At 56.1% G+C, this 113,977-nt stretch carries 111 protein-coding genes, 2 tRNA genes and 3 pseudogenes (2 of these 116 cut by a window edge); 42 read left to right on the top strand and 74 right to left on the bottom strand.

The genetic code is table 11. From position 1 onward, the window contains the following. Positions 1-7: the 3' end of an MBL fold metallo-hydrolase gene (locus IM271_RS02380; RefSeq protein ID WP_193052116.1), read on the top strand. It extends 776 nt beyond the left edge of the window; the window shows 7 of its 783 coding nt (coding positions 777-783); the start codon falls outside the window, past its left edge; it ends in the stop codon at positions 5-7. A 72-nt stretch (positions 8-79) separates the two neighbouring features. Beyond that, a complete protein-coding gene (locus IM271_RS02375; RefSeq protein WP_028012884.1) occupies positions 80-715 on the top strand; it encodes a carbonic anhydrase in 636 nt (211 codons plus the stop codon). 28 nt (positions 716-743) lie between these two features. Here IM271_RS02375 and IM271_RS02370 read toward each other — a convergent pair whose 3' ends face one another. The 4 genes from IM271_RS02370 to mdtK all read right to left on the bottom strand — a co-directional run bounded on the left by IM271_RS02370 (position 744) and on the right by mdtK (position 4,142). Beyond that, a complete protein-coding gene (locus IM271_RS02370) occupies positions 744-2,339 on the bottom strand; it encodes an FAD-NAD(P)-binding protein (RefSeq protein ID WP_193052115.1) in 1,596 nt (531 codons plus the stop codon). A gap of 118 nt (positions 2,340-2,457) precedes the next feature. Continuing rightward, a tRNA-Val gene (locus IM271_RS02365) sits at positions 2,458-2,534 on the bottom strand. 4 nt (positions 2,535-2,538) lie between these two features. Further along, positions 2,539-2,615 (bottom strand) — tRNA-Val (locus tag IM271_RS02360). Positions 2,616-2,768: 153 nt separating this feature from the next. Beyond that, positions 2,769-4,142, bottom strand: a complete 1,374-nt coding sequence (gene mdtK, locus IM271_RS02355) for an MdtK family multidrug efflux MATE transporter (RefSeq protein WP_048956278.1) — start codon at positions 4,140-4,142, stop codon at positions 2,769-2,771. A 225-nt stretch (positions 4,143-4,367) separates the two neighbouring features. On the opposite strand from mdtK, the gene IM271_RS02350 reads away from it, so the two are divergent. Beyond that, positions 4,368-5,009, top strand: coding sequence for a riboflavin synthase (locus tag IM271_RS02350; RefSeq protein WP_028012887.1), 642 nt, complete (start codon positions 4,368-4,370; stop codon positions 5,007-5,009). 31 nt (positions 5,010-5,040) lie between these two features. On the opposite strand, the gene cfa is transcribed toward IM271_RS02350, so the two are convergent. After that, positions 5,041-6,189 (bottom strand): cyclopropane fatty acyl phospholipid synthase, encoded by a 1,149-nt coding sequence (gene cfa, locus IM271_RS02345; RefSeq protein WP_028012888.1) that lies wholly within the window; start codon positions 6,187-6,189, stop codon positions 5,041-5,043. Between the two features lie 297 nt (positions 6,190-6,486). After that, a complete protein-coding gene (gene punC / locus IM271_RS02340) occupies positions 6,487-7,677 on the bottom strand; it encodes a purine nucleoside transporter PunC (protein ID WP_193052114.1) in 1,191 nt (396 codons plus the stop codon). A 114-nt stretch (positions 7,678-7,791) separates the two neighbouring features. Between punC and punR the strand changes: the two genes are divergently transcribed. Beyond that, positions 7,792-8,703: a DNA-binding transcriptional activator PunR gene (punR, locus tag IM271_RS02335; protein WP_028012890.1), complete on the top strand. Its 912-nt coding sequence runs from the start codon at positions 7,792-7,794 to the stop codon at positions 8,701-8,703. Positions 8,704-8,720: 17 nt separating this feature from the next. Here punR and purR read toward each other — a convergent pair whose 3' ends face one another. Continuing rightward, entirely contained in the window at positions 8,721-9,746 is a 1,026-nt protein-coding gene (gene purR, locus IM271_RS02330; RefSeq protein ID WP_008500597.1) for an HTH-type transcriptional repressor PurR, read from the bottom strand. A 297-nt stretch (positions 9,747-10,043) separates the two neighbouring features. Between purR and IM271_RS02325 the strand changes: the two genes are divergently transcribed. After that, complete coding sequence (locus IM271_RS02325; protein ID WP_020688313.1) at positions 10,044-10,133, top strand: YnhF family membrane protein; 90 nt, start codon at positions 10,044-10,046, stop codon at positions 10,131-10,133. 163 nt (positions 10,134-10,296) lie between these two features. Continuing rightward, a complete protein-coding gene (locus IM271_RS02320; RefSeq protein ID WP_193052113.1) occupies positions 10,297-11,463 on the top strand; it encodes an MFS transporter in 1,167 nt (388 codons plus the stop codon). A gap of 37 nt (positions 11,464-11,500) precedes the next feature. On the opposite strand, the gene sodB is transcribed toward IM271_RS02320, so the two are convergent. After that, positions 11,501-12,082 carry a superoxide dismutase [Fe] gene (sodB, locus tag IM271_RS02315; protein WP_063438362.1) on the bottom strand — a complete coding sequence of 194 codons (582 nt, stop codon included), beginning with the start codon at positions 12,080-12,082 and terminating at the stop codon, positions 11,501-11,503. Between the two features lie 122 nt (positions 12,083-12,204). Continuing rightward, complete coding sequence (locus IM271_RS02310; RefSeq protein WP_028012893.1) at positions 12,205-12,978, bottom strand: C40 family peptidase; 774 nt, start codon at positions 12,976-12,978, stop codon at positions 12,205-12,207. 338 nt (positions 12,979-13,316) lie between these two features. Here IM271_RS02310 and grxD point away from each other — a divergent pair, with 338 nt between their 5' ends. Next, a complete protein-coding gene (gene grxD, locus IM271_RS02305) occupies positions 13,317-13,664 on the top strand; it encodes a monothiol glutaredoxin 4 (protein WP_003832760.1) in 348 nt (115 codons plus the stop codon). A gap of 44 nt (positions 13,665-13,708) precedes the next feature. Here grxD and rnt read toward each other — a convergent pair whose 3' ends face one another. The 5 genes from rnt to eptA all read right to left on the bottom strand — a co-directional run bounded on the left by rnt (position 13,709) and on the right by eptA (position 18,380). Beyond that, on the bottom strand, positions 13,709-14,359 hold the full coding sequence (gene rnt / locus IM271_RS02300) for a ribonuclease T (protein WP_028012894.1): 651 nt from the start codon (positions 14,357-14,359) through the stop codon (positions 13,709-13,711). A 95-nt stretch (positions 14,360-14,454) separates the two neighbouring features. After that, a complete protein-coding gene (gene gloA, locus IM271_RS02295; protein ID WP_013096923.1) occupies positions 14,455-14,862 on the bottom strand; it encodes a lactoylglutathione lyase in 408 nt (135 codons plus the stop codon). A gap of 100 nt (positions 14,863-14,962) precedes the next feature. After that, positions 14,963-16,060 (bottom strand): alkene reductase, encoded by a 1,098-nt coding sequence (locus IM271_RS02290; protein WP_028012895.1) that lies wholly within the window; start codon positions 16,058-16,060, stop codon positions 14,963-14,965. Between the two features lie 53 nt (positions 16,061-16,113). Beyond that, entirely contained in the window at positions 16,114-16,713 is a 600-nt protein-coding gene (locus tag IM271_RS02285; RefSeq protein WP_047368408.1) for a TetR/AcrR family transcriptional regulator, read from the bottom strand. A 26-nt stretch (positions 16,714-16,739) separates the two neighbouring features. Continuing rightward, entirely contained in the window at positions 16,740-18,380 is a 1,641-nt protein-coding gene (gene eptA / locus IM271_RS02280) for a phosphoethanolamine transferase EptA (protein ID WP_193052112.1), read from the bottom strand. A 149-nt stretch (positions 18,381-18,529) separates the two neighbouring features. On the opposite strand from eptA, the gene IM271_RS02275 reads away from it, so the two are divergent. The 3 genes from IM271_RS02275 (at position 18,530) to sodC (ending at position 20,313) form a co-directional block, all read left to right on the top strand. Continuing rightward, positions 18,530-18,769 (top strand): DUF1289 domain-containing protein, encoded by a 240-nt coding sequence (locus IM271_RS02275; RefSeq protein ID WP_028012898.1) that lies wholly within the window; start codon positions 18,530-18,532, stop codon positions 18,767-18,769. Between the two features lie 48 nt (positions 18,770-18,817). Then, positions 18,818-19,714: an aldo/keto reductase family oxidoreductase gene (locus IM271_RS02270; protein WP_193052111.1), complete on the top strand. Its 897-nt coding sequence runs from the start codon at positions 18,818-18,820 to the stop codon at positions 19,712-19,714. A gap of 80 nt (positions 19,715-19,794) precedes the next feature. Further along, the gene (gene sodC, locus IM271_RS02265) at positions 19,795-20,313 is read left to right on the top strand and encodes a superoxide dismutase [Cu-Zn] SodC (protein WP_028012900.1); all 519 of its coding nucleotides are present in this window, start codon (positions 19,795-19,797) and stop codon (positions 20,311-20,313) included. Here the strand turns inward: sodC and IM271_RS02260 are convergent. The 3 genes from IM271_RS02260 to IM271_RS02250 are packed head-to-tail and all read right to left on the bottom strand — an operon-like array spanning position 20,292 to position 23,424. Then, positions 20,292-22,325 (bottom strand): FUSC family protein, encoded by a 2,034-nt coding sequence (locus IM271_RS02260; RefSeq protein WP_193052110.1) that lies wholly within the window; start codon positions 22,323-22,325, stop codon positions 20,292-20,294. The genes sodC and IM271_RS02260 overlap by 22 nt on opposite strands. Next, positions 22,325-23,185 carry an HlyD family secretion protein gene (locus IM271_RS02255; protein WP_063438365.1) on the bottom strand — a complete coding sequence of 287 codons (861 nt, stop codon included), beginning with the start codon at positions 23,183-23,185 and terminating at the stop codon, positions 22,325-22,327. The genes IM271_RS02260 and IM271_RS02255 overlap by 1 nt, the downstream gene beginning before the upstream one ends. A 2-nt stretch (positions 23,186-23,187) precedes the next feature. Further along, on the bottom strand, positions 23,188-23,424 hold the full coding sequence (locus tag IM271_RS02250) for a DUF1656 domain-containing protein (protein WP_028012903.1): 237 nt from the start codon (positions 23,422-23,424) through the stop codon (positions 23,188-23,190). A 186-nt stretch (positions 23,425-23,610) separates the two neighbouring features. Between IM271_RS02250 and slyA the strand changes: the two genes are divergently transcribed. Continuing rightward, the gene (gene slyA, locus IM271_RS02245; protein ID WP_028012904.1) at positions 23,611-24,051 is read left to right on the top strand and encodes a transcriptional regulator SlyA; all 441 of its coding nucleotides are present in this window, start codon (positions 23,611-23,613) and stop codon (positions 24,049-24,051) included. 37 nt (positions 24,052-24,088) lie between these two features. Here the strand turns inward: slyA and IM271_RS02240 are convergent, their stop codons facing one another. Together IM271_RS02240 and slyB are read right to left on the bottom strand one after the other, a co-directional pair. Further along, the gene (locus tag IM271_RS02240) at positions 24,089-25,450 is read right to left on the bottom strand and encodes a GGDEF domain-containing protein (protein ID WP_063153894.1); all 1,362 of its coding nucleotides are present in this window, start codon (positions 25,448-25,450) and stop codon (positions 24,089-24,091) included. 196 nt (positions 25,451-25,646) lie between these two features. Beyond that, on the bottom strand, positions 25,647-26,114 hold the full coding sequence (slyB, locus tag IM271_RS02235) for an outer membrane lipoprotein SlyB (protein WP_028012906.1): 468 nt from the start codon (positions 26,112-26,114) through the stop codon (positions 25,647-25,649). 255 nt (positions 26,115-26,369) lie between these two features. Between slyB and anmK the strand changes: the two genes are divergently transcribed. From anmK to pdxY, 5 genes are all read left to right on the top strand, one after another. After that, positions 26,370-27,494, top strand: a complete 1,125-nt coding sequence (gene anmK / locus IM271_RS02230; protein ID WP_028012907.1) for an anhydro-N-acetylmuramic acid kinase — start codon at positions 26,370-26,372, stop codon at positions 27,492-27,494. A gap of 93 nt (positions 27,495-27,587) precedes the next feature. After that, entirely contained in the window at positions 27,588-27,911 is a 324-nt protein-coding gene (gene mliC / locus IM271_RS02225) for a C-type lysozyme inhibitor (RefSeq protein ID WP_126345686.1), read from the top strand. A 57-nt stretch (positions 27,912-27,968) separates the two neighbouring features. Next, positions 27,969-28,625, top strand: coding sequence for a pyridoxamine 5'-phosphate oxidase (pdxH, locus tag IM271_RS02220; protein WP_028012909.1), 657 nt, complete (start codon positions 27,969-27,971; stop codon positions 28,623-28,625). Positions 28,626-28,750: 125 nt separating this feature from the next. Then, positions 28,751-30,025: a tyrosine--tRNA ligase gene (gene tyrS / locus IM271_RS02215; protein WP_028012910.1), complete on the top strand. Its 1,275-nt coding sequence runs from the start codon at positions 28,751-28,753 to the stop codon at positions 30,023-30,025. A gap of 66 nt (positions 30,026-30,091) precedes the next feature. Beyond that, positions 30,092-30,952: a pyridoxal kinase PdxY gene (gene pdxY / locus IM271_RS02210; protein ID WP_193052109.1), complete on the top strand. Its 861-nt coding sequence runs from the start codon at positions 30,092-30,094 to the stop codon at positions 30,950-30,952. Between the two features lie 60 nt (positions 30,953-31,012). Here pdxY and gstA read toward each other — a convergent pair whose 3' ends face one another. The 12 genes from gstA to blr all read right to left on the bottom strand — a co-directional run bounded on the left by gstA (position 31,013) and on the right by blr (position 41,180). After that, positions 31,013-31,618 (bottom strand): glutathione transferase GstA, encoded by a 606-nt coding sequence (gene gstA, locus IM271_RS02205; RefSeq protein WP_028012912.1) that lies wholly within the window; start codon positions 31,616-31,618, stop codon positions 31,013-31,015. A gap of 105 nt (positions 31,619-31,723) precedes the next feature. After that, positions 31,724-33,232 (bottom strand): dipeptide/tripeptide permease DtpA, encoded by a 1,509-nt coding sequence (gene dtpA / locus IM271_RS02200; protein ID WP_028012913.1) that lies wholly within the window; start codon positions 33,230-33,232, stop codon positions 31,724-31,726. 591 nt (positions 33,233-33,823) lie between these two features. Further along, a complete protein-coding gene (gene nth, locus IM271_RS02195) occupies positions 33,824-34,459 on the bottom strand; it encodes an endonuclease III (RefSeq protein WP_028012914.1) in 636 nt (211 codons plus the stop codon). Beyond that, entirely contained in the window at positions 34,456-35,142 is a 687-nt protein-coding gene (locus IM271_RS02190) for an electron transport complex subunit E (protein WP_023617347.1), read from the bottom strand. Before IM271_RS02190 ends, nth begins: the two co-directional genes overlap by 4 nt. Positions 35,143-35,144: 2 nt before the next feature. After that, positions 35,145-35,765 (bottom strand): electron transport complex subunit RsxG, encoded by a 621-nt coding sequence (gene rsxG, locus IM271_RS02185; RefSeq protein ID WP_045261492.1) that lies wholly within the window; start codon positions 35,763-35,765, stop codon positions 35,145-35,147. Positions 35,766-35,775: 10 nt separating this feature from the next. Continuing rightward, positions 35,776-36,828, bottom strand: coding sequence for an electron transport complex subunit RsxD (gene rsxD, locus IM271_RS02180; RefSeq protein WP_193052108.1), 1,053 nt, complete (start codon positions 36,826-36,828; stop codon positions 35,776-35,778). Beyond that, positions 36,829-38,850: an electron transport complex subunit RsxC gene (rsxC, locus tag IM271_RS02175; RefSeq protein WP_193052107.1), complete on the bottom strand. Its 2,022-nt coding sequence runs from the start codon at positions 38,848-38,850 to the stop codon at positions 36,829-36,831. Next, positions 38,843-39,421 carry an electron transport complex subunit RsxB gene (rsxB, locus tag IM271_RS02170; RefSeq protein ID WP_193052106.1) on the bottom strand — a complete coding sequence of 193 codons (579 nt, stop codon included), beginning with the start codon at positions 39,419-39,421 and terminating at the stop codon, positions 38,843-38,845. The genes rsxC and rsxB overlap by 8 nt, the downstream gene beginning before the upstream one ends. Next, on the bottom strand, positions 39,421-40,002 hold the full coding sequence (gene rsxA, locus IM271_RS02165) for an electron transport complex subunit RsxA (RefSeq protein WP_028012919.1): 582 nt from the start codon (positions 40,000-40,002) through the stop codon (positions 39,421-39,423). The genes rsxB and rsxA overlap by 1 nt, the downstream gene beginning before the upstream one ends. A 76-nt stretch (positions 40,003-40,078) precedes the next feature. Beyond that, entirely contained in the window at positions 40,079-40,519 is a 441-nt protein-coding gene (locus tag IM271_RS02160) for a DUF2569 domain-containing protein (RefSeq protein ID WP_023311379.1), read from the bottom strand. A gap of 86 nt (positions 40,520-40,605) precedes the next feature. Continuing rightward, a complete protein-coding gene (gene ydgT, locus IM271_RS02155) occupies positions 40,606-40,821 on the bottom strand; it encodes a transcription modulator YdgT (protein ID WP_013096896.1) in 216 nt (71 codons plus the stop codon). Between the two features lie 233 nt (positions 40,822-41,054). Further along, positions 41,055-41,180, bottom strand: a complete 126-nt coding sequence (gene blr, locus IM271_RS02150) for a division septum protein Blr (RefSeq protein ID WP_168733269.1) — start codon at positions 41,178-41,180, stop codon at positions 41,055-41,057. A 241-nt stretch (positions 41,181-41,421) separates the two neighbouring features. On the opposite strand from blr, the gene IM271_RS02145 reads away from it, so the two are divergent. Next, positions 41,422-42,462 carry an oxidoreductase gene (locus IM271_RS02145; RefSeq protein WP_193052105.1) on the top strand — a complete coding sequence of 347 codons (1,041 nt, stop codon included), beginning with the start codon at positions 41,422-41,424 and terminating at the stop codon, positions 42,460-42,462. A 54-nt stretch (positions 42,463-42,516) separates the two neighbouring features. Here the strand turns inward: IM271_RS02145 and add are convergent, their stop codons facing one another. The 3 genes from add to malX form a co-directional block, all read right to left on the bottom strand. Then, positions 42,517-43,518, bottom strand: coding sequence for an adenosine deaminase (gene add, locus IM271_RS02140; protein WP_047368418.1), 1,002 nt, complete (start codon positions 43,516-43,518; stop codon positions 42,517-42,519). A gap of 96 nt (positions 43,519-43,614) precedes the next feature. Beyond that, on the bottom strand, positions 43,615-44,787 hold the full coding sequence (locus IM271_RS02135) for a MalY/PatB family protein (RefSeq protein ID WP_193052104.1): 1,173 nt from the start codon (positions 44,785-44,787) through the stop codon (positions 43,615-43,617). A 48-nt stretch (positions 44,788-44,835) separates the two neighbouring features. After that, positions 44,836-46,428, bottom strand: coding sequence for a maltose/glucose-specific PTS transporter subunit IIBC (malX, locus tag IM271_RS02130; RefSeq protein ID WP_028012923.1), 1,593 nt, complete (start codon positions 46,426-46,428; stop codon positions 44,836-44,838). Positions 46,429-46,605: 177 nt separating this feature from the next. On the opposite strand from malX, the gene IM271_RS02125 reads away from it, so the two are divergent. Then, entirely contained in the window at positions 46,606-47,634 is a 1,029-nt protein-coding gene (locus IM271_RS02125) for a Mal regulon transcriptional regulator MalI (protein WP_136343178.1), read from the top strand. A 1-nt stretch (position 47,635) separates the two neighbouring features. Here the strand turns inward: IM271_RS02125 and IM271_RS02120 are convergent, their stop codons facing one another. Beyond that, complete coding sequence (locus IM271_RS02120) at positions 47,636-48,532, bottom strand: LysR family transcriptional regulator (RefSeq protein ID WP_193052103.1); 897 nt, start codon at positions 48,530-48,532, stop codon at positions 47,636-47,638. A 107-nt stretch (positions 48,533-48,639) separates the two neighbouring features. On the opposite strand from IM271_RS02120, the gene IM271_RS02115 reads away from it, so the two are divergent. Both IM271_RS02115 and IM271_RS02110 read left to right on the top strand, forming a co-directional pair. After that, the gene (locus tag IM271_RS02115) at positions 48,640-49,620 is read left to right on the top strand and encodes an MBL fold metallo-hydrolase (RefSeq protein WP_193052102.1); all 981 of its coding nucleotides are present in this window, start codon (positions 48,640-48,642) and stop codon (positions 49,618-49,620) included. A gap of 15 nt (positions 49,621-49,635) precedes the next feature. After that, complete coding sequence (locus IM271_RS02110; RefSeq protein ID WP_193052101.1) at positions 49,636-50,490, top strand: alpha/beta fold hydrolase; 855 nt, start codon at positions 49,636-49,638, stop codon at positions 50,488-50,490. Between the two features lie 37 nt (positions 50,491-50,527). On the opposite strand, the gene IM271_RS02105 is transcribed toward IM271_RS02110, so the two are convergent. Further along, complete coding sequence (locus tag IM271_RS02105; RefSeq protein ID WP_059356966.1) at positions 50,528-52,060, bottom strand: YdgA family protein; 1,533 nt, start codon at positions 52,058-52,060, stop codon at positions 50,528-50,530. 99 nt (positions 52,061-52,159) lie between these two features. After that, the gene (gene manA, locus IM271_RS02100; RefSeq protein WP_193052100.1) at positions 52,160-53,335 is read right to left on the bottom strand and encodes a mannose-6-phosphate isomerase; all 1,176 of its coding nucleotides are present in this window, start codon (positions 53,333-53,335) and stop codon (positions 52,160-52,162) included. A gap of 199 nt (positions 53,336-53,534) precedes the next feature. Here manA and fumA point away from each other — a divergent pair, with 199 nt between their 5' ends. Further along, positions 53,535-55,181, top strand: coding sequence for a class I fumarate hydratase FumA (gene fumA, locus IM271_RS02095; protein ID WP_028012930.1), 1,647 nt, complete (start codon positions 53,535-53,537; stop codon positions 55,179-55,181). Between the two features lie 137 nt (positions 55,182-55,318). Beyond that, positions 55,319-56,713 (top strand): class II fumarate hydratase, encoded by a 1,395-nt coding sequence (gene fumC, locus IM271_RS02090; protein ID WP_193052099.1) that lies wholly within the window; start codon positions 55,319-55,321, stop codon positions 56,711-56,713. Here fumC and tus read toward each other — a convergent pair whose 3' ends face one another. The 3 genes and pseudogenes from tus to IM271_RS02075 all read right to left on the bottom strand — a co-directional run. Next, the gene (gene tus / locus IM271_RS02085; RefSeq protein WP_193052098.1) at positions 56,714-57,643 is read right to left on the bottom strand and encodes a DNA replication terminus site-binding protein; all 930 of its coding nucleotides are present in this window, start codon (positions 57,641-57,643) and stop codon (positions 56,714-56,716) included. Between the two features lie 73 nt (positions 57,644-57,716). Beyond that, positions 57,717-59,015, bottom strand: coding sequence for a two-component system sensor histidine kinase RstB (gene rstB / locus IM271_RS02080; protein ID WP_048999470.1), 1,299 nt, complete (start codon positions 59,013-59,015; stop codon positions 57,717-57,719). Positions 59,016-59,044: 29 nt separating this feature from the next. Next, positions 59,045-59,296, bottom strand: a pseudogene (locus IM271_RS02075) (tyrosine-type recombinase/integrase); the annotation flags it as partial. A 32-nt stretch (positions 59,297-59,328) separates the two neighbouring features. Between IM271_RS02075 and IM271_RS02070 the strand changes: the two are divergent. Then, positions 59,329-59,505: pseudogene (locus IM271_RS02070) on the top strand (KilA-N domain-containing protein); the annotation flags it as partial. 42 nt (positions 59,506-59,547) lie between these two features. On the opposite strand, the gene IM271_RS02065 reads toward IM271_RS02070, so the two are convergent. Both IM271_RS02065 and IM271_RS02060 read right to left on the bottom strand, forming a co-directional pair. Next, positions 59,548-59,934 (bottom strand): hypothetical protein, encoded by a 387-nt coding sequence (locus IM271_RS02065; RefSeq protein ID WP_193052097.1) that lies wholly within the window; start codon positions 59,932-59,934, stop codon positions 59,548-59,550. Positions 59,935-60,510: 576 nt separating this feature from the next. Then, a complete protein-coding gene (locus IM271_RS02060; RefSeq protein ID WP_193052096.1) occupies positions 60,511-61,152 on the bottom strand; it encodes an HD domain-containing protein in 642 nt (213 codons plus the stop codon). Between the two features lie 117 nt (positions 61,153-61,269). Between IM271_RS02060 and IM271_RS02055 the strand changes: the two genes are divergently transcribed. After that, on the top strand, positions 61,270-62,232 hold the full coding sequence (locus IM271_RS02055) for a GlxA family transcriptional regulator (protein WP_193052095.1): 963 nt from the start codon (positions 61,270-61,272) through the stop codon (positions 62,230-62,232). A 158-nt stretch (positions 62,233-62,390) separates the two neighbouring features. Here IM271_RS02055 and IM271_RS02050 read toward each other — a convergent pair whose 3' ends face one another. Together IM271_RS02050 and rstA are read right to left on the bottom strand one after the other, a co-directional pair. Beyond that, complete coding sequence (locus IM271_RS02050; RefSeq protein ID WP_192986065.1) at positions 62,391-62,651, bottom strand: hypothetical protein; 261 nt, start codon at positions 62,649-62,651, stop codon at positions 62,391-62,393. Positions 62,652-62,895: 244 nt separating this feature from the next. Beyond that, positions 62,896-63,612, bottom strand: coding sequence for a two-component system response regulator RstA (gene rstA / locus IM271_RS02045; protein WP_028012938.1), 717 nt, complete (start codon positions 63,610-63,612; stop codon positions 62,896-62,898). Between the two features lie 128 nt (positions 63,613-63,740). Between rstA and IM271_RS02040 the strand changes: the two genes are divergently transcribed. After that, the gene (locus tag IM271_RS02040) at positions 63,741-64,076 is read left to right on the top strand and encodes a GlpM family protein (RefSeq protein WP_014883596.1); all 336 of its coding nucleotides are present in this window, start codon (positions 63,741-63,743) and stop codon (positions 64,074-64,076) included. Here the strand turns inward: IM271_RS02040 and folM are convergent. The 3 genes from folM to ydgH form a co-directional block, all read right to left on the bottom strand. Then, positions 64,073-64,795 (bottom strand): dihydromonapterin reductase, encoded by a 723-nt coding sequence (gene folM, locus IM271_RS02035; protein ID WP_192986068.1) that lies wholly within the window; start codon positions 64,793-64,795, stop codon positions 64,073-64,075. The genes IM271_RS02040 and folM overlap by 4 nt on opposite strands. Before the next feature lie 39 nt (positions 64,796-64,834). Further along, entirely contained in the window at positions 64,835-66,217 is a 1,383-nt protein-coding gene (locus IM271_RS02030) for an amino acid permease (RefSeq protein WP_028012940.1), read from the bottom strand. 185 nt (positions 66,218-66,402) lie between these two features. Next, positions 66,403-67,347 (bottom strand): DUF1471 family protein YdgH, encoded by a 945-nt coding sequence (gene ydgH, locus IM271_RS02025; protein ID WP_014883599.1) that lies wholly within the window; start codon positions 67,345-67,347, stop codon positions 66,403-66,405. Between the two features lie 535 nt (positions 67,348-67,882). On the opposite strand from ydgH, the gene pntA reads away from it, so the two are divergent. From pntA to IM271_RS02010, 3 genes are all read left to right on the top strand, one after another. Next, a complete protein-coding gene (gene pntA, locus IM271_RS02020) occupies positions 67,883-69,412 on the top strand; it encodes a Re/Si-specific NAD(P)(+) transhydrogenase subunit alpha (RefSeq protein ID WP_028012942.1) in 1,530 nt (509 codons plus the stop codon). A gap of 10 nt (positions 69,413-69,422) precedes the next feature. Continuing rightward, complete coding sequence (gene pntB / locus IM271_RS02015) at positions 69,423-70,811, top strand: Re/Si-specific NAD(P)(+) transhydrogenase subunit beta (RefSeq protein ID WP_013096868.1); 1,389 nt, start codon at positions 69,423-69,425, stop codon at positions 70,809-70,811. 106 nt (positions 70,812-70,917) lie between these two features. Further along, positions 70,918-72,027, top strand: a complete 1,110-nt coding sequence (locus IM271_RS02010; protein WP_047368431.1) for a mechanosensitive ion channel family protein — start codon at positions 70,918-70,920, stop codon at positions 72,025-72,027. A 40-nt stretch (positions 72,028-72,067) separates the two neighbouring features. Here the strand turns inward: IM271_RS02010 and uspE are convergent, their stop codons facing one another. From uspE to IM271_RS01975, 7 genes are all read right to left on the bottom strand, one after another. Next, entirely contained in the window at positions 72,068-73,018 is a 951-nt protein-coding gene (gene uspE / locus IM271_RS02005; protein WP_028012944.1) for a universal stress protein UspE, read from the bottom strand. Positions 73,019-73,127: 109 nt separating this feature from the next. Next, complete coding sequence (locus IM271_RS02000) at positions 73,128-73,310, bottom strand: hypothetical protein (RefSeq protein WP_224224379.1); 183 nt, start codon at positions 73,308-73,310, stop codon at positions 73,128-73,130. A 146-nt stretch (positions 73,311-73,456) separates the two neighbouring features. Then, positions 73,457-74,209: a fumarate/nitrate reduction transcriptional regulator Fnr gene (gene fnr, locus IM271_RS01995; protein WP_006174991.1), complete on the bottom strand. Its 753-nt coding sequence runs from the start codon at positions 74,207-74,209 to the stop codon at positions 73,457-73,459. 183 nt (positions 74,210-74,392) lie between these two features. Next, complete coding sequence (gene ogt, locus IM271_RS01990) at positions 74,393-74,908, bottom strand: methylated-DNA--[protein]-cysteine S-methyltransferase (protein WP_045261474.1); 516 nt, start codon at positions 74,906-74,908, stop codon at positions 74,393-74,395. 10 nt (positions 74,909-74,918) lie between these two features. After that, the gene (abgT, locus tag IM271_RS01985) at positions 74,919-76,445 is read right to left on the bottom strand and encodes a p-aminobenzoyl-glutamate transporter (RefSeq protein ID WP_045261473.1); all 1,527 of its coding nucleotides are present in this window, start codon (positions 76,443-76,445) and stop codon (positions 74,919-74,921) included. A gap of 41 nt (positions 76,446-76,486) precedes the next feature. Continuing rightward, on the bottom strand, positions 76,487-77,932 hold the full coding sequence (locus IM271_RS01980) for a M20 family metallopeptidase (protein WP_193052094.1): 1,446 nt from the start codon (positions 77,930-77,932) through the stop codon (positions 76,487-76,489). Continuing rightward, positions 77,932-79,242: a M20 family metallo-hydrolase gene (locus tag IM271_RS01975; RefSeq protein ID WP_193052093.1), complete on the bottom strand. Its 1,311-nt coding sequence runs from the start codon at positions 79,240-79,242 to the stop codon at positions 77,932-77,934. The genes IM271_RS01980 and IM271_RS01975 overlap by 1 nt, the downstream gene beginning before the upstream one ends. Positions 79,243-79,417: 175 nt before the next feature. Here IM271_RS01975 and IM271_RS01970 point away from each other — a divergent pair, with 175 nt between their 5' ends. Beyond that, positions 79,418-80,329 carry a LysR family transcriptional regulator gene (locus IM271_RS01970; RefSeq protein ID WP_028012950.1) on the top strand — a complete coding sequence of 304 codons (912 nt, stop codon included), beginning with the start codon at positions 79,418-79,420 and terminating at the stop codon, positions 80,327-80,329. A gap of 355 nt (positions 80,330-80,684) precedes the next feature. Then, positions 80,685-81,248 carry a DNA endonuclease SmrA gene (gene smrA / locus IM271_RS01965; RefSeq protein ID WP_193052092.1) on the top strand — a complete coding sequence of 188 codons (564 nt, stop codon included), beginning with the start codon at positions 80,685-80,687 and terminating at the stop codon, positions 81,246-81,248. Positions 81,249-81,275: 27 nt separating this feature from the next. Here the strand turns inward: smrA and IM271_RS01960 are convergent, their stop codons facing one another. Continuing rightward, positions 81,276-82,937 (bottom strand): methyl-accepting chemotaxis protein, encoded by a 1,662-nt coding sequence (locus IM271_RS01960; RefSeq protein WP_150143613.1) that lies wholly within the window; start codon positions 82,935-82,937, stop codon positions 81,276-81,278. A 143-nt stretch (positions 82,938-83,080) separates the two neighbouring features. Here IM271_RS01960 and IM271_RS01955 point away from each other — a divergent pair, with 143 nt between their 5' ends. Beyond that, the gene (locus tag IM271_RS01955) at positions 83,081-83,947 is read left to right on the top strand and encodes an aldo/keto reductase family oxidoreductase (protein WP_028012953.1); all 867 of its coding nucleotides are present in this window, start codon (positions 83,081-83,083) and stop codon (positions 83,945-83,947) included. Between the two features lie 46 nt (positions 83,948-83,993). On the opposite strand, the gene IM271_RS01950 is transcribed toward IM271_RS01955, so the two are convergent. Then, entirely contained in the window at positions 83,994-84,194 is a 201-nt protein-coding gene (locus tag IM271_RS01950) for a hypothetical protein (RefSeq protein WP_193052091.1), read from the bottom strand. A gap of 309 nt (positions 84,195-84,503) precedes the next feature. Here IM271_RS01950 and umuD point away from each other — a divergent pair, with 309 nt between their 5' ends. Both umuD and umuC read left to right on the top strand, forming a co-directional pair. After that, a complete protein-coding gene (gene umuD / locus IM271_RS01945) occupies positions 84,504-84,938 on the top strand; it encodes a translesion error-prone DNA polymerase V autoproteolytic subunit (protein ID WP_028012955.1) in 435 nt (144 codons plus the stop codon). After that, positions 84,922-86,184: a translesion error-prone DNA polymerase V subunit UmuC gene (gene umuC / locus IM271_RS01940; RefSeq protein ID WP_045630206.1), complete on the top strand. Its 1,263-nt coding sequence runs from the start codon at positions 84,922-84,924 to the stop codon at positions 86,182-86,184. Before umuD ends, umuC begins: the two co-directional genes overlap by 17 nt. Before the next feature lie 83 nt (positions 86,185-86,267). Here the strand turns inward: umuC and IM271_RS01935 are convergent, their stop codons facing one another. Then, positions 86,268-87,248 (bottom strand): nitronate monooxygenase family protein, encoded by a 981-nt coding sequence (locus tag IM271_RS01935; RefSeq protein WP_136485998.1) that lies wholly within the window; start codon positions 87,246-87,248, stop codon positions 86,268-86,270. Between the two features lie 136 nt (positions 87,249-87,384). On the opposite strand from IM271_RS01935, the gene IM271_RS01930 reads away from it, so the two are divergent. Beyond that, positions 87,385-88,269: a LysR family transcriptional regulator gene (locus tag IM271_RS01930; protein WP_045261464.1), complete on the top strand. Its 885-nt coding sequence runs from the start codon at positions 87,385-87,387 to the stop codon at positions 88,267-88,269. On the opposite strand, the pseudogene IM271_RS20295 reads toward IM271_RS01930, so the two are convergent. From IM271_RS20295 to IM271_RS01910, 5 genes and pseudogenes are all read right to left on the bottom strand, one after another. Then, positions 88,203-88,385: pseudogene (locus IM271_RS20295) on the bottom strand (hypothetical protein); the annotation flags it as partial. The gene IM271_RS01930 and the pseudogene IM271_RS20295 overlap by 67 nt on opposite strands. Before the next feature lie 73 nt (positions 88,386-88,458). After that, positions 88,459-91,536 carry an efflux RND transporter permease subunit gene (locus IM271_RS01925; RefSeq protein WP_193052090.1) on the bottom strand — a complete coding sequence of 1,026 codons (3,078 nt, stop codon included), beginning with the start codon at positions 91,534-91,536 and terminating at the stop codon, positions 88,459-88,461. After that, a complete protein-coding gene (locus tag IM271_RS01920; RefSeq protein ID WP_192986078.1) occupies positions 91,533-92,681 on the bottom strand; it encodes an efflux RND transporter periplasmic adaptor subunit in 1,149 nt (382 codons plus the stop codon). Before IM271_RS01920 ends, IM271_RS01925 begins: the two co-directional genes overlap by 4 nt. A 78-nt stretch (positions 92,682-92,759) precedes the next feature. Next, positions 92,760-93,956: a cell wall metabolism sensor histidine kinase WalK gene (locus IM271_RS01915; RefSeq protein WP_192970992.1), complete on the bottom strand. Its 1,197-nt coding sequence runs from the start codon at positions 93,954-93,956 to the stop codon at positions 92,760-92,762. Further along, on the bottom strand, positions 93,953-94,648 hold the full coding sequence (locus IM271_RS01910) for a response regulator (protein ID WP_028012960.1): 696 nt from the start codon (positions 94,646-94,648) through the stop codon (positions 93,953-93,955). Before IM271_RS01910 ends, IM271_RS01915 begins: the two co-directional genes overlap by 4 nt. Positions 94,649-94,772: 124 nt before the next feature. Between IM271_RS01910 and IM271_RS01905 the strand changes: the two genes are divergently transcribed. After that, the gene (locus tag IM271_RS01905) at positions 94,773-95,558 is read left to right on the top strand and encodes a MipA/OmpV family protein (protein WP_049138857.1); all 786 of its coding nucleotides are present in this window, start codon (positions 94,773-94,775) and stop codon (positions 95,556-95,558) included. 28 nt (positions 95,559-95,586) lie between these two features. Here the strand turns inward: IM271_RS01905 and yajD are convergent, their stop codons facing one another. Beyond that, positions 95,587-95,934 (bottom strand): HNH nuclease YajD, encoded by a 348-nt coding sequence (yajD, locus tag IM271_RS01900; protein ID WP_003857471.1) that lies wholly within the window; start codon positions 95,932-95,934, stop codon positions 95,587-95,589. Between the two features lie 177 nt (positions 95,935-96,111). Here yajD and IM271_RS01895 point away from each other — a divergent pair, with 177 nt between their 5' ends. Next, on the top strand, positions 96,112-97,137 hold the full coding sequence (locus IM271_RS01895) for an LLM class flavin-dependent oxidoreductase (protein WP_048956325.1): 1,026 nt from the start codon (positions 96,112-96,114) through the stop codon (positions 97,135-97,137). Between the two features lie 28 nt (positions 97,138-97,165). Next, positions 97,166-98,113, top strand: a complete 948-nt coding sequence (locus IM271_RS01890) for a zinc-dependent alcohol dehydrogenase family protein (RefSeq protein WP_193052089.1) — start codon at positions 97,166-97,168, stop codon at positions 98,111-98,113. 3 nt (positions 98,114-98,116) lie between these two features. Here the strand turns inward: IM271_RS01890 and IM271_RS01885 are convergent, their stop codons facing one another. Next, complete coding sequence (locus IM271_RS01885; protein ID WP_028012964.1) at positions 98,117-99,151, bottom strand: AI-2E family transporter; 1,035 nt, start codon at positions 99,149-99,151, stop codon at positions 98,117-98,119. 422 nt (positions 99,152-99,573) lie between these two features. Here IM271_RS01885 and mdtJ point away from each other — a divergent pair, with 422 nt between their 5' ends. Further along, a complete protein-coding gene (gene mdtJ / locus IM271_RS01880; protein ID WP_028012965.1) occupies positions 99,574-99,936 on the top strand; it encodes a multidrug/spermidine efflux SMR transporter subunit MdtJ in 363 nt (120 codons plus the stop codon). Further along, positions 99,923-100,252: a multidrug/spermidine efflux SMR transporter subunit MdtI gene (gene mdtI, locus IM271_RS01875; RefSeq protein WP_028012966.1), complete on the top strand. Its 330-nt coding sequence runs from the start codon at positions 99,923-99,925 to the stop codon at positions 100,250-100,252. Before mdtJ ends, mdtI begins: the two co-directional genes overlap by 14 nt. 38 nt (positions 100,253-100,290) lie before the next feature. Here mdtI and IM271_RS01870 read toward each other — a convergent pair whose 3' ends face one another. The 9 genes from IM271_RS01870 to puuD form a co-directional block, all read right to left on the bottom strand. Next, positions 100,291-101,112: a serine protease gene (locus tag IM271_RS01870; RefSeq protein ID WP_028012967.1), complete on the bottom strand. Its 822-nt coding sequence runs from the start codon at positions 101,110-101,112 to the stop codon at positions 100,291-100,293. 102 nt (positions 101,113-101,214) lie between these two features. Next, positions 101,215-101,298, bottom strand: a complete 84-nt coding sequence (locus IM271_RS20290; RefSeq protein ID WP_023617729.1) for a hypothetical protein — start codon at positions 101,296-101,298, stop codon at positions 101,215-101,217. Positions 101,299-101,391: 93 nt separating this feature from the next. Next, positions 101,392-101,766: an acid resistance repetitive basic protein Asr gene (gene asr / locus IM271_RS01865; protein ID WP_032642591.1), complete on the bottom strand. Its 375-nt coding sequence runs from the start codon at positions 101,764-101,766 to the stop codon at positions 101,392-101,394. Between the two features lie 147 nt (positions 101,767-101,913). Then, entirely contained in the window at positions 101,914-103,401 is a 1,488-nt protein-coding gene (locus IM271_RS01860) for a carboxypeptidase M32 (RefSeq protein WP_045261459.1), read from the bottom strand. 150 nt (positions 103,402-103,551) lie between these two features. Next, positions 103,552-104,823, bottom strand: a complete 1,272-nt coding sequence (puuE, locus tag IM271_RS01855) for a 4-aminobutyrate transaminase (RefSeq protein WP_193052088.1) — start codon at positions 104,821-104,823, stop codon at positions 103,552-103,554. A gap of 25 nt (positions 104,824-104,848) precedes the next feature. Beyond that, positions 104,849-106,129 (bottom strand): FAD-binding oxidoreductase, encoded by a 1,281-nt coding sequence (locus IM271_RS01850; protein WP_193052087.1) that lies wholly within the window; start codon positions 106,127-106,129, stop codon positions 104,849-104,851. Further along, positions 106,126-107,619 carry an aldehyde dehydrogenase PuuC gene (gene puuC / locus IM271_RS01845; protein ID WP_193052086.1) on the bottom strand — a complete coding sequence of 498 codons (1,494 nt, stop codon included), beginning with the start codon at positions 107,617-107,619 and terminating at the stop codon, positions 106,126-106,128. Before puuC ends, IM271_RS01850 begins: the two co-directional genes overlap by 4 nt. 157 nt (positions 107,620-107,776) lie before the next feature. Further along, on the bottom strand, positions 107,777-108,334 hold the full coding sequence (gene puuR, locus IM271_RS01840; protein WP_013096835.1) for an HTH-type transcriptional regulator PuuR: 558 nt from the start codon (positions 108,332-108,334) through the stop codon (positions 107,777-107,779). Positions 108,335-108,359: 25 nt separating this feature from the next. Beyond that, a complete protein-coding gene (gene puuD / locus IM271_RS01835) occupies positions 108,360-109,124 on the bottom strand; it encodes a gamma-glutamyl-gamma-aminobutyrate hydrolase (RefSeq protein ID WP_193052085.1) in 765 nt (254 codons plus the stop codon). Positions 109,125-109,338: 214 nt separating this feature from the next. On the opposite strand from puuD, the gene IM271_RS01830 reads away from it, so the two are divergent. Continuing rightward, on the top strand, positions 109,339-110,757 hold the full coding sequence (locus tag IM271_RS01830; RefSeq protein ID WP_024909135.1) for a glutamine synthetase family protein: 1,419 nt from the start codon (positions 109,339-109,341) through the stop codon (positions 110,755-110,757). Positions 110,758-111,113: 356 nt separating this feature from the next. Then, positions 111,114-112,505: an APC family permease gene (locus IM271_RS01825; protein WP_047368450.1), complete on the top strand. Its 1,392-nt coding sequence runs from the start codon at positions 111,114-111,116 to the stop codon at positions 112,503-112,505. A gap of 63 nt (positions 112,506-112,568) precedes the next feature. Here the strand turns inward: IM271_RS01825 and IM271_RS01820 are convergent, their stop codons facing one another. Further along, entirely contained in the window at positions 112,569-113,822 is a 1,254-nt protein-coding gene (locus tag IM271_RS01820; protein WP_193052084.1) for an MFS transporter, read from the bottom strand. A 121-nt stretch (positions 113,823-113,943) separates the two neighbouring features. On the opposite strand from IM271_RS01820, the gene IM271_RS01815 reads away from it, so the two are divergent. After that, positions 113,944-113,977, top strand: the start of a protein-coding gene (locus IM271_RS01815) for a LysR family transcriptional regulator (protein WP_193052083.1). The gene runs 863 nt beyond the window's last position; the window shows 34 of its 897 coding nt (coding positions 1-34); it begins with the start codon at positions 113,944-113,946; the stop codon falls past the right edge of the window.

The raw sequence follows: 113,977 nt of genomic DNA, 5'->3' as shown, positions 1-113,977 counted from the left end.
CAGGTAAAGTACGGTGGGTAAACTTTACGAGTGTGATCGCGATCATACCTAAACGAAAACAGATAAAAGAGAAATTGCTATGCAACATATCATTGAAGGTTTTCTCAGCTTTCAAAAAGAGATTTTCCCGCAACGTAAAGAGCTCTTTCGCAGTTTAGCGTCCAGCCAGAATCCCAAAGCGCTGTTCATCTCCTGCTCCGACAGCCGTCTGGTTCCTGAACTGGTCACCCAGCAAGAGCCGGGACAGCTTTTTGTCATTCGTAATGCTGGCAACATTGTCCCGCCTTTCGGGCCGGAGCCGGGCGGCGTATCTGCAACTATCGAGTACGCGGTGGTGGCGCTGGGCGTGACGGATATCGTGATCTGCGGCCACTCCAACTGCGGCGCGATGAAGGCGATTGCCGATAACGCCAACCTGGAGCCAATGCCAGCCGTATCGCACTGGCTGCGCTATTCCGACGCGGCGAAAGCCGTGGTAGAGAAGAAAAGCTGGGACAAGCCGATCGATAAAGTGAATGCGATGGTGCAGGAGAACGTGTTTGCGCAGCTGAGCAACATCAAGACCCATCCGTCCGTCGCGGTGGGCCTGCGTAATAATTCGCTTCGTCTGCACGGTTGGGTGTATGACATTGAAAGCGGCAAAATCCTTGCCCTGGATAAGAACACCAAAACGTTCGTATCGCTGTCGGAAAACCCGGAGGTCTTCTTCGAGTAATTACCGATAGCAGGGCATGGAAGCCCTGTCAGTTCTCCACGTACGGTAACCGACGCCGTCTCCCCGAGGCAGGTTTTTCAGCCGCCTTCGCCATCGCCTCTGCAATTTCCGCACACTCCGCCAGCCCCTGAACGAAGGGACTATCGTGCATCAGCCACGGTATCGCACCGAAAGCAATGCGCCCGCGAACCGTTTCAGGCGCTTTAAGCGTGTAATCCTCGCCAATGTCGGGTATCTCGTCGCCCGTGTCTGCCAGCTGTTTACGCAGCGTCGGGAAAGGCAAGTCCTTTGTTTTGAGCGGCTTTTGTCCGCGCGCGTCAATAAACACGTCGAAACGATAAACGCTCTCTTTGGTGGTAATTACCGTCCGATCGCTGCCGGCGTCGAGCGTGTAATCGTCGCCGAGCGCCGCCACGCTAATGATGCCGGCCTCGCGAAGCGCAAGCAGCCTGCGGATAGACTGCGGCGGGATGGCGGCATAGTTGTCGATAAACACGCGGGCGAGGCCCTGCTTAAAGCGCTCACTGTCGTCGTCGTTGAGGTGGGGCACAATCTCCTGAACCACCTCATGCAGTCGAAGGACGGTATAGCGCCATGCCACGGTGCGCCGTTCGCGTTTGTTGCGTTCAACCTCGCTGAGGTTCTCCTCCGCCCAGGTAAAGGGGCCGTGCCGTTTACGGTCCTCAAACCATGCCTCACGAAGGCTGTCGGCATCCTGGTTACGCAGAGAAATTTTCTCGCACCACGCCGGGTCGGCGAGCTCGAGCTCTTTCACCATCAGGGAAAATATGCGGTCAAGCAGGCCGTCCGATCCTTTGGCTATCTCGCGTTCAACCACGAATTCGGTCAATACCGACAGCGGTTCGTAAGGGATTGGACAGTAAAAATCGGCTTCCGGCAGAATGCCCGTGCGGGACATCAGCGTAATGTTTAACCCTTCGCTGCCTTTGTCGAGGAGGAATTTACCGTCACGAAACTCACCGTGCTGCATTACCACCGCCATAGCCGCGTCCAGACCGCTCAACGACGTTCCCATAATGCCCACGCGGCAAGGGGGAATGCTGGCGTCCATCAACCCCGACCACGGGCTGGGGAAGAACGTGCGCGTGGCTTCCTCCTCATCTGGCCAGACGTGGCCGGTGGCGATAACTGCCAGGTCGAACCGATCGGGCAAAGTGGTGTCGTTGACGGAAAGCGTTACGCCGGTTGTCGAGGGGATGATGTCCGTTACCTTCGCGGATTCATGGACTGCAACCTGGAACCCCAGTTTTTTTGCCTCTTTCACGATTGAACGCAAGCTGTCGCGAAAATACTCACCCAACAGGAGTCGAGGCAGGAACTGCCGGTCATGCAGGCTGGCTTTATCAACCTTAAAGCGCGCCAGATGGGCGTCGCTCTGTTCCTTGAGCCAGTCGAGGTAGGTCATAAAAATGGGCGGGATTTCAATGCTCGCAATGTTCGCCAGCATCAGCCGGGAATTATCGTCGTCGTTATAGGGCATGCCCACGCCGGCTTGATCGGCCTGTTCGAAGACGGATACGGAGAGCGGCGTGCTGTTATTAAGCAGATGATAAAAGGTGTAGATCCCTGTGGGGCCGGAGCCGATAATCGCGATATTCTTCATTGACGCGCTTCCTGTATTTATTCCATAAGAAAAGCGTAGCAGGAGAATAATGATGAAAATAAGCGATTAAGAAAATTCAGGGTAAAAGGAGAGAATTTGCACCATTTCAGGACTGAAATGGTGCGTCCGAGTGGACTCGAACCACCGACCCCCACCATGTCAAGGTGGTGCTCTAACCAACTGAGCTACGGACGCAGAATGGTGCGTTCAATTGGACTCGAACCAACGACCCCCACCATGTCAAGGTGGTGCTCTAACCAACTGAGCTATGAACGCAACGTGTTGTCGGTGACAACGGGGACGAATATTAGCGGCACAGCATCAAGGAGGCAAGAGGGAAAACGCATTTTTCTCTCTGATTTCACGCGATTGCTTCATTACCGCGCAAAGTGAAGAGAAAGTAGCCGCCAGCTGGCGGCTACTGCGTAGTTAACGCGCAGCGCGCTGCAAAATTACCGTTGACGGCTGGCGCTGCAGGAAGCGCATGCGCATCATCATCATGATCGCCGCCGACGTCAGTCCGATGATAAAGCCCATCCAGAATCCGGCTGGCCCCATGCGATCAACGACCAGATCGGTCAGCGCCAACACGTAGCCAGTAGGCAGACCCAGCACCCAGTAGGCGATAAAGGTAATAAAGAAGATCGAACGCGTGTCTTTATATCCGCGCAATACGCCGCTGCCAATCACCTGGATGGAGTCAGAAATCTGGTAAATCGCGGCCAGCAGCATCAGGTGCGATGCCAGCGTGACGACCTCCGGATTATCGTTATAGAGCAGGGCAATTTGCTCGCGCAGCGCCACGGTAAAAAGCGCCGTGCAAATGGCCATGCAGACGCCAACGCCTAATCCGGTGCGCGCGGCGGTTTGCGCATCAAGCGTCGAGCCTTGCCCCAGGCGGAAACCCACGCGGATCGTCACTGCCGCGGCCAGCGACATGGGCAGAACAAACATCAGAGAGCTGAAGTTCAGCGCGATCTGGTGCCCGGCGACGTCCACAATGCCCAGCGGGGAGACCAGCAGGGCGACCACGGCAAACAGGGTCACCTCAAAGAACAGCGCAAGGGCAATCGGCAGCCCCAGCTGCACCAGGCGCGTCATGATGTTCCAGTCCGGCGTGCTGAATCTGTTCTCGTTACGAATATCGCGCATGGAGCGGGCGCGCTTCACAAAGGTAAGCATAGAGAAGAACATGACCCAGTAAACGGCGGCCGTCGCCACGCCGCAACCGACGCCGCCCAGCTCCGGCATGCCGAAATGGCCGTAGATAAAGATGTAGTTCACCGGAATATTCACCAGCAGGCCGATAAAGCCCATCACCATGCCGGGCTTGGTTTTCGCCAGCCCTTCACACTGGTTACGGGCGACCTGGAAAAAGAGGTAGCCGGGCGCACCCCAGAGCAGGGCGCGCAGATAGCCCACGGCTTTGTCTGCCAGCGCCGGGTCAATATTATGCATGGCGCGGATGATATGACCCGCGTTCCAGAGCACGACCATAATCAGCACGGAGACAAACCCTGCCAGCCAGAAACCCTGGCGGACCTGATGGGCAATACGCTCGCGACGACCCGAGCCATTAAGCTGAGCGATAACCGGGGTGAGGGCGAGCAGCAGACCGTGGCCGAACAGGATGGCCGGCAGCCAGATTGACGTGCCGATGGCAACGGCCGCCATATCGGTGGCGCTGTAGCCACCCGCCATTACCGTATCCACAAATCCCATTGCGGTCTGGGCCACCTGCGCGACGATCACTGGTATAGCCAGTGCCAATAGCTGGCGCGCTTCATTCATGTACTTCTGCACGTGAACACCTTTATTTTGTAGTTATATGAGAGACTAAAAAAGCCGCCGAAACGGGCAGCAAGAAGAAAATGCAGGGGGGTGCCAGCTATTGTAGCGGGCTTTAGCTATTTATCTAGTGAAAAAATCGCCAGAAAATGCGCTCCGCTGGCAACCTGTTTTTCCAACTGTTATTGTGGTGGGATTAAACGGTGTCACCACCGTCCGGAAAAAACAGGAGTTGTAAGCATGTTTACTGGTATTGTGCAGGGCACCGCCAAAGTGGTGTCCATTGATGAAAAACCTAATTTTCGTACTCATGTTGTAGAGCTGCCGGAATATATGCTCGACGGCATCGAAACCGGCGCCTCGGTTGCCCATAACGGCTGCTGCCTGACCGTCACCGAAATTAATGGTAACCAGATTAGCTTTGATTTAATGAAAGAGACGCTGCGTATTACTAACCTGGGCGAGCTGGTGGTGGGGGACACCGTCAACGTTGAGCGCGCGGCGAAGTTCAGCGACGAGATTGGCGGCCATCTGATGTCCGGGCACATCATGACCACCGCCGAAGTGGCGAAAATCGTTACATCAGAAAATAACCGTCAAATCTGGTTTAAAGTGCAGGACCCGTCATTAATGAAATACATCCTCTATAAAGGGTTTATTGGCATTGATGGGATTAGTCTGACGGTGGGAGAAGTTACTCCGACGCGTTTTTGCGTGCATTTAATTCCCGAGACGCTGCAGCGCACCACGCTGGGTTCGAAAAAACTGGGGCATCGCGTGAATATCGAAATCGATCCGCAAACCCAGGCGGTTGTAGATACCGTTGAGCGCGTGCTGGCCGCAAAAGAAGCCGCAATAATTAAAGCTGTAGAAGAAGAATAAAAAATAACCCCGGCTGGCCGGGGTTATTTTTCTAGCGTGCGACCCGCAAGCCGTGTTCAATCCCACGGCTGAAAACAACCTGCCAGAGCTGAATATCTCGCGCGCGAAACGCCCCCGCGCAGGCATTCAGATAATAGCTAAACATCCGCTTGAATCGTTCAGAATAGTTGTCCGCAATTTCAGGCCAGGCTTCCTGAAAACGTGCATGCCACGCCATTAACGTGGTGTCGTAATCCGCGCCGAAGTTATGCCAGTCTTCCATCACGAAATGGGATTCGCTGGCGTTGGCAATCTGGCGTACGGACGGTAAACAGCCATTCGGAAAGATGTATTTGTTGATCCACGGGTCAACGTTATTATCGGTCCGCTTAGAGCCGATGGTGTGCAGCAGGAAAATACCGTCCGGTTTCAGATTACGGTCCACCACCTCGAAATAGGTGTCGTAGTTTTTCGGCCCGACGTGCTCAAACATGCCCACGGAAACGACCCGGTCAAACTGTTCGTTCAGATCCCGGTAATCCTGCAGTCGGATATCCACATCAAGCCCCAGGCACCGCTCCTGCGCCATTTTTTGCTGTTCAGCGGAAATGGTGACGCCGACCACGCTGACGCCGTAGTGCTTCGCCATAAAATACGCCAGCCCGCCCCAGCCGCAGCCGATATCCAGCACGCGCATACCGGGCTGCAACTGCAATTTCTCGCTAATCAGGCGCAGCTTGGCCTGCTGAGCCTCTTCAAGCGTCGACGCCTCTTTCCAGTAGGCGCAGGAGTATTGCATGAAGGGGTCCAGCATGCGGCTGAACAGATCGTTGCCGAGATCGTAATGCTCTTTGCCGACGATCCAGGCACGCTTTTTACTTTGCAGGTTAAAGAGACGGGCAGAGGCGACACGCAGGGTGTCTTTAAGATTACGGGGGAGCTGTTTTTCCAGACCAGCACGCAGCACGCTGGCGAAAAAAGTATCCAGCCGTTCGCATTCCCACCAGCCGTCCATATAGCTTTCCCCCAGGCCTAGCGACCCCTCGCGCAACACGCGTTTAAAAAAATCGGGATGTTTAACCTGAGGATCCGATGGGGATGATCCGTTGATAGTGATGCCTGCCCGACCTAACAGTTCACTGACGATCCGGGACCAGTTATCGTCCGGAACGCTGACTTCTTCTATACACGATGAACTCATAGCTTCTCCATCACCCTACTGTGATCAGAACCTTAAAACAGCGTAGACGCTTTTTTGGTTTGTGAGAAATCTCACGGTAAATACCGCGAGGCTAGTATCCGACGTAGAACAGAGGAAGGGAGATAACCCTTGCCGAAATGCCTTCCATGGTAAAACGGGAGCACTCCGGCTCCCGTTAACACATAATATTTATCGTATTTAATCGAACCAAATTTAGTATAGGCCTCAAAATTTGGTGATTCAATAGAAAATTCTTAGCAACCTAATCACTGAAAATTAACATAGTTTCTGGCGCGATTAGGCATGCGAGGTTTCTACCTGCGTGCTCTCATCCTGCGCGGAGGCCTGCATGCGATAACCCAACGCCACCAGCGCAACGGTAGCCAGCATCACGCTGGTCGTCGTCACCAGCGGCGTGGCAATCAGCGCGGAGACCACCAGGCTTGCCAGGAAGCACAGCCCCAGCTGCAGGGTGTTCTGCAGCGCAGCCGCGCGGCCTGTCGCCTGCGGGAATGGACGTAGCGCCTGCGCCACAACGATAGGGTAGATCGCCCCGTTCGCGATGGCCATCACGCAGAATGGAATCAATATTTCGGCCAGACCCGCGCCCGGAATAAAGCCAACGGCCCAGGTGCCGATGACGCTCAGCGCATAGAGCACCAGCAGCCAGGGCAGCATCTGCTGGCCTTCCCATTTTTGCAGCGCCGCGCGGCAGCCGTATCCGCCCACCAGGAACGCGATGGTCTGCGGAACGTAGCTCAGGCCAATGGCCGCCGGGCTATAGCCCATATCGTGCAGAATAAACGGCGAGCCGGTCAGCCACGCGAAGAAGCTCGCTGAGCAGGCGGCATAGATCAGAACGTTGCCGCGATACGCTTTCGCGCTCAGCAGGGAGGTGAAGGTAATCGGCTTCGCGTCTGCGTGCGCCTCTTTTTTATGCGCGGGCCTGAGGGCGAACGCCGGCAGCATCAGCACCAGCGTGATGGCAAACAGCGTGGCAAAGATGGCCTGCCAGTCAAAGTGCGCGAGGAGCCAGCTGCCCAGCAGCGGGGCGAGGGCCGGTGAGAGCCCCACCAGCGGCATAATGGTGGCGAAAATACGGTTAGTGCGGTTCACGGGGTAGTAGTCGGTGACCAGCGCCTGCCAGGTCACGGCTGCGGCGCAGACGCCGACCGCCTGAACAAACCGCAGCACCAGCAGCCAGGTAGCATCGCGCACCCATAGCATCCCCAGGCAGCCCACGGCAAAAATGGCCAGCCCCAGCAGCAGCACCGGTTTACGACCGAAGCGATCCGAGAGCGGTCCCCAGAGCAGCTGTGCGAAAGCAAAACCGGCAAGGAACAGGCTCAGGCTGGCGCTGATGGCCGCGGCAGGAGTTTGCAGGTCTTCCTGCATCGCGGCAAACGCCGGCAGGTACATGTCGGTGGCCAAAAAGCCCAGCACGCTTAAGCCGCCGAGCCAGACTAAAAATCCTTTCCTGGGTTGCATTCTTTTATTCTCCTGAGGAGGCAGGTGTACGTTGGCGCAGAGTGTAGGGAGTGCAAAGCGGCTTGTGAAACGCTAATATTTGGCGGGTGCATTCAAATTATTTGCAGGCAGAAAATGTGGTCAGATTATTCTCTTGAAGTGGTCGATGCTGTCGCGCGTAACGGCAGCTTTAGCGGAGCGGCGCAGGAGTTGCACCGCGTCCCTTCGGCCATCAGCTATACGGTGCGACAGCTTGAGGAGTGGCTGGCGGTACCGCTGTTTGAACGGCGGCATCGTGATGTGGAATTAACGCCCGCAGGGGCGTGGTTTTTAAAGGAAGGGCGTTCTGTTATCAAAAAAATGCAGATCACCCGCGAGCAGTGCCAGCAGATCGCGAACGGCTGGCGGGGGCACCTTTCCATTGCGGTGGATAACATCGTTAAGCCCGAGCGCACCCGGCAGATGATTGTCGATTTTTATCGACATTTCTCTGACGTAGAACTGCGGGTCTCGCAGGAGGTGTTCAACGGCGTCTGGGATGCGCTGGCGGACGGCAGGGTAGAGATGGCGATTGGCGCGACCCAGGCGATCCCGGTCGGGGGACGTTACGCCTTTCGCGATATGGGGATGCTGAGCTGGAAATGCGTGGTGGCAAGCGATCATCCGCTGGCGGCGACCGAAGGGCCGCTGAGCGACGATACGCTGCGGAGCTGGCCGTCGCTGGTGCTGGAGGATACCTCCCGCTCGCTGCCGAAGCGAATTACCTGGCTGCTGGACAACCAGCGGCGGGTTGTCGCCCCTGACTGGGGATCGTCGGCGACGTGCCTCAGCGCCGGGCTCTGCGTAGGCATGGTGCCCGCCCATTTTGCACGTCCGCGAATCGACACCGGTGAGTGGGTTGAGCTAACGCTGGAGAATCCGTTCCCGGATGCGGCCTGCTGCCTCACCTGGCAACAAAATGATGTCTCGCCGGCGATGGCCTGGCTGCTGGACTATCTGGGGGACAGTGAAACGCTTAACCGGGAGTGGCTGCGGGAGCCAGACTGACTGGCTCCGCAATGAAATTAACGACGGTAGTCGCGGAACGGGCCATCCGCAACGGAACGGCGTTCGATGAGGCGAGGGTGAACTTCAATGGACTGCGACTCTTCACGTTTGTTGACGATCCTGTCCAGCAGCATATTGAAGGCCGTTTCACCCAGTGAATCTTTCGGCTGGTGAATGGTGGTCAACGCTGGCGTGAAGAAGCGCGCGTTGCGCACGTTGTCATACCCGATCACGGAGATGTCCTGCGGTACGCGCAGACCCAGCTCGTCGGCCGCACAGAGGGCGCCCATCGCCATGATATCGCCCCCGCAGAAGACGGCGGTTGGACGGTGAGGCTGGGAGACGATCTGCTGCATCGCGCGGTAGCCTGATTCCGGCTCAAAGTCGCCCTGCACGATCCAGTTTTCCGGCACGGTGATTAGCGCTTCTTCCATCGCTTTCATAAAACCAGCCAGGCGGCCCGCGCCGGTGTTGCGTTCCAGCGGACCCGGGATCACGCCAATCTCGCGGTGGCCGCGTTCGATCAGATAACGGCCCGCCATGTAACCGCCTTCAAAGGCGTTATCGATAACGGAGTCGGTGAAGTCGGCGCGCGCTTCGCCCCAGTCCATCACCACCATAGGGATATGGCGATACTCTTCCAGCATCGACAGCACGGATTCCGGGTACTCTGAACACATCACCAGCAGGCCGTCCACGCGCTTTTGCGCCATCATCGACAGGTAGGCGCGCTGTTTTTCAATGCTGTTCCAGGCGTTGCCGAGAATCAGGGTATAGCCTTTCTGGAAGCAGTTTTTTTCTACCGCTTCGATGATCTCGGCAAAATAGGCCGCTTCGCTGCTGGTCGCCAGCAGACCAATAGACTTGGTGTGATTAACCTTGAGGCTGCGCGCAACCGCGCTTGGCGAGTAGTGCAGCTCTTTGATCGCTGCCCAGACGGCGTTGCGCGTCTCTTCCGCCACAAAACGGGTTTTGTTAATTACATGTGATACGGTTGTAGTGGAAACGTTTGCGCGTTTTGCTACGTCTTTAATTGTTGCCATTAAATGTCACTCCAGACCATATCCTAAACTCCTGAAAAACTTGAAGGTAAACGTTTGCCTTCTCTCACCCTTATCACGCAATTTTGAATTGCGGCACGCCGGGAAAACGACACGGGACGTCAGGAGGGGGTCAATGGCCGGTACGCTAATAAATTTAGCGTGGAATTTTGGCCTATCTTGATGAAAAGGGGAAGAGGTAAAGTGTTTATCAGCTTAAATCCAGGAAGATTTTTGACGTAAACTGTGCAAAAATGAGCAAGCTCACTTTTCGTGGGGGGATTAAAAGGAGAAAAATTGATGAGTTCCGATCTGAAGTTTTCGCTGTTCACCACCGTTATTGTGCTGGCGCTGATTGTGGCGGCTGGCCTGACGGCTGCGCTGCATTGATTTACGCGGGGGGAGAGCCTTCTCCCTCCCGAACGCTCCGATTGTTACTTCTCTGGCAAAAATCTTTTGCCATTTTGTTAACTTCTCATTTTTTGTGATTGATGTCATGCTTTCCGCTTCTTTGTTCTGTGTCACCACATGACACGGCATCCGGAGTTGACGCATGAAAATTAATTTTCCCCTGCTGGCCCTGGCGATTGGCGCTTTTGGGATTGGCACCACTGAATTCTCCCCGATGGGGTTACTGCCCGTTATCGCCCGGGGCGTGGACGTCTCGATCCCGGCCGCCGGGATGTTAATCAGCGCCTACGCCATCGGCGTGATGGTGGGGGCGCCGCTGATGACGCTTCTGCTTTCGCACCGTGCGCGCCGCAATGCGCTGATTTTCCTGATGGCGATTTTCACCCTGGGCAACGTGCTTTCGGCCATTTCGCCGGATTACACCACTCTGATGCTGTCGCGCATTCTGACCAGCCTCAACCACGGTGCCTTCTTTGGTCTGGGCTCGGTCGTGGCCGCAAGCGTGGTGCCAAAACACAAGCAGGCCAGCGCCGTGGCCACCATGTTTATGGGGCTGACCATCGCTAACATCGGCGGTGTTCCCGCGGCAACCTGGCTGGGTGAGGTCATTGGCTGGCGGATGTCCTTCCTGGCGACGGCCGGACTGGGCGTGGTCGCGATGTTGGCGCTGTTCTTCTCCCTGCCAAAAGGCAGCGCGGGTGAACGCCCTGACGTACGCAGAGAGCTGTCGGTGCTGGTGCGCCCGCAGGTGCTCTCCGCGCTGCTTACCACCGTGCTCGGGGCAGGGGCGATGTTTACCCTCTATACCTATATCTCGCCGGTCTTACACGACATTACCCACGCAACGCCACTCTTTGTTACCGCGATGCTGGTGCTGATTGGCGTGGGCTTCTCGATTGGCAACTATCTCGGCGGGAAATTTGCCGACCGTTCCGTGAGCGGCACGCTGAAGGGCTTTTTAACCCTGCTGATTGTCATTATGGTCGCGATCCCGTGGCTGGCGCAGAATGAATTCGGCGCGGCGATTGCGATGGTTGTCTGGGGCGCTGCCACCTTTGCCGTGGTGCCGCCGCTGCAGATGCGCGTGATGCGTGTCGCCCATGAGGCGCCGGGTCTCTCGTCTTCCGTGAATATCGGGGCATTCAATCTCGGCAATGCGCTGGGCGCCGCCGCCGGAGGCGCCGTGATTTCAGGCGGTCTGGGGTACAGTTTTGTGCCGGTGATGGGGGCGATTATTGCCGCGCTCGGCCTGCTGCTGGTGATGATGTCCGGCCGTAAACAGCCTGAAGCGGTTTGCACGGCTGAATAAGCAAAAACGCAGAAGGGTTACCCCTTCTGCGTGTCTCTTACGCGGCGAAGTTCTTCGCGACAAAGTCCCAGTTAACCAGAGCCCAGAAGTGCTCCAGGTAGTTCGGGCGCGCATTGCGGTAATCAATGTAGTAAGCATGTTCCCACACGTCCACGGTCATCAGCGGCGTAGCGCTGGTGGTCAGCGGGGTGCCCGCGTTAGACGTGGACACGATAGCCAGTTTGCCATCCGCCTCTTTTACCAGCCACGTCCAGCCAGAACCGAAGTTCTTGATGGCGGCATCGGTAAACTTCGCTTTAAACTCTGCAAAGCTGCCAAAGGCGGTGTTGATGGCGGCTGCCAGTTCACCGGCAGGTTCGCCACCGGCATTCGGCGCCAGGCAGTGCCAGTAGAAAGTGTGGTTCCACACCTGAGCCGCGTTGTTAAAAACGCCACCCTCTGAGCTGCGAACGATCTCTTCCAGCGTTTTGCCTTCAAAATCGGTGCCCTTGATGAGGTTGTTCAGGTTAGTGACGTACGTCTGATGATGCTTGCCGTAGTGGTATTCCAGGGTTTCCGCAGAAATGTGCGGTGCCAGGGCGTCTTTTGCATACGGTAGTGCAGGTAATTCGAACGACATTGCTTCTCTCCTTATTGTATTTTGTGTTGCCAATAACCCTACAGACAACAAGGACAGGATAGCAAATTGAAAGGGTATGCAAAAGAGGAACTTACCCTGCCGCAGATGCGGCAGGGCAGGGATTAACGAATGGTTTTTGGCGTCATGACGCGACGCGCGCCGACGTAATGACGTACCCAGTAATCTTCGCTGAGCGAGGTGATTTGAATGTCCTGACCGCTGCGCGGAGACTGGATGAATTTCCCGTTGCCGACGTAGACGCCCACGTGGTCAGCCGTACCGCGACCCTGCGTGCGGAAGAAGACCAGGTCGCCGTTTTCCAGCTCACCCCGGTTAACCGGTGACGCATCGCGCAGGTGATACATCTCATTGGCGGTACGTGGAATACGGAATTTAACCAGATCTTTATAGGCGTAATAGACGAGGCCGCTGCAGTCGAAACCGGTACGCGGCGAACTGCCGCCCCAACGATAAGGTTTGCCAATCTGCCCCATCAGTTTATTCATCGCGGTTTTTTGCGCTTTTTGCACACGCACTTTATGCACATCCGCCAGCTTTGTTACCTTCGTGCATTTTGCTTTATGGCCTTTACGGGTAATGCATTTTTCTGTAACGAGGTTAGCGGCGGTCTGCGAAGCTTTATTTTTGGCGGTGCGGGTAGTGCGGGAAGATTTTGTTTTCGTCTTGCTGGAAGCGGTTTGTTTAGTCTGAGCGGTAGTTTTTTTCTTGTCGTTCTTGCTGCTGGTTTTTTTCTTACGTTCTGTGGCTTTCACCAGATGGCTTTTTTGTACAGCAGATTGCCGCGCCTGCTGAGAGGCGTTTGCCGCTGGCGTTAACGTGAGTGATGTAAACAGTAAAGCACAGAGCGTGATCGAGATTTTAGTTATCCGCGCCACTGGGCAGTCCCCTGATATATGCAGGTCATCAATAATACCCGCGTGTGATTTACAAAGCCCGTCGATTCTAATCCATAAAAACCCGAGAAGTTAATAGCATTTTTCAATCTAAAAACGTGTTTCGTTAGCAAGTGCAAAAAAATTCATCGTTCTGACGCACAATTGTTCACTCCCTAAGCAAAACCCTGACGGGCGAAGGGGTAAACACCATTTGCAATGCAACTTTTGTGGAGTCGGGGTAAAATATATAAACGTGACGAAAATGTTATTTTCCGATGCCAGCCTGACCCGCTACAATGTCAGACTATTGCCGTAACAGAAGTTAAAGGAAGCAAGACATGAGCACCACTATTGAAAAAATCCAGCGCCAGATCGCTGAAAACCCGATTCTGCTGTATATGAAAGGTTCTCCGAAGCTGCCAAGCTGCGGCTTCTCCGCGCAAGCGGTTCAGGCGCTGTCAGCCTGTGGTGAGCGTTTTGCTTACGTTGATATCCTGCAGAACCCGGACATCCGCGCTGAGCTGCCAAAATACGCTAACTGGCCGACCTTCCCGCAGCTGTGGGTAGACGGCGAGCTGGTGGGCGGCTGCGATATCCTGATTGAGATGTATCAGCGTGGCGAACTGCAGCAGCTGATCAAAGAGACGGCGGCGAAGTACAAAACGGAAGAGCCGGACGCTGAATAATTTTCTGCGTTAATAAAAAAGCGACCTGAAGAGGTCGCTTTTTTTTATTCTTCACTGTCGCCCATCGGCAGCGGCCAGCCGCCCAGACGCTTCCAGCGGTTGACGATCTCACAGAACAGCTCTGCGGTGCGCTCCGTATCGTATAAGGCGGAGTGCGCCTGGGTACCGTCAAACGGTATACCCGCCGTAATGCAGGCTTTGGATAAAACCGTTTGTCCCAGCGCCAGGCCGCTTAGCGCGGCGGTGTCGAAGGTCACGAACGGGTGGAAAGGGTTGCGTTTGAGCGACGCGCGTTCGGCTGCGGCCATGGTAAAGCTGTGATCGAAGGTGGCGTTATGGGCTACCATGATGGCGCGGCTGCAGTTGCTCTCTTTCATGCCTTTACGCACCATTTTAAATATGGCGTGCAGCGCATCATATTCACTGACTGCACCACGCAGCGGGTTATGCGGATCGATACCGTTAAACGCCAGCGCCTCCGGCTGTAAGTTTGCCCCTTCGAAAGGTTCAATGTGGAAATGCAGCGTGGTGTCCGGTGTAAGCCAGCCCTGTTCATCCATCTTCAGCGTGATGGCGGCAATTTCGAGCAGCGCATCGGTTTTAGCGTTAAATCCGGCTGTTTCTACATCAATGACAACGGGATAAAAACCACGAAAACGGTCGCACAGACCGCTAAATTGAGCGTTATCGGACATCAGGGTCTCTTACAAGGGGAAAAAGCAGTGCGCATTATGGCAAATTTTGCAGGGTGATGCAGTAAAACTACGGGCGCATGTTGCGCCCTGAAGGATCAGTTGCCCAGACCGCGACCCGCGTCTTTGGCTTCAATCAGCTCGATCTTGTAACCGTCCGGATCTTCTACAAAGGCAATAACGGTGGTGCCGCCTTTTACCGGGCCGGCTTCGCGCGTGACGTTACCGCCGTTGCTGCGAATGCGTTCACACGCCTCGGCCGCGTTATCCACTTCCAGCGCGATATGGCCGTAGGCGGTGCCCAGCTCATAGCTGTCCACGCCCCAGTTGTAGGTCAGTTCAATGACCGCTTCATCCGTTTCCGGGCCGTAACCCACGAACGCCAGCGAGTATTTATATTCCGGGTTTTCGCTGGTGCGCAGCAGCTTCATGCCCAGGACGTTAGTGTAGAAATCGATAGAACGTTGCAGATCGCCAACGCGCAGCATGGTGTGAAGTAGGCGCATAATTTCCTCATTAACCAATGGAATAGACTATTTTTTTGAACAGAAACGATGTTTTAGTATAGCGGCGAAGTGTCGCCGCTATCAATGAACAATGGCGAGATTACAGAGAAGGGTAGTCGGTGTAGCCTTCCGCGCCGCCGCCGTAGAAGCTCTCAGGACGTTGCGGGTTCAGGGCCGCTTTCTGCTGCAGTCGAGCAACCAGATCCGGGTTGGCAATATAGTCGCGGCCAAACGCCACGGCGTCGATCAGCCCTTTATTAATCAGATCTTCGGCTTTCTCAGGGGTATAAGCACCCGCACCGATGATCACCCCGTGGAAGCGCTCGCGCACTTTCTGACGGAAGGCTTCCGTATAAGGCTTACCGCCGGCCCAGTCCGGCTCGGACATGTGCAGATAGGCAATGCCGCGCTTCGCCAGCTCTTCAATCAGATACAGCGCGTCCGCTTCTTCATTCGGACCGTTGTCGACGTTCTGGAACGTACCGATTGGGGAGACGCGGATACCGATACGGTCCGGGCTCCACTCCTGACAAACGGCGTCAACCACTTCCAGCACCAGGCGGGCGCGGTTTTCGACGCTGCCGCCGTACTGGTCGGTGCGATGGTTAGACGACGGTGACAGGAACTGGTGCAGCAGGTAACCGTGCGCGGAGTGCAGTTCAACCAGGTCAAAACCGGCTTCGCGGGCGTTGGCCACGGCCTGACGGAAATCGTTCACGATACCCGGGATCTCATCCAGCTCCAGCGCGCGTGGCGTAGAGGTGTCGACGCGGATCGCGTTGCCGTTTTCATCGCGCAGGGAGGTGCGGGTGTTCGCGTTCAGGGCAGACGCTGAAACCGGCGCCTGACCGCCAGGCTGAATGCTGCTGTGGGAGATACGACCGGTATGCCACAGCTGGACCGCAATGCGACCGTCTTCAGCGTGAACGCCCGCGGTGATTTTCTGCCATGCGGCGATCTGCTCCGGGCTGTGCAGCCCCGGCGCACCCGCATATCCCTTGGCCTGAGCAGAAATCTGCGTGGCTTCAGTGATGATCAGGCCAGAGCTGGCGCGCTGGCGATAGTATTCACCCATCAGTGGGGTTGGGATATCACCCGGCTCAATGCTGCGCAGACGGGTAAGCGGAGCCATAAACACGCGGTTTGGCGCGGTGACGGCACCCACTTTTAAGGGGGTAAATAATTTTTCAGCTGACATAACGACTCCTGAGTAGACCAGTCGACTAGTAATAACGTAAATAAAAACGCCTGCTAAGCGCCAGGCGCAGTAATCGTACTTATCACATGTGCCAGCGCGCTTTCGAGCGGCACGGCACTGCGAGAAATTTTAGCCTGCAGGTTGGCGCCTAACCAGAGGGAGTAGAGCACCTGAGCCTGCGTTAAGGGATCCCCGGGGAAGGCGAGCGTATTTTCTTCGCGCCCCTTCGCCAGCGCCTGCGCCAGCAGGGCGATAACGCCGCTGGCGCCTTTATCCATTGCCGTGCGCATATCTTCTGAGAGATCGCACACTTCGGCAGAGAGTTTAACCGTCAGGCATCCGCTGATAATGCCCTGCTGACAGAACTGGTTCAGCGTTTCCTGGTAGTAGTTCAGAACACGATCCCGATAGTTACCTTCCCCCGTGGCGAAGTGGGTCGCGAGGCGCTGGTGGTAAGCAGCATAGTGCCGCTCCAGCATCGCCACGCCAAAGGCCTCTTTGGACCGAAAGTAGTGATAAAACGACCCTTTCGGTACCTCAGCGGTTTTTAATAGCTCGCTCAACCCCATACCGGTGAAGCCGCGGTGCATGCACAGCCGCTCGCCGGTCGCCAGGAGATGTTCGCGCGTGTCGTGTTCAGTATTTCTGCTCATGGATTCACTCTAATAGACCGTTCGGTCTAATGCAAGCGCTGTTGCCGGCGACACGCATTCAGAATGTCCAGCTGTTGCTGATAAACGCTTGATTTAACGTCCATCATGCCCAGCACCGTCGAGAATAAATTGTCCTGCGAAACCGCATTTTTTGCTGCGTGGTCGCGTAAACACTGCGCGTTGATGCCAAAGTTTTTCGCATAGTCCGGGGACAGCCAGAACATAAACGGAATGTGCGTCTGCTGCTCCGGCGCCAGCATGTACGGCGTGCCGTGCAGATAAATACCGCTTTCACCGAGCGATTCCCCGTGATCCGAGAGGTAAATCAGCGCGGTGTTCATGTTCGCCTGACGGGCTTTCAGCGCATCAATGGTTTTGCTGACCATGCTGTCGGTATACAGGATGGTATTGTCATAGGTGTTCATCAGCGCCTGATGGTCGCAATCCTGAATTTCGTTGGTGTCGCAGGTGGGGGTGAATTTACGGAAATTATCCGGGTAACGGCGATAGTACGCCGGGCCGTGACTGCCCATCAGGTGGATAACCAGCACCGTGTCCTGCTTCAGACCGTCCAGCACGTTGTCCAGGCGGTAGAAATTCACGTCATCAATACAGGACTGGTCTTTGCAGAACTGATTCAGCTTCCACTGCGTCATGTCGGTATGGGGAATACGATCGCAGGCACCTTTACAGCCACCGTCGTTGTCGCGCCACAGGAGGTTGATACCCGCATGGTTGAGCACGTCGAGCAGCCCTTCCTGATGGTGCGCCAGGTCGGCATCGTATTTGCTGCGCGTCATACCGGAGAACATGCACGGAACGGATACAGCGGTTTCAGTGCCGCACGAGGAGGCCTGCGGGAAGTTAATCACATCCTGCTTTTTCAGCTCGGGGTTGGTTTCACGCCCGTAGCCATTGAGGGAGTAGTTCGCCGCGCGCGACGCTTCGCCGATGACCAGCACCAGAACGGTTTTCTTCTGCTGACCCGTAATCAGCGCGCCTTTGTGCGCATCTTCGCCAATCCGCACCAGCGTTTGATCGCCGGCAAACCAGCGCATCTTGCTGTATTTCACCACGGCGCTGACGTAGTTCGCCGGAGTGACCATTTTGACGATGCTTTTGTTATTGCGGAACAGCGACGCGTAATCTTTATAAAACACTGCAGCGATAAGAATAATCACCAGCAGGGAACCGAGCATCGCGGCAACACGCGTCAGCAGGGCGTACCACCATTTGCCGGTACGAATACGGGTCAGCGCCAGCACCAGGGATGGAACAAGACCGGCTATGACAATCCACAGAATCATCTGCGGGGTCACCAGCGCGGTGGCTTCCTGGGAGTTAGTTTCGAACACGTTCACAATCATGTTCTGATCGATGACCGCGCCGTAGGTAAACATAAAGTAAGTTGCCGCAGCGCACCCGACAGTTAAGACGATCATCAGCGGCTTACGGATATACGGGATATTGAGCAGGCTAAATACTATGACCCAGCCACAAAACAGCACCACCGGTACGGATGCGGCGAAGAGAATATCGTGCAGATGCGCAGGGGCAATAATGGCCCAGCTGCGCTGGATAAACAGCCCGTTAAGCAGAGTAAAAAAGAGTGCACAGCCCAGAGTAAATTTTATGTCGTTACATTGTAACTTTTTACTTAACCACATCGATCGTAAAACCTGTCATTGTCATGATGTGGCGAGTATAAAGAGGGAAGATTAGTGAAACCTTAATGCCACAAAACTGTGGTAAAGCCCTTGCACGCGGCGCTTTTAGCGTCTTCACTGTAGGTGAGAGAGGTTAACCGGAGGTGAGTGTGGCAGAGCAACTGGAGTTTTTCCCCATCCAGAGCCCGTGCCGGGGGATTTGTCAGTCAGATGAACGTGGTTATTGCCGCGGGTGCATGCGTACCCGTGACGAGCGTTTTAACTGGCAAAACTTCAGCGACACGCAAAAGCAGGATGTGCTGCGCCTCTGCAGACAGCGACTTCTGCGCAAAATCCGCGCAAACAAAGCCTCTGAGACCGAAGAACCCCAGCAACCTTCACTGTTTTAATGCGGTAATTGCGTATACTCATGACATCACGTCCTTGAGGAAAATGTTATGGTTCAGCGTATTACCCTTGCCCCCCAGGGGCCAGAATTCTCCCGTTTTGTGATGGGCTACTGGCGCCTGATGGACTGGAATATGTCCCCCCTCCAGCTGGCAAGCTTTATTGAAGAGCATATCGATTTAGGGGTAACAACCGTCGATCATGCGGATATTTACGGTGGCTATCAGTGTGAAGCCGCCTTTGGCGAGGCGCTCAAGCTGGTTCCGGCACTCCGGGAGCGCATGGAGATCGTTACCAAATGCGGTATTGCCACCACGGCCAAACCGGAGCATGCCCTCGGCCACTACATCACCGACAGCGCCCATATCATCAAGAGCGCCGAGCAGTCGCTGGTCAATCTGGCAACCGATCGTATCGACCTGCTGCTGATTCACCGTCCGGACCCGCTCATGGATGCCGACGAGGTGGCGGAAGCCTTCCTGAGTCTGCATCAGAGCGGGAAGGTGCGTCACTTCGGCGTCTCCAACTTTACCCCGGCTCAGTTTGCCCTGCTTCAGTCTCGTCTGCCGTTTACGCTCGCCACTAACCAGGTTGAGATCTCCCCGGTGCATCAGCCGCTGCTGCTGGATGGCACGCTCGACCAGCTGCAGCAGCTGCGCATTCGCCCGATGGCCTGGTCGTGCCTCGGTGGTGGACGCCTGTTTAATGATGATGCGTTCCAGCCGCTGCGCAATGAGCTGGAAACCATCGCCCTCGAGCTGAACGCCCAGAGCATAGAGCAGGTGGTTTACGCCTGGATCCTGCGTCTGCCGTCAAAACCGCTGCCGATTATTGGCTCCGGGAAAATTGAACGCGTCCGTTCCGCGCTGGCCGCCGAAGAGCTGCAGATGACCCGCCAGCAGTGGTTCCGCATCCGCAAGGCCGCGCTGGGTTACGACGTGCCTTAAACCGCAAGAAGGTGACTTTCCGGTGAAATCTGTGCCCCTGGTATACACTTAAGGGGCAAAAAATAACCAGCGGAGGTCATATGAAGCGTTTTACTCTGGCATTGGTCACGCTGGTTGTTTGCGCAGGGGCGCAGGCAGCCAGCGACGAAGTAGAAATGAATCTCGTCACCTCACAGGGTGTGGGTCAGTCCATCGGGACGGTGAAAATCACCGAGACCGATAAAGGGCTGGAATTCGCACCCGATCTTAAAGCACTCCCGCCGGGCGAACACGGCTTCCATGTTCATGCCAAAGGGAGCTGTCAGCCAGCCATGAAAGAGGGTAAACCGTCGGCAGCGGAAGCAGCAGGGGGCCACCTCGACCCGCAGAATTCAGGAAAACATGAAGGGCCTGAAGGTATGGGACACCTGGGCGACTTGCCGGTGCTGGTGGTAAACAATGACGGTAAAGCCACGGATCCGGTCGTGGCCCCGCGGCTGAAAAAGCTGGATGAGGTTAAAGGCAAAGCGCTGATGATCCATGTGGGCGGCGATAACATGTCCGATCAGCCTAAACCGCTTGGCGGCGGCGGGGCGCGCTATGCCTGCGGCGTAATCTGATCCCCAATCGTTCCTGGCGGAGGCGCCTGTTCCAGCTGCGACAGCGAGCAGTGCAGGCGCCAGATTATCGAGGCCAAATCGCGGGCTGCGGGAAGATGATGCCGGGCAAGGGTGTCGCAGATCCGCTGCAGTTCAGCCAGTGTGGCCTCCAGAGGCCGCTGCTGAACGCCGCGCTCGCTCATCACATCGCGTAGCAGAGAGATACAAACATCACGTACCTGCGACAGCGGATCGGAGCGCGTTTCCCATGCGCGAAGCTGCCAGACCACGTGCGAGCAGTTCAACAGCACCACCCCCCAGCGCAGCAGCCAGCGTCGGGACAGCGCGTCCTGGCTGTTATTTAACTGGCTGACGTGGTGATAAACCAGCGATTCATACTCGCTTTCTTGCAGATGCGGCTTGCGGCTGAGCTGGTCGACAAACCCTCTGCGCAATTCACGGATATGTCGACGGCTTTTGCGTGCGTCAGAGCCGGGACGCAACACCGCGAAGGCCAGCCACGCCAGCCCGACGCCAAGAATCTTTGCCAGGTTGTCATTCAGAAAAGCGGCGTAATCATACACCGGCGGATTCGTCACGGAGATAAACGAGCCCATAAAGACAATCAGCTGCCCCCACAGACCCGCCAGTTTCGGCATTTGCAGCTTAAGGAGCTGCATCGTAGTTAGCAGCGGAAACAGGAACAGCAGAAACTGCCAGAGATCGCTTATCTGTACCATCAGGCCAAACTTCACCACAAAACTGAACAGTGATAGCAAAACAAGCGTTCGCAGCAGCAGCGTAAGCGAGTTAAACGGCGAGGCTGCGACGGAGTAAAGCACGCAGCTGATAGCGGCAAGCGTTAACGCCGCCGAACCTGACTCCCACTGCGTGGTAATGCTCCAAGCCCCCACCAGCATCAGTGCGCTGAAGGTGCGAAAACCGCTCCACAGCGCTTCCAGATAATCGGTGTGACGTGCGAGAGCCGGGCTGCCGGGAACGGCGAACTCCGTGACCGGGGTAGCATTCTCTACCGCCTTAATCCAGCGGCTGCTGCGCAGGTATAGCCGACAAAAGTAATTCAGCCGCTGCCAGAAGGCGCGATGGCGATAATCAAATTCATCCATCGGGGTGAGCGGGGCGATGATCTTCGCGACGGTATAGATGTCCGCATCCGGTCGCGCGAGCGCCGCGAGCAGGGTTTCGATTACCGCGCGGGTGTTTTCTGGCGGTGTCGGCCAGTTGAGCAGCATTCGGCGCAGGCTGGAGATAGCGCTGGTCATACGCAGCTGCTGGTGCAGTAAATAGTTAAGCAGCGTGTTCTGACGGCGAAAACGGTAATGGCTCCAGAACGCCTGAATTCGCAACAGATTCATGGTCAGGATCTGCCCGATAACCTTTTCATGCGCGAGGCGGATGTCATCGCTGGTATCCGGTTGCCACAGCAGGCTCGCATGTTCCAGCAGCCGGGTATGCATGGTTTTCAGCGCAGTGATAAGCGCAGTGCCGTCAGAGGTGCTGGGCAGGATCATCATCATAAATCCGCCGCAGAGGATCCCGACAATGACTTCGCAGACGCGCGCCTGTGCGATATCCCATAGCTCGGTGGTGTCGAGCACGTTGACGACCGGGAAGGCGATAATGGCGGCGGTATAGCCCGCCAGCTGGAAAGCATAGGCCACGTTATTGGTGAAATGGGCGCAGGCCCAGGTACAGCAACCCAGCCATGCCGCCATGCTCAGCAGGAACAGCCATGGATCGTTCAGCGTGTGGCCCGCAATAATTAACGCCGCGGTGGCGCCCAGCAGGCTACCTGCGATACGGCCAAGGCTTTTGCTGATCACCCCACCAACGGTGGGGAAGCTTACCACCGCCGCGGAGGTCATCGCCCAGTAGGGTTCATCCAGGTTCAGATAATAGGCAACAGTCAGCGCCAGGCACATGGCAATGCCGTTACGCAGCGCGTAGCGCCACTGGGGGCGCGTCGCTTTCATCCACGGCGTGTTTTGCCAGGAGAGCGCCTGCAGCTTCATTAACGGGTTCCGATAGAGACAGTGCAGGTGGTGCCGGAAACCAGCGTGATGTCCTCGGGTAAACGGTCAAACTCCACGCGCACAGGCACGCGTTGAGCCAGGCGCACCCACGGTACGTTCGGCTTGATGTCAGGCACCAGCCCGGAATCCGTTTCAACGCTTTGATCGTAAATGGCGCGGCCAATGCTGGACACGTGACCCTGTAACTTTTGCGAGCCACTATACAGCGTTATGGCGGCGGGTGCGCCTTCACGTATATGACGAAGCTTGGTCTCCTCGAAATAGCCCACGACGTAGAACGAGTGGCTGTCGACGAGAGCAAAAACCGGCTGACCGGCGGTGGCATAATTTCCCACCCGGGCGGAGAGGTTGGTCACCCATCCGTCGACGGGGGCGGTGACCACGGTTTGGGTTAACTCCCACTGCGCCTGCTTCAGCGTGGCCTCAGCCACGTTGACGCTTGCCTGCATGGCCTTGACGTTAATATTGGCGGTATCTAAATCTTCCGCGGAGATGTAGTTTTTCGACAGGTGACGGCGGCGATTGGCCTCATTATTGGCCTTTGCAAGGTCAGACTGGGCTTTTGCCAGCTGCGCCTGGGCGTTCAGAATCGCAATGTGATACGGGGTGTCATCGATGCGGAATAACACCTCTCCCTTTTTAACGTACTGGTTATCCTTAACCAGCAGCGTTGTGATACTTCCCGACACCTGGGGGGTGATGCTGACCTGCTCAGCGCGAACTTTGCCATCACGGGTCCAGGGGGACTGCATATAATAATTCCACAACCACCATCCAGCAGCCAGGGCGAGGACAAGAACGAACAGGGTGGAAAAGTACTTCAGCGTTTTCAGAGGCATATTCACCACACGATCAGAACAGCAAGGCCCAGGCATACGGAGAGGGCAAACAGGGAGAGATCCATCAGCATGGGGTGCCAGATTTCGCCGGAGTACATCCAGTCGCGAAGCAGGCGATGCGCGATGAGCCAGAGAACAAAGCCCACCAGCACGGCTTTAAACAGGGGAGGAAAGTAGACTGACGCACCGAAGATCAGGTCCTGAAGGGGTAAACCTTCTGAGCGATGAAAAAAGATCACAGGCAGAAATCCTTTGCAGTGAACAGAATGCCGCGTTGGCTTGTCTGAGTATGAAGAAGCATCATAATTCAGTGTAAGTCATACTTTTGAGTCCGATGAATGCAGTATTGCATTTGTTTTGCCAATACAAATGCTGCACACTATTCTAAAATCAGTATAATAACTTAGCAAGCTAATTATAAGGAGATGAAATTGGAATCGCCATTAGGTTCTGATCTGGCAAGGTTGGTACGCGTCTGGCGTGCTCTGATTGACCATCGCCTGAAACCTCTGGAACTGACGCAGACGCATTGGGTCACGTTGCACAACATTCATCAGCTGCCGCCCGACCAGTCGCAAATTCAACTGGCTAAAGCGATAGGCATTGAGCAACCGTCGCTGGTGCGCACGCTTGACCAACTGGAAGAGAAGGGACTGATCTCCCGGCAAACCTGCGCCAGCGATCGTCGCGCCAAGCGCATTAAGCTGACGGAGAAAGCGGCGCCTATCATCACTGAAATGGAAGCGGTGATCACCAAAACGCGCGGTGAAATCCTTTCAGGCGTTTCACCGACGGAGCTGGAAATGCTCATCAGCCTCATTGCGCGCCTTGAGCAAAACATTCACGAGCTACAGTCTCGCGACTGACCAGACAACACGGCCTTGCATCTGCAAGGCCTTGTTTTTACTTAAAGACAACGACGCGGTTACGGCCCGTCTCTTTCGCTTCATACATCGCCTTATCGGCACTTTCCACGCACGCTTCTGCGCTTACCGACGAAGAGGTTGCCGTAAACACCCCCATGCTGATGGTAATCGGCTCTGGTAACTGACCCTCGCTGCTAATTTTATCAAAACCGCTTAGCTTCAACCGAATGCGCTCCGCCACCTGATATGCGTCTTCTGCGGAGGTGTTTGCCAGCATCAGGACAAACTCTTCGCCGCCGATTCGCGCTGCGATATCCTGCGGACGTACGGAGTCCATCAGCAGATTGGCGACAAACTGCAGGACTTTATCTCCCTGCAGGTGACCGTAGTTGTCGTTGATACGCTTGAAACGATCGAGATCGCTGACGATAACCGAAACCGGGCGGCTGGGTTTGGCGATGCCCAGCGCCTGGTTTAACGATTCATAAAAATAGCTGCGGTTATAAAGGCGCGTGAGCGGATCGCGAATCGAATTTTGATACGACTGCTGATACTTCAAATGGGAGTCACGATACAACCTGAAGACATCATAGAGCAGCACAAAAATAATAATCAGCGTCGCGACGGTTTCAAATAATCGGGCGCGATACCAGGATATATCTTCTGCATGTCCGCCTACCAACAGCATAGAGAGCGTGACGACATAGCAGACACACAGAAAATTACCGCCTACCCAGAACAGATTACGCACGCGCGTAATAAACATCAGCGTGGCTAGTGTCACGACCCAGAGAACGATTAATGAAATATTAATGCTGTGGCTCCAGAGAACCATAAACTGCCGCGTTTCATTATCAACCAGATCGAGGGATAGAAACGGGGAATGGCTGGAATACATCCAGGCCAGAATCACCATACATGCGGTAAAAAGAAATGAACCGCTAACGATGATGATATGCGCCAACCGTGAAAGGGGCAGATTGCGCGTGGGATAAAGTAATGCCGAAACGATCATCAGCACCGCCATTAAGAGGTGGCGGAACATATAGTAGATCATCGCATCGTTGTAGTTCACAACGTTGAACTGATAGAGATCCAGCCACGCCGGAAAGCTGGTCAATGTTCCGACCATCAGCAAGGCCGAACCGGCAAAGGCAAATGAGATGGCAATCAGATAGAGCCGCCGCTTATCACACCAGTATTTCATTGCCATAAAACAGGCAATAAACAGGTGAAACACGAGTAAAAAAATGGTGAGTGTGGGGAACAAAAGAGGCGAAAAGGACGGAACCCAGTCAACCAGTTTTGAAAATAAAGCCTGTAATATTCCGATGACGACCAAGCAACCGAAACAGAACGAGATATAACGACCTTTTACAGAACGACTATTCGCAAGCATATAAAGTTATACAAATTAAAATAATTATGAAGAGATGATTGCGAAGAGTTTAATCAATTAGCACGCTAAATACTTTGCGCAGAAACAATATATGGCGCGTTTAATAATGTGTGGGGTGAATGTATTCTGTAAATATATTTGTGAGAGTGATATATATTGTAAATGGATGTGGCCTGATGACCACATCCATTTTTAATTAACGCGGAGAAACGGTAACCTGGCTGCCGTTGCTCGCCAGCACGACGCGTTGACCCGCAGAGAAGCGGGTGTTGCCCTGTTTCTGAACAACCATAATGGTGCTGCCGTCGTCTTTACGAATTTCCAGCTCTACACCCTGGGTTTTGTTCATCGCGCCCTGAACGCCCTGACCCGCGACACCACCCGCTACAGCGCCGGCTGCGGTTGCCAGAGAACGGCCCGTGCCGCCGCCAACGGTATTACCCAGGAAACCACCCAGTACAGCACCGCCGATTGCGCCCATCACGTTGTTTTCATCACCACCCTGAATTTGTACAGGACGGGCGTTAACAACGGTACCGTAAGTCACGCTCTGAACCTGTTTTGCTTCAGAAGCGCTGTAAACGTCGCCAGACAGCGAGCTGTCGTTTACACAGCCAGCCAGGGTTAAACCAATCAGCGAAACGCCCAGTACACGTACAATCATTTGAATCTCCTGTTCACCAAAAACGCCCATCTGGAGGCATCCGTTATGGCTAAATTATATGGCATAAAGAGCCATAGTTCATATCTTTGCACTAACAATAAGAAAATTGTACTTGAATTTGACTTAACGAGACATAAACAGGAGCCACTCGCCATACCGGCAAGACATTGTTAAAAAATATTATCGTCGGATGGCAAAGGAGCGCTGTTTATGGTTGAGTGGATATCCTTAGCCCACGCAACGTAAGGAAAGCGCATGAAATCGGGTCGCTACATTGGTGTGATGTCGGGCACCAGTCTGGATGGGGTAGATGTCGTTCTGGCCGCCATTGACGAACATATGGTGGCACAGCAGGCGAGCCTGACCTGGCCAATCCCCCTTTCGCTGAAAGAGGACATTCTGAGCATCTGTCAGGGGCAGCAGTTAACCCTCTCCCAGCTTGGTCAACTTGATGTTCGGCTGGGGGCGCTGTTTGCGGATGCGGTGCAGGCGTTAATGCAAAAAGAACACCTTCGTCCCCAGGATGTGGTCGCCATCGGGTGTCACGGACAAACCGTCTGGCATGAGCCGACTGGCGACGCGCCGCATACGTTGCAAATCGGCGATAACAACCAGATTGTGGCGAAGACGGGCGTAACGGTCGTCGGGGATTTTCGTCGCCGCGATATTGCCCTTGGCGGCCAGGGCGCGCCGCTGGTGCCTGCCTTCCATCAGGCGTTGCTGGCGCACCCTACAGAACGCCGCATGGTGCTCAACATAGGCGGGATTGCTAACCTCTCGATGCTTATTCCGGGGCAGCCCGTTCGCGGCTACGATACCGGCCCGGGGAATATGTTAATGGATGCCTGGATCTGGCGGCAGTGCGGTCAACCGTACGATAAAAACGCCGAGTGGGCGAGCGAGGGTAAAGTGGTTCTCCCGCTGCTGCAGTCCATGCTCAGCGACCCTTATTTTGCCTTACCGGCGCCGAAAAGCACGGGACGAGAATACTTCAACTTTGGCTGGCTCGAGCGCCAGCTTGCGCTGTTCCCGGCACTCGCCCCGCAGGATGTCCAGGCGACGCTTGCCGAATTAACGGCCGTGTCGATCTCTGAGCAAGTGCTGCTCAGCGGCGGCTGCGAACGCCTGCTGGTGTGCGGCGGGGGAAGCCGAAACCCGCTGGTGATGGCGCGTCTTGCCGGGCTGCTGCCGGGCACTGAGGTGACCACGACGGACGAGGCCGGCATCAGCGGGGATGATATGGAAGCGCTGGCTTTCGCCTGGCTTGCCTGGCGCACTATCGCAGGGCTGCCAGGGAATTTGCCGTCGGTAACCGGCGCGCGCGAGGCCAGCGTCCTCGGGGCGATTTTCCCTGCAAATCCTCGTCATAATCAGAGTTAACTGAAATTCAGCGCGGCGCCTCGTCGTTAGAATGGAATAAAACAGGGGGGCAGCCATGCCCTCCAGGACCAGGAAAGTCTTCGGAATACGCCCATGAAAAAACTTCTTCTTATTGCCGCGCCTTTATTGCTGTCAGGATGCAGCGTCTATAACCAGTTCCTTGAGCGCATGCATACCGATACGCTGGAGTATCGCTGCGATGAAAAACCGCTGACCGTGAAGCTGAATAACCCGCGTCAGGAAGCCAGCTTCGTATACGATAACAAGCTGCTAACCCTTAAGCAGGGTATCTCGGCCTCCGGGGCGCGTTATTCGGACGGCATCTATGTCTTCTGGTCGAAAGGCGACAGCGCCACGGTCTACAAACGAGACCGCATTGTGCTGAACAACTGCCAGCTTGAAAATCCGAAGCGTTGAGATTTTTACAGGGGCGGCGCACAATAGCGCCACCCAATCTCAAGATCAGCTAACGCCATGTCAGATAACGACGAACTGCAGCAAATTGCGCATCTGCGCCGTGAATACACCAAAGGCGGCCTGCGTCGCCAGGATCTTCCCGCTGAACCCCTCGTGCTTTTTGAGCGCTGGCTGAAACAGGCCTGCGACGCGAAGCTGGCCGACCCAACGGCCATGGTCGTCGCGACGGTAGATGAAAACGGTCAACCGTATCAGCGCATCGTCTTGCTTAAGCATTACGACGAGAAAGGGCTGGTGTTCTATACCAATCTGGGCAGCCGCAAGGCGCACCACTTAGAAAACAACCCGCGCATCAGCCTGCTGTTCCCGTGGCATATGCTTGAACGTCAGGTGATGGTCACCGGGAAAGCGGAACGTCTCTCGACCCTTGAGGTGGTGAAGTATTTCCACAGCCGCCCGCGCGACAGCCAGATTGGCGCCTGGGTATCAAAACAGTCCAGCCGGATCTCTGCCCGCGGCGTGCTGGAAAGTAAATTCCTGGAGCTGAAACAGAAGTTCCAGCAGGGGGAAATTCCGCTGCCGAGCTTCTGGGGCGGCTTCCGCATTCCGATTGAGCAGATGGAATTCTGGCAGGGCGGTGAGCATCGCCTGCATGACCGCTTTTTATACCAGCGCGAGAATGGCGGCTGGAAAATCGACAGACTGGCCCCGTAATCCCCGAAATTTGTTGATTTAAGCGCTAGCGCACACCGCGCTTGCGCTTTATTCTATGGTCCTTTCGCATCAGGCGAAAAGTCGTGTACCGGCAAAGGTGCAGTCGTTTATACATGGAGAATTTGATGGCAAGCAGTAACTTGATTAAACAATTGCAAGAGCGGGGCCTCGTGGCCCAGGTGACGGACGAGGAAGCGTTAGCAGAGCGACTGGCGCAAGGCCCGATCGCGCTCTATTGCGGCTTCGATCCCACCGCTGACAGCTTGCATTTGGGGCATCTTGTTCCATTGTTATGCCTGAAACGCTTCCAGATGGCGGGCCATAAGCCTGTTGCCCTGGTGGGCGGCGCGACCGGTCTGATTGGTGACCCGAGCTTTAAAGCCGCGGAGCGTAAGCTGAACACCGAAGATACCGTGCAGGAGTGGGTGGATAAGATCCGCAAACAGGTTGCACCGTTCCTCGACTTCAACTGTGGTGATAACTCTGCCATTGCTGCTAACAACTACGACTGGTTTGGCGGCATGAACGTGCTGACCTTCCTGCGTGACATCGGCAAGCACTTCTCTGTTAACCAGATGATTAACAAAGAAGCGGTTAAGCAGCGTCTGAACCGTGACGATCAGGGTATCTCCTTTACCGAGTTCTCCTACAACCTGCTGCAGGGCTATGACTTTGCCTGCTTGAACAAGCTGCACGGCGTCTCTCTGCAGATCGGCGGCTCTGACCAGTGGGGGAACATCACCTCCGGTATCGACCTGACCCGTCGTCTGCATCAGAACCAGGTCTTCGGCCTGACCGTTCCACTGATCACCAAAGCAGACGGCACCAAATTCGGTAAAACCGAAGGCGGCGCGGTGTGGCTCGATCCGAAGAAAACCAGCCCGTACAAATTCTATCAGTTCTGGATCAACACGGCGGACGCCGATGTTTACCGCTTCCTGAAGTTCTTCACCTTCATGGACATTGCAGAGATCAATGCGCTGGAAGAGGAAGATAAGAACAGCGGTAAAGCGCCGCGTGCCCAGTACGTGCTGGCGGACGAAGTGACCAAACTGGTTCATGGTGAAGAGGGCCTGGCCGCGGCAAAACGCATCACCGCAAGCCTGTTCAACGGTACGCTGAGCGATCTGAGCGAAGCGGACTTCGAACAGCTGGCGCAGGACGGCGTGCCGATGGTTGAGATGGAAAAAGGAGCTGACCTGATGCAGGCGCTGGTGGACTCTGAGCTCCAGCCTTCCCGTGGTCAGGCGCGTAAAACCATCGCCTCCAACGCTATCACCATCAACGGTGAAAAGCAGGCTGATCCGGAATACACCTTCGTTGACGGCGATCGTCTGTATGGCCGCTACACGCTGCTGCGCCGCGGTAAGAAAAACTACTGTCTGGTCTGCTGGAAGTAAGTAAAAGTCTCGAGGGGCGTGGGAAACCACGCCCTTTTTGTTTGTTCAGGGTTTGGTAAGAAAAAGATGAAGAACATCCTCGCCATTCAGTCCCACGTTGTGTTTGGACATGCTGGAAATAGCGCAGCGGAATTCCCAATGCGCCGCCTCGGCGCCAACGTCTGGCCTCTCAATACCGTGCAGTTCTCTAACCACACGCAATACGGCAAATGGACCGGCTGCGTGATGCCGCCTTCGCACCTCACAGAGGTTGTGCAGGGTATTGCGGATATCGACCAGCTCAAGCGCTGCGACGCCGTTCTGAGCGGCTACCTCGGCTCAGCGGAGCAGGGGGAACACATCCTCGGCATCGTCCGTCAGGTGAAAGCGGCAAACCCGGCGGCAAAATATTTCTGCGACCCCGTTATGGGACACCCGGAGAAAGGCTGCATTGTGGCGCCTGGCGTAGCGGAATTTCACGTTCGCCATGCGCTGCCCGCCAGCGATATCATTGCGCCCAACCTGATTGAGCTGGAGATCCTCTGCGAGCATCCGGTTAACAGCGTAGAAGAGGCTGTACGTGCGTCTCGCGAGCTGATAGCCCAGGGGCCGGAGATTGTGCTGGTAAAACATCTCGCCCGCGCAGGGCTGACCCAGGAGCGTTTTGAGATGCTGCTGGTGACGAAAGATGACGCATGGCATATCAGCCGTCCGCTGGTGGATTTCGGCACGCGTCAGCCGGTGGGCGTGGGTGATGTGACCAGCGGGCTGCTGCTGGTGAAACTGTTGCAGGGTGCAACGGTGAGAGACGCGCTGGAGCACGTGACGGCAGCGGTATACGAAATTATGATTGCGACGAAAGAGATGCAGGAATATGAACTGCAGGTGGTCGCGGCACAGGATCGTATCGCGAAGCCGGAGCACTATTTCATCGCCACACGGCTATAATCGTCCAGAGTTCGTAGGCCGGGTAAGCGTCAGCGCCACCCGGCAACACAGACGGCTCGCTTAATTCAACCCTTCCGCTTTTAGCGCTGCGGCCACCGCTGGACGCTCCGCCACGCGCGCCATATACGATGCGATGTGGTCCAACCCTTCCAGGTTCAGCTTAACCGCACGCGCCCAGCGCAGTACGGTAAACAGGTACGCGTCGGCAATGGTGAAGCGTGAACCACAAATCCACTGATCGTCTTTCAGCGATTCGTTAACATACTGCAGCTTTTTCTCCAGCAGAGCTCGCACGGTCGGCTTGTACTCTTCCGGCGTATCCGGGCGGAAGAGGGGGGTAAAACCTTTGTGCAGCTCGGTGGCGATATAGTTCAACCACTCCAGCGTTTTATAACGTGCGACGCTGCCGGTAGGGGCAAGGAGCTGGCGATCCGGTACGTTGTCCGCCAGGAATTGCATAATCGCCACGCCTTCGGTCAGCAGAGTTCCGTCATCCAACAGCAGGGCCGGAACCTGCCCTTTTGGGTTAATCGCAAAAAAGTCATCCCCGTTTTCCAGGCGCTTTTTCATCAGATCAACGCCATCCAGCGTGAAATCTTTGCCGCTCTCGCGCAGGGTGATATGGGAAGCAAGAGAGCACGCGCCCGGTTTGTAGAACAGTTTCATCGGTAACTCCTTTTTGCTGAGGTTTCAGCTATGTTAGTGCGCGAAGGGACAAAAAAAAAGCCGCTAATCTCTTAGCGGCTTCTGTTCTGTCGTTTCTCTCAAATATCACGCGGTAGCGGTTTTGTTCGCTTCCGCCGTCTTGTCGTCGTCCTGAGTCATTCGATTCAGTTTCGGCGCGGTCAGCAGCATCAGCGCCGCGATAACCGCCGTAGCGATACCAATCTGCATGAACACGGTACCGTAGACGTTCAGGGAGAGCAGCGGATCGGTCACGTTTTCTGGCACAGCCATCAGGTTCGCGATCTTACCGGCGATGATAGCCGCACCGGCAGTGGTCAGGAACCAACTACCCATAATGAAGCCCATCAGACGCTGTGGAACCAGCTGTGCAACCATCGCCAGACCCAGACCGGAGATCATCAGTTCGCCGATAGACTGCAGCGCGTAGCTCAGGATCAGCCAGTTAACGGACACGATACCGGCGTCGGACGCAAACTTTGTCCCCAGCGGCAGCACCAGGAACGCACCAGAACAGAGCACCATACCCACCGCGAACTTGTGCGGCATTGGCAGACGATCGCCCATCTTGTTATAGATTGCCGCCAGAATCGGGGAACCGATCATGATCCAGAATGGGTTCAGCGCCTGGAACTGCTCGGGTTCGAATGCGATACCCAGGATAGAGTGCTCAACGTTACGAATAGCGAAGAAGTTCAGAGAGGTTGGCATCTGGCTGTACAGCACGAAGAAGATAATCGCTTCCAGCATCAGAATGAACGCCACAATCATCTTACGACGGGCTGCACCCTTCATAGCGAACGCTTCTTTTGCGAAGATGACCACGATGCCCAGCGCAACTACGCCCAGAACGGCACGAGCGATACCCTGGTTGTGCAGCAGCCAGGTGGCGATCGCCGCCAGGACGACAACGCCCACGATGGTAGCCAGCAGCTTGCCCATATGTACAGGCTCGAAGTCAGGTTTTGAACCGTAGTCTTTCACCCAGTTGCGGCAGAACAGGAAGTTTACCACGGTGATCAGCATACCCACGAAGCTCAGCGCAAACGCCACGCTCCAGCCGAATTTCGCGGCCAGCCATGGGGTTGCCAGCATGGAAAAGAAGGAACCGATGTTGATGGACATGTAGTACATGGTAAATGCACCGTCCAGACGTGGGTCATCTTTGCTGTAGCAGGTTGAGAGCAGGGAAGACGGGTTCGCTTTGAACAGGCCGTTACCCACGGCGATGGTTGCCATGCCCATGTAGACCACAGCCGCATCATGTCCTGACCATGCAACCAGACCATAGCCAATAGCCAGAACAATGGCACCCAGCATAATGACGCGCTTAGTACCGAGAACTTTATCACCCAGCCAGCCGCCGATAGCAACCAGACCGTAAACGAGGGCACTAAAGGAGGAGAACAGCGTGATGGAATCGGCTTCGGACATACCCAGCTGTTTAACCAGGTAAACCGCCATGATCCCTTGCAGGCCGTAGTAACCAAAACGCTCCCATAACTCGATAGAGAAGATGAGATAAAACGCTTTCGGTTGTTTAAAAGCGTTCAGACTCACGCTTTCATCTGTTGGTTTATTGTTTGCAGTCGACACATATACCTCTTTTTTTACATCCCATATTAACGGGGGTGTTCATAGCGTGATGGCCGTAGCCCATCCGCCTTATAGTTATATTGGGAGGAGAAACGGCGGGTAATGTTCACTATCCTGTCCCATCTGGCAAGACGTTTGTAATAATCTGTTACATATATCTTGAGCGGTATAATTGTCGGTTTCTACAAATGTTATTTAGCGTTAAATTTTATACGATAACTAAAGGTAGTTTTTTCGACTGGAATACACCCTGTGTGATGGGGTTTTGGCGATATGTTCTGCTATTTGCCGTCTGTTGTAGTGATATAGCCCATATTCTGAAAAATAGCTGGTCTTATCTTCCGGCTAAACGCATTTAAATCTTGCCCGGCAAAGGGTTTGCGATGACTTTGACTACAAAAAATCAACATGACGTTATCAGAGTGATCGCGATCACAGATGTATAGAAATTTTTGGCTATGAAAAAAGTATTAACCTGTTTGAGCGTTATAGAGCCGAACAAGTGACAAGTCAGAAGAAAGTAAGGGCGGACAAATAACGGCCAAAAGAAGAACGAACGGTAGTCCTTCTTTTGGTAGGGGATTATGACGATCAGGGATAGACTTTTTCTTTATATTCGCAGAGATCTTCAATAACGCAGGAGCCGCAGCGCGGCTTTCGGGCTATGCAGGTATAACGACCGTGCAAAATCAGCCAGTGGTGGCAGTCAACCTTGAATTCGGCAGGAACCACTTTTAACAGCTTCTCTTCTACCTGCTCGACATTTTTCCCTGGGGCGAAGTTGGTCCGGTTTGAGACGCGGAATATATGCGTATCAACGGCGATGGTCGGCCAGCCAAACGCGGTATTGAGCACAACGTTCGCGGTTTTACGCCCCACGCCCGGCAAAGCTTCCAGCGCGGCGCGATCTTCCGGCACTTCGCCTCCGTGCTGTTCCAGCAGGATCCGACAGGTCTTAATTACGTTCTCGGCTTTGCTGTTAAACAGGCCGATGGTTTTGATATAGGACTTCACGCCTTCGACGCCCAGCTCCAGCATGGCCTTCGGCGTATTGGCGACCGGATAGAGCAGGGCAGTGGCTTTATTGACGCTCACGTCGGTCGCCTGCGCAGAGAGCAACACCGCGATCAGCAGCTCAAACGGGGAGGTAAAATTCAGCTCCGTCGTCGGGTGCGGGTTCTCGTCCCGCAGACGGGTCAGGATCGCAATGCGCTTTTCTTTATTCATGAGGCCTTCTCGGGTGTCCCTTCCAGAACGCTGCGCTCAGCCGCGCGGCGCTTACGTTTCTCATCTATCAGGTATTTTATTGCCAGCATCATGCCGAGGCCAATAAACGCGCCGGGCGGCAGCATCGCCAGCAGGAACGGCGTATCGGTGTGAAACACCTCAACGCGCAGCGCTTTAGCCCAGCCGCCCAGCAGCGCATCTGCGCCGTCGAACAGCGTACCGTTGCCGAGGATTTCACGCAGCGAGCCCAGCACGAACATGGCGCACGTGGCGCCCATGCCAATGGAAAAACCATCCAGCGCAGACATGGCCGGGCTGTTTTTCACCGCGAACGCTTCCGCACGCCCGACCACAATACAGTTGGTGACGATAAGAGGAATGAAAATCCCGAGCGACTGGTACAGACCAAACGCGTAGGCGTTAATCAGCATCTGGACAATACTGACCACCGACGCAATGATCATGACATAAATCGGAATACGAATTTCCGACGGCGTCCAGCGTCGCAGGGCAGAGATGGAGAGGTTGGTCAGGGTCAATACCAGCGTGGTTGCCAGACCCAGACCGAGCGCGTTGGTGGCGGTGGATGTCACCGCCAGCAGGGGGCACATGCCCAGAAGCTGTACCAGCGCGGAGTTGTTTTTCCACAATCCCTGGACAATAACCTCTTTAACCTGGCTCATGATTACTCCTCACAGGCCGGAAGATTGTTGATCTGCGCGGGCAGCGTTTCAGCGTACAGCCCGGCTCGTTTTACGGCGTTTACCACCGCCCGCGGGGTGATGGTTGCGCCCGTGAACTGGTCAAACTCGCCGCCGTCTTTCTTCACCGCAAACGCGGTGTCATCTTCACCATGGATCACTTTACCGGCAAAGTGCAAAATCCAGTCGCTCAGACGGGTTTCAATTTTGTCGCCAAGACCCGGCGTTTCATGATGCTCCGTCACGCGGGTGCCCAGGATGGTACCGGAGAAATCGCTGCCCACGAGCAGCTGAATGGCGCCGGAATAGCCATCAGGCGCGGTCGCTTCCATCACCGCGCCGACCGGTTTATCCCCTTTGCGGGCGATAAAGAGGCGGTGCGGGCCTTTCCCAAGCTGCGGCGCGTCTACCACAAAGCAGCTTTTTTGCAGGTCATTATCGTAGAAATCGGACGGGATCACCTGATCGAACAGCGCCTTTTGCTGCTTCGAGGCCTGTTCTTCGATGGTCGTTTTGGTCAGCGCATTAACCAGTGCCGTCAGCCCCGTCAGGACCGCGGCGAAGACAGCCAGCGTGACGCCGTGTTTTTGCATCGTTTTTAACATGGCGAAACCCTTAGCGATGGCCGTACACGCGCGGACGCGTGTAATAGTCGATGAGCGGAACGGTAATGTTGGCGAGCAGGACGGCAAAGGCCACGCCGTCCGGGTAGCCGCCAAAGCTGCGGATGAGCCAAACCAGCAGGCCAGCCAGCGCGCCGAAGATCAGGCGTCCGCGGTTAGTCGTTGAGGCCGTCACCGGATCCGTCAGGATAAAGAAGGCACCCAGCATGGTCGCGCCGGAGAGCAGGTGCATCTGCGGGCTGGCCAGCAATTCAGGAGAGAATACCCAGCCCAGCGTGGCACAGACCGCCAGCGTCACGAGGAAGCTGACCGGAATATGCCAGCGGATAGCCTTCTGCTGCAACAGGAACAGGCCGCCCAGCAGATACGCCAGGTTGACCCACTGCCAGCCCGCTCCCGCCAGCACGCCGCTGTAGATGGCGGACTTCATGATTTGTTCAACGCTGTGCCCGGCATGCAGGGACGTTTTAAACGTATCGAGCGGCGTCGCCTGGCTGATACCGTCCACGCCCATACGCAGCGCGTTCATATCCGCACCGAGTGCGGTATGGCCGGTAAAGATCACCTGCAGAGCATCCATAAAGCCGGGCACCGTGGCTGCAATCTCGTGCGGTGGCAGCCAGCTGGTCATCTGTACCGGGAAAGAGATCAGCAGCACCACGTAACCAATCATCGCCGGGTTAAACGGGTTATGACCGAGGCCGCCATAGAGCTGTTTGGCAATAATCACGGCAAACACGGTGCCGAGCACCACCATCCACCACGGGGCAAGCGGGGGAATGCTAATGGCCAGCAGCAGGCCGGTCAGCAGAGCGGAGTTGTCCGCCAGGATGCGGGAAACCGCCATCTTGCGCAGCTTCAGCACGAGGGCTTCCGCCGCGACGGCGCTGGCGCATCCAAGAGCTATCTGGAACAGAGTTCCCCAGCCGAAAAACCAGCACTGAACGGCAATGCCCGGCAGCGCGGCCAGGCAGACCAGCATCATGATGCGCGAGGTCTGGCGCTGATTGTGGGTGTAAGGGGAACTTGCGATTCTGAAAACCATTTAATCCTCGTTTACGGCTTGCTGTGCGGCTTTCTTTGCCTGAACGCGCGCAATGGCGGCGGCGACGGCGGCCTTGCGCGGGTCATCGTTGGCGGCCTGCGGCTGCTCTTCCTGCTGTGCTGCTTTGCGCGCTTTGGCGCGGGCTATCGCCGCTTCAACGGCGGCTTTACGTGGGTCGACCGGTGCTTCAGGTTCTGCGGCTGGCGCTTGCTGCGCTGCTTTGCGCGCTTTGGCGCGGGCAATCGCCGCTTCAACGGCAGCTTTACGCGGATCGACCGGTTCCTGTTCAACCACCACAGGCTGCTCCCCGGCCTTGCGCGCTTTGGCACGGGCTATTGCCGCCTCAACGGCGGCTTTGCGTGGATCGATTTCAGCTTCCGGCTGCGCCGCTTGCGCTTTTTCCGCCTGACGGGCGCGGGCCGCAGCTTTACGCGCCTCGCGGGCGGCAATCGCTTCGCTGTTATCCGGTTTTTCACCGGCCTGGATCACCAGCGTCTGGGCGGCACTGGCTTTTTTCTCGCGAACGCGCGCCAGTGCGGCGTTGATTGCATCCTGATCTTTCCCGGCAGGCTGAACGGCGGCCTGCTTATGTCGCTCCTGACGAGCCATCTTCTCACGTTCGAGACGCGCCTGACGCGCTTCGAAACGTGCCTTGGCTTCCGCGGCGCGTTTTTCTTCCATGGAGATGGCATAAATCTCGGCCTTCTCCTGGCGGAAGTACTGCACCAGCGGAATGTTGCTTGGGCAGACCCAGGCGCAGGCGCCGCATTCGATGCAGTCGGCCAGGTTATGGGCTTTGGCTTTATCGTGCAGCTGGCCTTTGCTGTACCAGTACAGCTGCTGCGGGAGGAGATCCGCCGGGCAGGCATCGGCACAGGCGCTGCAGCGGATGCAGCCTTTCTCTTCCTGCTCTTCCCCCATTTCGGTTGGGGAAGGGGCAAGCAGGCAGTTGGTGATTTTCACTACCGGAACGTCGAGCCACGGCAGGGTAAAGCCCATCAGCGGACCGCCCATGATCACCATCTGGTCGCTGGCAGGGCAAAATTCAGCCTGTTCCAGCAGATGGCGCACCGGCGTGCCGAGGCGCGCCCAGACGTTACCCGGACGAGAGACAGACTCTCCGGTCAGCGTTACCACGCGCTCGGTCAACGGCTCGCCGTCAATCACCGCACGCTTGACGGCGTAAGCGGTGCCGACGTTTTGCATCAGCACGCCGATATCCGACGAGCGTCCGCCGTGCGGGACCTGCTTGCCGGTGAGGATTTGCGTCAGCTGTTTTGCGCCGCCAGAGGGGTACTTGGTCGGAATAACGCGCAGGGCGATATCATGGCTACCGGCCAGCACGGCGCGCAGCATTGAAATAGCCTGCGGTTTATTGTCTTCGATACCAATCAGTACTTCCCGCGGCTGCAGAATATGCGCGAGGATGCGGATGCCTTCCACCACCTGGGCGGCGCAGTCCTGCATCAGACGATCGTCGGCGGTGATGTACGGCTCGCACTCGGCGGCGTTGATAATCAGCGTCTGAATCTTATCGCTACCGCCGCGCAGCTTGACGCCGGTCGGGAAGCCCGCGCCGCCAAGCCCGGCGACGCCGAACTGATGAATACGCTCAATGAGCGCTTCGCGGCTCTGGCTGCGGTAGTCGCTCCAGCCGTCACGGTCAATCCAGCGATCTTCGCCGTCGGCTTCAATAATCACGCTCAGTTCCGACAACGCGGAAGGATGCGCCACCGTATGAGGGGCAATCGCCACCACTTTCCCGGAAGTAGGGGCGTGTACCGGCAGCATACGTCCGCGTCCGAAGGTCAGCGGCTGACCGCGCAGCACCGTATCGCCTTCTTTCACGCACAGCTCGCCCTCAGCGCCAATATGCTGCTTGAGCGGCATGACGTAACGCGTCGCCAGCGGAATTTGACGCAGCGGCGTGCCGCTGGACTGGGTTTTCATCTCTGGCGGATGGATACCGCCGTCAAAGTCCCAGATCTTCTCTTTTCTGAAAGCAGAAAATAACTTAAGCATGTTGTTCCACAGGAATATTGCGAACCGGAATGGTTTGAAGATCCCACTTCCAGCTTTCGGTAGTCGTTTCAACCGGGCGCAGCTCTATACATTGCGTCGGGCAGGGGGCCACGCAGAGGTTACAGCCGGTGCAGAGATCCGCCACAACGGTGTGCATGGCGCGGGTCGCGCCGACAATGGCGTCGACCGGGCAGGCCTGAATACATTTGGTGCAGCCGATGCAGTTTGCTTCGTCGATCACCGCGAGGGCGCGAACCGGCTCCTGGACTTCCGCATCGCTATCAACGGGCTGCGGATCGACGTTAAGCAGGGCGGCAATTTTCAGCATCACCGCTTCGCCGCCGGGCGCACAGCGGTTAATTTTTTCACCCTGAATGCCTACCGCTTCAGCGTAAGGGCGGCAGCCCGGGTAGCCGCACTGTCCACACTGACTTTGCGGCAAAAGCTCATCAATTTTTTCAACAACAGGATCGTCCTCTACCGCGAAACGGCGGGAGGCGTAGCCCAGGATAAGGCCAAACACCAACCCCAGGACGCTGATAGAGGCGATGGCAATCCAGATAGCATTCATTACAACTTCACCAGACCACTAAAGCCCATAAAGGCCAGAGACATTAAACCCGCGGTCACCAGCGCAATGGCATTACCGCGAAATGGCGCGGGGATATCCGCTGCTGCCAGACGTTCGCGAATCGACGCGAACAGCACCATAACAAATGAGAAACCGACAGCGGCGGAGAAGCCGTACAGCGCCGACTGCATGAAGTTATGGCCAAGGTTGATGTTCAGCAGCGCCACGCCAAGCACCGCACAGTTGGTGGTGATCAGCGGCAGGAAGATACCCAGCAGGCGATAGAGCGCCGGGCTGGTTTTACGCACCACCATTTCGGTAAATTGCACCACCACCGCAATGACCAGAATAAACGCCAGCGTGCGGAGATAGATTAACCCCAGCGGGATGAGGATCCAGGTGTCAATCAACCACGCGCAGATGGACGCCAGCGTCATGACGAAGGTCGTCGCCAGCCCCATGCCCATCGCCGTTTCCAGCTTTTTGGACACGCCCATAAACGGGCACAGGCCAAGGAACTTCACCAGAACGAAGTTGTTAACCAGCACGGTGCCGACAAAGAGCAGTAAGTAATCGGTCATTATTTAGCCTGAAATAAAAAAGCCGCCTATTATCGGACAAACCGGGGCAGGCGACAACAGGTTATCTGTAAGGTTATTACGGGTTCACGAAGGTGTTTTTCACACGCGTCGAACGTTTGAAATAGGGCACCAGCAGCGCCGCAGCCAGTAACGGGAAAAGCAGCTGGCGGACAGCAAGCGCGTCAGACACGGGCGAGAAAGCAAACGCTTTAACCGCCAGCAGAACCGAAATGAGCAGCCAGATAATGTAGTGCTTAGGCACACTCTTGCGGCGCTTAAAGAAAGCGATAGTCAGCCACAGGGTGTAGTACCACATCCCAATCGCGAAAACGAACGACACAAACCACATCGCTATATTCAGCACGCTTTGCGACATCAGGGTCTGAATAGCGTGAGGGGTAATCAATGCGGTGGTATAAAGCAGCAGCGCAAGCGATGCGCTTAATAAGGCAACCAGCAGCCATGCCAGTGGGGCGATTAACCAGCCTCCGATGCGTTCTCCAGGCGTTGCGGTCATGAACTCTCCCATTATCTGCGCGAAATGTTGTACAGCCAGTTTGCAGGGCGGAGAGTATATAACATTTCGCGCGGATGGCTACTTTCTTATAAAACGTAACGCCATACGGACTTCGGCACCTCGCCGACGTTGAACAAGCGTCCGCCGGAGACCAGCTCCGCACGGCGATGGTCAGCGGCGCGATACATATTGATAATGTCCTGATTATCCGACAGGGTGTAGTTCAGATGGTCAAACAGTTTTTCCAGGCTCTCAAGCGAATTGATCTTGCGAAATTTTAATAAATAGTCCTGAACTGTCATATTAATAATTTTCCATATAAAAGTGAGTAATACCAGTTAAGGTAATTCGGTCGAATAATAAACGGATTAATACAGACGTAAACAGCCCACTCAGATAACGCGACGAAATTAGGAGTTTTCTTTGCTGAAATTCAGGCACCGAAGGTGATGCCTGGAAGAGAAGGTTAACCGCGTTCACCAGGGCTGGCAATACGAAACTGACATATTATGTCACTCTTTAAAGCAGCAACCGGTTACTTAGGATGGGTGACGGCAGCAGGCTCCGGCGGCTGGTAGTTATCAATATGGCTGGCTACGCCGAGCAAAATGACCGAAACCCCAAGAACAATCCATCCCGCTAATTCAATGATTCGATTAATAATTGATGCCATGATTCACTGTTATAATTTATCCATAAATACAGGTCGCAAATGTTACAGCGCTGTTTCTCTGACGGCAAGCGCTTTGGGAACGATTCCCTTAAACAAAATCAGAAGGTTAATACTATGTAACAAAAATAGCCGGTACAGCCTGCTATTTTAAGCGCCATGGCTCATTATTAATGAGGACAATGCAAGTAAGGCCAGTATGAAATAAGAAACGCATAAAGAGGACAACACGATGAGTGATAACATCCGCGTCGGGCTTATAGGCTACGGGTACGCGAGCAAAACGTTTCATGCGCCTCTGATAGCCGGAACGCCGGGAATGGCGCTGGCGGCGGTATCCAGCAGCGACGCCGCCAAAGTCCACGCTGACTGGCCCGCAGTGCCGGTTGTCTCCGAGCCTAAACACCTTTTCAACGATCCGAATATCGATTTAATTGTTATTCCCACCCCGAACGACACGCACTTCCCGCTGGCGAAAGCCGCGCTGGAAGCCGGGAAGCACGTCGTTGTTGACAAACCCTTCACCGTGACGTTGTCACAGGCGCGTGAGCTGGAGGCGCTGGCAAAAAGCCTGGGCAGAGTGCTGTCCGTTTTCCATAACCGCCGCTGGGACAGCGACTTCCTGACGGTTAAAACGCTTCTCGGGGAAGGCACGTTAGGAGAGATCGTTTTTTTTGAATCGCACTTTGACCGCTTCCGTCCGCAGGTGAGAAACCGCTGGCGCGAGCAGGCCGGTCCGGGCAGCGGCATCTGGTACGATTTAGCCCCGCATCTGCTGGACCAGGCCGTGAATCTGTTTGGGCTGCCGGTGAGCATGACGGTCGATCTGGCCCAGCTCAGGCCCGGGGCGCAGACAACCGATTACTTCCACGCGGTGTTAAGTTACCCGCAGCGGCGGATTGTGCTGCACGGCACGATGGTCGCGGCCGCGGAATCTGCCCGCTATATCATCCACGGCACGCGCGGGAGCTACGTGAAGTTTGGCCTCGATCCGCAGGAAGACCGCCTCAAAAACGGTGAACGTCTGCCGCAGGAAGACTGGGGCTATGATATGCGCGACGGCGTCGTGACGCGGGCGGAAGGTGAGGAGTTGGTTGAGGAAACCCTGTTAACGATCCCGGGTAACTATCCGGCTTATTATGCTGCCATCCGCGATGCGCTGAACGGAACCGGGGAGAACCCGGTTCCGGCCAGCCAGGCGATTCAGATTATGGAGCTGATTGAGCTGGGGATTGAATCTGCCAAACATCGCGCCACGCTCTGTCTGGCATAAGTTTTAAATGCTTTTATAGGCCGGGTAAGGCGTAGAAGCCACCCGGCAAAGGGTTTACGCGGTTGCCACCTTATCCCGCAGCGCCTGCTTCTCTGCAGGCGTAAGGAAGGCGATCTCCAGCCCGTTGATCTGCGCCTGGCGGATCTGCTCGCGGCTCAGGCCCGCCTGCGGTGCGGCGATGTTGTACTCGTGGATGATATCCACGCCCTGAACCGCCGGATCGTCCGTGTTCAGCGAGGCCAGCACGCCGTGCTCGAGGAACGTTTTCAGCGGGTGCTGCGCCAGCGTTGCCACGGTGCTGGTCTGAATGTTGGACGTCAGGCACGACTCAATGCCGATGCGCTGCTCCGCCAGGAAATCCATCAGCGCGCGGTCTTCAACCGCTTTCACTCCGTGGCCGATACGCTCGGCGCCCAGCTCGCGGATGGCCTGCCAGATGCTTTCCGGGCCCGCTGCTTCACCCGCATGGACGGTAATGTGCCAGCCGGCATCGCGCGCGCGGTTGAAGTGGGAGAGGAACAGGCTGCCGGGGAAGCCCAGCTCATCGCCGGCAAGGTCAACGGCGGTGATGGCATCGCGGTGCGCCAGCAGCGCTTCCAGCTCCTGCAGGCAGGCGGCTTCGCCGAACGTGCGGCTCATAATGCCGATCAGGCGGGCCTGAACGTCGAACGTTTTACACCCTTCGCGGACGCCTTCAATGACGGCTTCCACCACGCCTGCAACGGGCAGGTTGTGGGTCATCGCCATATAGCCCGGCGAGAAGCGCAGCTCGACGTAGTGCAGGCCGTTGCGGGCCGCGTCTTCAATGTTTTCAAACGCCACGCGGCGGCAGGCATCCAGCGAGGCCAGCATCTTCACGCCCCAGTCGAGTTTGCTCAGGAAGCTGACCAGGTCTGGTTCATTGGAGGTAACCTGTACGTGTGGGATCAACGACTCAAGCGTCTGAGCGGGAAGCGTTAAGTTGAACTGGCGGCCAAGATCGAGGATGGTTTGGGCACGAATGTTACCGTCAAGGTGACGATGAATATCAGTTAAGGGCAGGCGTGTATCAATCATGGTCGCACTCTTTTCGGGTTAAAGTGCGCCATATTATAAAAACAAAACGGGGTAAAAAGCTATTTGCGCAAGGGAATATTCCGTTGCGCAAACAAATTACAGGAGCGTGTTGATCCCGGCGATGAGGCGCTGAACCCCTTGTTCCAGCTTGCTGCGTGGGCAGCCCGCATTTAAGCGCACGAAGCCATTTCCCTCTTCCCCGTAGGTATATCCCGGCATGATGGCGACTTTTTGCTGCTCGATCAGCACTTTTTGCAGTGCCCTGTCGTCAATGTTCAGCGGGCGCAGGTCAATCCAGGCCAGATAGGTTGCTTCCGGCGGCTGCCAGTTCAGTTTCGGAAAAGCACTGTTTAATTCCTGTGCGATATACAACAGATTCTCTTCCAGATAACGACGCAAGGCATCAAGCCACGGCTCTCCATGCTGATAGGCGGCGATATGGGCCGTCAGCGCCAGCACGGAAGGGGAAGAGAGCCCATCCCGTCCTTTTAGCGCGCTGAGATAGCCGTTACGGCTCTCTTCATCGCCGATCAGGCCGTATGCGCCCGTCAGTGCCGGAATATTAAAGCTTTTCGAGCCGGAGGTGAGAAGCGCCCACTTGCCGCGCGCTACCGCATTCCATGGGGTGTGGCGATGCACCCCCCACACCATGTCCATATGAATTTCATCGCTGATAACCGCCACGTCATAGCGCTCACAGAGTTCCGCCATCTGCGTCAATTCATCCCGCGTCCAGACCTTGCCGGTCGGGTTCTGCGGGCTGCACAGTAGCAGAATTTTGTTTTCCGGTTTCGCCAGGGCCGCTTCAAGCGCCGCCATATTGCCCTGCCAGCCAGCCGCCTGCTTTTCCATCTCAACGGCCACTACCTGACGCGCATTGCCTCCAATGGCGTTGTAAAACGCATCGTACGCCGGGGTGTGAACCACCACGCCGTCACCGGGCTTTGACCAGAGGCGGATCAGCTCTGACACCATGTAGATGACGGAAGGGCCATAAACGATGGTTTCTTTATCAATGCGGCTGTTAAAGCGCTGCCGAAACCAGTGCTCAACAGCGGCAAGAAACTCGTCGTTTTTCCAGCGGCTGTAGCCCAGCACGCCGTGGTTGATGCGCTGATGCAGCGCGTCGGTAATGCAGGGGGCGGTGGCGAAGTCCATATCCGAGATGGTGAAGGGCAGCAAATCCGCCGCGCCAAAGCGGTCGGCGACGTAGTCCCACTGCGTACACCAGGTGCCGTGACGATCCACGACGGTAGAAAAATCAAACATGACGTTAATCCTTAAAGTAAAACCCCCTCATGAGAGGGGGTTGAGGCATCAGGCTTCTACTGTTCGCATCAGGGTTGCCAGCTCATCTTTCACCGACTGAACCTGCGGGCCGATAACCACCTGCAAATTGTGCTGATTTAACTGTACCACGCCGATGGCCCGGTTGGCTTTCAGGGCGTTGGTATCTACTTTTGACATATCCGCCACCGACAGACGCAGGCGGGTGATGCAGTTATCCAGCGAGGTAATGTTATCCGCACCGCCCAGCGCAGCCAGAATGGCAGGGGTATTATACCCGGATTTGCCCACGGTACCGGCCACCGCCTGCTCAACGCTGGTGGCGGTATCGGTATCGCGGCCCGGCGTTTTCAGGTTAAAGCGGGTGATGGCGAAGCGGAAGATACCGTAGTACACCGCGAACCAGATAGCCGCCACGACCGGCACCAGATACCACTTGGTTGACAGGCCGTGCAGGATCCCGAACACCACGAAGTCAATCACGTTGCCGTCGGTGTTGCCGATGGTGACGCCCAGCACCGCCATCACGGTAAAGCCCAGGCCGGTCAGCAGCGCGTGGATGAGATACAGCACCGGCGCAACAAACAGGAACAGGAATTCGATAGGCTCGGTGGTACCGCCCACGACGCAGGCAATCACGCCGGAGATCAGCAGCCCTTTAATTTTATGTCGGTTTTCCGGGCGCGCGCAGTGGTACATCGCCAGCGCGGCACCCGGCAGGCCGCCGAGGAAGGCCGGCATTTTACCCTGAGACAGGAAGCGGGTGGCGCTTTCAGAGAAGCCGTGGGTAGTCGGACAGCTCAGCTGCGCCTGGAAGATGGTCAGCGCACCGCTCACGTCGTGACCGCACACCTCCATGGTACCGCCCGCTTCGGTGAAGCGAATCAGGGCCACCAGGATATGCTGCAGGCCGAACGGCAGCAGCAGACGCTCGCCGGTGCCGAAGATCATCGGACCAAAATCTCCCGCGCCGTTGATGATGCGGCCAATGCCGTTGATGCCCATCGCAAAGACCGGCCAGATCAGCGGAATGATCAGGCCGAACAGACCCATGACCACCAGGGTGACAATCGGCACGAAGCGGGTACCGCCGAAGAAGGCCAGAGCATCCGGCAGGCGGATATTGTGGAAGCGCTCGTGCAGCATCCAGATAATGACCCCGGCGATCACCGCTCCGAGGATCCCGGTATCAATAGACTGGATGCCAATCACGCTCTGAATATTGTTGGCCTTCAGCACGGCAGCATCGGTCGTCGGCAGAATGCCTTTCGCGGTCAGCCAGAAGTTAACCGCCAGGTTCATCACGGCGTAACCCACAAACCCGGCAAACGCCGCGACGCCTTTATTCTCGCGGGCCAGGCCCAGCGGGATGGCGATGCAGAACATCACGGGCAGGAAGCTAAACGCGAAGGAGCCGACCTTACTCATCCAGATAAAGATCGCCTGCAGCACGGGAGTACCGAGGAACGGGATCAGCGTGATGACGTCTTTACTGCTCAGCGAACTGCCGATCCCGAGCATGATCCCGCAGAACGAGAGGAGCGCCACGGGCAGCATAAAGGTTTTACCCAATTGCTGGAAAAACTCCCACAGCGATATTTTTTGTGCTGTTTTCGCCGTCATAAAACGACTCCTTTATTGTTAAAATCAGTTTGCCTGCTTCAATGCTGCGAGAAGATAAAACGTTTTATCAAAGTTTAGTGCGCGCTAAATCACATTCTCAGGCTTTGACTGGTAGTATAAAGATAACGTATTGATAAAACGTTTTACCGATCTCATTTCAGGGAGTCACGCTGACACATGGCTGTAGCGAAAAAAGTCACCATCAACGATGTCGCGCTGGCGGCGGGGGTTTCCGTCAGCACCGTTTCTCTCGTGCTCAGTGGTAAAGGGCGCATCTCGCCCGCAACCGGCCAGAGGGTGAACGAGGCGGTTGAACAGCTGGGCTTTGTGCGTAACCGTCAGGCGTCGGCGCTGCGCGGCGGGCAAAGCGGGGTGATTGGCCTGATTGTCCGCGACCTGACGTCACCTTTTTATGCGGAGCTGACCGCCGGGTTAACCGAAGCGCTGGAAGCGCAGGGGCGGATGGTCTTTCTGCTGCACGGCGGGCGCGAGGCCGGGCAGCTTCTCTCCCGTCTCGATATGCTGCTGACCCAGGGGGTTGACGGAGTGATCGTCGCCGGAGCGTCGGGCGTGGGTAGCGAACTGTGCGAGCGCGCCGCCGAAAAAGGCGTGCCGCTGGTGTTCGCCTCGCGCGCCAGCTATCTGGACGAGGCCGATACGCTGCGCCCGGATAACATGCAGGCCGCGCAAATGTTGACCGAACATCTTATTCGCCGCGGGCATCAGCGCATTGCCTGGCTGGGAGGGAAAAGCTCCTCCCTGACGCGCGCCGAGCGGGTCGGCGGCTACTGCGCGACGCTGATTAAATACGGCCTGCCGTTCCACAGCGAATGGGTCGTGGAGTGTGAATCCAGCCAGAAGAAAGCGGCGGAAGCGATAGGCGCGCTGCTGCGAAGCAATCCGACGATCAGCGCCGTGATTTGCTACAACGATGTGATTGCCATGGGTGCCTGGTTTGGCCTGATTCGCGCCGGGCGTCAGAGCGGCGAGGGCGGGGTGGAAACCTTCTTCGGCCATCAGGTGGCGTTAGGGGCGTTCGCCGACGTTGGTGAAAACGCGCTGGATGACCTGCCGATAGTCTGGGCTACCACCCCTGCGCGGGAGATGGGCTACACGCTGGCAGAGAGAATTATGCAGCGCATCGACAACACGGACGTCCAGTCCGGGCACCAGATTGTCGCGGCGCGGCTGGTGACGGTGAAATAACTCAGCTCTGCTGCGTAAGCGGGTTGAGCGTCAGATGAGTCTCCAGGGCTTCTACAAATTTTCGTACTTTTGCCGGGATCAGCCGGGAGGTCGGGTAAACCGCCCAAATGGCCAGCGATTCCGGCTGAGCATCTCCCAGGACGATCCGCACGAGTTTACCCTCAGCAATGGCAGGCTCTACGTACCAGCGAGATAAATTTGCGATGCCGAGTCCCCCCAGGCAGGCCTCGAAAATCGCCTCAATAGAGTTAGCCGAGAATCGGCCTGACACCTTTTGTTTGTAGCGCTGTTCACCCTTCTCAAACGACCAGTGTGTCGTATCTGAGGTGGTCAGGCAGCTATGTTCAGCCAGATCGTTAAGTAATTTCGGTGAACCGTACGCGGCGAGATACTCCGCGCTGGCGCAAAGCTCGCGGGGGTTATCACAGATGCGGTGTGCAACTAACCGGTTATCGCGCAGCGGTGCAATGCGTAACGCCACGTCTATGCCTTTCCCGACAATATCAATTTGCTCATCGGTTGCCAGCAGGTCGACCTGCAGGGCAGGATGTTGCTGCATAAACAGCGGCAACATCGGTGCAACGATCTTGCGTCCAAACGCCGCTGAGGCGGTAATGCGAAGGCGTCCGGACAGGTGCGTACCATCAGGAAACAGATCGGCCAGCGCGTTATTTTTATCTTCCAGCAACGCCTGCGCATGCGGCAAAAAAACGTCACCATCGCTGGTGGGTGAAAGGGATCGCGTGGTGCGATGCACCAGCCTGACCCCCAGCTCAGCTTCAAGATTGTTAAGAGAGCGTGACGCCGCCATGGAACTCATTGAGAGCCGACGTGCGGCGCCCGCCAGGCTACCCGCCTTAATGGCTTCGACAAACACTTCAACGTCTTCCAGCTTCATTATATCGTTTTTCGTTATGCTGACTTATCAAAGTACATATCTACAGTATTTATCGTTACGCTGCCATAGTCTCTTCACAACCTGAAAAATACCAATCTGGAGTGAAGATGAAAACGTTGAAAACGGTTCTGGCATTCAGCAGCCTGTTACTGGTAAGTGCCGCCTGGGCTGACGCACCTGCGCAGGTGAAGCAGCAGGTCCCCGGCTATTATCGTCTGGCGGTAGGGGAATATGAGGTCACGGCGCTGTTCGACGGCTATAACGACCTTTCGCCATCATTACTCCACGGTCTTTCAGACGACAAGGTTCGTAAACTGCTGGCTCAGCATAAAATCGATGCCGACCGCATGCCGACCGCTTTTAACGCTTTCCTGGTTAACACCGGTAAACATCTGGTCATGATTGACAGCGGAGCGGGGCACTGCGTGCCGGAAACGGCCGGCCAGTTGGTTAACAATATGAAAGCATCAGGCTATCGTCCCGGGCAGGTTGATACCATTTTCCTGACTCACCTGCATCTTGACCACGTGTGTGGCCTGAGCGATGCAGACGGTAAAGCGTTGTTCCCCAATGCCACCGTCTATGTACCGCAGGGGGAGGCCGACTACTGGCTTGATCCTGCAAAAGAAGCGAGCGCGCCGGCTAATGCGAAAGAGTATTTTGCTATCGCCCGAAAAGCATTGTCTGAGTATAAAGCCTCCGGACATCTTAAAACCTTCGTTCCGCCAGCTTCGCCGATCCCGGAAGTCCAGACGGCCTATGCCGTTGGCCATACGCCCGGCAGTACCGTTTATCGCTTTGCGTCGCAGGGGACGGCTATTAACTTCATTGGGGATCTGATTCATGCGCCAGCCGTCCAGTTCCCGCATCCTGAAGTGTCTATTCGCTTTGATGTCGATTCGAAAAAAGCCATCTCGTCCCGGGCGCAGGAGTTTAACGCCCTGGCGAAAGACGGCGAGTGGATGGCCGCTGCGCATCTGCCTTTCCCCGGTATTGGGCATATCACCGCCTGGCAGCAGGGCTATAGCTGGAACCCTGTAAATTACGGTCCTTATCAACGTGCGGCCAACGTGCCTCTGCTGAAATAAAGTAAGGTTATGAATATGAAAAGTTACACCGTAACGGCAAACGGCATTCGACAGTTTGTGGTTGAAGAGGGTGAAGGCGCGCCGGTTATTCTTCTGCACGGTTTTCCTGAAACAAACTATGCCTGGCGCTACCAGATACCTGTATTGTCCCGGCACTACCGCGTCATCGCGCCGGATTTACGAGGATATGGCGAAACGGATAAACCGGCTTCTGGCTATGATAAACGGAACATGGCCCGGGACATCCGGGAGCTGATGCGTGCGCTGGGGTTACAGAAGGTGGTGCTGGTGGGGCACGATCGCGGGGCGCGCGTCGCGACGCGGTTTGCAAAAGATTACCCTGAGCTGGTGGATCGTCTGGTGGTCATGGATAACGTGCCAACGCGTATCGTGGCGCGCGATTTGAATGCGTCCATCGCCCGCGCATACTGGTTCTTCCTGTTCCATCTTGTGCCCGATCTGCCGGAAGCGCTGATTGCAGGACGTGAAAATATCTGGCTGCGCTACTTTTTCTCGGACTGGACCTACGATCCGTCAACCATCAGCGGCGAGGCGTTTGACACCTATGTTCGCGCGTATCAGGCGCCCGGAGCAGTGCGAGGCGCGATGGCTGACTACCGCGCCAACGCGGAAGACGTGGCGCAGGATCTTGCCGACGCTGACGTGAAAATCGCCTGTCCGGTAATGTCGCTGTGGGGCAATGATTTTCACGCGGTCGGCAAGCTTTTCGATATGCAAAGCGTCTGGGCTGAAATGGCGGATAACCTGCGGGCGCAGGGTATCGACGAGTGCGGCCATCTTCCTCAGGAGGAACAGCCTGAGAAAGTTAACGCCTTGCTGCTGGATTTCCTGGAGGGATGGATAGGATAAGGGCAATAAAAAACCCCTCTTGCGAGGGGTTTTCTGCTTACTGCTGCGGTGCCGCCGGTACGGCTGGCGCTGCGGGTTCAGCCGGTTCCGGCATTCCCAGCGTCGGCATACCAAACATGCCAACAAACTCTTCCAGCGGCATTTTGTCGCCGTTCAGCGTTACCTGGCCGTTGGCATATTGCAGGCTGGTGGAAATGGTGTTGTCTTCCACTTTGGTGATGCGGAACATCTGACCCATCGCCGCCAGACCTTTCACCTGCTGGTTCGCCAGCTTGCCGGCATCTTCATCGCCGTAGCCTTCCAGCTTCGCAATCTGGGTCATAAACTCGGTCGCCATATCCATCGGGATGGTCAGCTTGCTGTCGAGCGACTTCACGCTGCGATCCACTTCCTGCGCCAGCGTCTGGGGTTCACCCGTGGCGGCTGCAGGATCTTTCAGGAACAGCGACAGGTTAAAGCTGGTTTCGCCTTTGCTGTTTTTCCAGCTCAGCGGCGCAACGGTGACCACCGGCTGGCCTTTCAGCAGGATTGGCAGGTTATTGAACAGCACCGCCATCGCCTGCTGCTGGTACACTTCCGGGTTCTGCTGCAGCGCGGCGTCGGTCAGCAGCGCCTGGCTCTCTTTGCTGTATTTCTGGCTAAATTCGTGCCATGCCTGGCCGTCGATATTGCCGATCTTCAGCGACAGCTTGCCGGTGCCCAGATCCTGATTCTGCACTTTCAGGCTCTTCAGCGTGTAATCCAGCTGGGTATTGATGCTCTTACCGTCTTTGGATACGTCGGATTGACCGTTAACGTCCATGCCTTCCAGCACGGCCATCTCTTTTCCTTCAATTGCGATAGCAATTTTATCCACGGAGAGCTTCTGATCGCCGATACGCTCTTTAAAGTCGGTCATACGGCTGTTGCCGTCGGCTTTCAGGTTGTTGAAGGTGAGCTGAACTTTTTGGTTATATTCGTTCACGGCGTTGACCAGGCCGCTTTCCGCTTCACCCGTCATGGAGAAGACGTTGCCGTCCCGATCCGCATCAAGTTTGAAATGGCCGCCGCTGAAGGCGACTTTTTCGTTCTCTTTCTCGTAGTTCAGCGCTTTCAGCGCGATATCAGAACTGGTATCACCGGAGTAGCTAATACGGGTGTTAATGTCGAAAGGTGATTCATTCTTCGCCAGGTCAAACAGCGGTTTGGTGACGTCGTTATTCACCAGCACGGTATGAACGGACGCCATGGACGGGATCAGGTTAAACGATTTTAACTGCGCCAGCGGCAGAGGACCGTGGCTTACCACTTCATCCAGCACCACACTCTGCCCCGGCTTCAGCCAGCCGTTTGCCGCACCGGCCACCGGCTTCACCACCAGCTGCATGCGGCTGGTGAACACGCCGCGCTGATAGTTCTGGTAGCTCAGCTCCAGACCCGCCTCCGGCGCGCTGCGCTTAATTTCTCCGTTAGCCTGCGCCACCATCTCAGCCAGACGGCCTTCCAGCTGTTTCCCGGTAAACCAGGAGGCACCCGTCCAGACCACGCCTAACGCTACAATCACTCCAACCGCTACGACCGATTTTTTCATTGCGACTATCCCTAAAATGAAACCAGGCGGTAAAAACCGCCCGGAGATATTAAGCCTTCAACTAGCTTAGCAAGAGTTGTTAAAAAATTCAGTAAGTGCTTAAAGCTTATTAAAAACGCGTGCAAGGCGACCGGTGCCGCTCAAGCTGACCGGGGACTCATTGGCTGCAACGAATGCTGACTCGCCAGGCTGGAGAACCAGACGCTGCTCGCCTTTGCGCAGCGTTGCTTCGCCCTCGACGCAGAACAGGATCGCCGCGCTCTCCTGTGCGATTGTCGTTTCCATCTGATTGAGGTCGTGCAGGGAGAACGCAAAATCCTCAACCGGAATCGGGAAGTCCAGCTCTGCACCGTTTTTCACCGGCTGAGTCAGCAGCTCCGCGGCAGGTTTCGCCACAAACTTCACGTTGGCAACCAGCTCAGGGATGTCGATATATTTCGGCGTCAGGCCCGCGCGCAACACGTTGTCAGAGTTGGCCATCACCTCCAGCGCTACGCCCTGCAGGTAGGCGTGCGGGGTTTCCGCGAACAGGAACATCGCTTCGCCCGGGTTCAGCTTCACCACGTTCAGCAGCAGAGGGGAGAACAGGCCGCTGTCGTCAGGGTAAAACTCGGAAATCAGGCGGATGGTCTCCCACGGTTCCCCTTGCTGGCTGTTCAGGGCCGCTTTCAGCACCGCCAGCGCGTGAGATTTCTCTTCACTCTGCATATTCAGCAGGCTGGCAAACAGCTGGCTGAGCGCGTCCGCGTTTGGGTTTTCGAGGAAGTGGGCAATAGCCTTGTTGGCACCCGCGACCGGCTGCAGCAGGGAGATAATCTCTGAAAACTCACGGAACGCGTTCATCGCCAGGAACGGGGTCAGCGCAAAAACCAGCTCCGGCTTGTGGTTTGGATCTTTGTAGTTACGCTCGGCGGCGTCCAGCGGGATGCCCGCCGCGTTCTCTTTGGCAAAGCCGATTTCAGAGGCTTTCTTGTTCGGGTGAACCTGGATGGAGAGCGGCTGGTCGGCGCACAGCACCTTAAACAGGAACGGCAGTTCGCCAAAGCGCTGAGCCACCTTGTCGCCCAGCAGTGCGGCTTTATCGGCATCAATCACGTCACGCAGGCTGCGTACCTGGCCGCTGGCGTCTTCAATTTTTGAGCTGCTCTTCGGGTGCGCCCCCATCCACAGTTCCGCCATCGGCAGGTTGTTCGGGTTCGCGATACCGTAGAGATCCGTTAACGCAGTTTTACTTCCCCAGGCGTAGTTTTGCACTGAGTTAATGAGTTTTTGCATTATCAAGCCCTGATTCAAATGTGGAATTAACTCCGGGTATTAAAGCAATAAACTACGTGGAAGTAACCTGTGGATGTAAAAAGTCGTACTAGTCTCAGTTTTTGTTAAAAAATTGTGTAGGATAAGCTGACTCGCTTTTAAGCCGGGCAGCGGAACATCTGCCCTGAATAAACAGACCGAAGCAGTAAGTGAGAGAACAATGTCGAATAAACCCTTCCATTATCAGGATCCTTTCCCCCTCAGTAAGGATCAGACCGAGTATTACCTGTTAACCCGCGATCACGTCTCCGTCTCTGAGTTCGAAGGACAAGAGATCCTCAAGGTGGATCCGCAGGCGCTGACGCTGCTGGCGCAGCACGCTTTCCACGATGCCTCCTTTATGCTCCGCCCCGCGCATCAGCAGCAGGTTGCCGATATTCTGAGCGACCCGGAAGCCAGCGAAAACGACAAGTACGTTGCCCTGCAGTTCCTGCGTAACTCCGACATCGCGGCGAAAGGCATTCTGCCCACCTGCCAGGACACCGGTACGGCGATCATCGTCGGTAAAAAAGGCCAGCGCGTCTGGACCGGCGGCGGTGACGAAGCGGCGCTGGCTCACGGCGTCTACAACACCTACACCGAAGACAACCTGCGCTACTCGCAAAACGCGGCGCTGGACATGTACAAAGAGGTCAACACCGGCACTAACCTGCCTGCACAGATTGACCTCTACAGCGTCGACGGTGACGAGTACAAATTCCTCTGCATCGCCAAAGGCGGCGGTTCAGCCAACAAAACCTATCTCTACCAGGAAACCAAAGCGCTGCTCACTCCGGGCAAGCTGAAAAATTACCTGGTTGAGAAGATGCGTACCCTCGGCACCGCGGCGTGCCCGCCGTACCATATCGCCTTCGTGATTGGCGGAACCTCGGCTGAAAGCACGCTGAAAACCGTCAAGCTGGCCTCAACCAAATACTACGACGGACTGCCTACTGAAGGTAACGAGCACGGTCAGGCGTTCCGCGACGTGCAGCTTGAGCAGGAGCTGCTGGAAGAGGCGCGTAATCTGGGACTCGGGGCGCAGTTTGGCGGTAAGTACTTCGCCCACGACGTGCGCGTGATCCGTCTTCCGCGCCACGGTGCCTCCTGTCCGGTCGGGATGGGCGTCTCCTGCTCTGCGGATCGCAACATCAAGGCCAAGATCAACCGCGAAGGCGTGTGGATCGAAAAGCTGGAAAATAACCCGGGCAAATACATCCCGGAAGCGCTGCGTAAAGCGGGTGAGGGGGAAGCGGTTCGCGTTGACCTGAACCGTCCGATGAAAGAGATTCTGGCGCAGCTTTCTCAGTATCCGGTCTCGACCCGTCTCTCCCTGAACGGCACGATCATCGTGGGCCGCGACATTGCGCACGCGAAGCTGAAAGAGCGTCTGGACAACGGCGAAGGGCTGCCGCAGTACATTAAAGATCACCCGATCTACTACGCGGGGCCGGCGAAAACGCCTGAAGGCTATGCCTCCGGCTCGTTAGGCCCAACCACGGCAGGGCGTATGGACTCGTACGTCGATCAGCTGCAGGCCAACGGCGGCAGCATGATCATGCTGGCGAAAGGCAACCGCAGCCAGCAGGTGACGGACGCGTGCCACAAGCACGGCGGCTTCTACCTCGGCAGCATCGGCGGCCCGGCGGCGGTTCTGGCGCAGGGCAGCATCAAGAGCCTGGAGTGCGTGGAATACCCGGAGCTGGGTATGGAAGCGATCTGGAAAATCGAAGTGGAAGACTTCCCGGCGTTTATCCTGGTGGATGACAAAGGCAACGACTTCTTCAAGCAGATCCAGTCGTCCCAGTGTTCGGCGTGCGTGAAGTAAATTGAAAAAAACGGGTGGCGCCGCCGCCACCCGACATCAAAAAGAGCGCACAAAGCGCCATACCGTTTCTCAGAAGTCATCAATACTTATCCCTTAAGCATGTGAGCAATCCCTCTTTTGTTATCAAGGAGAAAGTAATGACCACGGTACGCCATGAGAAAGACTCGATGGGCGCCATCGACGTCCCGGCCGACAAGCTATGGGGCGCGCAAACCCAGCGTTCGCTGGAGCACTTCCGTATTTCGACCGAAAAAATGCCCGTCTCGCTGATTCAGGCGCTGGCGCTGACCAAACGCGCCGCCGCGAAAGTGAACCAGGATTTGGGCCTGTTGGACAACGATAAAGCCACCGCCATTATCAACGCCGCAGACGAAGTGCTGGCGGGAAAGTATCCTGACGAATTTCCCCTTGCTATCTGGCAGACCGGTTCCGGTACCCAGAGCAACATGAACATGAACGAAGTGCTGGCGAACCGGGCGAGCGAGCTGCTGGGCGGCGTGCGCGGCATGGAACGTAAGGTCCACCCGAACGATGACGTCAACAAAAGCCAGAGCTCTAACGACGTCTTCCCGACGGCGATGCACGTGGCGGCGGTAATCGCCATTCGCGAGCAGCTTATCCCGCAGCTCAACGTGCTCAAATCCACGCTTAACGAGAAAGCGCAGGCCTTCCGCGACATCGTCAAGATTGGCCGTACGCACCTGCAGGACGCCACGCCTTTGACGCTCGGCCAGGAGATTTCCGGCTGGGTGGCGATGCTGGAACACAACCTGAAGCATATCGAGAACAGCCTGCCGCACCTGGCGGAGCTGGCGCTCGGTGGGACGGCGGTCGGTACCGGGTTAAACACCCATCCAGAATACGCGGTGCGCGTGGCGGAGGAGCTTGCTGCCATCACCGGACAGCCGTTCGTCACGGCACCCAATAAGTTCGAAGCGCTGGCGACCTGCGATGCGCTGGTCCACACCCACGGCGCGCTGAAGGGGCTGGCGGCCTCGCTGATGAAAATTGCTAACGATGTGCGCTGGCTGGCCTCGGGCCCGCGCTGCGGCATCGGTGAAATCAGCATCCCGGAAAACGAGCCGGGCAGCTCCATCATGCCGGGTAAAGTGAACCCGACCCAGTGCGAAGCCATGACCATGCTCTGCTGCCAGGTGATGGGCAACGACGTGGCCGTCAACATGGGCGGTGCGTCCGGCAACTTCGAGCTGAACGTCTATCGCCCGATGGTGATCCACAACGTGCTGCAATCTGTTCGTCTGCTGGCGGACGGGATGGAGAGCTTTAACGAGCATTGCGCGGTGGGGATTGAGCCCAATCGCGAACGCATCAGCCAACTGCTCAATGAATCTCTGATGCTGGTCACCGCGCTCAATACCCATATTGGCTACGACAAGGCCGCCGAGATCGCCAAAAAAGCGCATAAAGAGGGGCTGACGCTGAAAGCCTCCGCCCTGGCGCTGGGCTATCTCACGGAGGCGGAGTTTGACGCCTGGGTTCGCCCGGAAGCGATGGTCGGTAGCCTGAAATAATCATCCCGCCACGTACAGGTGCAGCCGAGGAATAATCAGCTTTAGCGGCTGCGCCTGAGGTCTGTAACGGTGCTGAACATTGTCAGCATCGTAATTCAGCAGTTCCCCGATATCGGGTACCACCGCGCCCTGATCGGCATCGTAAAGCGCAATCAGCGGCGTCGGGCAGGCATACTGCACCTGCTTTTGCTGACCGGAATACCAGACGCGAGCGATAGGCTGCACCTTCACCGGGCGCTTTATCTTCAGGCGCGCATCCACCGGCAGCGAGGCGATGCTGTGGTACTCCTGCTCCAGGCGCTCAATCCACTGCTCCCGCGACCACGGCGCGACGGTGCGCGGCGTCTTCAGGCTTTTTTCCAGCTGGGCCAGAATCTCATCCCGGGTGAAGTTTTTAATGATGTGCTTATTCGCCCAGCCGAAGCGCAGCGTAGCGGGGTGACGCAGTACCGTCAGCGTCCGATAGGCGTTCAGGGTAATCAGCCCCGGAAGCTGGCGGTGCACCCACTCGAACCGCGCGGCAGGCGCGAGGCCGGACTCTTCGGTGATGATCTTTTCAAAGGCCGCTTTCAGGGTGTTGATATGCGCAATCTGGCTTTCCAGCGCTTCGCGCGATGTCGCATCGGTTTGCAGGCAGATGACCCCCGGCAGGCGCACGGCGGCCTTGCTGCTGCGGTTTTCTGACTGCTGCTGGATAAACAGGCGACGATAGTGTTTTAGCGCCAGCTCAAGGGCCGCGCTGCCGATGTGCTGTTCGACCTCGATGGTGTCCAGCGGATCGTGCTCGGCTCCCTTAGCCACATCGGGCAGGGTAAAGACGCGCGCGGCCAGCAGGCGGCAGGCCTGCAAACGCTCGGTCAGGGTCAGGAGTTCGTGTTCTATTTCCCGAAACGTGCCGTTAAGCCGTTCGATGAGATCGTAGTTCGCCATAAACACTCTCATTAGTTACAACATACTTATCATATAGCACAGCACGCCGGGTCAGGCCAGCGTGCGTTTGAGGTCAGGCAGGGACGGGAAGGGCGATGTTATGGTACACCGGCCAGCTAAAGCAGAAGCGCGCGCCGCCGAGCTCGCTCTCCTCGCAATGCACCGTGCCGCCCATCGCCTGCGCGATAGAGTAGACAATCGCCAACCCCAGGCCGCATCCGCCGGTGGCGCGATCGCGGCTGGGATCGAGGCGGACAAACGGTTCAAACACGGTTTCTCGCGCTTCCGGGGCAATTCCCGGTCCGTCGTCCTCCACCGTCAGGCTGGCCCGGTTGCCCTGCAAATCCAGGCCAATCTGGAGCGTACTTTCGCTGTAGCGCATGGCGTTGTTCATCAGGTTGTCCAGCACGCGCTCCATCAGGCGCATATCGAGCGCGCCGTAGTCACCCGGCGTGACGCGCGTCAACAGCGTGCGCTGCGGGTTTACGCTCTGAACGTCATCAATGTGGGTTTGCAGCCAGGCGGGCAGATCCGGCGTGGTGAGGTTCAGCTCGTTTTGCGGGCGGTCGAGACGCGCGTAGGTCAGCAGCTCCTCAATCAGCGCTTCAAGCTGGCCAATGTCGCGGTTAAGCGCCTGATTCTCTGCCTCGGTCAGATTCTCGCTCATCTCCAGACGGTAGCGCAGGCGAACCAGCGGCGTGCGCAGCTCGTGCGCAATTCCGTCGATCAGCTGCTTCTTGCTGGCGATCAGGGCGTTGATGTTATCGGCCATCTGGTTAAAGGCCACGCCCAGACGCTCAAAGCTGGAACCGCTGTCGAAATGAATGCGTTCGGTAAAATGCCCCTCACCAAAACGCTGCGCGGCGGATTCCAGCTTCAGCATGTCCTGCCAGTGGGGCCGCATCCAGATAAAGACCGGAAATGCGAGCGAAATGGCGATAAAGGCCATCAGCGCCATGTCCAGCAGGCGCATCTGGTGCAGATAATAGAGATAGGGCACCGGCCCGACGGCCAGCACGTAATGGCTGCGCGGAATACGCTGAATAAACGTGTATTTCTCATCCAGCGCGACGATGTCCCCGTCGCGCAGACGCTGCATGGCGGGCGGATCCAGCTCAAAATCTTTCAACGGCTCAATGCGTAAATCGAATGACAGATTAAGATCCAGCTCTTTCAGGGTTTTCGCCCAGTCGTGTGGCGGGATCTCTCTCAGCTCGCTGCGCATCAAATAGAGCGAGCTTTTCATCAGATCGTCCAGCGACTGCCGGCCCGCACGTTCGGCGGTGAATTTATAAACCAGGCCGACCAGCATGGTCATCACCAGGAAGCAGACAAACAGTAAAAGATAAAACTGCACAAACAGCTTTTTCATTAAATATCACCGGGACATCAAGTAATTAACTACTTTGTTTTTACCTTAAGGGGCACTATAGGGGCATTTGCATATCCGCCAAAGCGCTGATTCAAAAATGGTACCTGATCGCTATCGAGAACATTTATCCACGCAGAGTATACATGGAAGACCATCTCTGCATTCTCATCACCCATCTGATTCGCTATAAAAGCAGGATTAGCACCTGCCGACAACATCCAGCACGCGTATGTATGACGCAGTTGATAGGGGCGTCTGCGGCGAATGCCCGATCGTTTTATCGTTCGGTAGGCCTGTCTTCTCTTTGAGTTTTGAAGCAATTTCTCGGCTGAACAAGCTTGATCATATTATTAATACCGAAACGAAAGAGGTTAGTCATTGCGCCAGCAAAATGGCCCGGTGGGAAGCTGGTGGTAGGAAACAATTTCTTCATGTGGCTCGTGAGTGGATGATGAGCGAAGTTCAGATTTATTTGCCAGGCTTCAAATAAGTATTCACAGAGAGCCACTTTCACAACGGCTCCCAGATAAAATTACTTCCTGTAAAGGTCGCCTTGACCGGACCTTGCTCTTCCCCAGATTTCATCATCAGAGAGTGAAGTTTCTATCAGTTCAATCGGTGCGCCATTGTCATTAATCATGGCAACAAAGAAACCATCAATGGGCTCATAGGGACCAAGAATTACTTCTTCATCTTCGATAGCTCTTAGCAGGTTGTCCACTTTGAAGGCGACGTGAGGCACAGTTTTTATCAGATTGTGGAGTGGAGAACTATCTTTAAATCTATGCCACTGCACACGAAACTGACCTGGGTTATCAACTGTATACATCCCGGCTTTTTCGCTGTATGCACCTTCAAAAACGCCATCCTGTAACGGGATGCCGAAGTGATGAAAAGTATACGTTACATTTGATTTCATTCTTATCTCGCTAACTAATTAATGACAATGTAATTGAGCATAGGATGTAACTACTGTGGGCACTGTACTAAATATAAACAACTAAAGAATACCATACATGAAATTCTTCCAACACGAGCGCATTTGTAAGTGGATTTAAAAGGGATATCCCTACAGCGGAAAAATCACCTGCTATTCCCTTGAGTGGATAAATAGACGTTCATGACTTACATCGACAGATGCATTAAACCTGTAAGGGAATCGATTTAACTGCTGGTAATTTTGAAATGATCAATCTGATGCGAGCGTTTGTTCTGAAGGTGTTGAATTTTTTACAAACTTATGCAATTCGCCGCTGATGCCGGAATTCTTAGCAAATTGTACTTAAGCTGCGAAATCTAGATTTATATCTTCCCCGAATCCGGAGAAAAACTCTTTGGTACCGGATGGATAAGACGCAATGCGATGCAATGTGGCTTCACTGGCATACTGTCAGTTGACCGGAAGAAGACTTTCGCACTATTACTCTTATCCGAACATCCCCATGACTGAATAGTACCTGATGCCCCCATCAGGTACTATTCAGGCTGTCCGTTATCAGCCTTGCCAGCGAGACTGTCGGATAATGCTGCAGAAATTCATAGGCTTGAAGAGTGTGTCCTTGTCTGCAAGTACATCCGCTTTTACGTTACCAAATGTCGTGTGCGGCTTGTGTTTGATGCCGTCATAAAAGGCCTGAATAATGTCCTCCTTAAAATGCGGTGTACGTGGGAAACGCTGGGTAACTGCGCTGATTTCTTCCTGTGAGAATACTTCAAAATCAATTCCCAGCACGTCCATTTCTACTCCTGCCGTAAGTAGCGCTATTTCCGGCGCCATGAATTCCGGAATACCCGGCGTGGTGTGGAGGGCAATTGCTGTCCACACCTTATCAATATCCTGAGTTCCGATGCCATAACTTTCCAGAAACTTCCGTGCTTCGTTTGCACCATCTACTTCAAAACGTTTATCGCAGCTACAGTATTCGCGAGTCAGGCCAATGTCATGGAACATACATCCAATGTACAAAAGCTCAGCATCGGCTTTAACCTCTCTTTTCTGACCGGCCAGAGCCGCCCATTGGTAAACGCGGCTTGAATGGTTAAAAAGCAGATCGGATTCCGTGTCACGAATGAACTCGGTGGCTTCACGGGCCATTTTGCTGTCCGGGATACTGATATCTTCGGTTGTGCGAATCATGAAAAACTCCTCTTCTCTGTTGTAGGTATACAGCATAAGGTTTACCTTGAATGTCCCAAAATGTATTTTAAAGACTTTATAGGACATAGAGATGATTCAGGACTCCGGAGACTTAAAATGAGTCATAACGTTTTTATTCTGGCGGTGCCAGGCGTTCAGATGCTTGATGTCTGTGGTCCCATAGATGTGTTTGCTGAGGCTAACCGGGTTCTTAAGCGCAGCTTTTACTCGCTGCGCGTTGTTTCGGTTACCGATCCTGTGATTCGGTCTTCGTCAGGCGTAAAGATAACGGCAGATGCAACCCTGTCAGACTGCGGTGGGCTTACGGCAGATACATTCCTTGTTGCCGGCGCGCCGTATATTGCTTATTACCAGCCGGACCCCCGTGTGCTGGATGGAATTAACGCACTCTGCGAGTCAAGCAAGCGGTTTGGTTCAGTTTGTACGGGGGCATTACTCCTGGCGCTCACCGGAAAGCTAAATGGAAAAAGAGTGACCACGCATTGGGCATGTGCGAAAACCCTTTCCGCCAGGCATCCCCAAATAATCGTAGAGGCAGATGCGTTGTATGTTGACGATGGGCGAGTGAGAACGGCGGCGGGCGTTACTTCAGGCCTGGATTTGGCACTGCGACTTGTTGAAGAAGATCTCGGTAGGGAGGTTGCGGCAGAAGTCGCCGATCAAATGGTCATGTTTTTCCGGCGTCCAGTTAACCAGTCTCACTTTATGAGGAGCAATACGCTTTCGCTTGATGGCCGTACAGCTCTTCAGGAGCTCCAGAGATGGGCAATCGCGAATATTAAAGACGTGACAACGGTTGCTGTGATGGCAGAGCATATTAACTTCAGCCAGAGGCACCTTACGCGGATATTTCGGCAGGAAATTGGCCTTACCCCGGCGCAGTGGCTCGAACGCGAGCGCGTATCTAGAGCAAAAGTACTGATTGAAAAGGAAAAAATGCCAGCGAAGAAACTTGCCGTTGAATGTGGCTTTTCTGGGCCGGATGTTATGAGGCGAGTATTTTATCGCCTGACAGGAATAACACCTAATGATTACCAGAAAATGACGAGCCGTGAATAGCTTTGCGAACGGGAGAGAAGCTATAGCCTTTCCAGTAAATTGCAGGTTTTCTGCACACTAAACTGCACAAACAGCTTTTTCATTGGATCTCACCGAAAAAACGCTATGTGCAGAATATACATGAAAACCCTTCGGGTTTTTCACGTCTGTCGAGCGTTTTATATGGCTTTCGCGCTGTTTTTTACCTTGGCGATGAATTTTTCGGTCACGGCCAGGCCTTCCGCAATGTGCGTATCAATCACATCCGGCCCGTATTCGCTGATGAGATCCAGCAGTATTTCATAAGACTGGATGAGTTCCAGCAGGTCAAAGAGCGCTTTTTGATCGGTGCGTGAGGGTGAGGTGTGGTTAAGGGTTGCCTGATTAACAATCCACTCAAGATTGGTTTTTATCGCTTCTACCTGACCGTAGCTATACATAATTCATGGGCTTAAATCCTCATTTCAAGATTTCTGGGAGCGATGTCGTGAAAGCTTCACGGCGAAAATGAGTAAAACGATCGCAAGAGCGGGATGAGCTGAAGACAGGAGAGTCGAGAAGCTAATTATGGAATAGTTTGCGTGCTTAGCAAGTTAAATGTTGCGCAAACGTAAAAATAAATGCGCGAAAGTAGGGCGTTTTCGCGCAATGCCTTCAATTCGCGCAGATTATCCTATCCGACGATCAGGTTTCCCAGGCGTGTGGGGCGAACAGATAACCCTTGTTACGCACGGTTTTAATGCGGTAGGGCTCGGTGGCGTTATCCTGCAGTTTTTTGCGTAATCGCGAAATCGCCACGTCAACGCTGCGATCCATACCGTCATAGCTCACGCCACGGAGGTTTTTCAGCAGCGCGTCGCGGTCCATGATTTGCCCGGCATGCGTGGCCAGCTCCCACAGCAGGTCAAAGTCTGCGGTAGAAAGGGCGATAAGCTCGCCGGAAAGCAGGACCTGGCGGTTAACCGGGTCAATAGACAGCGTACCGAAGCGCAACGCTTTGTGCGGCGTCAGGGACGGCGCGGGCGCTTCGCGTTCGATGCTGGCGTGCTGGCGCAAATGCAGGCGCAGGCGGGCCAGCAGGACGGCAGGCGGTGTGGTTTTCAGAATGTAATCATTGGCGCCCATCTCCAGCGACAGAATATGGTTCATATCGCTGTCCAGTGAGGTAAGCAGAACGATAGGACCGTCCCAACGGGCGCGCAGGTCCCGGCAGAGCGTCATGCCGTCTTTGCCTGGCAGCATGATGTCCAGCAGCACTAAATCCGGGTTTTCACGGACGACCACCTCTTCGGCACGATCGCCGCGAGGCTCAACAATGACGTCCATATCATGTTTACCCAGATAGGCGGCGATCAATTGCCCGACTTCGGGTTCGTCTTCAACATATACAATCTTATTCATACAGCGTCTGTTTTCGTGAAAAAAGCCAAAATACACCGCGGAACCTTAACCTTCCATTAATCTTTCAAAATTAACGCCGCTTCCGTTATTCTGACGTTTCTTGTTATTTGATTGTTATAGGAAAAAATATGGGGCTGGTGATCAAAGCCGCGCTGGGGGCGCTGGTGGTGTTACTGATTGGCATTCTGGCAAAAACCAAAAACTACTATATTGCCGGGCTTATCCCGCTGTTCCCGACCTTTGCGCTGATTGCCCACTATATTGTGGCCTCTGAGCGGGGTACGGAAGCGCTACGCACGACCATCGTGTTTGGCATGTGGTCAATCATTCCGTACTTTCTCTACCTGCTTTCCCTGTGGTATTTCACCGGTTTTCTGCGGCTTCCCCTGGCGCTGGGCGGGGCAGTGGTCTGCTGGGGGCTCAGCGCCTGGGTGTTAATCTTCTTCTGGAGCCGCTTTCACTAGCGCAGCGGGCGGCCGCCGTCCACGGCAAAGGTTCTGCCGGTGACGTAGCAGCTGGTGAGCAGGTAATCCACCAGGTCGATCACCTCTTTCTCACCGGGCGCTATTTTCATGAGCGACTTATTCAGCGCCTGCTGGCGATACTCAGCATCATCGTGTTCGTTAAACAAAATCATCGCCGGGGCGATGGCGTTCACCTTTACCTCGGGCGCGAGCTTGCGGGCAAAGGAGCGCGTCATGTTATCCAGCGCGGCTTTGCTGGCCGCGTAGGCGATATGCTTATCGCTGCCGCGCTCCACCACATAATCGGTAAAGTGAATAATGTCGCCCGCCGCATGCCCGTGGCCGCGCAGCAGATCCTGCAGCGCGTGGTTAAGCAGATAAGGGGCGTTAACGTGGATCTGCAGCATGGCGGAGAGCGTATCGCTGAGGGACGTGCCGGACTTCTCGGCACACCATGCGCTGGCGTTATGGATCACGGCGCGCAACCCCGTCGCGGTGGATTTAACCTGTTCGGCAAAGGCCAGAATGCCTTCGTCGGTGGAAAAATCAGCCTGAATGCAGATCGCTCCGGCTTTGCGCAGCCCCTCAATCGACGGGTATTCCGTACGGTAGCTGACAATGACCGGATGGCGAAGGTTGAGAAAGTGATGGGCGAGGGCGAGGCCGATACGGCGGCCTCCACCGGTGATCAGTATTGGGCGAAGCGGTGCATTTCCCATCGTATTCTCCTTTACAGTTCAACAATGGGAAAGACAGTGCTATCCCATTAACATCCAGGTTGCCGGTACGGCAGCAACCAGTAACAGCCCGATTAAGGCCATTTCACGGCGTTTCAGCGCGTTCTCCAGCTGATGCGTGCGGCGGGCATAGATAAACACCAGCAGACCCGGCGCATACAGCACAACCGACAGCAGCAGATGCATCGGCCCGGAAGCATACAACAACCACAGGCCGTAAATACAGGCCCCTACGCCCACAACATAGTGCGCCGGACGCGTGGCGATTTTTAACAAATACGCACCCACTAAGAAATAGGGTACCAGAATCATCTCCGAGGCGATGGTCAGCAGGGTGTTATAGTCTGAACCTGTGAGCCAGATCAGCACCAGACAGACCTGAACGCTGATGTTGGTCAGCCAGAGTGAGGCTGATGGCGCATTATTTTGGTTTTGACGAGCAAACAGTCGTGGAAACGCCTTGTGCGTCGCGGCCAGGAACGGCACTTCAGCCGCCATGATGGTCCAGCTCAGGTAAGCGCCGCAGACGGAGACGATCAGCCCTGCGGCAATCACCACGTCGCCCCACGGGCCGAGCATTTTCACCATCAGGCCTGCCATGGACGGGTTACGCATTTCGGCCAGTTCAGGACGCGCCACCACGCCCAGCGACAGCAGGGTCACCAGCAGATACACGCCCAGCGCCGCCAGGACGGCCAGCAGCGTGGCGCGTCCCACATCGCGCTTATTACGCGCGCGGGCAGAAACCACGACGGCACCCTCAACGCCGATAAATACCCACAGAGTAATTAGCATCGTGTTTTTCACCTGCTCCCAGACCGGAACGCCCAGCGCAATGCCGCTGAAATCAAGCGAAAACACGTCGAGACGGAACGCAATGAAGGCCAGCACGATAAACAGGCCAAGCGGCACCAGCTTCGCCAGCGTCGCCACCAGGTTGATGCTGGCGGCGGTCTGGACACCGCGCAAAATCAGCCAGTGAACAATCCACAGCAGCACCGAGGCGCCGACGATAGACTGCCAGGTATTACCGTCGCCAAACAGGCGCAGCTCAGGGGTATCGGTAAAGAAACTGAGCGCCGAGAAGACAATCACCAGATAAGAGACGTTGGCGATGACCGCGCACAGCCAGTAGCCCCAGGCGGAACAGAAGCCGATCAGCTCGCCGAAACCTTCACGTGCATAGGTGAAAATGCCGCCGTCCAGATCCGGGCGAATGCGCGTCAGCAACAGCATGGCAAACGCCAGCAGCAATATCCCGACACCGGTAATGCCCCAGCCAATGAGCAGGGCGGCAGGGCTTGCGACGGCCGCCATGTTCTGCGGTAAACTGAATACGCCCGCGCCCAGCATTGAGCTCAATACAAGTGCAGTTAAAGCACTCAGGCCAAGTTTCTTTTCCATTGGCTTCCTGTTATGAAAAGTCCCAATCCAGAATAATTATTTCGCTAAGGCGCATAAAAATGGTGGATCACACTAAGGCGCGGGATTTTACGGAGTGTAACGAAAGCATGCAATGATGTGTGGCAGATTTTCAAAAAAAGTAACAAAAAAAGGCGGCATTGCGCCGCCTTTCATCAACGGTTTTGTTACTTGTACAGATCGGCGCTGATGGTCACGTTGTTACCACGTTCCTGCCACTGGCGGGTGATGTGGTAATACTTCGCCCCTTTCTTCGCCGCACGCTTCGCGACCTGATAAGAGACTTCCGTCATATTGCCGTAGTTGCCGGTAAACTTGATGCTGTCGAACGGCACCATCTGCGCGGCAGTGGCTTTGTTCAGCTCTTCAATTTTAGTGCCGTCCGGCAGCGTCACGGAGTAACGGCCACCTTTCGTGGACTGCGTTTCAAAGAAACGTCCCACTTCAGCGCTTGGCGCCGCAGTGGTCGCTACGCCCGGAATTTCAACTTTCTTCGCTTCTTCGCCGCCTTTGGCTATCGCCGCGCGACCCGCTTCAGAATCCGCAGGGATGGCATCCGGACTCTGCAGAACGCGTTTTTTCGCATCTTCTTTGTAGATGAATGCGGTAATACGCTGGTTGCCGCCCTGGTTAGCATCCACCTGACGCACGATATAGAAAGAGTAGGCACCTTTCTCTTTCGCGGCTTTGGTGATGGCATCGTTCACTTCTGGCTGGCTGCGATAGAAGCCCTGAACGGTAACGGTGTCGTAAGGTTCCAGCTCAATGGCCTGATCTTTCGGCAGCTCAACGATACCGTTGATCACGCGGTTTTTCGGCGCGTCAGCCTTTGGTGCATTATCTTTATACAGCGCAATGGTCACGCGCTGGTTACCGCTGTTGCCGTAATCGGACTGGTCAACTACGTAAAACGAGGCCGCCCCGTTTTTATCCGCGGCTTTTGATGCGGCGGCGACGGCATCGCCAATAGAATTATAACGACCCACAATGACCGTATGGTCAAAAGGTTTTAACGCTGCCGCTTGCTCTGGCGTTAACTCTGTTGCGGCATTCGCAGACAGGGCGGTCGCACAGAGAAGTGCGGACGCCAGGAGTGTGTTCTTAAGCTTCATAAAAATAATCCTTCGCCTTGCGCAAACCATGTACTGGTATTGTTGTTAATTTGAGACGGCCCCGATTATGGCATTTAAAACCCGTCGCTGTCTGCGCCATTTTTCACTGCCTGTGCTCACTCAATTACCGAATTCGATAACATTTAGTGATATGTCGAAAAAACAGGCGTTTGACAAGCAAAACTGATAAAGCATATGACTTTTACAAGTTAATTTAATGTTAATAACTTGTTCTCTTATGGCGCTATATCATGTTTTTACCGCTTCGCTTGCGCGATTTATCGGTTCTGGCGATGAATTTAAGGTAAATATCACTGTCAGTGACGCCGATCGCTTATTTTTCACAGATAAAGTAAGAAATAGTGTTTTCTGGCGGTAGATCACAAGCGCTATTTTCAGTAGGTTATAGACAGTTTGTAACTGTTTTATTTTGCGGGGTTACTCATTTCTCGTCGCTATCATGCTGGCGAAAATTGATACAAACCGCGGGCATTTATCGACAAACCATCATCAAAAACCGATGGAAGGGAAAACTATGCGTATTGGGGTACCAAAAGAACGGTTAGCCAATGAAACCCGCGTAGCGGCAACACCGAAAACGGTGGAGCAACTGCTTAAGCTGGGTTTTACCGTCGCGGTTGAAAGCGGCGCAGGCAAGCTGGCGAGTTTCGATGACGAAGCCTTTATTCAGGCTGGCGCGGAAGTGGTGGACGGTGCTGAAGTCTGGCAGTCGCCCGTGATTCTGAAGGTCAACGCGCCGGAAGAGAGTGAAATTGCGCTGCTGAATCCAGGCACCACGCTGGTGAGCTTCGTCTGGCCTGCACAAAATCCTGAACTGATGGAGAAGCTGGCGGCCCGTGGCGTGACCGTGATGGCGATGGACTCCGTGCCGCGTATTTCGCGCGCGCAGTCACTGGATGCGCTGAGCTCCATGGCAAACATTGCCGGTTACCGCGCCATTGTTGAAGCAGCCCACGAATTTGGACGCTTCTTTACCGGCCAGATCACCGCGGCGGGGAAAGTTCCACCGGCGAAAGTGATGGTGATTGGCGCGGGCGTGGCGGGGCTCGCCGCAATCGGTGCGGCAAACAGCCTGGGCGCTATCGTGCGCGCGTTCGACACCCGTCCTGAAGTGAAGGAACAGGTTCAGAGCATGGGGGCCGAATTCCTTGAGCTGGACTTTAAGGAAGAAGCGGGCAGCGGTGATGGTTACGCGAAGGTGATGTCCGAAGCCTTTATCAAAGCCGAAATGGAACTCTTCGCCGCGCAGGCAAAAGACGTCGACATTATTGTTACCACCGCGCTTATTCCGGGTAAACCGGCGCCGAAGCTGATCACCCGTGAGATGGTCGACTCCATGAAGCCGGGCAGCGTGATTGTCGACCTGGCGGCGCAAAACGGCGGTAACTGCGAGTATACCGTTGCCAATCAGGTGACCACGACCGCGAACGGCGTGAAGGTGATCGGCTATACCGACCTGCCTGGCCGCCTGCCAACCCAGTCGTCTCAGCTGTACGGCACCAACCTCGTTAACCTGCTGAAGCTGCTCTGCAAAGAGAAAGACGGCAACATCACCGTCGATTTTGACGATGTGGTGGTGCGCGGCGTCACCGTCGTTCGCGAAGGTGAAATTACCTGGCCTGCGCCGCCTATTCAGGTTTCAGCCCAGCCCCAGGCTGCGCCGAAAGCGGCACCCGAGCCAAAAGAACCGGCTAAACCGGCTTCTCCGTGGCGCAAATACGCCATCATGGCGCTGGTCATTATTCTGTTCGGCTGGCTGGCTGACGTCGCGCCGAAAGAGTTCCTCGGCCACTTTACCGTCTTCGCACTCTCGTGCGTTGTGGGTTACTACGTGGTGTGGAACGTCTCCCATGCGCTGCATACGCCGCTGATGTCGGTGACCAACGCTATCTCCGGGATCATCGTGGTAGGGGCGTTGCTGCAGATTGGACACGGCGGCTGGATCAGCTTCCTGAGCTTTATCGCGGTGCTGATCGCCAGTATCAATATTTTCGGTGGTTTCACCGTGACTCAGCGCATGCTGAAAATGTTTCGTAAAGGCTAAGGGGTAGCATATGTCTGGAGGATTAGTGACAGCCGCATACATTGTTGCTGCAATCCTGTTTATTTTCAGTCTGGCGGGGCTTTCCAAACACGAAACGTCTCAGCAGGGAAATAACTTTGGTATCGCCGGGATGGCGATTGCGCTGATTGCCACCATCTTCGGGCCGGATACCGGCAACGTGGCGTGGATCCTGGTGGCGATGATCATCGGCGGCGCGATTGGTATTCGCCTGGCGAAGCGCGTTGAAATGACCGAGATGCCGGAGCTGGTGGCGATTCTGCACAGCTTCGTGGGCCTGGCGGCGGTGCTGGTGGGCTTCAACAGCTACCTGTATCACGAACCGGGCATGGAGCCGATTCTGGTCAACATTCATCTGACCGAAGTGTTCCTCGGTATCTTCATCGGTGCAGTAACCTTCACCGGTTCTATCGTGGCGTTCGGCAAGCTGCGCGGTAAGATCTCTTCTAAACCGCTGATGCTGCCTAACCGTCACAAGCTGAACCTGGCGGCGCTGGTGGTGTCGTTTGTGCTCCTGGTGGTCTTCGTGCGTACCGAAAGCGTGGGCCTGCAGGTACTGGCGTTGCTGGTGATGACCATCATCGCACTGGCGTTTGGCTGGCATCTGGTGGCGTCCATCGGCGGTGCGGATATGCCGGTGGTTGTCTCGATGCTGAACTCCTACTCCGGTTGGGCAGCGGCGGCTGCGGGCTTTATGCTGAGCAACGACCTGCTGATCGTCACCGGTGCGCTGGTCGGTTCCTCCGGTGCCATCCTGTCTTACATCATGTGTAAGGCGATGAACCGTTCGTTCATCAGCGTTATCGCCGGTGGCTTCGGTTCTGACGGTTCTTCTACCGGCTCTGACGAAGAAGTGGGTGAACACCGTGAGATCAGCGCGGAAGACACCGCGGAAATGCTGAAAAACTCGCATTCTGTGATCATCACCCCAGGCTACGGTATGGCGGTGGCGCAGGCGCAGTATCCGGTGGCGGAAATCACCGAGAAGCTGCGCGCGCGCGGTATCAAAGTTCGCTTTGGTATTCACCCGGTGGCCGGACGTCTGCCGGGCCACATGAACGTACTGCTGGCGGAAGCGAAGGTGCCATACGACATCGTGCTGGAGATGGACGAGATCAATGATGATTTCGCCGACACCGACACCGTGCTGGTTATTGGTGCTAACGACACCGTTAACCCGGCGGCACAGGACGATCCGCGTAGCCCAATCGCCGGGATGCCGGTTCTGGAAGTGTGGAAGGCGCAGAACGTCATTGTCTTCAAACGCTCGATGAACACCGGCTATGCTGGCGTGCAGAACCCGCTGTTCTTCAAAGAGAATACCCATATGCTGTTTGGCGACGCCAAAGCCAGCGTGGATGCGATTCTGAAAGCGCTGTAATTCGCTTTCTCCTGACAAACCGCCCTTCGGGGCGGTTTTCCTATTTCTGCGGCCAGCGTTTCTCCTCTGTCTATACTTTACCCTTTGTGTAATACGAGGAGGTGTAATGCAATTTCTGTCCCGCTTCGACATCATCGCGCTGATGATGACGCCGACATTCTGGATAGGCGCCGCCACGGTTGTCTTTGTGACGCTGCTGGTGTACTGGCTGCTAACGCGCCTGATCGCGTTCGTTAAGAAAGGCATCACCACCTGGGGCGACAAGCACCCGACCACCAACCGGATGCGTTTTATCCTGACCGATATGCTTAACCGCACCAGCCGCTTCCTGCTGTTTGTGGTGGCGCTGCTCTTCAGCCTGCGTTTCGTTGACTTGCCGGATCATCTCTTTGGTACCGTGAGCCACGCCTGGTTCCTGGTTTTCGCCATCCAGGTGGCGCTGTGGATGGATCAGGGGGTGGTGTCGTGGCTTCGTCACGTCATGCTGGCGCCCGGAAGCCATAAAAACCCGGTCACGCTGGTGATCACGGGGCTTATTCTCCGTGCCATCGTCTGGTCAGTGATGCTGCTGTCTATCCTTGCTAACGCGGGCGTCAACATCACTGCTCTGGTTGCCAGCCTTGGGGTAGGGGGTATTGCCATCGCCCTCGCCGTACAAACTATCCTCAGCGACGTGTTTGCCTCGCTCTCTATCGGCTTTGATAAGCCGTTTGAAATTGGCGATTTTGTGGTGTTCAACGACGTGGCGGGGACGGTAGAGCACATTGGCCTGAAAACGACCCGTATCCGCAGCCTGAGCGGGGAGCAGATCGTCTGCGGTAACGCCATTTTGCTTCAGCAGACGCTTCACAACTACAAACGCATGCAGACGCGTCGCATCGTCTTTACCTTTGGCGTTGCCAGCGACACGCCGCCCGATAAGTTGCGCTACGTGGGGGATATGGTCAGGCAGATCATTACCGATGTCGGCGAGACAAAATTCGATCGTGCCCATTTTCTGGGATTTGACCGCGACCGCCTGACGTTTGAAGTCGTCCATATCGTTAATACCGCGGATTACAATAAATACATGGACATCCAGCAGGAGATCAATATCCGTATTCTTGAAGGGCTGAACGCCCAGGAGATTAAGCTGGCGCTGCCCAGCATGGTATTGCACGCGCCGTGGATGCAGGATGAGTCAGGTGAACAGACGAAGCCGGTAATGGAGAGCTGATGAGAAAAGCCCGCCGGAGCGGCGGGCTTTGATGTTTACGTTAATCGTCTTCCGGGTCGTCCAGCTCAATCGGCGTCTGATACTCATCCGGCTTGATGACCAGCAGGTCGCAGCGCAGATGGTCGATCACCTGTTCGGCGGTATTGCCGAGGAAGGCAGCAGAGATACCGGTCCGGCCAATGGTGCCCAGCACCACAATCCCGGCCTGCAGATGTTCGGCTAAATCCGGGATCACCTCTTCAGGCAGCCCTTTTTCCACGTGCGTCATGTTCTCGTCAATGCTGAACTTCTGGCGCAGCGCTTTCATCGCCAGCAGGTGCTGACCGCGGATCGCGTCGTTATAGACGCTAGGGTCAAATTCCGGCAGCTCAATGGCGATATTGATCGGGGTAACCGGATAGGCGCCCACCAGATGCACTTCGGTATGGTTAACCTGATCGGCAAGCTGGATGGTCTCCTTCACCAGCTTCTCGTTGAGCGAATTGTGATAATCCTCTTCGCTCGCGAGATTCACCGCCACAACGGCTTTCCCGCCTTCAGGCCACGGCTGGTCTTTCACCATCCAGACCGGGCAAGGGCATTTACGCAACAGATGCCAGTCGGTTGGAGTGAAGATTACGGACTCCAGCTTGTCGTGCTGGTGCGCCATCTTCAGCAGCAGGTCGTGCCCACCGGCAACCACTTCCTGGATAATGGCCTCAAAAGGTCGGTTATGCCAGACCACTTTAATATCAATAGGCACGCCCGCTTCCAGGTAATACTTCGCCTGTTCACGGATCCACGCGGTACGCTGGCTGATGACGCCCTGACGCATAGCGGTGCGCTCGTCAGGCGACAGAAGGGTGGTCATCTCATACGAGAAGTCATAGATCGGCAAAAACGCTTTGATTTTGCCACCAATCCGTTGATGTAAATACACAGCACGTCGTAATGCCGGCTGATCGTCCTGATTCGGATCGATAGCTACCAGCATGTTTTGATACTTGGCCATACAGGTCTCCTTACTACTGTCACCACAGTCTGTAATTAAAAGAGTAACCTATATATCCTGAATGAAACAGAGGGGAGCTTTTGCCAGATCAATAATTCATGAAAATTTATCAGAGGAAAAGCACGGTGGATGTCACCGCGATAAACGCAATGAACAGCAGCACCATCACCGCTATCGCAAAGGTCGTGGAATCCTGAACGTAGGTTTTTTCCTCCCCCTTCATCGGACCGACAAGCATGATCCAGATGAAGATAAAGGTCACTGAGGCGATCACGACTGAAACGAAAAACAAACTTTCTCTCAATTCATAACCTCAACGACAACCTTTCAGGCGCTGTATGGGGACGTGCTACGGTGAAAATGTCTTAAAGCGGAAGCGACGATACCAGACCAATAAATCACGTGAATTTATCAGTCTGGTTATCAACATGCGGAGAGTTACGCCACGTTGCGGGCGTGTCCGGCAAGAACGGCCAGCGCTTCGCCGTTTTCGATAGTGATGTATTTACCCTTAACGGCCAGCATTCCGCTCTTCTGGAAACGACCCAGCAGACGGCTGATGGTCTCAACGGTCAGGCCCAAGTAGTTACCGATATCGCCACGGGTCATGGTCAGACGGAATTCACGTGGCGAGAAACCGCGCTCGGCGAAGCGGCGGGAGAGGTTGTAGATAAACGCGGCCAGGCGCTCTTCTGCGTTCTTTTTGGAAAGCAGCAGAATCATGTCCTGATCGCCTTTGATCTCACCGCTCATCAGACGCATCATCTGCTGACGCAGGTTAGGCATCTTACCGGACAGATCGTCCAGGGTTTCAAACGGAATTTCGCAAACCATCGAGGTTTCGAGTGCCTGAGCAAAGCTCGGGTGGTGACCAGTGCCGATGGCATCAAAGCCCACCAGATCGCCTGCCAGGTGGAAGCCGGTGATCTGCTCGTCACCCTGTTCGGTGATGGTGTAGCTCTTGATGGTGCCAGAGCGGATAGCATAGAGCGATTTCAGTTCGTCTCCCGCTTTAAACAGCGTCTGCCCTTTCTGAATCGGCTTTTTGCGCTCGATGATATTATCAAGCTGATCGAGTTCATGCTCATTCAGGGTAAACGGGATACAGAGCTGGCTGATGCTGCAATCCTGGCAATGGATAGCACAACCGCCAGACTGAATGCGTCGTATAATTCGCTTTTCCGGGATCATAGGTTTGCTCAAGCCTTAATTGATATTGGTCAATTTTAACATCTTTTTGGTAAGTACGTAAGCCTGACAAACCCTCAATAAGGACAAGAGACGGCAACGTGTTGCCATCTTCTTGAAATTCCACAGCTTGATTATGGATTTTTAGCCTAACCGGAAGAAAATTAAGCACAAAAAGCCTGGGATCTACAGCAAGAGATACCCTTCGTGACGTAGTAACCACTCCTTACGCTGCACGCCACCGGCATAGCCGGTCATGGTGCCGTTACGGCCAATGACCCGATGGCAGGGCACCACAATGCTGACCGGATTAGAGCCATTGGCGGCACCCACCGCGCGTGCGGCGCCTGCGCGGCCTAGCTGCTCCGCGAGCTGGCCGTAATGCATGACCTGCCCGCACGGAATCGACCGCAGCGCCCGCCACACTTCGCGCTGAAAAGGGGTACCTGCCGTGGCGGTTGGCAGAGTGTCAATGATGCTGAGATCGCCTTCAAAATACGCCGCCAGCTTGTCGCTCAGCCCGCCCGGGTTGGTGGCGCTGATGCGTTCATAACCTTGTGCGCGGTAATGAATATCAAGCAGTTCCTCCATGCGGTCGCTGTGCTCTTCCCACTCAACGGCGCGCAGGCAGAACTGCTCGTCCGCGATCACCCACAGCGGCCCGAGCGGCGTCGCAATTTTATCTTCGAGTAATCTCAGCATTTTCAATCCTTTAATTTAGCCTCGGGTATATCCCCGGCCCAATCGGCAGGCCGACAAGATACCATGCCACCAGCATCACCAGCCATACCCCTAAAAAGATAAGCGGGTAGGGTAAAACCAGCGAATAGTAGGTACCCAGTCTGGCCTCGGGCTTATAGCGCTGCAGGAAGCCTAAAAACAGCGGAACGAAAGGTGAGACGGGCGCCAGCGGGATCACCGAGGAGTCCGCGATGCGGAACAGGATCTGGGCAAACGCCGGGTGGAACCCGAGCATCATAAACATCGGCACGAAGATCGGCGCCAGAATTGACCAGATGGCGGAGCCGCTGGCAATAAACATGCACAGCAGGGATGACAGCAGCGCCAGCCCGACAAACGCCGGTACGCCGCTTAATCCGGCAGCCTCCAGCGCGTCGGTCAGGCCCACGGCCATAAACTTGCCCATGTTGCTCCAGTTAAACATCGCCACAAACTGCGCCAGCGGGAATACCATCACGATAAAGCCCGCCATCTCTTTCATCGGCTCGATCATCAGCTGCGGCAGATCGCCCTGACGGCGGATTTTGCCGGTAGCGATACCGTAGGCGAGCGAAACGACAAAGAAGAAGAGAATAATCAGCGGCACGATGCCCTGAATAAACGGCGACGGCAGGACGGTATGCTTAACCGGATCGCGCAGTATGCCGTTTTCCGGTACCACCATCAGCGCCACCAGCGCGATAAACGCCAGCGAGACCAGCCCAGCCACGCGCAGGCCGAAGCGCTGCTCTTTGCTTAGCGTCTCCAGCTTTTCATCGCTACGGCCTTCCCATTTGCCCAGACGCGGCTCGACGATCTTATCGGTAATCAGCCCGCCGACAATCGTCAGGACAATCACCGAGCTGGCCATAAAGTACCAGTTGTCGATCACGCTGACGTGCATGGCCGCATCAATGGTTTTCGCCGCCTCCGTGCTGATGCCCGAGAGCAGCACGTCGGTGGTGACGATCAGCAGGTTGGCGGTAAACCCGCAGCCCACGCCCGCAATGGCCGACAGCAGACCCGCCACGGGATGGCGCCCGACGGCGAGGAAGATCAGCGCCCCCATAGGCGGCATAATCACCAGCGCGGCATCGGATGAAATGTGGCTGAAGAAGGCGATAAACAGCACCATGTAGCTGGCGTAGCGCGCGCTGACGTGGGACGCCATTTTTACCATCAGCGCGGGTAACAAGCCCACGCGTTCAGCCAGCCCGGCGCCCAGCACCAGCGCCAGAATGGCCCCCAGCGGAGCGAAACCGCTGAAGTTTTTGATGACGTTCGGTAAAAACCAGTGCAGCCCGTCAACGCTGAGCAGGTTTTTCACCGCCACCAGGCTGCCGTCTGCCGGGCTGCGCACGCTGACGTCAAAGGCCGAGAGCACGGCGGTGGCAACCATCAAAATCACAATCAGATAGATAAACAGCAGGAAAGGGTGCGGCACTTTATTGCCGATCCTTTCAACCCAGCCATAGAGCTTACCGGATGGGGAATGCGAAGGTATGGATGACATACTCATGGGCGTTCCTCGGGAGTGTTGTGTTGTTGTGTTGTGTTTTTTTATTTTAAAGGTGACGGTGTCACGCCCGGTGGGATCGGACACGCGTACGGTTTTTCTTCTATTTGTTGTTCGAACTCTTCACGGCATGTTTTCAGCAGGTCTGCATCCTGCAGCAGATTGAGCGCGGTTGCGCCCATCACTTTCCCGGCCAGCAGCATGCCTTTGTGGGCGATGGAGGTTCGTCCCTGCGACACCAGTTGCCAGGTGTGCAGCGGCGTGCCAACGGTAAAGCAGGGGCTGAAGCACTGGGCGACCGGCATTTTCCAGCTGACGTCACCCACGTCTGTTGAACCCGCCAGCACGTTATCGGTGATGGCATAGGGCGCGACTTCATCCACCAGCAGCGTCTCCTGATGGCGGCGGGCAAAGGCTTTGCCTGCTTCTCCCCCCGTGGCGGCAATGTTTTTCAGGCTGTTCTGCAGATCGTTTGGCGTCAGCGTGGCGCGGATTTCGCGGGCAAAGTCGCGCTCTTCATCGGTCCACTCCGGCGTGCCGTAGTGCTGCAACGCGCGGTACATCGCAGCCTCAAGCGTGCGGTTCGGCAGGTAGCTGGAGCAGGCTTTATCAAAGCGGCATTCGACGGTGGTTTCGGTCATCATTGCCGCGCCCTGGGCAATTTTTTCGATGCGTTGGTAGATCTGCTGCGCGTCGGCCATCTCCGGGGCGCGGATCAGGTACAGCACTTCAGCCTGCGCCTGCACCACGTTGGGCGAAATCCCACCGGTGTCGGTGATGGCGTAATGGACGCGCGCTTTCTCAATGATGTGCTCGTTAAGAAAGTTGGTCCCGGTGGTCATCAGCGTCACGGCGTCCAGCGCGCTGCGCCCTAAATGGGGCGAGTTGGCCGCATGCGCCGCCACGCCGTGAAAACGCCAGGCCGCCTGAATGTTGGCGAGCGTGCTGACGTTAAACATCCCGGCAAAGGCCTCCGGGTGCCAGGTGACGGCGGCATCAACGTCATCAAACAGACCTTCACGTACCATAAAGGTTTTCCCGGAACCGCCTTCCTCACCGGGACAGCCGTAAAAACGCACCGTTCCGCTGCCGCCGTGCTGCTCCAGCCAGCTTTTTACCGCCACCGCGCCCGCAAGCGCCGCGGTACCCAGCAGGTTATGCCCGCAGCCGTGGCCGTTCGCCCCCGGCGTGGCGGATTGCGCCGTCGCGCAGTGCGCCTGCTGGCTTAGCCCGGCCAGTGCGTCGTACTCGCCCAGCAGAGCGATAACCGGTTTTCCGCTGCCGAAGCTGGCGATAAACGCGTTGGGGATACCGCCTGCCTCGCGGGTCAGCGTAAAGCCCTCGGCTTCCAGCTCGTCAGCGAGCCGTCTGGAGGACCAGAACTCTTCAAAGCGAGTTTCGGGATGATCCCAAATTGCGTCGGCAATATCGGTTAACGTCTGACATCGCGTATCGATTGCATCGGCAATAAAAGCGTAGTTCTCCTGCATTACACACCTCGCGTCCACGGGAAATTGAGCGCAGTTCGCGCCAGCGTTTCAATGGCGACAGCCATGACCTGCTCATCGAAGTCGAATTTTTCGTTGTGATGTCCGGCGCTCAAATCCGTGCCGAACACCATATACGACGCCATGCCGCCGTTCTGCTGCACGCGGGCCATCATCAGCGTGGCGTCTTCAGAGCCTGCTGGCGCTTTCACCTTATCGATTGCGTGCACAATTCCGGAAACCTGGCTCGCCTGTTCACGCAGGTAATCAACCCAGGCCGGCGTCGGTGCGCTGGAGGTGGCGGCCCCCATCAGGCGCATCTCCGCGCTCACGCCATAGAGCGCGGCCGCGCCGGTAATGACAGCCTTCGCGCGTTCAAAGACATACTGGTTTATTGCTTCGCTTTCGCCGCGGGTTTCAACCTTAATCAGTGCATTTGCGGGCACCACGTTGCGGCCGCTACCCGCCTGCATCACGCCGACGTTGACGCGGGAAGCGCCTTCGCTGTGCGGGGCGATGCTGTGCAGGGCGAGGGCGGCCTGCGCGGCGGCAAGCAGGGCGTTACGTCCATCCTCCGGTTTGCCGCCCGCGTGTGCGGCAACGCCGGTAAAGTTCACGTCGAACTTGGTGGTAGCCATAAAGTTATCGCTGCCGCAGATCGCCGTTCCGGCGGGGACGCCGGTACCAATATGGATGGCGGTAAAATAGTCCACGCCGTCCAGCGCCCCGGCGGCGACCATGGCGCGCGCGCCGCGGGTGCCTTCTTCGGCAGGCTGGAAGATCAGCTTGACGGTACCGTTGAGCTGCGCTTCGTTCTGCTTAAGCACCTTTGCCAGCCCCAGGCCAATGGTGGTGTGGCCGTCGTGCGCGCAGGCGTGCATCATTCCCGCGTTGCAGGAGGCAAAACCGTCGCGGAACGGGCGATGGCTTTCGTCGAGCGCTTCGCTTAAATCAAGGGCATCCATGTCGACGCGAAACGCCAGCGTCGGGCCCGGTCGTCCGGTATTCAGGGTCGCCACAATGCCGGTAAATCCGCCTTCAAACGGTGCCAGCCATTTCTCAGGCGCGCCCTGTGACCGCGCACGGGCAAACTCTCGCGAAAGGGTAGCGTCATCGGGCAGCCCCATACGGCTTTCGGCATCGATCACGTCGCGACCCATCGCCAGTTCGTAGCCCAGGGAGTCAAGAATTTCCGCGACCTTTGCGGCGGTACGGAACTCTACCCAGCCGGATTCCGCAAAATGGTGAAAATCGCGACGCCATGCGATCAGCTGGGGGGCTAATGTCTGGATGTACTTCGCCAGTGTGTCCATATCTGTTCCTGTCATCATTAAAAAATGTGAACTGCTTCACGCTGTGATAGTTTTTACTTATCACTAACCGTTTTTTCACAGTTTTAACCGTTCAGGAATTACCCTCGCACATCCCTTTCCATTAAAGTAGATGACAGTTTCTTTACTCTGATAAACAACGGTTATCGGTTGGGCTATGTCATTTCAGATTAAATTCCATCAAATCCGGGCGTTTGTTGAAGTGGCGCGTCAGGGCAGCATTCGCGGTGCCAGCCGGACGCTGAATCTCTCGCAGCCGGCGCTGACCAAATCCATCAAAGAGCTGGAGGAGGGCATGGCGGCGCAGCTTTTTGTTCGCCGGAGTAAAGGCGTTGCGCTGACCGAGTGCGGGGAAGGGTTTTACCAGCGCGCCAGGCTGATTCTGGAAGAGCTGCGTGCGGCGCAGGATGACATTCGCCAGCGGCAGGGGGATCTGGCCGGGCAGATCAATATCGGGATGGGGGCCAGCGTGTCACGCAGCCTGATGCCCGCCGTCATCACCCGTTTTCACGCCCAGCACCCGCAGGTTAAAGTGCGAATTATGGAAGGGCAGCTGGTGTCGATGATCAATGAATTACGCCAGGGCGAACTGGACTTCACCATCAACACCTATTATCAGGGGCCTTACGACCATGAGTTTACGTTTGAAAAACTCTTCGAAAAACCGTTTGCGGTATTTTGCCGGGAAGGGCATCCGGCGACAGGGGCAACATCCATTAACGATCTGCTGCATTATAACTGGACAATGCCAACGCCGCGGGGAAGTTATTATAAACAATTAGAAGATCTATTTAGCCACCGCTCGCAAATACCGCGGATTGGCGTAGTGTGCGAAACCTTTTCTTCCTGCATTAGCCTTGTTGCACAAAGTGATTTTTTAAGTATCCTTCCGCAGGAGTTAGGCTGTGATCCGCTGCTGGCGCACCGTCTGGTCATTCTGCCGGTTGCCGAGTCGCTTCCAAAAGCCGCATATTATTTAATTCAGCGCCGGGATTCTCGTCAAACTCCGCTTGCCGAATCATTAATTACGCAATTCAGAAGGGAAGCGAGAAAAATAGTTTCAGGGTGAATGTCGCATAATAAAAAAACAGAGTCTGCCCGACATCAGACAGACCCTATAGTACACACAGCAGTGCGTCCTTTCGCAAGTCCTGGGTATTATATCCATGAGGCAGGTAAATTTAGTTATAACACCTTTCCCGAAAAATGAAAGGAAGGTGAATGACTGATTTTACAAAAATTTAACGCAAATCACCTATTTTACCGTTGATGGGGTTTTAGTTAAGTCAGGTTTAAGTGCATTTTATAATGACTATATATATTCATCGGGTTAATATTTATCTCGTGCCTCATCTTCTAAGGGTTATTGAGACACCTGTCTGGCGCAGGTATAGTACAAGCCCAGATGTAGCCGGAGGATTTCCATGAACCCTGACGACAAATCCCTTTTTCTTGACGCCATGGAGGATGTCCAGCCCCTGAAACGCTGCACCGATATCCACTGGCAGCAAAGCCGTAATACCCGGGCTCGCCAGGACATCGATACCGAACAGCTCGACAACTTTCTGACCCTGGGTTTCCTTGAGCTATTGCCGCTTGACGAGCCGCTGGCGTTCCAGCGCGAAGGCGTCCAGCAAGGCGTTATTGATAAGCTGCGTTCGGGTAAATACTCCCGACAGGCCAGCTTAAATCTGTTGCGTCAGCCCGCTGAACGCTGCCGCCAGATGCTGTATTCCTTTATTCGCCAGGCCAGTCGTGACGGATTACGTAACCTCATCATCATCCACGGGAAAGGGCGCGAGCAAAATTCGCATCCTAATGTGGTGCGTAGCTATCTGGCACGCTGGTTAACCGAGTTCGAGGAAGTGCAGGGGTTCTGCGTGGCGCTGCCGCATCACGGCGGCAGCGGGGCTTGCTATGTTTCCCTGCGAAAATCCGACGACGCGAAGCAGGAGAACTGGGAACGGCACGCCAAGCGCAGCCGTTAGCGGGCGATATCTTCGCCCGCCTGAGGCTTAGAAGGTTTCCCAGTTACTGTCGGGGGTGGCGTTAGCCGTTGCCGGACGCAGCAGTTGCGGCGTTTTAACGTCGGCCGGGCGTGGGGCGGTGGCGTTTGCTTTACCGTTCAGACGAAACGCGGCCACGGCCTGACGCAGCTGTTCGGACTGATCTTCCAGTGCCGCTGCCGCCGTGGCCGACTGCTGCACCAGCGCGGCGTTTTGCTGCGTCACGCTGTCCATCTGCGACACGGCCAGGCTCACCTGCTCAATTCCGCGGCTCTGTTCATCCGATGCGGACGAAATCTCGCCCATGATATCGGTGACGCGGGTGACGGCGGCGACAATCTCCTTCATAGTCGCGCCCGCTTCGCTGACCTGCTCAGAACCGGTGTTCACCCGGCTGACGGAGTTCTCAATAAGCCCTTTGATCTCTTTCGCCGCCTGCGCGCTGCGGCTGGCCAGCGTACGAACTTCACCGGCGACAACCGCAAACCCGCGGCCTTGCTCGCCTGCGCGTGCGGCTTCCACCGCGGCGTTAAGCGCCAGAATGTTGGTCTGGAATGCAATGCTGTCAATCACGCCGGTAATATGAGCGATTTGCTGCGAACTGTCGGCAATTTCGTTCATGGTGCGCACCACGTTATCCACGACGTGGCCGCCGCGAGCCGCTGTTTCAGAGGCATTCTTCGCCAGCAGCGTCGCCTGACGGGCGTTATCGGAGTTCTGTTTAACCGTTGCGGTCAGCTCTTCCATGCTGGCGGCTGTCTCTTCGAGCGAGGAGGCCTGCTCTTCGGTGCGGGCGGAGAGATCGTTGCTCCCTGCGGCAATTTCACCCGCGCCGGTGTAGATGGAGTCGGTGCTGCCGCGTACGGCGCTGACGGTCGTCACCAGCGACTGCTGCATCTCGTGCAGGCCAGCCGCCAGTTGACCCATCTCATTGCGGCCAGAGAGGGTGATATCCTGTGTCAGATCGCCTCCCGCAATGGCGCGAATATGGTTCATGATGGCGTTGAGCGGTTTTAACAGCAGGTGCTGTAAACCCTGCCAGATCACCACCAGCACGGCGATAACGGCCAGGAAAATGGCTGCCAGCGTCCACTGCATCTGCGTGAAGCTGCTTTGGTTCTCTTCGGTTGCCGCCTTCAGCAGCGTGTTGTTCTCGGCGCGCCAGCGGTTATAGACCGCTTCCATGTCGTCCTGGGCCTGCTGAGCGTCCAGATCGCCATAGGCCTGGTAGTTGTCGGCACGCAGATACTCAATCGACAAACGCATCACCTCGTGCATCTGATTCCATGACTTCTGCATCTCGTCGGTTAACGCCGCATTCTGGCCGTTAACCTGCGGCATTTTCTGCCATTCTTTGTTATAGGCTTCAGCTTTAGCCAGCGAGTCGCCTGCGGTGCCGAGCAGTTTGTTAATCGCGGCAAGGGATGCCGGGTCGCGCTGGTTCTTCAGGTAGCGGATTGCCACGCGGGTGACGGTAACGCGCGTTTTCACCAGCGTGTTCACGCTGTCGCTCAGGCTTTCCTGCTGGGCATTCAGCACGCCGGAGTTCTGGAAGTTATGGCGATCGTTGCTGACGGCAGAGTAGAACAACCCTCCCGTGACAACTTGCAGCAGACAGAATATGGTGAGGGCAAAGATAATTCCGGTAATCACGTGCAGATTTTTCAGCATAGCGGTCGTCCGTTAGAAAAGATGCAGAGGTACACCCATACTATCGTCGTATAGAATTTAAACTTTAATTTAACTCGCGCTTAACTTAGGGCTTCGGTCAGGAACCTGTTGTAAATCCGGATCATTTTATGAGGAAGGTTAACATGAGCAGCATTGATAAAAGCGGGACGTACGCGCTCGGAACGCGAACGGTGAAACGACTGGGCTACGGGGCAATGCAGCTTGCCGGGCCGGGCGTATTTGGCCCGCCGAAGGATAAACAGGCCGCGCTGGACGTGCTGCGCGAAGCCGTGGCGGCGGGTGTGAATCATATCGATACCAGCGATTTTTACGGCCCGCATGTGACGAACCAGCTGATCCGCGAGGCGCTTCATCCTTACCGGGACGATCTTACCCTCGTCACCAAGATCGGTGCCCGTCGCGATGACAAAGGGGCCTGGCTGCCGGCCTTTTCCGCGCAGGAGCTGACCCAGGCGGTGCATGACAACCTGCGCAACCTGAAGCTGGACGTGCTGGACGTGGTGAACCTGCGGATCATGTTTAGCGCACACGGCCCGGCAGAAGGATCGATTGCTGAACCGCTTTCCACCCTCGCAGAATTACAGCAGCAGGGGCTGGTACGTCACATTGGCCTGAGCAACGTCACGGCCACGCAGGTGGCGGAAGCGCGGAAGATGGTGCAGGTCGTCTGCGTGCAGAACATGTACAACATTGTGAACCGCGGCGACGATGCGCTGGTGGATTTACTGGCGCAGCAGGGGATTGCGTATGTGCCGTTCTTCCCGTTGGGAGGCTTCACGCCACTGCAGTCCACCGGCCTGCAGGCCGTCGCGGATTCCCTGGGCGCAACGGCGATGCAGGTTGCGCTGGCATGGCTGCTGCAACGGTCGCCGAACATCCTGCTGATCCCCGGCACGTCATCCGTGGCGCATCTGCGGCAAAACCTCGCGGCGGGAGAGGTGCAATTGCCGCCTGAAGCACTTGAAAAACTGAATGCGCTGATGGGTTAATCACAGCATGGGCAAAGCCGGAAGGACACTTCCAGGCTTTGCCTGCTCAGACTCCGCATTGACTTTTTTGTCTGTGAAGCGCTAACGCTTCTGCCACAATTTCCTGCTTGCTTTTTCGCGTCTCAAAGGCGGTGATTCTGATGTATTCCATCAGGTCAGGCTCAATGCGGGCGCTCAACATCCTGAGATCGGCCTCCTTTGCTAAACCGCGGGCAATTCGCTTGTCGGGATAGTCACGGGCTGGCATAGAAAACGTCCTCCAAAAATCTTGATAATTCGTGCCCTAAAATATGCGTTATTCTGATGTTTAAGTCAATTAATAGTGTTTCTATAGTGATTTAATGATCTTTTTTCACATGAAGTGATTTTAAAGTGTTGGTTGTTGACTTTTTTATGACTTTTGGTTGGCCCGTCTGCGATCGCCAGCAGGAGAGGTTGCTAAATTAAATCCGCTCAAACTTCAACGCGTTTGCGGTCTTTGTCGGAAATGACCTTGATCCTGTGCCGTAATCCGTAATACTGTGTTTATATACAGTATCTAGCGGGAAAGGCATTTATGGACACTCTCTTTTCTTATCATCCAAAGCAACTTATTGAATTACCTTTATATCTTGAGCGTGTTGCCTGTGGCTTTCCAAGCCCTGCGCAGGATTATGTGGAGGATCGTCTCGATCTTAACCGGCTGGCGGTCAGGCACCCCAGTGCGACCTACTTTATCAAAGTGAGCGGGGACTCCATGATCGGCGCAGGGATTAGCGACGGCGATCTGCTGGTGGTAGACCGCTCGTTAAATGCCGAACACGGGGACATTGTTGTGGCGTCGGTCGGCGGCGAGTTTACGGTGAAAGAGCTACAGACCCGCCCGGTTCTGCGGCTGCTGCCGCGTAATGCCCGCTATCAGCCGATCGCCTTTCAGTCCGAAGAGGAGCTGCAAATCTTCGGTGTCGTCACTCATACGCTCAAAACGCATAAACATGTTCGCGCTGGTTGATGTGAATAGCTTCTATGCCTCCTGCGAGAGGGTGTTTCGCCCCGATCTGGTGGGTAAGCCCATCGTGGTGGTGTCCAATAACGACGGCTGTATTATTTCGCTGTCGCGGGAGGCAAAGCAGTTCGGCATAAAAATGGGGGAGCCCTATTTTAAATTCAAAGAGAAGGGGTATCCGTCGCGGGTTTACGTCTTTAGCTCCAACTATGCGCTGTATGCCGATCTCAGCAGCCGGGTGATGCAGACGCTGACCGATCTCGCGCCGGCCATTGAGATCTACTCCATCGATGAAGCATTTGTGAACGTTTCGGGTGTCAGCAACTGCATCTCGCTGGAAGCATTCGGTCATCAGATGCGTACGCAGGTCTTTAAAAACACAGGCTTAAGCGTGGGCGTCGGGATTGCGCCGACTAAAACGCTGGCGAAGCTGGCCAACTATGCGGCGAAGCGGTGGTCAGCCACCGGTGGCGTGGTCGATCTCTCGGATCGTGGACGGCAGCGTAAGCTGCTGGCAAAGGTTCCGGTGGAGGAGGTGTGGGGCGTAGGACGACGTATCACGAAAAAGCTTAACGCGATGGGGATAACCACGGCGCTGGAGCTGGCGGAAGCGTCATCCTGGGTCATCCGCAAACATTTTAACGTGGTAATGGAGCGCACGGCGCGCGAGCTTCGAGGTGAGCCCTGCCTCGATCTGGAAGAGTTTACTCCCACGAAGCAGCAAATTATCTGTAGTCGTTCGTTTGGACACCGTATTACGCAGTACGAGGAGATGCATCAGGCCATTTGCGCCTATGCAGAACGTGCTGCGGAAAAACTGCGTGGCGAGCATCAGTATTGCCGCTTCATCAGCGTGTTTGTGCGCACCAGCCCGCATGCCGACAACGAAATTTATTACGGCAACCAGGCTTCCGTCACCCTGATGACGCCCACCAATGATTCGCGCGATATCATCCGTGCCGCCACTGAGGCGCTGGGGCGTATCTGGCTTGACGGATATCGCTATATGAAAGCGGGGGTGATGCTGGCAGACTTTTTCAGCAGCGGCGTTGCCCAGCTGAATTTGTTTGACGATAACCGCCCGAGCGCCAACAGCGCCGCGCTGATGGAAACCATCGACAGCTTAAATCATTCCGGCAAAGGGAAAATATGGTTTGCCGGGCAGGGGATTGAGAAAGCCTGGGCGATGAAGCGGGAGATGCTGTCACCGGCCTATACGACGCGGTACGCGGATTTACCGGTGGCGAGGTAAAAGGCGGCTATGTGTGACAAAGAGCCGAAGACGGTTTACGGACGCCGCTCCTGTGCAGCGTCCATAGCATCAGGGTTAAGGGCTTACTCAACCGTTAATGTATCGACAACCTCAGCCACGCTTCTCACGCTGCGGATACTTCCTATCCCCGTGCCGAGCGAGATATAACCTTCATCGGTGTTATCTTCTAGCATGCCCAGGCGCAGGCCCCGCAATCCTCCCATCGCCTTGCCCAGCGCTTCATTGCTTGCGCCAGCTTTATCCATCGCCGCCAGTTTTTCCGCCAGCTTGCCGGGGAGAGAACGATAGTAGTGAGGGACGGTGCGGAAAAGCAGCAGGTCCAGGCCGTTGGCGGCAACAATTTTCTCTTTGACCTCCTGCGGCACGCGGCTTTCTACGGTACTGATAAAGACCGAACCGGCAAACACGCCTTCCGCACCTAACGCATGCGCCGCTCTGGCGGTGCGGCGATCGGTAATACCGCCCGCCGCCATCACCGGAACATGCTTCACGGCATCGGCAATCAGCGGCACGATGGAAAAGGTACCCAGCGCCGTTGCGGGTAGCGTCCCACCCTCGTCAAAACCGGTGGCGACGATAATGTCTGCCCCCATTTCTTCAGCCAGAAGGGTGTTCTCCGGCGTGGGATTGATGTCGCGGTAGATAATGGCGATACCCGCCTCTTTTAACTCATTGAACAGCGCAGGAATAATGCTGCCTTCACCATAGCCCGTATACACCACGGCCCTGACGCCTTCCTCTTTTATCACCTTAAGAATTGGCCCGGTCCAGACGTCATTAACGGCGGTGGGGATCAGGTTCACGCCGAAGGGTTTTTCGGTCAGCCGTTTGGTTTTGCGAATTTCTTCCCGCATTTTTTCGGCGGTTTCTTCCGGCGTGGAGACCGCGGTATCGGCAGTTAACCCTGCGTTGGGGCCGAGCACGCCGAGTCCTCCTGCATTGCTGACCGCGGCCACTAAACGGGCATCAGTAAGCCAGGATAACGGTCCCTGAATAACAGGCTTTTCGATCCCCAGGATCTGACAGATACGGTTATTTTTCATAGCAGAACATTCCTCACGTTTGAATGGAGGAGAGTGTAGGGCGGAAGATTGTTAGGAAAAATAGCCAAAAAGATTCATCACTGTTATAAAATAAGTAACAATCCTGACATTCCTGTGACGGCAAAAGAGACAACCAATGCAACTAAATCTCTTTGAATCAATTAGAGTTTTCATTGAAATTGTCGAGTCGGGCAGCCTGACCCAGGCGGCGGAAAATCTGCAGATCCACCGTCCGGCGGTCACCAAAGCGTTACAGCATCTGGAGCAGCACAGCGGCACGCGTTTGCTGCAGAGAACAACGCGGCGGATTAGCCTGACGCCGGACGGCGAGGCGTTTTATCGCCGAAGTAAACCCCTGCTGGCGCAGGCGGACGATTTACTGGAGTCGTTTGGCACTGGCCGGGCAATACACGGTCAGTTGCGGGTGGATATGCCCATCGCTTTTGCGGCGCTGAGGGTCATACCCAACCTGCCGGATTTTTATCGGCAGCATCCTGAAATCGACATCATACTGAGCAGCTCTGACCGCCGTCGGGATATGCTACGCGATGGCCTGGACTGCGTGCTGCGAGTGGGGGAGCTGGACGATGGTGACTATGTCGCGCGCAAAATCGGGAACATAAAAATCACGACCTGTGCCAGCCCGGCCTGGCTGGCAAAACACGGTACGCCAGAAACGCTGGATGATTTATACAAACATCAGGCCATCAACTGGATTAATAACAACAGCAGAAAAATTCAACCCTGGACGTTTACTACGCCAGAAGGCATTGCGGAAATAACGCTGCCCGGCAAGCTGGTCGTGGATAACTCCGAAGCCTACATTGCGGCGGGCCTGGCCGGGTTAGGGTTAATACAGGGGATGAATCTTTTTCTGCAGCCCTATATTGACCGCGGCCAACTGGTTGAAGTGTTACCGGAGCATCGCTCCCCGGATCGTAAATTGTCGCTTCTCTATCCACACCGCCATCTCTCCCGCAAGGTGCGGGCCTTTACCGAGTGGCTGGAAAGTTTAGTGTAAAACCGCCACCGGAGAGGAGCCGCCAGTTCATGACACCGCGCGTCAGTCTGTTCCATGGCATTCAGCAGGCGAGGCGTGGGTTCGTTTGCGCAGTTTAGCCGCAGCAGCTGACGGAGGTTGAGATCCCCCGGATCCTGAGGAACCGTTTTGCGCTGACTGCTGTGTAATCTGCCGGGTAACGATTGAGCCTCAGCTCACCTTTCTTCTGCGGCTTTGCGCTGAGTCCCCCCACTGTAACAGCAGGCTAAACGACGCGGGTAATACGGTCAGCGTTACCAGCGTCGCGACCAGCAGCCCGCCGATAATCGCATAGGCCATTGGCCCCCAGAATACCTGATGAGAGATCGGGATCATGCCCAGAATGGCGGCGCAGGCGGTCAGACAGATGGGTCTGGCCCGATGCTCCGCGGCCGCCACAATCGCGGCATCGTTTGCCATCCCTTGAGCAAGATTACTGTCTACCTCGCTAATCAGTATCACCGCGTTACGCACGATCATCCCCGCCAGGGCGATGACGCCCAGCAGCGCGACAAATCCCATCGGCGTGCCGCCGGGCAGCATAGCCAGCACGATCCCCGGTAAACCAAACGGGGCCATCAGAAGCGCCAGCAGCATCCGGGAATATCGGCGCAACTGAAGCATCAGCAGCATCAACATGATGACAAGCGTCACCGGAAGAACGCTAAAAACGGAGCTGTTCCCCTTATCTGATTCGGCAACCGCGCCGCCTTCTTCTATGCTGTAACCGGCAGGCAGCTCCGCGCGCAGCGTGTCGATCGCCGGACGCAGCGCCGCCGATACCGCTTCGGCCCTCAGCCCCGGCGCGAGGTCAGTTTGCACCGTAATAAAAGGCAACCGCTGTCGACGCCAGATGACCGGATCGTCCACGCTCCAGTCCAGCGTCGCGACGGCGCTGAGCGGAATTTTTTTACCGTCATTCCCCTGAACGGTCAGCGAGGAGAGAGTGGCGGTGCTGTGACGTTCATTGTCCGTGGCCCGCAGTACCACGTCGACAAGGCGATCGTTATCCCTGACCGAGGTGACAACGCTGCCGGACCAGAGGGTATTCAAGGTGCGGGCGAGAGCTTCTGACGATATTCCTGCCGCCCTGGCCGCCGTCTGATTCACCTTCAGAGTAATGATCCTCTCCGGCTCTCCGGCCGTCTGGTTAACCTCGCGCGACAGCGGCGATTGGCCAATCGCGTCGGCCAGACGGTTCGCAAGCACCCGGACCTGCAGGTAATCAGGCCCGCTCACCCGGTATTTGATTGGCCAGCCGACGGGCGGCCCAAGCTCCAGGGGCGACACGCGCGTGATGATGTCGCTAAACTGCGCCGCCAGCAGCCTGTTCAACTGCCCATGCAGACGATCCCGCGCCTGAAGATCCTTCGCCACCACCACAATCTGGGCGATGTTTTCATTTTCCAGCAGCACGTCCATCGGCAGGTAAAAACGGATGGCTCCTGACCCGACGTACGTCGAGTAGCGCTCGATATTGCTGTTGCCGGCCAGCGCGTGTTCCAGCTTTTCCACCTCTCTTAACGTTTCGGGCTGCGACGCGTTGGCCGGAAGCGTCAGGCTGACCAGCAGCTCAGGCCGGTCCGACGCGGGGAAGAACTCACCCTGCATAAACGTCGTGCCGTACACGGACAGCCCCAGCGCGGAAAGTGCAATCAGCACGGTGGCGAGCCGGTGACGTAGCGCCAGCCCTAAAAGCCGCCCGTACCCGCGCGCGATCCTTCCAGGGCCTGCCGCGCGATGTCTGACCTTCTCCGGTAGCAGCCACGTGCCCGTCAGCGGCGAAAACAGGATCGCGACAACCCAGGAGCAGAGCAGGGCAATCAGCACTACCGCAAACAGGGAAAAACAATATTCACCGGCGCTGGAGGCCGCAAAACCAACGGGAATAAACCCGGCAATCATCACCAGGGTTCCGGTGAGCATCGGGAAGGCCGTCGTTTTGAATGCATGGGTGGCCGCATGCCGACGGGAATCCCCGGCTTCCAGTCGGGAGACCATCGTTTCGACGGCGATCATGGCGTCATCCACCAGCAGACCCAGCGCAATGATCAGCGCCCCAAGCGAGATACGCTGAAGCCCGATGCCGGCGAGCATCATGCCGGCAAACGTCATGGCGAGCACCAGCGGAATGGCCGCAGCCACCACCAGCCCCGCCCGCAAACCCAGCGAGACAAATGAAACCGCCAGCACGATAACAACAGCTTCAATAAGCACCCGGACAAAACCACTTACCGCGTCACTGACCACCGCCGACTGATCGGCAACTTTCACCATCTCAATACCGTGCGGCAGCCCGGCGCTGAGGACTGTCATTCTGGCGTTCAGCGCGGCGCCAAAACGCAGCATGTTGCCCGTTGGCGCCATTGACACCGCCAGCCCGATGGCCGGTTTGCCGTTTACCCGGTACGCGGGGGCCGGCGGCTCGGCGGCTTCCCGGGTGACGGTGGCGATATCGGTCAGCGGAATATAGCGATTGTTAATGTGCAGCGTGACGGCGCGTAAACTCTCTTCGGACGTGAGCGCCCCGCTGACCTTGATCGCGATGTTCTCCTGCCCGGTACGCATAACGCCAGCCGGGACAACCGCGTTTTGCGCCCGCAGCGCATCGGCGACCGCCTGAATATCCAGTCCCATACCCGCCAGACGGGCCGGAGAAAAGGCGAGAACCATCTGATCCTGCTGTTCGCCCAGCAGGGTGGTTTTGCCGATATCTGGCAAGGAGGCGAGCTCACGACGTATTGTCTCAACGCGATCCCGCACTTCCCGTAAGGTGTAGCCGTCGGGAATAAAGCCGTAAATCGTGCCGAACGTATCGTCAAATTCGTCGTTCACGGCCGGGCCCTGAACGCCTTCCGGTAAAGACGGCGCGATGTCCTGCATTTTTTTGCGGACCTGATACCAGATGTCCTGCACCTTTTGCGGCGGGGTATTGTCACGGAGATTCACATGGATAACCACGCTCCCGGCGCGGGTTTCACTTTCGAGATAATCAAGCCAGGGCGTTTCCTGCAGCTTTTTTTCAAGCGTATCGGTCAGCAGACGGGTGGTGTCCGTTACGGACGCGCCCGGCCACTGCGCGGAGACGACCGCCGTTTTAATGGTAAAAACCGGATCTTCATTACGCGGCAGTTTTTCATAGCAGAACACGCCCATCGCCACGATCAGCAGCATGAAGAAACTGACCATCTGCTGATGGTTAAGCGCCCATGCGGACAGGTTAAATTTCGCTTCCGGTTTCGTGTTCATGGCTGAACCTCCCCGGGTACCACCGGCTCTCCGGAACGGAGTTTGCTCACGCCAGCCGTAATCACCCGGTCGCCTGGCTCAAGGCCGGAGGCGATAATCACCGAGGAGGCCGTATAGCAGGCAGGCACCACCGCGCGCAGCTGCGCCTGCGAATGCGGGTTGATCACGAACACCGCCGGTCTATCTCCTGTTCGGCTCAGCGCCGATGCGGGAATGACGTAACCTCGCGGGCCAGTCGAGGGCAGGGTGACGGTGACGCTGGCACCCAGCGCTATCGCCGCTGGCGGGTTTATCAGGGTGGCTCTGACGCGCCAGGTGCGGGTCTGAGGATCGGCCTGCGGGGTGATATCCCGCAGCACGGCAGATGCCTGTACCGACGGATCGCTGAGCAGGGAAACCCGCAATTCCGCCTTATCCAGCGGCGGTATCGCATCGGGCGTGGCGATATCAAACGCTACGTCGCGGGCTTCGCCGGTTGCCAGCGTAAGCACCGTCTGTCCCGCGCTGACAACCTGGCCCGCAGAGGCGCTCACCTCGGTGATCGTGCCGGTTTGTGGAGCGATAAGGCGCGTCCAGCCAAGGCTTTCGCGGGCGTTACGCCACGCGGCCTCGCTGCTTTTTAATCGCGCGCGGGCGACAAGCCAGTCCGCGCGGGCGCTGTCGAGTTGCGTGCGGGCTATTGCGCCCGTCGGCATGAGCTTTTGCATTCGGCTGACGTTAAGCGCGGCAACCTGCGCTGAGGCTGTGGCCCCTTCATAGTCGGCCGTTGCGCTGTCGAGCTGATTTTGTCCGGTGGTATTTTCAAGTGTGGCCAGCAGCTGTCCGGCATTAACCCGATCGCCAATATCAACGCTGCGCGTCAGTATTCGCCCCCCGGTTTGAAAGCTCAGCGTCGTTTCATCGTGGGCATGGATCTCACCGGTCCTTTCCAGCGCGGGGAGGGTTTGGGCTGTACGTACGACGACGTAGCGCACCGTACGCACTGGGGCAGGCTTATTTTCCTGTTTGTCACCGCAGCCGGTGAGCGGAAAAATCACCAGCGCGAGCAGGACCAGAGGGAGAAAATTTACCCAGGGAAGAGTGCGCGCCACGCCGTACAGATGGTGCAGGCAGTGGCGGAGGGAGAGAACAAATTCGTCTGACATAACGCCGCTCCATAAAGATGAGGGCGTTATTAAATGCGCGCTACGTCGAGAAAGATTCGATGTTCTGTCAAGGGTTTATCAAGAGTGGATATTTTCATTACCGGACGGCTGCCAGGGTAACAAAATACGCACAGCAAGGCCGCCCGTTTCCGGTAATGAGGCCTCGATCGTGCCCCCATGTGCCTGACAAATCGCCCGGGCGATAGACAAACCGAGGCCGCTGCCGCCGGAATGCCGCGCGCGGGACTGCTCCTCACGGCTAAAGCGCTTAAACATGTCCGGTAAGAACTGGGGGGATACGCCCGGTCCGTCATCGTGAAATTCAATGGCGTAATGCCCGCTGGCGTAGTGCAGCGCCACCTCAAGATGGCCGCCTTCGCGCCCGTAGCGTAGTGCATTTTCCATAAGGATAGTAAATACCTGCCCCATGCGGAACGCATCGCCTCTGAACGGGCACGTACGCGGGTTACGCAGCGTAATCGTAAAATGATGCGCTTCGGCCTGCGGCATGATCCAGGCCGCCCGCTCCTGAATAAGCTCATCCAGAGAAAAGGCCTGCTCTTCCAGAACCAGATTTCCCGCGTCCGCTAACGAGAGAAGGTGAAGCTCATCGGTCAGGCGATTAAGATGCTGAAGCTGTTTCATCACCATTTCCAGCTGCATCGGGCTGGCATCAAACACACCGTCCAACATGCCCTGCAGACGACCAATGGCGGCCGTCAGGGGCGAACGCAGCTCGTGCGCCATCGCGACGTGCGAGGCGCGGAGCTCTTTTTCATAGCGGGCGAGTTGCCCCGTCATGGAGTTAAAGTCGTTTGCAAAGCTGACCATTTCCGCTGGCGCATCCTTGACCAGTTCAGCCTGACGGCCAAACTGCCCGTCGGCGACATCTTTGGCGGCATCGCGAAGACGGCTGAACTGCAGCGCCAGCGGTCGGGCGTGTTTTAACCCCATCACCACAATAAACGGGATCATCACCAGCACCAGCAGGGCCACCGTAACCCAGTCCGCAGAGGCGATGGATGGCGTGGAATAACTCAGCCCCCACCAGGTATCCACAATGCTGTGGAAGCGGGCCGGATCGGCCTGTGGGTTCTGGCTGAGCGTCAGAAATTCCTGCCGGACCGCCGCTGGCATTCTGCCCATTATCCAGTAGTTCTGTACCGCATAACGTAGCCACATGCAGGTGGCAATGACAATCACGCTGCCGATGGCCAGTGCCAGGATACGCGCGCAAATCCAGCGCCAGAGAGAGGAGTGCCGGTTTTTTATCATGGTTGTCTGAACCTGTATCCCACGCCGCGAACGTTAATCAACACGCCGGAAATACCCGCCGCTTCGAGTTTTTTACGCAGGTTATAAATATGGGTGTCCACCACGCGCTCCAGCGCCTCGCTTTCCGGCAGACAGTGTTCCAGCAGGTACTGACGGGAAAAGGGGCGTGCGGGAGAACGCAGCAGCGTTGCCAGAAGCGAGAATTCCGTTGGCGTAAGATCGAGCATCACGGGCGCGTCGCCGCCGTTATCCACGCTCGCCACAATGGCGGCCACATCCACCTCCAGCGTTTGCCAGCGAAGGATCTCGTCGTCTGTCTCTTTTTTACTGCTGCGTCGCAGCACCGCCTGTACGCGAGCCACGACTTCTCCCGGATGATAGGGTTTCACAACATAATCATCGGCACCGTACCGCAGGGCACCAATGCGATCGGGGGTGTCGCCCATGGCGGTGACCATGATCACCGGTACATCGCTTTTACGACGCAGTCCGGCCAGCACTTCGGTGCCGTTAAGCCCGGGCAGCATCACGTCCAGCAGGATGAGGTCGGGTTTCCACCGCTGCGCCATATCCAGCCCGGAAAGACCGTCTCCGGTAATGGTGACATCGTAATTTTCACGACGTAAATAGGCTTCAAGCACGCCAGCCGCATCGGCGTCATCTTCAATAATCAGCACTCTTCTGGACAACATCCGTTCACCTTGACCGTTTCTTAACACTATCCCGACGATTCATTGATTTAGCCAAACCATACTGCGCCAACATTGTGTGGCAGACCCTGAATCAGCAGACGCCAGCGTCTGCGTGGAGAACAGTATGATAGCGATAAAAAAAAGCCTGTATATGACCGTTCCGTTTCTGATGGCCGTTGCCTCAGGTGTGCAGGCGGATGATGACGCCGCTTCCGGCTCTTTAACCGTCGGGCTGGGCGGTCACTATGCCCCCCGTTATTCAGGCTCAGACAAGCAGGTGTGGCAGGTGGTTCCTGTGCTGCAGGGGCGCAAGGGTGCTTTCTTTATTGATGCACAAAAAGGAGTGGGATATGACCTGCAAAACGACAGCGGTTGGTACCTGGAACATACGCTGGGTTACGACCTCGGGAGGGCAGAGAAAAATTCTGGCTGGCGTGAGGGCGCAAACAATCTGAAAGGGATGGGGGACATTGATGCCACCCTGAATACCGGCCTGGCCGTCGGCTGGCAGGCTGCGTCCTGGCTAAGCGTTGAGGGTAAGGCGACGCTACCGTTAACGGACAGCCAGGGCGTAAGTTATCAGGCGTCCGTTACGTTGATTCCCCTACAAAACAGCGAGGACACGATCGCCCTTCAGTCTGCGGCTCTGTTTGGCGACAGCCGTTATCTGAATACCTGGTATGGGGTCAGCGAGCAGCAGAGCCGCCGCACCGGCTATCGCCGCTATTCAGCGCCGGGGGGATTTTATGGCGTCGACACCAGCCTGACCTGGAGCCATCAGTTCGATGCTCACTGGGGAACGGTCCTGAGCGCGGACTATACCTGGCTTGGCGACCATGCGAATGAAAGCCCAATAGTGATGCGGCGCAATGAGGGGTCTGCAACCGCAGCTATCACCTGGACATTTTAAAATCGCGGAGCACGAGCGGACGAGAAGATTATTTCTTCTTATCCATCATCGCTTTTAAATCGGCAAACGGGTTAAACGTGGCGACACCCACGTCTTTTTGCGCGTCTTCACCGGCGACCACGGTGGTGCCGTACTGATCCGCTTCGGTGTATTTCGAATGCTCGTGATCGTGGCAAAACAGGCACAACAGCTCCCAGTTGCTGCCATCTTCCGGGTTGTTAGTATGGTCATGATCGATATGGTGAACCGTCAATTCACGCAGGTTGGAATAGACGAACTCCCGCGAGCAGCGTCCGCAGACCCAGGGATAGATTTTTAATGCTTTCTCGCGATAGCCGCTTTCCAGTCGCGCGTAGTTTTTAGGGATCAGAGCCATTGCCGGTTTTACCTGCCATGAAAAAAGTGGGGGATATTATATCCATTATGGAGCGGAATGACGAACCCCGCTATTCCGTCAATTTATTTGATGCTTTCCGTTAAATAAACGGCATTTATTCTTACCGGGTAATGCGTAAAGTGGACAGAACGCAACGCATTATCAGGACACAGGGTTATGAAAAAGATCGGGTTTTTATCGTTTGGTCACTGGACGCCTTCTCCGCAGTCCGGAACGCGCTCGGCGGCAGACACGCTGCTGCAGTCCATCGACCTGGCCGTGGCCGCTGAAGAGCTGGGCGCGGACGGCGCCTATTTCCGCGTGCACCACTTCGCCCGTCAGCTTAGCTCGCCGTTCCCTCTGCTGGCGGCAATAGGCGCGAAAACGAAAACCATTGAAATCGGTACGGGCGTGATTGATATGCGCTATGAAAACCCGATGTATATGGCCGAGGATGCGGGCGCGGCAGATCTGATCTCCGGCGGCCGTTTGCAGCTTGGCATCAGCCGCGGCTCCCCGGAGCAGGTCATTGATGGATGGCGTCATTTCGGCTATGTCCCGCAGGAAGGAGAAAACGAAGCGGACATGGCGCGCCGTCATACCGAGGTGCTGCTTGAGGTGCTGCGCGGCGAAGGGTTTGCAAAGCCGAATCCACAGCCGATGTTCCCCAATCCGCCTGGGCTGCTGCGCCTGGAACCGTATTCTGAAGGGCTGCGGGAGCGTATCTGGTGGGGCGCCGGTTCAAATGCGACGGCGGTATGGGCCGCGAAGCTCGGCATGAACCTGCAAAGCTCAACCCTGAAAGACGATGAAACCGGTGAGCCGTTCCATATTCAGCAGGCAAAACAGATCCGCGCCTATCGTCAGGCCTGGAAAGAGGCAGGGCATGCGCGCGAGCCGCGCGTCTCGGTCAGCCGCAGTATTTTTGCCCTGATGGACGATCGTGACCGTATGTACTTCGGCGCCAGCCGCAACGACAGCGATAGCGTAGGGTATCTTGATGAGAAAACGCGCGCGATCTTTGGGCGCAGCTATGCCGCAGAGCCTGACAGGCTGATTGAACAGCTGAAAAAGGACGAGGCGATTGCCGAGGCGGATACGCTCTTACTGACCGTACCGAACCAGCTGGGCGTGGATTATAATGCGCACGTGATTGAGTCTATTCTCAAACATGTCGCACCGGCAATGGGCTGGCGCGATTAAGTATTCCGCCGTCAGCCTTGAGATCGTAATGGAAAATCTGGCCCTCTGGTATCGCCGTTTTGGCGAGCCAGAATCTGTTCTGCAACCTGAAACCGCGCCGCCGGGCGCGCTTGCGCCGGGATACCTCCGCGTGCAAATGCTGTATGCGCCGGTGAACGCGTCCGATCTCATTCCCATTACCGGCGCTTACCGCCACAGAACCCCGCTGCCCGCCGTCGCGGGGTATGAAGGCGTCGGCGTTGTCATTCAGGCGCCCGCGTCTTTTGCATATCTGCAGGGTAAACGCGTTCTGCCGCTGCGCGGGCAGGGCACCTGGCAGCGCTATGCGGATTGCCCGGCAGAGTATGCGATACCCGTGCCGGATGATGTCGATTCACGCCTGGCCGCGCGGGCCTATATCAACCCGCTGGCGGCGCAGATGATGTTGAGCCACTATCCACCGCGGGGAAAGCGGGTGCTGCTCACGGCCGCCGGTTCGGATTGCGCTATTCTGCTCGGGCAGTGGGCGCGTCTGGCGGAGGCAGAGGCGGTGTACGGTATTCATCGTTCGCCCGTTCACGCTGAACGGCTGGCGGCGATGGGGATCGTTCCTGTCGCACAGCATGACATGCAGCGGATTCTCTCCGTTGCCGCGCGTGCCGACGTCGTTTACGATGCAACCGGCGGGGCGCTGGCGGAAGCGATCCTGAGCGTGCTGCCGGAGCAGGGCATATTTGTCTGCTACGGGCTGCTCTCCGGGCAGACCTTCCGCCAGCAACGGCCCCTGCCGCGCGTGGCGTGGTTCCATATTCGTAACTATCTGGATGGGCTCAGCGCAGAGGCGTGGCGCGCGGAGTTCGATCAAATCTGGCCCCGGATGCGCGCCAGTGAATACAGCCCCGGAACGGTGTACCCTCTGACGGACTGGCAGAGGGCACTCAGGGCTTACCGTGAAGGAGGAAGGGCAAGCAAGCCCCTCATGTCGATGGCGGAATGACAGCTATTGATGGCTCATATCGCTCAGCAGCACGGCGATGCTTTGCCCGCCCGCCGTCTGTTCCAGACCAATCTTCACGATGATGGTCAGCGGAACGGAGAGCAGCATGCCTACGGGGCCGAGCAGCCAGCCCCAGAAAATCAGGGACAAAAAGACGACCAGCGTTGAAAGCCCCAGCCCACGCCCCATCATTCGCGGTTCAAGAATATTCCCGAATACCAGGTTAATCGCCAGATAGCCGGCCAGCAGAATCAGCGCATCATAAAATCCGCTGAACACCAGCACCTGAAGAATAGGGGGGATTGCCGCCAGCACGGAGCCGATGTTAGGAATGTAATTGAGCGCAAATGCCAGTAACCCCCAGACGAACGCAAAGCGGACGTCCAGCGCCACCAGCATTCCCCAGACCACCACCCCGGTGACCAGGCTTATGACGGTTTTCAGTACCAGATAACGTGAAACGCTGTCCAGCGCGCGCTGAATAGCGCCCATTCCTTCAACCGGACGAACCATGATTTGCTGTAACTTTGCGGGCAGCTGTGGCACCTCCAGCAGCATGAACACCACCGTTAAAAACAGCAGGAAAATGGAGGTCATGGCATTGGAAAGCTGCGTCAGCAGGCCGGTGACGATGGTCATGGCCGCATTAGGGTCGATATATTTAAGAAGCTCCTCAACCGAGACTTCTATTCCCGCGCGCTGAAGCCAGGGCTCAAGCTGCAGCAGCGGTATCGCCAGCGAGGAACGGTATTTCGGCAGCGTTCGCGCCAGTTCGTTCAGCGAGGTACCCAGATACGCAACCAGTAACACCATGGCGAAAATAATGACGCTAATTAGCAGGGTAATTGCCAGCACGCGCGGGATGCGCAGCCGCGTCATGCGCTGGACCAGTGGGTTAAGGATCACCGCAACAAACAGGGCCAGAATAAAGGGCACAATGATGTCGGCGGCAAAACGAACGCCCGTGAGTATGATCACCAGCATGCCCAGCATGATGACAATTTTTAACCCGTTGAGGGTAATAATGGGTTTAGCCATGGTGACTCCAAAAAACGCTTTTTATTTATAATAGAGGGTAAACGCCCTGCAATAAACTAACCAAAATCAAACGGGATGGGTAAAGAATTGAAAAGACTTTGAGTAAAATCTTCAGTTATGGTACAAATTTGGCGTGTTCAACTACCGAGGACAATTTTCATCCGCAAAGACGAGAAGCAACAACGCGGATAATTGTAATTTTATGGACAATTTGTTCAGGACCTATTCTTCAAACAACGCTGCTCTATTTTCTACCTCCTTCTGCTTGATTGCTGGTGAGCAACACTGGCGCACCGCACTATAGTCACCTCTTCTGCCTGAGCTGGCGCTACGCGCTTAGCTGTCTGATTTAATTTCATATTTTTTTGGTTTGCTGCATGCAGCGGGCCACGATGGATTATATTCTCAAGCAGGAGAAAAACATGTTTTACTGGATCTTATTAGCCCTGGCTATCCTCGCTGAAATTACCGGCACGCTGTCAATGAAATGGGCAAGCGTCAGCGAGGGCAATACCGGTTTTATTTTAATGCTGGTGATGATATCCCTTTCCTATATTTTCCTCTCATTTGCGGTGAAGAAAATTGCGCTGGGTGTGGCCTATGCGCTGTGGGAAGGGATCGGTATTTTATTGATTACGCTGTTCAGCGTTCTGATATTCGACGAAACATTAACAACAATGAAGGTCGCCGGGTTAACGACGCTGGTCGCGGGTATCGTGCTGATTAAATCAGGTACCCGTAAACCGACAAAACAGCAGAAGGAGCAGAACCATGCAACAGTTTGAATGGGTTCATGCGGCCTGGCTGGGCTTCGCCATCGTGCTGGAAATTCTGGCGAACGTTCTGCTGAAATTCTCTGACGGTTTTCGCCGTAAGGTTTATGGCCTGATGTCGATTGCAGCAGTGCTGGGGGCGTTCAGCGCCCTGTCACAGGCGGTCAAAGGTATCGATCTGTCTGTGGCCTATGCGCTGTGGGGTGGTTTTGGTATCGCCGCCACCCTGGCCGCAGGGTGGGTGCTTTTCGGGCAGCGTTTAAATAATAAAGGCTGGATAGGGCTGATTTTGCTGCTGGCGGGCATGATCATGATAAAACTCGCCTGATCAATCGGTAACCCTGATTCACAGACGGCCGCGCTGGCTTACTCTTTAGCCAGCGCTTCCAGCTTATCGCGAAAACCGGTGACGGATAAGGCCCGGTTATCGGCTCGCCAGCGGTCTTTCGCCGCCGGGGCGGAGCTTTGAACCCCAATCAACTGCCAGCCGTTATCGGTTTTCAGCATCAGCGGTGAACCGCTGTCGCCCGGCAACGTATCGCACTGATGGGAAAGCACGCTGGTCTGCGCCCAGCCCGTCACGATACAGTCAGTGTGGGTGTAAAGCGCATCCAGATGATCGACCGGGTAGCCTGACTGCGTTACCTTGCGGTCGGCGGCTTTCAGCGCGGCGGTGAGCGCCGCTTTATCGCCATCAAATAACGGCAGCGGCGTAATGCCCGAAGGCGGGTAGCGCAAAATAATCAGGCCAAAATCCCACGAGGCTGCCGCGGGCGGCACAATCCAGCCGTCTCCATCCGGTTTAAGACGCTTCCCAAGAGAAGCATCAACCCGGCCTTCAATGCCGTGGATTTCATAGCGCCAGATCCCTTTTTGCGACACAAATCGTAAGACAACCGCTTTGTCTGGCTTACCGTTGGGTGGCGTCAACAGGCAGTGGCCCGCCGTCAGCGCTAATTGCGGGGTGATTAACGTCGCGGTACACAGGTTGCCGCTGGCGGTTTCCAGTTGGCCTATAGCGTCCCAGGGAGCCTGGGTAGGATCGGTGACGCGAGTACGATCGTCATGACCGAAAAAAAGCGTCTTTAGCTCTTTCGCGCTAATGGCGTTATCACCGCCATCATCCGCCTGTGAAAATCCAGAAAAAAGGCCAAACGTTCCCAGCAACAACACAACAGATTTACGCATATCACACTCTGGTGGGGGTAATTATGATTATTAAAAGTGAACCCTATGAAAATACTATAGACGGGACGGCGCTAAAGTGGGAGTAAAATCAGCGTGCTACAGTCAGGAAAGATAAAAGCGGCTGGCGATGAGCGCGCATAAAATAAGCAGGATAAGAATCAGCTCAAACCGATAGCGTCGCAGCATACGCCCTCCGGATAAAAAAAACGGCGCAGAACCTTTTCCGGTTCAGCGCCGGTTTACCAACGTGCCCCGCAGGGCACGGTTAAGCTTGTACGCTTACGCAGCTGGCTGTGCAGCTGGTTTAGCAGCTTCGTGTTTTACTGCTTTTTTGTGATGCTTTTTCGCAGCCTGGGCTTTCTGCTCTACGGCTGGTTTAGCGGCTTTCTTGTGGTGCTTTTTCGCAGCCTGGGCTTTCTGCTCTACGGCTGGTTTAGCGGCTTTCTTGTGGTGCTTTTTCGCAGCCTGCGCTTTTTGCTCTGCAGCCGGTTTAGCGGCTTTGTGGTGTTTCTTGTGATGTACGGTTTTTGCTGGCGCCGCGGTGGTCGTTGCAGCAGGCGCCGCAGCAGCTGGTGCAGCAGTGGTTTCAGCAGCAAACGCAGCAGAAGACAGACCCATAGCAGCGGCAACAACCAGAGCTAATACTTTTTTCATGTTCATACCCTCGAATTTGGTTTTTCATTTAACCCCACTGCGGGGCCGTTGAAATAACTATATCCCTGTAAATTCGGGGTTTCCGTGAGTGATTGGTATCGGCGTGTAACCATATGTACAAGGCCGGGGAAGAACCCCGGCCTTACATTACAGGTAGCGTGAGGTCAGGTGTTCGCGGAAGTAGCGGATATTCAGATCTTCACCCGTCGCCTGGGTGATTAACTGCGACGTGCTAAAGCGGCTACCGTGCTGCCAGATGTTCTGACGCAGCCACTCAAAGAGGGCGGAAAAATCCCCTTCAGCGATGGAGGACGCCAGTCCCGGAAGCGCGGTCTTTGCAGCATGGAACAGCTGCGCGGCATACATTGCGCCCAGCGTGTACGACGGGAAGTAACCAAAACCGCCGTCGGTCCAGTGGATATCCTGCATGCAGCCGTTGCGGTAGTTATCTTTGGTGGATAATCCGAGCCAGGCCTGCATTTTCTCATCCCACAGGGCGGGGATATCGTCCACCTCGATCTCGCCGTTGATCAGCGCGCGCTCAATCTCATAGCGCAGCACCACGTGTGCCGGGTAGCTCACTTCGTCGGCATCGACGCGGATATAGCCCGGCTTCACGCGCTGGTTCCAGGCGATAAAGTTCTCTTCGCTGAACGCCGCCTGGCTGCCAAAGCGGGCGTGAACGGCTGGGAGGAGGTGCTTAAGGAAGGCTTCGCTGCGTCCCAGCTGCATCTCAAAGAACAGGCTCTGGGATTCATGGATCGCGGTTGAGCGGGCCAGGGCAATAGGCTGTCCTGCCCACGCGCGCGGCAGGTTTTGTTCGTAGCGCGCGTGTCCGGTTTCGTGGATCACGCCAAACAGCGCGCTGAGCAGCTCGTCCTCATCATAGCGCGTGGTAATGCGCACGTCTTCCGGCACGCCGCCGCAGAACGGGTGCGCACTTACGTCGAGGCGACCGCCGTTAAAATCGAAGCCGAGCATCTTCATGGCTTCCAGACCCAGTTCGCGCTGGGTTGCCGTCGGGAAGGGGCCCTGCGGCGGAACGAACGACCGCTGAGCCTGTTTCTCCACCGCGCTTGCCAGCAGGTCCGGCAGCCAGGTTTTCATATCACCAAACAGCACGTCCAGGCGCGCGCTGGTCATGTCCGGTTCAAAAATATCCAGCAGCGCGTCGTACGGCGTACAGCCTTTGGCTTCTGCGCGCAGGCGGGCTTCTTCACGGCTGAGTTTCACCACTTCTTTCAGGTTGGCGGAAAAGCCCTGCCAGTCGTTCGCGGGACGCTGCGTACGCCAGGCGTGCTCGCACCTGCTGCCCGCCAGGGATTTGGCTTCCACCAGCGATTCCGGCAGCAGGGTAGCCTGCTGATACTGTCGCGTCATTTCACGCAGGTTGGCCTGTTCGACGTCATTCAGATCTTCCCCTGCTGCGGCCGCTAACAGGTCGCCGACTTTTTTATCGGTCAGGATCTGGTGCTGCAGGACGCTCATCTCTGCCAGCGCTTCACCGCGCGCGGCGCTGCCGCCTGGCGGCATCATGGTGAACATGTCCCAGCTGGCGATGGAGGAGAGATGCGAGAAGCGAGAGAGGCGCTGGAAGGTTTTCACAAGTGACTGATAGGCGGATGTTTTTTGCAATTCTTATTTCCTCTTGCCAGGGATGTGTTTCAGGGAGCATACAATGAAACAGACCAAATTCCCCAACATTTCCCACACGGAGGAAATCTATGCCGATCTCCTCCGTTGAAACCGTCTCCGGAATGCCGGGAGACGGTTTTCAGTGGGCACTCAGGACTTATCACGCATAACCTGTTGCAGGATCGCCAGTGCCTGGTTGAACTGAGCATCCGGAATGGTCAGCGGATAAAGGAAGCGGATCACGTTGCCGTACTGGCCGCAGATCAATAACAGCAGGCCCTGGGCGAGTGCCTTTTGCTGGATCGCCTGCGCAATGGCGGCCGAAGGCTCACGGCTCTCGGGATCAAAAAACTCCGCCGCAATCATCGATCCTCTTCCCCTTATCGCCACGAGCGCAGGGAAGGTGCCCTGAATCTCCTCCAGCGTGGCTTTCAGTCGATCCCCCAGATGGCAGGCGCGGGCGCACAGTGACTCGTTGTCGATAATATTCAGCACCGCGTGCGCGGCGGCCACCGCAAGCGGGTTGCCTGCATAGGTCCCCCCCAGACCGCCGGGCGCCGGCGCGTCCATGATTTCGGCGCGACCCACCACGCCAGACAGAGGCATTCCGCCTGCCAGGCTTTTCGCCATCGTCATCAGGTCGGGCTTGTCCACGTAGTGTTCCATGGCAAACAGTTTACCCGTACGGGCGAAGCCGCTCTGCACTTCGTCGGCAATCATCACGATCCCGTGCTCATCACAGATTCGGCGGATGGCGGCCACCAGCTCTGGCGGGGCGACGTTGAATCCGCCTTCACCCTGAATGGGTTCAAAAATAATCGCCGCAACCTGTTTCGCCTCAATATCCGCTTTGAACAGGCGTTCTATCGCCGTGATGGCATCCTGCGTCGTGATGCCGTGCAGCTCGGAGGGATACGGTACGTGATAAACCGACCCCGGGAAGGGGCCAAATCCCAGCTTATAAGGCGCGACCTTGCCGGTTAAGGCCATAGTCATATAGGTTCGGCCGTGGAAGCCTCCCCCGAAAGCAATCACGCCCGGTCTGCCGGTGTGGGCCCGGGCGATTTTAATGGCGTTTTCCACCGCTTCTGCGCCCGTGGTGAAGAACGCCGTTTTGGCCGGGCTCTGGACCGGGGCCAGCTCGTTAAGTTTCTCGGCTAATGAAACATAGCTTTCATACGGCACAATCTGGTAGGCCGTGTGGGTGAACTGGTGAATCTGTTTTTCCACTGCGGCCACCAGTTCAGGATGACGATGGCCGGTATTCAGCACTGCGATCCCGGCGGCGAAATCAATATAGTCGTTGCCTTCCACGTCGGTAAGCGTGGCATTCTCCGCCGTGCGGGCAAAGAAATTACACATTACGCCTACGCCGCGCGGGGTGGCAGAAAGTCTGCGCTGATGAAATTCCTGGTTACTCATGTCAGATACCCTTTTGTCGAAACGATCATACGCCAAGACGATCGCGCAGGCTGTAGTACGCCGCGCCCATCGCCGTGAATGGAATCCGCAGGCTGCGGCCGCCCGGGAAGGGGTAGTGCGGGAGGTTGGCAAACGCATCAAAGCGCTCAGCGTCACCGCGCAACAGTTCCGAGATCAGCCGCCCGGCCAGGTGGGTGCAGGTCACGCCGTGGCCGCTGTAGCCCTGCATGTAATAGATGTTCTTGTCCAGACGGCCAAACTGCGGCATCCGCGACAGGGTCAGCAGGAAGTTGCCCGTCCAGCGGTAGTCGATTTTGACGCCTGCCAGCTGAGGAAAGGTTTTCAGCAGCTTTGGCATCACCAGGCGTTCGACATCGTCCGGATCGCGCGCGCCATAGACGACGCCACCGCCGTACAGCAGGCGGTTGTCGGCGGTGAGACGGTAGTAATCCAGCAGGTAGTTACAATCTTCCACGCAGTAGTTATTGGGGATCAGCGTGCGGGCGACCTCTTCCGGCAGCGGAGCGGTGGTCACCACCTGGGTGCCGCAGGGCATGCTGCGTTTTGCCAGCTCCGGTTCTATCTTATCGCCCAGATAGGCATTCCCGGCGACGATCACGAAGCGGGCCGTGACCTGGCCATGCTGCGTGCTTACTACTGCCGGGCTGGTGTGCTGAATGGCGGTCACCGGAGACTGTTCATATACACGCCCACCGTTCAGGCGAATGGCGTCCGCTTCGCCGATCGCCAGGTTCAGCGGATGAATGTGCCCCCCGCTGCGGTCCAACAGCGCACCGGTATAGCGGTCGCTGTCGACTTCCCGGCGGATGGCGCTGGCGTCCAGCAACTCCAGCTGCGTGTTGCCGTAGCGTTCCCAGTTGGCCTTTTGCTCCTCCAGCGTCTCCAGCTGCTTATGGTTTAGCGCCACAAACAGCCCGCCGGGACGATAGTCGCACTGGATCTGATAGCGCTGGATACGCTCCCGAATAATTTCCCCGCCTTCAAACATCATGCTCCCGAGCACTTTGGCGGCATCGGTCCCGTAGTTTTTCTCGATCACGTCGATATCGCGGCTGTAGGAGTTAACCAGCTGGCCGCCGTTGCGTCCGCTGGCGCCGAAGCCGATGCGCGCACCTTCAAGGAGCACCACGTCGTAGCCCATTTCGGCGAGATGCAGCGCGGAGGAGAGGCCGGTATAGCCGCCGCCCACCACGCACACGTCACAGCTGATCGACTCGTTAAGCGTCGGGAAAGGTTCATAAGCATTCGCGCTGGCCGCGTAGTAGCTGGTGGTATGTTCGGTCATGATTGAGGCTCCAGGGCAATCCAGATGGTTTTCAGTTCGGTAAATTTTTCCAGCGCGTGCAGGGACTTATCGCGACCGTTGCCGCTCTGCTTATAGCCGCCAAAGGGGACGGTCATATCACCGTCGTTGTAGTTATTGACGAAGACCGAGCCGGCTTTCAGGCGGCGGCTCATGCGGTGCGCCCGGGAGAGATCGCGGGTCCATACCGCCGCGCCAAGCCCATATTCACTGTCGTTGGCCAGCGTTAAGGCTTCCTCTTCGGTTTTAAAACGGGTGATGACCAGCACCGGCCCGAAAATCTCTTCCCGGCACAGCGGGGAGGCAGGGTCGATGCCGACAAAAATGGTGGGACCGACTGCGGAAGGCCATGATTGTTCCCGCCCGTCCAGCAGCAGCGTACCTTTCCGGGTTCCCTCGCGAATAAACGTGTGGACGGTATCGGCGTGCGCAGCGTCGATGAGCATACCCATCGTGCTGTCCGGGTCGAGCGGATCGCCAGGCTGCCAGTGACGGGCCTGCGCTTTCAGCCTTGCCAGAAAATCATCGGCGATGCTGTCTTCGAGCAGCAGGCGGGTACCGGCGATACAGACTTGCCCCTGGTTGTAAAAAATCCCGGCTGCGGTCGCGCTCACGGCCTTGTCCATGTCCGGACAGTCGGCAAAGATAATGTTGGCGCTCTTGCCGCCTGCCTCCAGCCAGACGCGCTTCATGTTGCTTTCTCCCGCGTCCTTCAACAGCTGCTTGCCGGTACGGGTAGAGCCGGTAAACGTCAGCACTTCGACCTCCGGATGCAGTGCCAGCGCCTGGCCCGCTTCGTGGCCGTAACCGCTTATCACATTCAGCACGCCGTCCGGTAGGCCCGCCTCTTTCGCCAGCCCGGCCAGGCGCAGGGCGGTGAGCGGTGATTTCTCCGACGGTTTTAATACCACGCTATTGCCCGCGATCAGCGCCGGGCCCAGCTTCCAGCAGGCCAGCAGCAGCGGGAAGTTCCAGGGGACGATGGCCGCGACAACCCCGATCGGCTCGCGCACGATCATCGCCAGCTCGCCCGGACCCGTAGGCGCCACTTCGCCGTAGACTTTATCCGCCGCTTCGGCGTACCAGCGAATGGCGCGAGCCGCGCCGGGAATATCGTCGCGCAGGCTGTGGCGGATGGGTTTACCGGTGTCCAGCGTTTCCAGTAAGGCCAGCTCTTCGCCGTGGCGCTCCATTAAATCGGCGAGCTTATGCAGCACGGCCTTGCGCTGCGCCGGAGACGCCTGTGACCAGTCGCCGCGTTCAAATACCTCACGTGCGGCCTGAACCGCGCGGTCCACGTCCGCCTGCTTGCCCCGGGCCACGTTCGCCAGCGTCTGTTGGGTAGCGGGATTGACGGTTTCAAACGTGGCATTATCGGCGGCGTCACAATAGGCACCGTTAATAAATAACCGGGTCTCAATGGCGCTGTTTTTTGCTTTATCCTGCCAGTAAGTCAGGTGCTGAAAATGCATATTCACTCCTTTCTTTCGCAATCAGATAAATAAAGGCATGGCCGTTTCAGGCAATACGAAGCCGTGGGGCATCCCGGGAATTAACCCGTTGAATGCCGACATTGATCGTTTTTATTTGTCCCGGCGTAAGCGCGCTTACGCCGGGACTGAGTGGTAATTAGAACGTGGTGGGGGTGTGGGCACTGATAATGCGGCAGATGCCTGCCGAGGTATTGCTGAAGCTGTGCGGTATGCCGGTATTGATGGCATAGCTCTGCCCTGCAACCAGGTGATAAGGCTGGCCATTAATGGTCAGCACTATTTCACCTTCCAGTATCGTACCGATCTCCTCACCCTGATGTTTGATCCTCTCTCCGGTCGTGGTTCCAGGCTGGTAAGTTTCAAAAATCATCGCCAGCGTACGGTTCGGATTTCCGTTATGAACCAGCTTCATCGAAACCCCCTGACTGCCTATTTCGATAAGGTCTTCCTGATTAATAACCACCTGCGGTTCATCAGGTTTTTCCGGTTCCGAAAAGAATTCCGAGAGCGACAGCCCATAGACTTTCAGCAGCTTTTGCAGCGTACTGATGGCAGGACTGACTTTGTCCTGTTCAATGGTGCTGATGGCACTGTGTGTTAACCCAGACAGTTCGGCGGCACGCCGCTGCGAGAGACCCAGCTGTTGGCGGATCTCAGACAGACGTTTCCCTGGCGCCAGTCCGTCATCGCTCATAGTTGCATTTCCTTTACGGTAGTGGTCAAAGCCGTTGCTTCTCGGCAATGTGGCTTTGACAGGCGGTGATAAAACCATCAAACAACATACGTGACAGGGCGTACTCGCTGCTGTTCCATTCGGGGTGCCATTGCACGCCGAGGGCAAAAGGGTGGTCATGAACGCTGACCGCTTCGACCAGCCCGTCCGTCGAACGGGCCTCCACGCGGAGCCGTGGTCCTAACGTTCGTGCACCTTGCCCGTGTAACGAGTTTACCCAAAATGTGTTACAGCCTGGTATTAATTGAGACAGCAGTCCTCCCTCCTGAACCTGAACCTCATGAGAAGGGGCGTATTGTAGATCAACCGGCAGTTCAGGATCTTCCCGGTGTTCAAGCAGGTCGTTCTGCTCAAACAGGCGGCGATACAGCGTTCCTCCCGTCGCAACAACCAGTTCCTGCAGCCCCCGGCAGATGGCGAAAATGGGGATGCGCCTTTCGAGCGCGGCGGCAATCAGCGCCATACTCAGAAGATCTCGCCCGGGATCGGCGTCAGGCTCATCGCCGTTTTCACCATAAAGGTGCGGCTGCACGTTACTTGGGCTGCCCGGCAGGTAAATCCCGTCCAGGGTTGGCAGCAGAGCGGTAAGTAGCTCTGGCTCTGCCAGCGCATGGGGTAAGGCAATCGGTAAGCCCCCCGCGTTAATAATGGCATTCAGGTACTTTTCTTGCAGGGTCTGGGTCTCATGACCCTTAAGCCTGTTTCTGCACATCACTACGCCAATAACTGGCTTGTTCATTATATTTTCCATGATCGCCCTCACAAAGTGGACTAAATTTAGGCCATTCTCGCCTGTGAAACGGCCTTTTCGTTCAATATTTTCTCAATCTAGCAACGGGATCTGCCTTTTGCAAACTTAATTTAACATTTGACAAACAATTTGTTTGCATACAGATTCGATAGGGTGGACATTATATTTGACAGTCCAAAGCAGCGAACGCAAATCCCAAAAACGGTGGTAAATCATGGAAACCAATATCGTAGAAGTTGAGAACTTTGTGCAGCACACGGATGAGAGGCGGGGCAGCGCCTTTACGCAGGAAGTGAAGCGCTATTTAGAAAAGTATCCTGACACCCAGTTTATTGATGTCCTCCTGACCGACCTGAACGGCTGTTTTCGCGGCAAGCGCATCCCGGTTGCCGGACTGAGCAAGCTTGAAAAAGGCTGCTATTTCCCGGCATCGGTTTTCGCCATGGACATTTTAGGTAACGTCGTGGAAGAGGCGGGCCTGGGGCAGGAGCTCGGCGAGCCGGACTGTATCTGCGTGCCGGTGCCGGGTACCCTGACGCCGTCCGCCGCCGACCCGGAATACATTGGTCAGGTGCAGCTCACCATGGTCGATGAAGATGGCGCTCCCTTTGACGTTGAGCCGCGGAACGTACTCAACCGACTCTGGCAGCAACTGCGCCAGCGCGGTCTGTTCCCCGTGGTAGCGGTAGAGCTGGAGTTCTATTTACTTGACCGTAAGCGCGATGCCGACGGCTATCTGCAGCCACCCTGCGCGCCGGGCACCGACGTACGTAACACGCAGAGTCAGGTCTACTCGGTTGATAACCTGAACCACTTTGCTGACGTGCTGAACGACATTGATGAACTGGCGCAGCTGCAGCTGATCCCCGCCGACGGGGCCGTGGCTGAGGCCTCCCCGGGCCAGTTTGAGATAAACCTGCACCATACGGAAAACGTGCTCGACGCCTGCGATGATGCGCTGGCGCTAAAACGTCTCGTCAGGCAGATGGCGGAAAAACATAAGATGCACGCCACGTTTATGGCAAAGCCGTATGAAGAGCATGCAGGCAGCGGGATGCATATTCACATCAGCATGCAAAACAACCGAGGTGAAAACGTGCTCGCAGACGCCAGCGGCGAGGATTCCGCGCTGCTGAAACGCGCGCTGGCCGGAATGATCGATCTGATGCCCGCGTCCATGGCGCTGCTGGCGCCGAACGTCAACTCCTACCGCCGCTTCCAGCCGGGAATGTACGTACCGACGCAGGCGTCATGGGGACACAATAATCGCACCGTTGCCCTGCGTATCCCCTGCGGCGATCGCCATAACCATCGGGTCGAGTACCGCGTGGCGGGCGCTGACGCGAATCCCTATCTGGTGATGGCGGCGATTTTTGCCGGCATTCTGCACGGGCTGGATAACGATTTACCCCTGCAGGAAGAAGTGGAAGGCAATGGCCTGGAGCAGGACGGACTGCCGTTCCCGATTCGTCAGAGCGATGCGCTGTGGGAATTTATGCAAAACGATCATCTTCGCGAGCGGCTGGGCGAACGTTTCTGCCACGTCTATCACGCCTGCAAAAATGATGAATTACTGCAGTTTGAACGCCTGATTACCGAAACAGAAATTGAGTGGATGCTGAAAAACGCCTGATGACGTGCCCCGGTAAGGGGCCGCTTTGTTTCATCGCATACGTATCACCAAACGGCCTGCGCGGAGCCTGGCCGAAACGTTCGCTGGCACGCCAGCTATCTCCCGGGAGTCGCGTTATGGAGCGCAGGCGGCACAGGGACTTTCTTAACGACACTGTGTGACGAGGTAGGAAATGATGCAGATGTTCAACTATCCGCAGGGCGAAGGGGGCCAGTCAGGCGCCTGCTGTGAGTGCGAGCGAGAGACGCTGCGCTGGTACGATCGCGTATGTTCTTTACAACTTCCCCCTTTGCTAAGCAGGTTTGCGTTACGGTCAGCGCGATTGCAAACCACGGTAAGCATGGGGGGGATGGTTTATGGCGACTAACACGTCTCTTGATTCGCCGCGCATGGCCGGAAGAACCCGGCTGCGCAGTTCCCTCAAGCTCTGGCAGGTGGTCATGATGGGGCTGGCTTACCTCACTCCCATGACCGTGTTTGATACCTTCGGCATTGTGTCCGGTATCAGCAATGGCCACGTGCCCGCCTCGTATCTGCTGGCGCTGGCGGGCGTCATGTTTACCGCCATCAGCTACGGCAAACTGGTACGACAGTTCCCGGAAGCGGGCTCCGCGTATACCTACACGCAGAAATCGATCGGCCCCCACCTGGGGTTTATGGTCGGCTGGTCATCCCTGCTGGACTATCTCTTCCTGCCGATGATCAACGTGCTGCTGGCGAAGATCTACCTTTCCGCATTGTTCCCTGAAGTCCCGCCCTGGGTCTGGGTGGTGGGTTTTGTGACGATCCTGACGCTGGCGAACCTGAAAAGCGTTAACCTGGTCGCCAACTTTAACACCCTGTTTGTGCTGGTGCAGGTCGCCATCATGGTGGTGTTTGTCATACTCGTAGTGCACGGCCTGCACAAGGGGGAGGGCGTCGGTACCGTCTGGTCGCTCCAGCCGTTTATCAGCGAGAACGCGCACCTGATCCCGATTATTACCGGCGCGACTATCGTCTGCTTCTCTTTCCTCGGCTTTGACGCGGTCACCACGCTGTCGGAGGAGACGCCAAACGCGGCGCGGGTTATTCCCAAAGCCATTTTCCTGACCGCACTGTATGGCGGGCTGATATTTATTGTTGCCTCGTTTTTCATGCAGCTCTTTTTCCCGACGATCGCGCGTTTCAAGAACCCGGACGCCGCGCTGCCGGAAATTGCGCTGTACGTGGGCGGCAAGCTCTTCCAGTCGGTGTTTCTGTGCACCACGTTTGTGAATACGCTCGCTTCAGGCCTGGCCTCGCACGCCAGCGTCTCACGCTTATTGTACGTGATGGGGCGTGACAACGTCTTTCCTGAGCGGGTGTTTGGCTACGTCCATCCAAAATGGCGGACTCCGGCCCTGAACGTCATTATGGTTGGGATAGTGGCGCTGTCGGCCCTGTACTTTGATCTCGTGACCGCGACGGCGCTGATCAACTTTGGCGCGCTGGTGGCGTTTACGTTTGTTAATCTCTCGGTGTACAACCATTTCTGGCGGCGTAAGGGGCTGAACAAAACGTGGAAAGATCGGCTCCACTATTTCCTGCTGCCACTCATTGGTGCCGCAACGGTCGGCGTGCTGTGGATCAACCTCGAAGCGACGTCCCTGACGCTTGGCCTCATCTGGGCGGCACTGGGTGTCCTTTACCTGACCTGGCTCACGCGCCGCTTCCGAAAACCGCCTCCGCAGTTTGAAGCCGGTAAGATAGAGCAGGCCTGGGATTCCTGAACGTGAAACGGCACCAGTAAGCTGGTGCCGTTTATCTGGATCGGGCATCAGCCCGCAGGATGATTATCTCAGGCGTTTATGAAGGCTTGCGCCCACCAGCAGTGCGGCACAGAGCATCAGCGCGATAAACCCGCCCACGCCGTTCCAGCCGTAGTGATGCCAGAACACGCCGCCCAGCGTCCCGGCGATGCTTGAGCCCAGATAATAGCTAAACAGATACAGCGACGATGCCTGGCCTTTGGCGCGACGCGCGCGCGGGCCAATCCAGCTGCTGGCGACGGAGTGAGCGGCGAAGAAGCCTGCGGAGAAGAGCAGCATCCCGGCAAAGATAAGCCACAGGGAAGAGAAGAGCGTCAGCAGCAGGCCGAGCAGCATCACCGCGGTAAACACCAGCATCACCGGCCCGCGGCCAAAGCGTGCCGTCATCGCCCCGGCTTTCGGCGAACTCCACGTACCGGTGAGATAGGCCACGGAAAGCAAACCCACAACGGCCTGATTCAGATGCCACGGCGAGAGCATCAGGCGGTAGCCAATATAGTTAAATAGCGTCACGAAGGAACCCATCAGCAGGAATCCCATCAGAAACAGTCGCGGTAAACCTTTGTCACGCCAGTGCAGGCGGAAGTTGATAAACAGCGTTTTCGGGCGCAGAGACGTCGGGCGAAAATGGCGCGATTCCGGCAGGATTTTCCAGAACATCAGGGCCGATGCCAGCGCAAAACACCCGATCACCCCCAGCGCAATGCGCCAGCTAAAGAAGTCCGTGAATACCCCGCTCAGCAGACGCCCGCTCATGCCGCCAATCGAGTTCCCGCTGATGTACAGCCCCATCGAAAAGGCAACAAAGCTCGGGTGGATCTCCTCGCTGAGATAGGTCATCCCGACTGCCGCCACGCCGCTGAGCGATAGCCCGATCAGCGCGCGCATCATCAAAATGCCGTGCCAGCTGGTCATCATCGTCGAGAGTAACGTACAGACCGAGGCCAGCATCAGGGCGGTTACCATCACCTGTTTACGGCCAACGGCGTCGGAGAGCGGGCCGGTAAAAAGCAGGCCAATTGCCAGCATCCCGGTTGAAATGGAAAGCGAAACGCTGCTGCTGGCAGGCGATACGCCAAACTCGTGGGAGAGAACGGGCAGGATCGGCTGAACGCAGTAGAGCAGGGCAAACGTTGCCAGACCGGCGGAAAAGAGCGCCAGCGTGACGCGCATAAACTGGGGGGTACCACGTTTGATGAACTGAACCGGCTGCGATGCTACAGGCAAATCATTAATATCTCTGGCCGGCTCGATATCAATGGTAGATGTACGACTCACACAGTTTCCTTGCTTAAACATCCCCGTGATTTCTGGTAACGGGTATGACCACACCTTCAGGGTAGGAAAATGTAAATATTCTGTCTAATATATTAATAATCTCAAATGATACTTTAAAAATATGAATATCGAGCTGCGTCATCTTCGCTACTTTG

It is taken from the genome of Enterobacter cloacae complex sp. I3 (assembly GCF_014896175.1).
GTDB lineage: Bacteria > Pseudomonadota > Gammaproteobacteria > Enterobacterales > Enterobacteriaceae > Enterobacter > Enterobacter bugandensis.
Note: the sequence above shows the minus strand (reverse complement) of the source record. Positions and strands in the feature narration are given on the sequence as shown.

Coding starts and splice junctions, on each gene's coding strand:
- IM271_RS02375 (WP_028012884.1), top strand. CDS start 80: ATGCAACATATCATTGAAGGTTTTCTCAGCTTTCAAAAAGAGATTTTC.
- IM271_RS02370 (WP_193052115.1), bottom strand. CDS start 2,339: ATGAAGAATATCGCGATTATCGGCTCCGGCCCCACAGGGATCTACACC.
- IM271_RS02350 (WP_028012887.1), top strand. CDS start 4,368: ATGTTTACTGGTATTGTGCAGGGCACCGCCAAAGTGGTGTCCATTGAT.
- cfa (WP_028012888.1), bottom strand. CDS start 6,189: ATGAGTTCATCGTGTATAGAAGAAGTCAGCGTTCCGGACGATAACTGG.
- punC (WP_193052114.1), bottom strand. CDS start 7,677: ATGCAACCCAGGAAAGGATTTTTAGTCTGGCTCGGCGGCTTAAGCGTG.
- punR (WP_028012890.1), top strand. CDS start 7,792: ATGTGGTCAGATTATTCTCTTGAAGTGGTCGATGCTGTCGCGCGTAAC.
- purR (WP_008500597.1), bottom strand. CDS start 9,746: ATGGCAACAATTAAAGACGTAGCAAAACGCGCAAACGTTTCCACTACA.
- IM271_RS02325 (WP_020688313.1), top strand. CDS start 10,044: ATGAGTTCCGATCTGAAGTTTTCGCTGTTCACCACCGTTATTGTGCTG.
- IM271_RS02320 (WP_193052113.1), top strand. CDS start 10,297: ATGAAAATTAATTTTCCCCTGCTGGCCCTGGCGATTGGCGCTTTTGGG.
- sodB (WP_063438362.1), bottom strand. CDS start 12,082: ATGTCGTTCGAATTACCTGCACTACCGTATGCAAAAGACGCCCTGGCA.
- grxD (WP_003832760.1), top strand. CDS start 13,317: ATGAGCACCACTATTGAAAAAATCCAGCGCCAGATCGCTGAAAACCCG.
- rnt (WP_028012894.1), bottom strand. CDS start 14,359: ATGTCCGATAACGCTCAATTTAGCGGTCTGTGCGACCGTTTTCGTGGT.
- gloA (WP_013096923.1), bottom strand. CDS start 14,862: ATGCGCCTACTTCACACCATGCTGCGCGTTGGCGATCTGCAACGTTCT.
- IM271_RS02290 (WP_028012895.1), bottom strand. CDS start 16,060: ATGTCAGCTGAAAAATTATTTACCCCCTTAAAAGTGGGTGCCGTCACC.
- IM271_RS02285 (WP_047368408.1), bottom strand. CDS start 16,713: ATGAGCAGAAATACTGAACACGACACGCGCGAACATCTCCTGGCGACC.
- eptA (WP_193052112.1), bottom strand. CDS start 18,380: ATGTGGTTAAGTAAAAAGTTACAATGTAACGACATAAAATTTACTCTG.
- IM271_RS02270 (WP_193052111.1), top strand. CDS start 18,818: ATGGTTCAGCGTATTACCCTTGCCCCCCAGGGGCCAGAATTCTCCCGT.
- sodC (WP_028012900.1), top strand. CDS start 19,795: ATGAAGCGTTTTACTCTGGCATTGGTCACGCTGGTTGTTTGCGCAGGG.
- IM271_RS02260 (WP_193052110.1), bottom strand. CDS start 22,325: ATGAAGCTGCAGGCGCTCTCCTGGCAAAACACGCCGTGGATGAAAGCG.
- IM271_RS02255 (WP_063438365.1), bottom strand. CDS start 23,185: ATGCCTCTGAAAACGCTGAAGTACTTTTCCACCCTGTTCGTTCTTGTC.
- slyA (WP_028012904.1), top strand. CDS start 23,611: ATGAAATTGGAATCGCCATTAGGTTCTGATCTGGCAAGGTTGGTACGC.
- IM271_RS02240 (WP_063153894.1), bottom strand. CDS start 25,450: ATGCTTGCGAATAGTCGTTCTGTAAAAGGTCGTTATATCTCGTTCTGT.
- slyB (WP_028012906.1), bottom strand. CDS start 26,114: ATGATTGTACGTGTACTGGGCGTTTCGCTGATTGGTTTAACCCTGGCT.
- anmK (WP_028012907.1), top strand. CDS start 26,370: ATGAAATCGGGTCGCTACATTGGTGTGATGTCGGGCACCAGTCTGGAT.
- mliC (WP_126345686.1), top strand. CDS start 27,588: ATGAAAAAACTTCTTCTTATTGCCGCGCCTTTATTGCTGTCAGGATGC.
- pdxH (WP_028012909.1), top strand. CDS start 27,969: ATGTCAGATAACGACGAACTGCAGCAAATTGCGCATCTGCGCCGTGAA.
- tyrS (WP_028012910.1), top strand. CDS start 28,751: ATGGCAAGCAGTAACTTGATTAAACAATTGCAAGAGCGGGGCCTCGTG.
- pdxY (WP_193052109.1), top strand. CDS start 30,092: ATGAAGAACATCCTCGCCATTCAGTCCCACGTTGTGTTTGGACATGCT.
- gstA (WP_028012912.1), bottom strand. CDS start 31,618: ATGAAACTGTTCTACAAACCGGGCGCGTGCTCTCTTGCTTCCCATATC.
- nth (WP_028012914.1), bottom strand. CDS start 34,459: ATGAATAAAGAAAAGCGCATTGCGATCCTGACCCGTCTGCGGGACGAG.
- IM271_RS02190 (WP_023617347.1), bottom strand. CDS start 35,142: ATGAGCCAGGTTAAAGAGGTTATTGTCCAGGGATTGTGGAAAAACAAC.
- rsxG (WP_045261492.1), bottom strand. CDS start 35,765: ATGTTAAAAACGATGCAAAAACACGGCGTCACGCTGGCTGTCTTCGCC.
- rsxD (WP_193052108.1), bottom strand. CDS start 36,828: ATGGTTTTCAGAATCGCAAGTTCCCCTTACACCCACAATCAGCGCCAG.
- rsxC (WP_193052107.1), bottom strand. CDS start 38,850: ATGCTTAAGTTATTTTCTGCTTTCAGAAAAGAGAAGATCTGGGACTTT.
- rsxB (WP_193052106.1), bottom strand. CDS start 39,421: ATGAATGCTATCTGGATTGCCATCGCCTCTATCAGCGTCCTGGGGTTG.
- rsxA (WP_028012919.1), bottom strand. CDS start 40,002: ATGACCGATTACTTACTGCTCTTTGTCGGCACCGTGCTGGTTAACAAC.
- IM271_RS02160 (WP_023311379.1), bottom strand. CDS start 40,519: ATGACCGCAACGCCTGGAGAACGCATCGGAGGCTGGTTAATCGCCCCA.
- ydgT (WP_013096896.1), bottom strand. CDS start 40,821: ATGACAGTTCAGGACTATTTATTAAAATTTCGCAAGATCAATTCGCTT.
- IM271_RS02145 (WP_193052105.1), top strand. CDS start 41,422: ATGAGTGATAACATCCGCGTCGGGCTTATAGGCTACGGGTACGCGAGC.
- add (WP_047368418.1), bottom strand. CDS start 43,518: ATGATTGATACACGCCTGCCCTTAACTGATATTCATCGTCACCTTGAC.
- IM271_RS02135 (WP_193052104.1), bottom strand. CDS start 44,787: ATGTTTGATTTTTCTACCGTCGTGGATCGTCACGGCACCTGGTGTACG.
- malX (WP_028012923.1), bottom strand. CDS start 46,428: ATGACGGCGAAAACAGCACAAAAAATATCGCTGTGGGAGTTTTTCCAG.
- IM271_RS02125 (WP_136343178.1), top strand. CDS start 46,606: ATGGCTGTAGCGAAAAAAGTCACCATCAACGATGTCGCGCTGGCGGCG.
- IM271_RS02120 (WP_193052103.1), bottom strand. CDS start 48,532: ATGAAGCTGGAAGACGTTGAAGTGTTTGTCGAAGCCATTAAGGCGGGT.
- IM271_RS02115 (WP_193052102.1), top strand. CDS start 48,640: ATGAAAACGTTGAAAACGGTTCTGGCATTCAGCAGCCTGTTACTGGTA.
- IM271_RS02110 (WP_193052101.1), top strand. CDS start 49,636: ATGAAAAGTTACACCGTAACGGCAAACGGCATTCGACAGTTTGTGGTT.
- IM271_RS02105 (WP_059356966.1), bottom strand. CDS start 52,060: ATGAAAAAATCGGTCGTAGCGGTTGGAGTGATTGTAGCGTTAGGCGTG.
- manA (WP_193052100.1), bottom strand. CDS start 53,335: ATGCAAAAACTCATTAACTCAGTGCAAAACTACGCCTGGGGAAGTAAA.
- fumA (WP_028012930.1), top strand. CDS start 53,535: ATGTCGAATAAACCCTTCCATTATCAGGATCCTTTCCCCCTCAGTAAG.
- fumC (WP_193052099.1), top strand. CDS start 55,319: ATGACCACGGTACGCCATGAGAAAGACTCGATGGGCGCCATCGACGTC.
- tus (WP_193052098.1), bottom strand. CDS start 57,643: ATGGCGAACTACGATCTCATCGAACGGCTTAACGGCACGTTTCGGGAA.
- rstB (WP_048999470.1), bottom strand. CDS start 59,015: ATGAAAAAGCTGTTTGTGCAGTTTTATCTTTTACTGTTTGTCTGCTTC.
- IM271_RS02065 (WP_193052097.1), bottom strand. CDS start 59,934: ATGAAATCAAATGTAACGTATACTTTTCATCACTTCGGCATCCCGTTA.
- IM271_RS02060 (WP_193052096.1), bottom strand. CDS start 61,152: ATGATTCGCACAACCGAAGATATCAGTATCCCGGACAGCAAAATGGCC.
- IM271_RS02055 (WP_193052095.1), top strand. CDS start 61,270: ATGAGTCATAACGTTTTTATTCTGGCGGTGCCAGGCGTTCAGATGCTT.
- IM271_RS02050 (WP_192986065.1), bottom strand. CDS start 62,651: ATGTATAGCTACGGTCAGGTAGAAGCGATAAAAACCAATCTTGAGTGG.
- rstA (WP_028012938.1), bottom strand. CDS start 63,612: ATGAATAAGATTGTATATGTTGAAGACGAACCCGAAGTCGGGCAATTG.
- IM271_RS02040 (WP_014883596.1), top strand. CDS start 63,741: ATGGGGCTGGTGATCAAAGCCGCGCTGGGGGCGCTGGTGGTGTTACTG.
- folM (WP_192986068.1), bottom strand. CDS start 64,795: ATGGGAAATGCACCGCTTCGCCCAATACTGATCACCGGTGGAGGCCGC.
- IM271_RS02030 (WP_028012940.1), bottom strand. CDS start 66,217: ATGGAAAAGAAACTTGGCCTGAGTGCTTTAACTGCACTTGTATTGAGC.
- ydgH (WP_014883599.1), bottom strand. CDS start 67,347: ATGAAGCTTAAGAACACACTCCTGGCGTCCGCACTTCTCTGTGCGACC.
- pntA (WP_028012942.1), top strand. CDS start 67,883: ATGCGTATTGGGGTACCAAAAGAACGGTTAGCCAATGAAACCCGCGTA.
- pntB (WP_013096868.1), top strand. CDS start 69,423: ATGTCTGGAGGATTAGTGACAGCCGCATACATTGTTGCTGCAATCCTG.
- IM271_RS02010 (WP_047368431.1), top strand. CDS start 70,918: ATGCAATTTCTGTCCCGCTTCGACATCATCGCGCTGATGATGACGCCG.
- uspE (WP_028012944.1), bottom strand. CDS start 73,018: ATGGCCAAGTATCAAAACATGCTGGTAGCTATCGATCCGAATCAGGAC.
- fnr (WP_006174991.1), bottom strand. CDS start 74,209: ATGATCCCGGAAAAGCGAATTATACGACGCATTCAGTCTGGCGGTTGT.
- ogt (WP_045261474.1), bottom strand. CDS start 74,908: ATGCTGAGATTACTCGAAGATAAAATTGCGACGCCGCTCGGGCCGCTG.
- abgT (WP_045261473.1), bottom strand. CDS start 76,445: ATGAGTATGTCATCCATACCTTCGCATTCCCCATCCGGTAAGCTCTAT.
- IM271_RS01980 (WP_193052094.1), bottom strand. CDS start 77,932: ATGCAGGAGAACTACGCTTTTATTGCCGATGCAATCGATACGCGATGT.
- IM271_RS01975 (WP_193052093.1), bottom strand. CDS start 79,242: ATGGACACACTGGCGAAGTACATCCAGACATTAGCCCCCCAGCTGATC.
- IM271_RS01970 (WP_028012950.1), top strand. CDS start 79,418: ATGTCATTTCAGATTAAATTCCATCAAATCCGGGCGTTTGTTGAAGTG.
- smrA (WP_193052092.1), top strand. CDS start 80,685: ATGAACCCTGACGACAAATCCCTTTTTCTTGACGCCATGGAGGATGTC.
- IM271_RS01960 (WP_150143613.1), bottom strand. CDS start 82,937: ATGCTGAAAAATCTGCACGTGATTACCGGAATTATCTTTGCCCTCACC.
- IM271_RS01955 (WP_028012953.1), top strand. CDS start 83,081: ATGAGCAGCATTGATAAAAGCGGGACGTACGCGCTCGGAACGCGAACG.
- IM271_RS01950 (WP_193052091.1), bottom strand. CDS start 84,194: ATGCCAGCCCGTGACTATCCCGACAAGCGAATTGCCCGCGGTTTAGCA.
- umuD (WP_028012955.1), top strand. CDS start 84,504: ATGGACACTCTCTTTTCTTATCATCCAAAGCAACTTATTGAATTACCT.
- umuC (WP_045630206.1), top strand. CDS start 84,922: ATGTTCGCGCTGGTTGATGTGAATAGCTTCTATGCCTCCTGCGAGAGG.
- IM271_RS01935 (WP_136485998.1), bottom strand. CDS start 87,248: ATGAAAAATAACCGTATCTGTCAGATCCTGGGGATCGAAAAGCCTGTT.
- IM271_RS01930 (WP_045261464.1), top strand. CDS start 87,385: ATGCAACTAAATCTCTTTGAATCAATTAGAGTTTTCATTGAAATTGTC.
- IM271_RS01925 (WP_193052090.1), bottom strand. CDS start 91,536: ATGAACACGAAACCGGAAGCGAAATTTAACCTGTCCGCATGGGCGCTT.
- IM271_RS01920 (WP_192986078.1), bottom strand. CDS start 92,681: ATGTCAGACGAATTTGTTCTCTCCCTCCGCCACTGCCTGCACCATCTG.
- IM271_RS01915 (WP_192970992.1), bottom strand. CDS start 93,956: ATGATAAAAAACCGGCACTCCTCTCTCTGGCGCTGGATTTGCGCGCGT.
- IM271_RS01910 (WP_028012960.1), bottom strand. CDS start 94,648: ATGTTGTCCAGAAGAGTGCTGATTATTGAAGATGACGCCGATGCGGCT.
- IM271_RS01905 (WP_049138857.1), top strand. CDS start 94,773: ATGATAGCGATAAAAAAAAGCCTGTATATGACCGTTCCGTTTCTGATG.
- yajD (WP_003857471.1), bottom strand. CDS start 95,934: ATGGCTCTGATCCCTAAAAACTACGCGCGACTGGAAAGCGGCTATCGC.
- IM271_RS01895 (WP_048956325.1), top strand. CDS start 96,112: ATGAAAAAGATCGGGTTTTTATCGTTTGGTCACTGGACGCCTTCTCCG.
- IM271_RS01890 (WP_193052089.1), top strand. CDS start 97,166: ATGGAAAATCTGGCCCTCTGGTATCGCCGTTTTGGCGAGCCAGAATCT.
- IM271_RS01885 (WP_028012964.1), bottom strand. CDS start 99,151: ATGGCTAAACCCATTATTACCCTCAACGGGTTAAAAATTGTCATCATG.
- mdtJ (WP_028012965.1), top strand. CDS start 99,574: ATGTTTTACTGGATCTTATTAGCCCTGGCTATCCTCGCTGAAATTACC.
- mdtI (WP_028012966.1), top strand. CDS start 99,923: ATGCAACAGTTTGAATGGGTTCATGCGGCCTGGCTGGGCTTCGCCATC.
- IM271_RS01870 (WP_028012967.1), bottom strand. CDS start 101,112: ATGCGTAAATCTGTTGTGTTGTTGCTGGGAACGTTTGGCCTTTTTTCT.
- IM271_RS20290 (WP_023617729.1), bottom strand. CDS start 101,298: ATGCTGCGACGCTATCGGTTTGAGCTGATTCTTATCCTGCTTATTTTA.
- asr (WP_032642591.1), bottom strand. CDS start 101,766: ATGAAAAAAGTATTAGCTCTGGTTGTTGCCGCTGCTATGGGTCTGTCT.
- puuE (WP_193052088.1), bottom strand. CDS start 104,823: ATGAGTAACCAGGAATTTCATCAGCGCAGACTTTCTGCCACCCCGCGC.
- IM271_RS01850 (WP_193052087.1), bottom strand. CDS start 106,129: ATGACCGAACATACCACCAGCTACTACGCGGCCAGCGCGAATGCTTAT.
- puuC (WP_193052086.1), bottom strand. CDS start 107,619: ATGCATTTTCAGCACCTGACTTACTGGCAGGATAAAGCAAAAAACAGC.
- puuR (WP_013096835.1), bottom strand. CDS start 108,334: ATGAGCGATGACGGACTGGCGCCAGGGAAACGTCTGTCTGAGATCCGC.
- puuD (WP_193052085.1), bottom strand. CDS start 109,124: ATGGAAAATATAATGAACAAGCCAGTTATTGGCGTAGTGATGTGCAGA.
- IM271_RS01830 (WP_024909135.1), top strand. CDS start 109,339: ATGGAAACCAATATCGTAGAAGTTGAGAACTTTGTGCAGCACACGGAT.
- IM271_RS01825 (WP_047368450.1), top strand. CDS start 111,114: ATGGCGACTAACACGTCTCTTGATTCGCCGCGCATGGCCGGAAGAACC.